The organism is Halegenticoccus soli (assembly GCF_002844195.1).
Taxonomy (GTDB): Archaea; Halobacteriota; Halobacteria; order Halobacteriales; family Haloferacaceae; genus Halegenticoccus; species Halegenticoccus soli.
The window spans coordinates 397,866-513,208 of record NZ_PEND01000003.1 but is presented as its reverse complement, the minus strand read 5'-3'; the positions used below and the strand labels follow the sequence as shown (position 1 = coordinate 513,208).

General features: G+C 54.8%; 94 protein-coding genes, 1 tRNA gene, 12 pseudogenes and 1 CRISPR repeat array (2 of these 108 cut by a window edge). Of the genes and pseudogenes, 61 read left to right on the top strand and 46 right to left on the bottom strand.

Going from position 1 to position 115,343, the window contains the following annotated elements; translation table 11 throughout:
• From CNO20_RS10935 to CNO20_RS24355, 3 genes and pseudogenes are all read left to right on the top strand, one after another.
• Positions 1-153, top strand: partial view of an NAD(P)-dependent oxidoreductase gene (locus CNO20_RS10935; protein WP_101296143.1) — the 3' end only. Its footprint begins 747 nt before the window's first position; only the last 153 of its 900 coding nucleotides appear in the window; its start codon lies off the left edge, out of view; it ends in the stop codon at positions 151-153.
• Positions 154-1,425: 1,272 nt separating this feature from the next.
• Entirely contained in the window at positions 1,426-1,911 is a 486-nt protein-coding gene (locus CNO20_RS23350; RefSeq protein WP_199174808.1) for an alcohol dehydrogenase catalytic domain-containing protein, read from the top strand.
• A gap of 49 nt (positions 1,912-1,960) precedes the next feature.
• A pseudogene (locus CNO20_RS24355) lies at positions 1,961-2,335 on the top strand (zinc-binding dehydrogenase); the annotation flags it as partial.
• A gap of 236 nt (positions 2,336-2,571) precedes the next feature.
• Here the strand turns inward: CNO20_RS24355 and CNO20_RS10925 are convergent.
• Complete coding sequence (locus CNO20_RS10925; protein ID WP_101296142.1) at positions 2,572-4,710, bottom strand: acetate--CoA ligase family protein; 2,139 nt, start codon at positions 4,708-4,710, stop codon at positions 2,572-2,574.
• 59 nt (positions 4,711-4,769) lie between these two features.
• Between CNO20_RS10925 and CNO20_RS10920 the strand changes: the two are divergent.
• Together CNO20_RS10920 and CNO20_RS24520 are read left to right on the top strand one after the other, a co-directional pair.
• Positions 4,770-5,135, top strand: a pseudogene (locus tag CNO20_RS10920) (aldehyde dehydrogenase family protein); the annotation flags it as partial.
• A gap of 151 nt (positions 5,136-5,286) precedes the next feature.
• Positions 5,287-5,724 (top strand): annotated as a pseudogene (locus CNO20_RS24520) (DUF7260 family protein); the annotation flags it as partial.
• A 1,462-nt stretch (positions 5,725-7,186) separates the two neighbouring features.
• Here CNO20_RS24520 and CNO20_RS10915 read toward each other — a convergent pair.
• Positions 7,187-8,053 carry an SMP-30/gluconolactonase/LRE family protein gene (locus CNO20_RS10915; protein WP_199174807.1) on the bottom strand — a complete coding sequence of 289 codons (867 nt, stop codon included), beginning with the start codon at positions 8,051-8,053 and terminating at the stop codon, positions 7,187-7,189.
• A gap of 189 nt (positions 8,054-8,242) precedes the next feature.
• Here CNO20_RS10915 and CNO20_RS10910 point away from each other — a divergent pair, with 189 nt between their 5' ends.
• Positions 8,243-9,382, top strand: coding sequence for an ABC transporter ATP-binding protein (locus CNO20_RS10910; protein WP_101296140.1), 1,140 nt, complete (start codon positions 8,243-8,245; stop codon positions 9,380-9,382).
• 54 nt (positions 9,383-9,436) lie between these two features.
• Here the strand turns inward: CNO20_RS10910 and CNO20_RS10905 are convergent, their stop codons facing one another.
• Positions 9,437-10,045, bottom strand: a complete 609-nt coding sequence (locus CNO20_RS10905) for a hypothetical protein (RefSeq protein ID WP_101296139.1) — start codon at positions 10,043-10,045, stop codon at positions 9,437-9,439.
• Between the two features lie 157 nt (positions 10,046-10,202).
• Positions 10,203-11,726: an alpha-N-arabinofuranosidase gene (locus CNO20_RS10900; RefSeq protein ID WP_101296138.1), complete on the bottom strand. Its 1,524-nt coding sequence runs from the start codon at positions 11,724-11,726 to the stop codon at positions 10,203-10,205.
• A 126-nt stretch (positions 11,727-11,852) separates the two neighbouring features.
• Between CNO20_RS10900 and CNO20_RS10895 the strand changes: the two genes are divergently transcribed.
• The 6 genes from CNO20_RS10895 to CNO20_RS10870 all read left to right on the top strand — a co-directional run bounded on the left by CNO20_RS10895 (position 11,853) and on the right by CNO20_RS10870 (position 19,957).
• Positions 11,853-13,199, top strand: coding sequence for an extracellular solute-binding protein (locus CNO20_RS10895; RefSeq protein ID WP_158237405.1), 1,347 nt, complete (start codon positions 11,853-11,855; stop codon positions 13,197-13,199).
• Positions 13,200-13,223: 24 nt separating this feature from the next.
• Positions 13,224-14,144, top strand: coding sequence for a carbohydrate ABC transporter permease (locus CNO20_RS10890; protein ID WP_101296136.1), 921 nt, complete (start codon positions 13,224-13,226; stop codon positions 14,142-14,144).
• Entirely contained in the window at positions 14,137-14,997 is an 861-nt protein-coding gene (locus CNO20_RS10885) for a carbohydrate ABC transporter permease (protein ID WP_101296135.1), read from the top strand. The genes CNO20_RS10890 and CNO20_RS10885 overlap by 8 nt, the downstream gene beginning before the upstream one ends.
• 1,334 nt (positions 14,998-16,331) lie before the next feature.
• On the top strand, positions 16,332-17,234 hold the full coding sequence (locus CNO20_RS10880) for an IclR family transcriptional regulator (RefSeq protein ID WP_101296134.1): 903 nt from the start codon (positions 16,332-16,334) through the stop codon (positions 17,232-17,234).
• A 202-nt stretch (positions 17,235-17,436) separates the two neighbouring features.
• Positions 17,437-18,954 carry an alpha-N-arabinofuranosidase gene (locus CNO20_RS10875; RefSeq protein WP_394337260.1) on the top strand — a complete coding sequence of 506 codons (1,518 nt, stop codon included), beginning with the start codon at positions 17,437-17,439 and terminating at the stop codon, positions 18,952-18,954.
• A gap of 709 nt (positions 18,955-19,663) precedes the next feature.
• Positions 19,664-19,957 carry a PadR family transcriptional regulator gene (locus CNO20_RS10870; protein ID WP_101296132.1) on the top strand — a complete coding sequence of 98 codons (294 nt, stop codon included), beginning with the start codon at positions 19,664-19,666 and terminating at the stop codon, positions 19,955-19,957.
• Between the two features lie 145 nt (positions 19,958-20,102).
• Here CNO20_RS10870 and CNO20_RS10865 read toward each other — a convergent pair whose 3' ends face one another.
• Positions 20,103-20,801 (bottom strand): helix-turn-helix domain-containing protein, encoded by a 699-nt coding sequence (locus CNO20_RS10865; protein WP_101296131.1) that lies wholly within the window; start codon positions 20,799-20,801, stop codon positions 20,103-20,105.
• 173 nt (positions 20,802-20,974) lie between these two features.
• A CRISPR array of direct repeats spans positions 20,975-23,760; the repeat unit is 30 nt; unit sequence GTTCCAGACGTACCCTCGTGGGATTGAAAG.
• 162 nt (positions 23,761-23,922) lie between these two features.
• Entirely contained in the window at positions 23,923-24,189 is a 267-nt protein-coding gene (locus CNO20_RS10860) for an ArsR family transcriptional regulator (protein WP_233204125.1), read from the bottom strand.
• Positions 24,190-24,804: 615 nt separating this feature from the next.
• Here CNO20_RS10860 and CNO20_RS23010 point away from each other — a divergent pair.
• The 3 genes from CNO20_RS23010 (at position 24,805) to CNO20_RS10845 (ending at position 26,185) form a co-directional block, all read left to right on the top strand.
• Complete coding sequence (locus CNO20_RS23010) at positions 24,805-24,942, top strand: hypothetical protein (protein ID WP_158237404.1); 138 nt, start codon at positions 24,805-24,807, stop codon at positions 24,940-24,942.
• A 113-nt stretch (positions 24,943-25,055) separates the two neighbouring features.
• Positions 25,056-25,313 carry a DUF8112 family protein gene (locus tag CNO20_RS10850; RefSeq protein ID WP_143423199.1) on the top strand — a complete coding sequence of 86 codons (258 nt, stop codon included), beginning with the start codon at positions 25,056-25,058 and terminating at the stop codon, positions 25,311-25,313.
• 59 nt (positions 25,314-25,372) lie between these two features.
• Complete coding sequence (locus tag CNO20_RS10845; protein ID WP_143423198.1) at positions 25,373-26,185, top strand: hypothetical protein; 813 nt, start codon at positions 25,373-25,375, stop codon at positions 26,183-26,185.
• Positions 26,186-27,556: 1,371 nt separating this feature from the next.
• Here CNO20_RS10845 and CNO20_RS23005 read toward each other — a convergent pair.
• From CNO20_RS23005 to CNO20_RS23340, 4 genes are all read right to left on the bottom strand, one after another.
• Positions 27,557-27,718: a hypothetical protein gene (locus CNO20_RS23005; protein WP_158237403.1), complete on the bottom strand. Its 162-nt coding sequence runs from the start codon at positions 27,716-27,718 to the stop codon at positions 27,557-27,559.
• Positions 27,719-27,858: 140 nt separating this feature from the next.
• Entirely contained in the window at positions 27,859-28,185 is a 327-nt protein-coding gene (locus tag CNO20_RS10840; RefSeq protein ID WP_101296127.1) for a helix-turn-helix transcriptional regulator, read from the bottom strand.
• A 236-nt stretch (positions 28,186-28,421) separates the two neighbouring features.
• Positions 28,422-28,847 (bottom strand): CBS domain-containing protein, encoded by a 426-nt coding sequence (locus CNO20_RS10835; RefSeq protein ID WP_101296126.1) that lies wholly within the window; start codon positions 28,845-28,847, stop codon positions 28,422-28,424.
• A 382-nt stretch (positions 28,848-29,229) separates the two neighbouring features.
• Entirely contained in the window at positions 29,230-29,379 is a 150-nt protein-coding gene (locus CNO20_RS23340) for a DUF7557 family protein (RefSeq protein WP_199174806.1), read from the bottom strand.
• A 1,814-nt stretch (positions 29,380-31,193) separates the two neighbouring features.
• Between CNO20_RS23340 and CNO20_RS10830 the strand changes: the two genes are divergently transcribed.
• From CNO20_RS10830 to CNO20_RS10805, 6 genes are all read left to right on the top strand, one after another.
• Positions 31,194-32,486: a Cdc6/Cdc18 family protein gene (locus CNO20_RS10830; RefSeq protein WP_101296125.1), complete on the top strand. Its 1,293-nt coding sequence runs from the start codon at positions 31,194-31,196 to the stop codon at positions 32,484-32,486.
• A gap of 1,291 nt (positions 32,487-33,777) precedes the next feature.
• Positions 33,778-34,734, top strand: a complete 957-nt coding sequence (locus CNO20_RS10825) for a ParA family protein (protein WP_101296124.1) — start codon at positions 33,778-33,780, stop codon at positions 34,732-34,734.
• Positions 34,727-35,131, top strand: a complete 405-nt coding sequence (locus tag CNO20_RS10820) for a DUF7970 domain-containing protein (protein WP_101296123.1) — start codon at positions 34,727-34,729, stop codon at positions 35,129-35,131. The genes CNO20_RS10825 and CNO20_RS10820 overlap by 8 nt, the downstream gene beginning before the upstream one ends.
• A gap of 296 nt (positions 35,132-35,427) precedes the next feature.
• On the top strand, positions 35,428-35,967 hold the full coding sequence (locus tag CNO20_RS10815) for a DUF7342 family protein (RefSeq protein WP_101296207.1): 540 nt from the start codon (positions 35,428-35,430) through the stop codon (positions 35,965-35,967).
• A 3-nt stretch (positions 35,968-35,970) separates the two neighbouring features.
• Positions 35,971-36,420 (top strand): hypothetical protein, encoded by a 450-nt coding sequence (locus CNO20_RS23830; RefSeq protein ID WP_101296122.1) that lies wholly within the window; start codon positions 35,971-35,973, stop codon positions 36,418-36,420.
• Positions 36,421-38,029: 1,609 nt separating this feature from the next.
• The gene (locus tag CNO20_RS10805) at positions 38,030-38,530 is read left to right on the top strand and encodes a macro domain-containing protein (protein ID WP_101296121.1); all 501 of its coding nucleotides are present in this window, start codon (positions 38,030-38,032) and stop codon (positions 38,528-38,530) included.
• Positions 38,531-38,838: 308 nt separating this feature from the next.
• On the opposite strand, the gene CNO20_RS10800 is transcribed toward CNO20_RS10805, so the two are convergent.
• Positions 38,839-41,043, bottom strand: a complete 2,205-nt coding sequence (locus CNO20_RS10800; RefSeq protein WP_101296120.1) for an amino acid permease — start codon at positions 41,041-41,043, stop codon at positions 38,839-38,841.
• A 563-nt stretch (positions 41,044-41,606) separates the two neighbouring features.
• Between CNO20_RS10800 and CNO20_RS10795 the strand changes: the two genes are divergently transcribed.
• From CNO20_RS10795 to CNO20_RS24515, 8 genes are all read left to right on the top strand, one after another.
• Positions 41,607-42,950: an RNase J family beta-CASP ribonuclease gene (locus CNO20_RS10795; protein ID WP_101296119.1), complete on the top strand. Its 1,344-nt coding sequence runs from the start codon at positions 41,607-41,609 to the stop codon at positions 42,948-42,950.
• A gap of 142 nt (positions 42,951-43,092) precedes the next feature.
• Positions 43,093-43,287, top strand: coding sequence for a universal stress protein (locus tag CNO20_RS10790; RefSeq protein WP_101296118.1), 195 nt, complete (start codon positions 43,093-43,095; stop codon positions 43,285-43,287).
• A gap of 815 nt (positions 43,288-44,102) precedes the next feature.
• Positions 44,103-44,177 (top strand) — tRNA-Met (locus CNO20_RS10785).
• Positions 44,178-44,452: 275 nt separating this feature from the next.
• Entirely contained in the window at positions 44,453-45,694 is a 1,242-nt protein-coding gene (locus tag CNO20_RS10780) for an MFS transporter (protein WP_101296117.1), read from the top strand.
• 298 nt (positions 45,695-45,992) lie between these two features.
• Complete coding sequence (locus CNO20_RS10775; protein WP_101296116.1) at positions 45,993-46,940, top strand: ADP-ribosylglycohydrolase family protein; 948 nt, start codon at positions 45,993-45,995, stop codon at positions 46,938-46,940.
• 545 nt (positions 46,941-47,485) lie between these two features.
• Positions 47,486-47,770: a MarR family transcriptional regulator gene (locus tag CNO20_RS24350; RefSeq protein WP_394337254.1), complete on the top strand. Its 285-nt coding sequence runs from the start codon at positions 47,486-47,488 to the stop codon at positions 47,768-47,770.
• A gap of 395 nt (positions 47,771-48,165) precedes the next feature.
• A complete protein-coding gene (locus CNO20_RS10765) occupies positions 48,166-50,073 on the top strand; it encodes a beta-CASP ribonuclease aCPSF1 (RefSeq protein WP_101296114.1) in 1,908 nt (635 codons plus the stop codon).
• A 373-nt stretch (positions 50,074-50,446) separates the two neighbouring features.
• Entirely contained in the window at positions 50,447-51,232 is a 786-nt protein-coding gene (locus CNO20_RS24515; protein ID WP_449405044.1) for an RAD55 family ATPase, read from the top strand.
• 9 nt (positions 51,233-51,241) lie between these two features.
• Here CNO20_RS24515 and CNO20_RS22620 read toward each other — a convergent pair whose 3' ends face one another.
• Positions 51,242-51,502, bottom strand: a complete 261-nt coding sequence (locus CNO20_RS22620) for a hypothetical protein (protein ID WP_143423197.1) — start codon at positions 51,500-51,502, stop codon at positions 51,242-51,244.
• A gap of 363 nt (positions 51,503-51,865) precedes the next feature.
• Here CNO20_RS22620 and CNO20_RS10760 point away from each other — a divergent pair, with 363 nt between their 5' ends.
• The 4 genes from CNO20_RS10760 (at position 51,866) to CNO20_RS10745 (ending at position 56,111) form a co-directional block, all read left to right on the top strand.
• Entirely contained in the window at positions 51,866-52,726 is an 861-nt protein-coding gene (locus CNO20_RS10760) for a hypothetical protein (RefSeq protein WP_101296113.1), read from the top strand.
• 179 nt (positions 52,727-52,905) lie between these two features.
• Complete coding sequence (locus CNO20_RS10755) at positions 52,906-53,088, top strand: DUF5786 family protein (RefSeq protein WP_101296112.1); 183 nt, start codon at positions 52,906-52,908, stop codon at positions 53,086-53,088.
• A gap of 449 nt (positions 53,089-53,537) precedes the next feature.
• A complete protein-coding gene (locus CNO20_RS10750; RefSeq protein ID WP_101296111.1) occupies positions 53,538-54,689 on the top strand; it encodes a mandelate racemase/muconate lactonizing enzyme family protein in 1,152 nt (383 codons plus the stop codon).
• Positions 54,690-54,932: 243 nt separating this feature from the next.
• Positions 54,933-56,111, top strand: coding sequence for an NAD(P)/FAD-dependent oxidoreductase (locus CNO20_RS10745; RefSeq protein WP_101296110.1), 1,179 nt, complete (start codon positions 54,933-54,935; stop codon positions 56,109-56,111).
• 189 nt (positions 56,112-56,300) lie between these two features.
• Here CNO20_RS10745 and CNO20_RS10740 read toward each other — a convergent pair.
• Both CNO20_RS10740 and CNO20_RS23825 read right to left on the bottom strand, forming a co-directional pair.
• Positions 56,301-57,620, bottom strand: a pseudogene (locus CNO20_RS10740) (RNA-guided endonuclease InsQ/TnpB family protein).
• Between the two features lie 153 nt (positions 57,621-57,773).
• A pseudogene (locus CNO20_RS23825) lies at positions 57,774-57,962 on the bottom strand (macro domain-containing protein); the annotation flags it as partial.
• Between the two features lie 507 nt (positions 57,963-58,469).
• Here CNO20_RS23825 and CNO20_RS23820 point away from each other — a divergent pair.
• Positions 58,470-58,661, top strand: a complete 192-nt coding sequence (locus CNO20_RS23820; RefSeq protein WP_101296109.1) for a DUF5786 family protein — start codon at positions 58,470-58,472, stop codon at positions 58,659-58,661.
• 72 nt (positions 58,662-58,733) lie between these two features.
• Here CNO20_RS23820 and CNO20_RS10730 read toward each other — a convergent pair whose 3' ends face one another.
• Positions 58,734-59,051 (bottom strand): putative quinol monooxygenase, encoded by a 318-nt coding sequence (locus tag CNO20_RS10730; protein ID WP_233204122.1) that lies wholly within the window; start codon positions 59,049-59,051, stop codon positions 58,734-58,736.
• A gap of 478 nt (positions 59,052-59,529) precedes the next feature.
• On the opposite strand from CNO20_RS10730, the gene CNO20_RS24345 reads away from it, so the two are divergent.
• Together CNO20_RS24345 and CNO20_RS10720 are read left to right on the top strand one after the other, a co-directional pair.
• Positions 59,530-59,844, top strand: coding sequence for a VOC family protein (locus CNO20_RS24345; RefSeq protein WP_101296107.1), 315 nt, complete (start codon positions 59,530-59,532; stop codon positions 59,842-59,844).
• Between the two features lie 324 nt (positions 59,845-60,168).
• Positions 60,169-60,453: a PadR family transcriptional regulator gene (locus CNO20_RS10720; protein ID WP_101296106.1), complete on the top strand. Its 285-nt coding sequence runs from the start codon at positions 60,169-60,171 to the stop codon at positions 60,451-60,453.
• 133 nt (positions 60,454-60,586) lie between these two features.
• Here CNO20_RS10720 and CNO20_RS10715 read toward each other — a convergent pair whose 3' ends face one another.
• Positions 60,587-60,754, bottom strand: coding sequence for a DUF1931 domain-containing protein (locus tag CNO20_RS10715; protein ID WP_101296105.1), 168 nt, complete (start codon positions 60,752-60,754; stop codon positions 60,587-60,589).
• A gap of 876 nt (positions 60,755-61,630) precedes the next feature.
• On the opposite strand from CNO20_RS10715, the pseudogene CNO20_RS10710 reads away from it, so the two are divergent.
• Positions 61,631-61,864 (top strand): annotated as a pseudogene (locus CNO20_RS10710) (transposase); the annotation flags it as partial.
• Positions 61,865-61,901: 37 nt separating this feature from the next.
• Here the strand turns inward: CNO20_RS10710 and CNO20_RS10705 are convergent.
• Positions 61,902-62,321 (bottom strand): VOC family protein, encoded by a 420-nt coding sequence (locus CNO20_RS10705; RefSeq protein ID WP_101296206.1) that lies wholly within the window; start codon positions 62,319-62,321, stop codon positions 61,902-61,904.
• Positions 62,322-62,957: 636 nt separating this feature from the next.
• On the opposite strand from CNO20_RS10705, the gene CNO20_RS23000 reads away from it, so the two are divergent.
• Positions 62,958-63,098, top strand: a complete 141-nt coding sequence (locus CNO20_RS23000; RefSeq protein WP_158237400.1) for a hypothetical protein — start codon at positions 62,958-62,960, stop codon at positions 63,096-63,098.
• A gap of 901 nt (positions 63,099-63,999) precedes the next feature.
• Here the strand turns inward: CNO20_RS23000 and CNO20_RS10695 are convergent.
• From CNO20_RS10695 to CNO20_RS10675, 5 genes are all read right to left on the bottom strand, one after another.
• On the bottom strand, positions 64,000-65,079 hold the full coding sequence (locus CNO20_RS10695) for a TrmB family transcriptional regulator (protein WP_101296103.1): 1,080 nt from the start codon (positions 65,077-65,079) through the stop codon (positions 64,000-64,002).
• Between the two features lie 431 nt (positions 65,080-65,510).
• The gene (locus CNO20_RS10690; protein WP_101296102.1) at positions 65,511-66,692 is read right to left on the bottom strand and encodes an ABC transporter ATP-binding protein; all 1,182 of its coding nucleotides are present in this window, start codon (positions 66,690-66,692) and stop codon (positions 65,511-65,513) included.
• 6 nt (positions 66,693-66,698) lie between these two features.
• Positions 66,699-67,628: a carbohydrate ABC transporter permease gene (locus CNO20_RS10685; protein WP_101296101.1), complete on the bottom strand. Its 930-nt coding sequence runs from the start codon at positions 67,626-67,628 to the stop codon at positions 66,699-66,701.
• 1 nt (position 67,629) lies between these two features.
• On the bottom strand, positions 67,630-68,592 hold the full coding sequence (locus CNO20_RS10680; protein WP_332889001.1) for a carbohydrate ABC transporter permease: 963 nt from the start codon (positions 68,590-68,592) through the stop codon (positions 67,630-67,632).
• A 9-nt stretch (positions 68,593-68,601) separates the two neighbouring features.
• On the bottom strand, positions 68,602-70,077 hold the full coding sequence (locus tag CNO20_RS10675; protein WP_101296100.1) for an extracellular solute-binding protein: 1,476 nt from the start codon (positions 70,075-70,077) through the stop codon (positions 68,602-68,604).
• A gap of 326 nt (positions 70,078-70,403) precedes the next feature.
• Here CNO20_RS10675 and CNO20_RS10670 point away from each other — a divergent pair, with 326 nt between their 5' ends.
• Positions 70,404-71,498, top strand: coding sequence for a Gfo/Idh/MocA family protein (locus CNO20_RS10670; RefSeq protein WP_101296204.1), 1,095 nt, complete (start codon positions 70,404-70,406; stop codon positions 71,496-71,498).
• Between the two features lie 99 nt (positions 71,499-71,597).
• Complete coding sequence (locus CNO20_RS10665) at positions 71,598-73,298, top strand: glycoside hydrolase family 13 protein (RefSeq protein ID WP_101296099.1); 1,701 nt, start codon at positions 71,598-71,600, stop codon at positions 73,296-73,298.
• A gap of 82 nt (positions 73,299-73,380) precedes the next feature.
• On the opposite strand, the gene CNO20_RS10660 is transcribed toward CNO20_RS10665, so the two are convergent.
• Positions 73,381-73,656 (bottom strand): ester cyclase, encoded by a 276-nt coding sequence (locus tag CNO20_RS10660; protein WP_101296098.1) that lies wholly within the window; start codon positions 73,654-73,656, stop codon positions 73,381-73,383.
• Between the two features lie 73 nt (positions 73,657-73,729).
• Here CNO20_RS10660 and CNO20_RS10655 point away from each other — a divergent pair, with 73 nt between their 5' ends.
• A complete protein-coding gene (locus CNO20_RS10655) occupies positions 73,730-74,038 on the top strand; it encodes a hypothetical protein (protein WP_143423196.1) in 309 nt (102 codons plus the stop codon).
• Positions 74,039-74,182: 144 nt separating this feature from the next.
• On the opposite strand, the gene CNO20_RS10650 is transcribed toward CNO20_RS10655, so the two are convergent.
• Positions 74,183-74,653, bottom strand: a complete 471-nt coding sequence (locus CNO20_RS10650; RefSeq protein WP_101296096.1) for a hypothetical protein — start codon at positions 74,651-74,653, stop codon at positions 74,183-74,185.
• A 366-nt stretch (positions 74,654-75,019) separates the two neighbouring features.
• On the opposite strand from CNO20_RS10650, the gene CNO20_RS10645 reads away from it, so the two are divergent.
• Complete coding sequence (locus CNO20_RS10645) at positions 75,020-75,433, top strand: hypothetical protein (protein ID WP_101296095.1); 414 nt, start codon at positions 75,020-75,022, stop codon at positions 75,431-75,433.
• Between the two features lie 698 nt (positions 75,434-76,131).
• Here the strand turns inward: CNO20_RS10645 and CNO20_RS10640 are convergent.
• Positions 76,132-76,434 (bottom strand): transcriptional regulator FilR1 domain-containing protein, encoded by a 303-nt coding sequence (locus tag CNO20_RS10640; RefSeq protein ID WP_101296094.1) that lies wholly within the window; start codon positions 76,432-76,434, stop codon positions 76,132-76,134.
• Positions 76,435-76,505: 71 nt separating this feature from the next.
• Between CNO20_RS10640 and CNO20_RS10635 the strand changes: the two genes are divergently transcribed.
• Entirely contained in the window at positions 76,506-76,778 is a 273-nt protein-coding gene (locus tag CNO20_RS10635; RefSeq protein WP_233204152.1) for a PadR family transcriptional regulator, read from the top strand.
• A gap of 177 nt (positions 76,779-76,955) precedes the next feature.
• Here the strand turns inward: CNO20_RS10635 and CNO20_RS10630 are convergent, their stop codons facing one another.
• On the bottom strand, positions 76,956-78,086 hold the full coding sequence (locus tag CNO20_RS10630; protein WP_101296093.1) for a VIT1/CCC1 transporter family protein: 1,131 nt from the start codon (positions 78,084-78,086) through the stop codon (positions 76,956-76,958).
• A 200-nt stretch (positions 78,087-78,286) separates the two neighbouring features.
• On the opposite strand from CNO20_RS10630, the gene CNO20_RS10625 reads away from it, so the two are divergent.
• Positions 78,287-78,775 carry an AarF/ABC1/UbiB kinase family protein gene (locus CNO20_RS10625; RefSeq protein ID WP_143423195.1) on the top strand — a complete coding sequence of 163 codons (489 nt, stop codon included), beginning with the start codon at positions 78,287-78,289 and terminating at the stop codon, positions 78,773-78,775.
• Complete coding sequence (locus tag CNO20_RS10620; protein ID WP_158237399.1) at positions 78,772-79,683, top strand: ABC1 kinase family protein; 912 nt, start codon at positions 78,772-78,774, stop codon at positions 79,681-79,683. Before CNO20_RS10625 ends, CNO20_RS10620 begins: the two co-directional genes overlap by 4 nt.
• Before the next feature lie 339 nt (positions 79,684-80,022).
• Here CNO20_RS10620 and CNO20_RS10615 read toward each other — a convergent pair whose 3' ends face one another.
• The 8 genes and pseudogenes from CNO20_RS10615 to CNO20_RS10585 all read right to left on the bottom strand — a co-directional run bounded on the left by CNO20_RS10615 (position 80,023) and on the right by CNO20_RS10585 (position 86,946).
• Positions 80,023-80,997 (bottom strand): sulfite exporter TauE/SafE family protein, encoded by a 975-nt coding sequence (locus CNO20_RS10615; protein ID WP_101296090.1) that lies wholly within the window; start codon positions 80,995-80,997, stop codon positions 80,023-80,025.
• A 396-nt stretch (positions 80,998-81,393) separates the two neighbouring features.
• Positions 81,394-81,927, bottom strand: coding sequence for an NAD(P)/FAD-dependent oxidoreductase (locus CNO20_RS23330; protein ID WP_199174804.1), 534 nt, complete (start codon positions 81,925-81,927; stop codon positions 81,394-81,396).
• Between the two features lie 18 nt (positions 81,928-81,945).
• Positions 81,946-82,659: an NAD(P)/FAD-dependent oxidoreductase gene (locus CNO20_RS23325; RefSeq protein ID WP_233204156.1), complete on the bottom strand. Its 714-nt coding sequence runs from the start codon at positions 82,657-82,659 to the stop codon at positions 81,946-81,948.
• Positions 82,559-83,687, bottom strand: a pseudogene (locus tag CNO20_RS10605) (succinylglutamate desuccinylase/aspartoacylase family protein). Before CNO20_RS10605 ends, CNO20_RS23325 begins: the two are co-directional and overlap by 101 nt.
• Positions 83,684-83,932, bottom strand: a pseudogene (locus CNO20_RS10600) (methyltransferase family protein); the annotation flags it as partial. The pseudogenes CNO20_RS10605 and CNO20_RS10600, both read right to left, overlap by 4 nt.
• Before the next feature lie 12 nt (positions 83,933-83,944).
• The gene (locus CNO20_RS10595; RefSeq protein WP_143423194.1) at positions 83,945-84,310 is read right to left on the bottom strand and encodes a hypothetical protein; all 366 of its coding nucleotides are present in this window, start codon (positions 84,308-84,310) and stop codon (positions 83,945-83,947) included.
• A gap of 36 nt (positions 84,311-84,346) precedes the next feature.
• Entirely contained in the window at positions 84,347-84,841 is a 495-nt protein-coding gene (locus CNO20_RS10590; RefSeq protein WP_101296087.1) for a CBS domain-containing protein, read from the bottom strand.
• A gap of 89 nt (positions 84,842-84,930) precedes the next feature.
• Complete coding sequence (locus CNO20_RS10585; protein WP_101296086.1) at positions 84,931-86,946, bottom strand: copper-translocating P-type ATPase; 2,016 nt, start codon at positions 86,944-86,946, stop codon at positions 84,931-84,933.
• Positions 86,947-86,952: 6 nt separating this feature from the next.
• Between CNO20_RS10585 and CNO20_RS23815 the strand changes: the two genes are divergently transcribed.
• Positions 86,953-87,171, top strand: a complete 219-nt coding sequence (locus tag CNO20_RS23815) for a hypothetical protein (protein ID WP_101296085.1) — start codon at positions 86,953-86,955, stop codon at positions 87,169-87,171.
• Positions 87,172-87,275: 104 nt separating this feature from the next.
• On the opposite strand, the gene CNO20_RS10575 is transcribed toward CNO20_RS23815, so the two are convergent.
• Complete coding sequence (locus CNO20_RS10575; RefSeq protein WP_101296084.1) at positions 87,276-87,473, bottom strand: heavy-metal-associated domain-containing protein; 198 nt, start codon at positions 87,471-87,473, stop codon at positions 87,276-87,278.
• A gap of 111 nt (positions 87,474-87,584) precedes the next feature.
• Between CNO20_RS10575 and CNO20_RS10570 the strand changes: the two genes are divergently transcribed.
• From CNO20_RS10570 to CNO20_RS10560, 3 genes and pseudogenes are all read left to right on the top strand, one after another.
• Positions 87,585-88,205 carry an AsnC family transcriptional regulator gene (locus tag CNO20_RS10570; protein ID WP_269844139.1) on the top strand — a complete coding sequence of 207 codons (621 nt, stop codon included), beginning with the start codon at positions 87,585-87,587 and terminating at the stop codon, positions 88,203-88,205.
• Positions 88,206-88,310: 105 nt separating this feature from the next.
• Positions 88,311-90,915, top strand: a pseudogene (locus tag CNO20_RS10565) (heavy metal translocating P-type ATPase).
• 241 nt (positions 90,916-91,156) lie between these two features.
• Positions 91,157-91,597 carry a hypothetical protein gene (locus CNO20_RS10560; RefSeq protein WP_101296082.1) on the top strand — a complete coding sequence of 147 codons (441 nt, stop codon included), beginning with the start codon at positions 91,157-91,159 and terminating at the stop codon, positions 91,595-91,597.
• Between the two features lie 65 nt (positions 91,598-91,662).
• Here the strand turns inward: CNO20_RS10560 and CNO20_RS10555 are convergent, their stop codons facing one another.
• From CNO20_RS10555 to CNO20_RS23810, 4 genes are all read right to left on the bottom strand, one after another.
• Positions 91,663-92,217, bottom strand: coding sequence for a DoxX family membrane protein (locus CNO20_RS10555; RefSeq protein WP_101296081.1), 555 nt, complete (start codon positions 92,215-92,217; stop codon positions 91,663-91,665).
• 144 nt (positions 92,218-92,361) lie between these two features.
• Positions 92,362-93,129 (bottom strand): hypothetical protein, encoded by a 768-nt coding sequence (locus CNO20_RS10550; protein ID WP_101296080.1) that lies wholly within the window; start codon positions 93,127-93,129, stop codon positions 92,362-92,364.
• 123 nt (positions 93,130-93,252) lie between these two features.
• On the bottom strand, positions 93,253-93,768 hold the full coding sequence (locus tag CNO20_RS10545; RefSeq protein ID WP_101296079.1) for an SRPBCC family protein: 516 nt from the start codon (positions 93,766-93,768) through the stop codon (positions 93,253-93,255).
• 22 nt (positions 93,769-93,790) lie between these two features.
• Positions 93,791-94,090: a hypothetical protein gene (locus CNO20_RS23810; protein ID WP_233204119.1), complete on the bottom strand. Its 300-nt coding sequence runs from the start codon at positions 94,088-94,090 to the stop codon at positions 93,791-93,793.
• A gap of 317 nt (positions 94,091-94,407) precedes the next feature.
• Here CNO20_RS23810 and CNO20_RS10535 point away from each other — a divergent pair, with 317 nt between their 5' ends.
• Positions 94,408-95,745: a permease gene (locus CNO20_RS10535; RefSeq protein WP_101296078.1), complete on the top strand. Its 1,338-nt coding sequence runs from the start codon at positions 94,408-94,410 to the stop codon at positions 95,743-95,745.
• 257 nt (positions 95,746-96,002) lie between these two features.
• A pseudogene (locus CNO20_RS10525) lies at positions 96,003-96,197 on the top strand (PadR family transcriptional regulator); the annotation flags it as partial.
• A 578-nt stretch (positions 96,198-96,775) separates the two neighbouring features.
• Here CNO20_RS10525 and CNO20_RS22615 read toward each other — a convergent pair.
• Positions 96,776-97,147 carry a hypothetical protein gene (locus CNO20_RS22615; protein WP_143423193.1) on the bottom strand — a complete coding sequence of 124 codons (372 nt, stop codon included), beginning with the start codon at positions 97,145-97,147 and terminating at the stop codon, positions 96,776-96,778.
• A gap of 1,613 nt (positions 97,148-98,760) precedes the next feature.
• Between CNO20_RS22615 and CNO20_RS10520 the strand changes: the two genes are divergently transcribed.
• Entirely contained in the window at positions 98,761-99,696 is a 936-nt protein-coding gene (locus tag CNO20_RS10520) for a mechanosensitive ion channel family protein (protein WP_233204116.1), read from the top strand.
• Between the two features lie 38 nt (positions 99,697-99,734).
• Here the strand turns inward: CNO20_RS10520 and CNO20_RS10515 are convergent, their stop codons facing one another.
• Positions 99,735-99,977 carry an amphi-Trp domain-containing protein gene (locus CNO20_RS10515; RefSeq protein ID WP_101296074.1) on the bottom strand — a complete coding sequence of 81 codons (243 nt, stop codon included), beginning with the start codon at positions 99,975-99,977 and terminating at the stop codon, positions 99,735-99,737.
• Positions 99,978-100,679: 702 nt separating this feature from the next.
• Here CNO20_RS10515 and CNO20_RS22995 point away from each other — a divergent pair.
• Positions 100,680-100,838 (top strand): hypothetical protein, encoded by a 159-nt coding sequence (locus CNO20_RS22995; protein ID WP_158237398.1) that lies wholly within the window; start codon positions 100,680-100,682, stop codon positions 100,836-100,838.
• Between the two features lies 1 nt (position 100,839).
• Complete coding sequence (locus CNO20_RS22990) at positions 100,840-101,103, top strand: DUF3006 family protein (protein WP_269844136.1); 264 nt, start codon at positions 100,840-100,842, stop codon at positions 101,101-101,103.
• 753 nt (positions 101,104-101,856) lie between these two features.
• Here CNO20_RS22990 and CNO20_RS10500 read toward each other — a convergent pair.
• Positions 101,857-102,468, bottom strand: a complete 612-nt coding sequence (locus tag CNO20_RS10500; protein ID WP_143423192.1) for a hypothetical protein — start codon at positions 102,466-102,468, stop codon at positions 101,857-101,859.
• A gap of 1,150 nt (positions 102,469-103,618) precedes the next feature.
• On the bottom strand, positions 103,619-104,203 hold the full coding sequence (locus CNO20_RS22985) for a hypothetical protein (protein ID WP_158237395.1): 585 nt from the start codon (positions 104,201-104,203) through the stop codon (positions 103,619-103,621).
• On the opposite strand from CNO20_RS22985, the gene CNO20_RS24340 reads away from it, so the two are divergent.
• Complete coding sequence (locus CNO20_RS24340) at positions 104,190-105,356, top strand: geranylgeranylglyceryl/heptaprenylglyceryl phosphate synthase (protein WP_394337253.1); 1,167 nt, start codon at positions 104,190-104,192, stop codon at positions 105,354-105,356. The genes CNO20_RS22985 and CNO20_RS24340 overlap by 14 nt on opposite strands.
• Before the next feature lie 112 nt (positions 105,357-105,468).
• The gene (locus CNO20_RS22605; protein WP_233204113.1) at positions 105,469-105,771 is read left to right on the top strand and encodes a hypothetical protein; all 303 of its coding nucleotides are present in this window, start codon (positions 105,469-105,471) and stop codon (positions 105,769-105,771) included.
• A gap of 2,279 nt (positions 105,772-108,050) precedes the next feature.
• On the opposite strand, the gene CNO20_RS10485 is transcribed toward CNO20_RS22605, so the two are convergent.
• Complete coding sequence (locus CNO20_RS10485; RefSeq protein WP_101296069.1) at positions 108,051-108,734, bottom strand: helix-turn-helix domain-containing protein; 684 nt, start codon at positions 108,732-108,734, stop codon at positions 108,051-108,053.
• A 597-nt stretch (positions 108,735-109,331) separates the two neighbouring features.
• Here CNO20_RS10485 and CNO20_RS22600 point away from each other — a divergent pair.
• From CNO20_RS22600 to CNO20_RS24335, 4 genes and pseudogenes are all read left to right on the top strand, one after another.
• Positions 109,332-109,655, top strand: coding sequence for a HalOD1 output domain-containing protein (locus tag CNO20_RS22600; RefSeq protein WP_143423189.1), 324 nt, complete (start codon positions 109,332-109,334; stop codon positions 109,653-109,655).
• Between the two features lie 261 nt (positions 109,656-109,916).
• On the top strand, positions 109,917-111,593 hold the full coding sequence (locus CNO20_RS10480) for a PAS domain-containing protein (protein WP_101296068.1): 1,677 nt from the start codon (positions 109,917-109,919) through the stop codon (positions 111,591-111,593).
• Between the two features lie 15 nt (positions 111,594-111,608).
• A complete protein-coding gene (locus CNO20_RS22595; protein WP_143423188.1) occupies positions 111,609-111,737 on the top strand; it encodes a DUF2080 family transposase-associated protein in 129 nt (42 codons plus the stop codon).
• 3 nt (positions 111,738-111,740) lie between these two features.
• Positions 111,741-111,863 (top strand): annotated as a pseudogene (locus tag CNO20_RS24335) (RNA-guided endonuclease TnpB family protein); the annotation flags it as partial.
• Between the two features lie 1,196 nt (positions 111,864-113,059).
• On the opposite strand, the gene CNO20_RS22590 reads toward CNO20_RS24335, so the two are convergent.
• Positions 113,060-113,386, bottom strand: a complete 327-nt coding sequence (locus CNO20_RS22590; RefSeq protein WP_143423187.1) for a HalOD1 output domain-containing protein — start codon at positions 113,384-113,386, stop codon at positions 113,060-113,062.
• Between the two features lie 1,318 nt (positions 113,387-114,704).
• Here CNO20_RS22590 and CNO20_RS10465 point away from each other — a divergent pair.
• Complete coding sequence (locus CNO20_RS10465; protein ID WP_158237393.1) at positions 114,705-115,232, top strand: helix-turn-helix domain-containing protein; 528 nt, start codon at positions 114,705-114,707, stop codon at positions 115,230-115,232.
• Positions 115,233-115,310: 78 nt separating this feature from the next.
• On the opposite strand, the pseudogene CNO20_RS24330 reads toward CNO20_RS10465, so the two are convergent.
• A pseudogene (locus CNO20_RS24330) lies at positions 115,311-115,343 on the bottom strand (IS200/IS605 family accessory protein TnpB-related protein) (its annotated part continues 201 nt past the right edge of the window); the annotation flags it as partial.

Sequence of the window (115,343 nt, the reverse complement as noted above, 5' to 3'; positions counted from 1 at the left end):
GGCGAGGCCTATGGATCACCGATGCCAGCAACAGAACTCACCCATGAAATGTACAAATCGATGGAAGAGATTGGGCTGGGGCGTGACGATACCTCTGGCGTTATTCAGGTGCTCGAGCGTCTTGCTGGGACTGAGGCACGCATCGAAGAATAAGAGATACAACAGACGGATCACGATTTGCGACCTTTAACCCGAGCGTGAAGATCCCTTGACTACGGAGATCAATCTCAAAGTTCGCAACGATGGAAGGACTAAATTAGATGATCTTCGTAGGGAGGGGACCGTCCTAAGCTCACATCTACTTGTAATGGTTGATAACGTCCTTCAACCGCATCTAGGTCACCGACCCAGACATAGACGTTGAAAGACCGTCGTAACGCGCCGTCTGATATGCTAGATGATAGTGAAGTATCTCTGCATCTCTTGTAGTGTGCCGTTCCCCGCCAGATCGCCGAGGGAAGGCTTGTGAGACTCCCTCAGGAGTCTCTCTGATGGGACGGTCGTGTCGGCGCGGGTACAGTGAGCAGACGATCGCCACCGCGGCCGATCCAGACGGAAGTTTGGTACTCACGGTGGGGTTGCGTTCGAACGCGTCCGCCCTTAGATTCCCGCCTATAAGAGAAATGTCGATTTCAACGACGGACTGACCGCCGGAGATCGACGGTCGAATCCGGACGTCGGCCGCGCAGCGTCCGTGCGTTCGTTTTTCGAGACTGACCGTTTACTAATGACGAAACAAGGACGAGAAGCCTGCATCCTGGAGCGCAATCAAAGGGTGAGAATTCGATGATGACGTGCGGACCACTTCCCCTGTTCGGCCTACATAGATCAACACGGTACCAGCGGCAAGGACCCATGCGGTGAATCACTCCTCCGCGCGTCAATGGACGATCCAAACGCTCAGGCCGCTTGCGCCATACGTTTACATATCTATCTTTGTAACTCCCTGGACGGGGGAAATTTCGCTATGGATAACACCAGGTCTTATTTATCGAATCAACGGAAAGCGTGACGCGGACGGTCGCTCGTCAGCTCGGGAAGCAATCGTGCGGATATCGTGCAGAAGACCGTCAAGCGATCGTTGGTTCGCCGCAGTCCGGATGGCGGGATGTCCGTTGGTCCGTCGCTCAGTCGACGCAACAAAGTCCGAATTATCCTCAACCGGAAGCGTCCTTGCCGCTTCGGTCGTCGGAACGGATATGTCCGACTCTGTACTCCATCAGGGTCGTGCTCTCGCCTTAGACTTTCGTTCAGATAGATGTCAGTGGTCAAGCCCTCCCTCAATCTCCCCGAGGGTCGGGACGCGGTAATTCGTCCGGCGGCAGTAGTGTTTACTGGTGTTTTCGCGATCGAACGGGACTCGGCCGCGATTCGGATCCTGTCCCAAAATGTAAGTTTACAAACGTTTGTGAGGGTTCCCCATGCATGGCCTCGCAGCAGACTGGGCGGATTGCGTGTCTGAACGGTCCGAAGAGCGTGGAACTGAAGGAGTTTGCGGTACCGTCGCCGGACCCCAACGCCGTCGTGACCGAGATCGTGCGGGCGAACGTCTGCGGGTCGGAAGTCCACATCTGGAAGGGCGGACATCCCCACATCAATGAGGGACCGCCCGGGCACGAGGCACTGTGTCGGATCGCGGAGCTGGGCGAGAACGTCGAGACCGACAACGCCGGCCAGCCCGTGGCAAAGGGCGACCTCATCGTTCCGGCCTACTTCACGACGTTCGGGCGTGTCCCCGGTGCGGCGAGGGCGAATTCCGGCTCTGCGAGCACGCCTACGACCACTGGTCCGAGGCGGCCGAGACCCCGCCGCACTTCCACGGAACGTTCGCCTCCCACTACTACGTCTCCCCCGACTAGTTCTTTTACAGGGTGCCCGATCAAGTCGACGAGGTTGCGGTTGCGAGCGTGAACTGCGCCCTCTCGCAGGTACTCTGCGGCCTCGACAAGGTCGGCGCCGATTGGACCGATACCGTGGTAATCCAAGGTGCCCGCGGACTCGGGCTCAACGCCATCGCGGCCGTGAAAGAGCGGGGCGGAACCGCCATCGTCATCGACCCCGTGCCGGGGCGACTCGACCTGGCCGAACGGTTCGGGCCGACCACACCGTCGGGTTCGACGGCTATGAGACGGTCGAGGACCGGGTCGAACGCGTCCGGGAACTCACCGACGGCCGGGGGGCCGATGTCGCCGTCGAGGTCGCGGGCGTCCCGGACGCCTTCGTGAAAGGGATCGAACTCCTCCGGACCGACGGGAGGTACCTCGAGATGGGCAACATCATTCCCGGCCGCCCAACCGAGGTCGACCCCGCGAAGATAACCCGAGAGTCCATCAACGTGATCTCGTGTATGCGCTACGACCCCTGGTACCTCCGGAGGTCGATCGAGTTCATCGCCGACGTCGGCGACGATTACCCATTCTCCGCGATGTTCGACGCCGACTTCCCGCTCGACGAGGTCGACCGGGCGATCCGCGAGTCCGACGAGCGCGACATGACCCGTGCGTCGCTGGTCCCAGAGCGGCGGAGATACCGTGACTCGCGTACCGACCACTGGCGCCGGCGGCCGGCGGCCTACTCCGTCCTGACGAGGACGTCGAGCGCGGTGACCCCCTCGCCCTCCTCGTGGACGACCACAGGGTTGAAGTCGATCTCGACAACTCCGTCGACCTCGGCGGCCAGCAGGCCGACCCGCTCGGCCAGCGAGATGAACGCTGCCTTGTCGCCCGCCTCGTCGCCCCGATGCCCCACGAGGAGGTCGTCGAGCGCCGTCTCTTCGACTGCACTACGCGCGTCTTCGGCGGACAGTGGGGGGACGCGAACCGCGGTGTCCTCGAGCACCTCGACTAGGGTACCGCCCGGACCGACGGTCACCACCGAACCGAAGCCCTCCTCCTCCGAGACGCCGAGGAGCGCCTCGACGCCCTCGTCGACCTGCGGCTGGACGAGCACGCCGTTCACCTTGGCGTCGGGGTCGTAGTCTGCGACATTCCCGACGACGATCTCGTAAGCGCCATGAACCTCTGCCTCGTCTTCGACGCCGCCGACGACCGCGTCGGCGTCCGTCCGGTGTGGGATGTCCGGTGAGTCGACCTTTATCACCACCGGGTATCCCAACTCGTCGGCGCAGTCGACCGCCTCGTCGGCGGAGGTCGCGACCTCGGTTTCGGGGACCGGAACGTCGTATGCCTCGAGCAGCGGTCTGGCCTCCTCCCAGGTCAGCACGCGCCCCTCGGGGAGGTCAAGGTCGGGGCCGTTCCCGACCTGCTCCTCAAGTTCGGTCCGCGATGGTGAGGTTTGACGCTCGCCCTCGCCGGCGTCGACGAGCGAGGCGACTGCGTCGAGACACCGGCCGGGGTCGTAGTAGAGGGGGACTTCCGTCTGGACCCGTTCGTAGGGCTGTGGGTTCTCGAGGTCTGCGGGCTCCTTCCGACCGGTCCAGAGAAACAACACCGGGTCGTCGGTCATCCGGCTCACCGTTAGGAGGTCGTCGGCGATCCTGGCCGCAGCCTCGTCGACGGCTGGGAGACCGATTGCGAAGACGTACGCGTCGAACGAGTCGTCGTCGAAGAGGCTCTCGGCGATCTCTGGCAGGACCTCGGCACCGTACCCCCGGATGTCGGCCGGGTTGTGCATCTCCTCGAACGTGAGCAGGTTCTCCATGTCGAGGAGGCGCCGCTCGGTGTCGCCGGCGATGTCCGGGAGTTCGAGCCCCCGTTCGGCAGCCATGTCGGCGAGCAGGCTCGCGAGGCCGCCGCTGGTCGAGGCGACGCAGACGCGGTTCGACTCCGGCGGGTCAAATGCAGTATGGGCGCTCGCGCGCGCGAGAAGATCTGGTACGTCGGGGACGCGCTCGACGCTGGTCTGCTCGAAGGCGGCCTCCCAGGCGGCGTCGCTGCCGGTGAGCGATCCGGTGTGAGAGAGGGTGGCCGCCTCCGCGATGTCGGACTGTCCGACCTTGACTGTCAGGACCGGCGTGCCGGATCGGACCGCCTCGTCTACGACCCGCATGAACCGGAGAGGATCCTCGATGCCCTCAACGTAGGCGCAAACGACGTCGACCTCGGGCTGGTCGGCTAGGTAGTCGACGTAGTCGGTGAGGGTGAGGTCAACCTCGTTGCCGGTCGAGATCAAGTACGCAAAGTGGATGTCCTCGTCGGTCGCCCGCTCGTAGAACGTCGTGAACGCGAGCGCGCCCGACTGGCTCACCAGACCGACCGACCCGGGTTCGGGTGCGCGCGAACACGTGCTCGTCAGGACAGTCCCCTCGACCGCGTTCGCGAGGCCAATGCAGTTTGGGCCGCAGACGTGGACGCCGTACTCGTCGGCGATCTCGGCCAGTTCTCGCTCGAATTGGGCGCCCTCCTCGTCGGCCTCGCCGAACCCGGCGGTGATGACCAGCGCGGCCGGAACGTCGAGTTCGCCCGCGTCGCGGACGGTGTCGATCACGTACTCGCGCGGGACGCTCACGACGGCGAGGTCGACGGTCTCGGGCAGGTCGGCCAGCGTGTCGTAACATCGCCGCCCCCACGCCTCGTTGCGGCTCGGGTTGACGGGGTAGACGTCGCCCTCGAAGCCGTAGTCGAGGAGGTTGTTCATGAGCTGTGAGGAGTACCACGAGTCGGGGCTTGCGCCGACGACCGCGACCGAGTCCGGTGAGAGGAGCGGCTCGAGGTCCGGAGGCTGTGACACACTCTCTACCATTCGTGACATGCCCTCTTCGATTCAACCTCGGGACTTAGGTTTTGCGTTTATGAGCTCGCCCGACGGTCCTCACGGACGTCGACAACGACATGGCCGTGGCACGGGACGAGATCTTCGGCCCCGTGGCGAGCGTCATCTCGTTCTCTGACGAGGACGAGGTCGTCGCTCTCGCCAACGACACGCCCTACGGACTCGCCGCCAGCGTCTGGACCGAGGACATGCGGTAGGCCAATCGACTGGTCGAGAAGCTGGAGGCCGGGATGGTGTGGGTGAACGAGTACCGAACGATATCGTACCGAATGCCGTTCGGCGGGTACAAGGACAGCGGAATCGGCCGCGAGAACGGAACCGGGGTGCTCGAGGAGTACCTCCAGACCAAGGCCGTGTGGTACGACCAGTCGGGAGAGGTCTCCGACCCCTTCAGCCTCGGCTGACAGGCGAACGGCGGACCAGAGACGGGGCGATCACAGCCCTACGAACCTCACCTGATGTGTGCCACGATCCTGCCGTCGCATTGACACCGATATCACATGATTACGGCCTTTTCACCGTGAAAGCGCCCGTTGCAGACGATCGAGAGACGAGTTCACACCTCAGTTACAGCGTGCGCTTGTGGCCGGAGCGGCCAAAGCGGTAAAAGAGCGTGAGGCATTCGGACAGATGCTTGACGCGGAAGCCAAGGAATTGAGGGCAGCCAAACAGTCATTCCGTCGGAGTATTCGGATCTGTAATGGCATCAAATCACATCAGTGCGAGACGCGTCCGTACAATGAACTCGTCTCGATGTGGCAGTGCCTCGACGCGCTTGAAGCTGACTGCACTGAGTGCGCGTCCGACCGCCAACAGTCAATCCACGGTGGAGACGTGCTCAGTTCTCGCCAAGCGGATAGTGACATGCTCTATGCATATCTTTACGCGGACCTGGATGAGACATATCCAGTGCTGGCCGATGGTGTGCGTGTCCTTGAACGTATTCGAGAGACCAAGCGAGAGATAGTGCAGGAACTCACACGACGGGCCTGATCGCTCCCTGTGGAAAGGAGCTTACAAGTTGATAACCTCTTGCGGTGAGCGGGTCACAGCCCACACTGTGGCCACGACACGTCCCTCACGTGAAGGAATCCCCCGACAATAGGGTGCACTCACCGCCTGCAACAGCTAGAAGTTGCGTTTGTTTCGTGGTGTTAGAGATGACGCCATCCACGTCTTCGAGGGAATCGATCCGTGTTGACTTGGTGGACGCCACAGCTTATGAGGCGGCGATGTGGATTCGCAAACCTGGGAGGGATTCTGCTCATTCTCCATCGGAACGCCGGCTACTACCGACCATTTTTGCATGTCTTCTTTTATTTATCACATCAACATCGGCGAGAAATAGTGCTTAAGCGGGATCGGTCCCGACCGTACGACTTGAAAGAGCTCCTCCGGTGGATATGCGTTGACAAGTAGGGTTCATCGATGATGGACGAACGAGGAAGTTTCCTACTTTAGGGACGGTAGCCAATCACATATAGTATTAGTCATTTTTCGGGATAGAATGTGAGTTTAACTAGGATTATTTGGATAATCTATTTACTATTATAAATTTGTGGTGGGCTATCTCATCTCCCATTACAGATCATATGGTCCGGCAATAGTGAACATTTATCATAGCTTGATTGCCGCAACGTACCTTATGCAAATAGAATGTTACTCCTACACAACTCTTACAGTAGATGCCTAATTGAGCCCGTAAACCGCTGGCAAGGGACATATTTGTTCGAGGAGTGGATCATGACAACTAAGTCTTATTTTTCTGCTTCCGATTTGGATTACAGTAGTACAGCTGTAACAGAATTCGTGAGATGGTTCGTTATCATCGCACAGCTATCTAACAGACAATAATTCCCACGATACAGGCCCAAAGAGCAGCTGAATCAGCGAATCACCTGTTCTCTATCTCTATTCATATTGATGATATTCATAACTAAAAACTGCATCGTGAGGCGATCTTCACCGATATTTCGCCGGTTCCGCTTAGTTCGGATTCCGAAAAATAGATCGTTCGGTAGAAATAAACACGCTACCTGGTTTTTCTGCAGAAGGTTACTCGTTGAGAGCGTAATTCGGTCATTGCTGGCTCTATGAATCTTTGGACCAGTATATCCACTGTCTGATAACAGACTGACCGTCGTATAACGTTCGAATGAAAAGTAATTGCCATTCTTGGCACTGAGAAGATGAAACCATGCTTCAGAGTGAAACTCATAGATTCTCGGAGAAGAGAGTCTCAGAAGCGCGGTGACAAAATACTCTTTGATTTCAGTACTCTTATGAAACAGATGGTTGGCTCGCCCAGCTTTCGATTGAGACCAACACTCTTCGAGTGAATTTGATGGAGGATACAACCCGAGAGCATCGGTGGTGACGGGGGAAAAAGGACTAAAAACCGTACTCGAAGCATTTGACGGCTTTCAGGATGAGTGACTCGTTCTAGGCCATCGAACTACAGCCCGATTCTCGATCGGAATTCCGGGGTACCGCTGACGGCTGGCTCGATGCGATACAGCGCGCCTGCGCCCTCTCCCTCGATCTCCTTCGTCCCTCCAGGGCCGAGTGCTGTCGTCACGTAGGCTTCGTCGTAGCCTTCGCCCCCGAATGCGACGCTCGATACTTTCCGTGCCGGGAACTCGATTCGTCGCTCTTCCCGTCCCGTGGGGTCGTATCTAGCGAGATACCCTCCGTCCCACCGCGCCGACCAGAGATATCCCTCGGAGTCGACGGTCATCCCGTCCGGAATCCCCGGTTCGTCCGCACTCCTCAGGAACAGCTTCCGGTCGGAGAGCGCACCGGTCTCCTCGCTGTAGTCATACCGATAGATGCAATGCGCTTCCGACTCGGTGAAGTAGAACTGTTCTAGGTCGGGAGTGAACCCCATTCCATTCGGAATCGCGAGCCCATCTTCCAAGTGGGTGTACGTTCCGTCCGGATCGAGTCGATAGAGACGGCCACCGTGGTCCGTTGTCGGCATCGTGCCACAGAAAACCCGTCCCTTGGGGTCCGCGATGACATCATTGAACCGCGAATCGATCTCCTGTGGGATCTCCTCGATGACCGTTTCGGTCGTTCCATCATGCCACACTTCGACAGTTCCACGGTCCTCGAACAACAACAACGATCCGTCGGCCTGTATGGTAATGCCCCCGATGGCGGTCGTTTCGTGACACTGTTCGTGGTCGTTCGCCTTGGGGTCGTACCGAAACAGTCGTCCATTGTGGATGTCGACCCAGTAGAGTCGCTGTTCGTCGGGGTGCCAGATGGGCCCTTCCCCGATGTGACACCCGTAGTCTGCGATGAGGTCCAACTCGACCATGGTCGTCCGATACTTGTACCCCGCACATATAGCCATGGGGTCACGACCTGGGCGATGCCTATGTATGACTGACGGGTGAAGCTGGCCAGTTCCTCGGATTCTGTCACTGATGGCTCATGACTGAAGTCGTGCGCTGACAGGCGGGAAAACAGTTATGTGGAACACCGCACACTAGGTGCTAGAGGACGTATGAGTCAGGTCCGCTTCAGTAACGTCAAGAAGGTCTATAACGACGACATCGTCGCAGTCGACGATTTCAGCCTGGAAATCGAGGACGGAGAATTCGTCACGATCGTTGGCCCGTCGGGGTCGGGCAAATCCACCCTGCTTCGGATGCTCGCCGGTCTCGAGGAGATCTCGGGCGGTGAAATATCCATCGGCGACAGGGTGGTGAACAACGTCCCGGCGCAGGACCGGGACGTCGCGATGGTGTTCCAGAACTACGCACTTTATCCACACATGACTGTTCGAAAGAACATGTCGTATGGATTGAAACTGACCTCCAACCTCCCCAAGGGCGAGATCAACGAGCGTGTCGAGGAGGTCGCCACCATGATGGGGATCGAAGATCAACTCGACAAGAAGCCTGGGGCGCTCTCCGGCGGGCAACAACAGCGCGTTGCAACTGGCCGCGCCATCGTCCGCGAACCCGAGGTGTTCCTCATGGACGAGCCGTTGTCGAACCTCGACGCGAAGTTGCGTGCCCACATGCGCACCGAACTGCAGCGTATTCAGGACGATCTCGGGACGACCACAATCTACGTGACGCACGACCAGGAGGAGGCGCTCACAATGAGTGACCGGGTCGTAATCCTTGAGGGCGGGAATCTACAGCAAGTCGGAACCCCCGCCGAAGTGTTCAACAAACCGGCTAACAGGTTCGTCGCGGATTTCATCGGCTCTCCCTCGATGAACTTCTTCGATGTCACGCTGAGCGGGACGACGTTGAAGAGCGAGGCCTTCACCTACGAGGTCGGCTCCCAGACAGCGGAGCGAATCCGCGAACGCAGTACGAGTGATGAACTCGTTTTGGGTATCCGTCCCGAGCACATGATGTTCGCTGACAGGAGCTCCGTGAACACGGTTACCGCGCAGCTCGACGTTCACGAACCCGTCGGTGACGACAACTACTTCTATCTGAATTCGAATGGGATCGAGTTCACGATGCGGGCCATGGGGGACTACGGCTTCGAAGAGGGCGACGAAATTGTCGTCACGTTCGAGGAGACGAAAATGCACATCTTCGATCAGACGACTGAAGACAACGTGATGACGGACACCGGTTCCACGCAACTAGGGCCGGCGGGAGCCACTGCACAGCGGACCTGACGTTCTGACTCTTCGTTCCATGCTAATCAACCACAACCGGGATTCTCGTACGCCCTACCCGGGCGGGTCGAGCACCGTTTCGAGGTGAAACGAGAACGCGATTCCGGCAAACAAAACGACGAACCCGATCGTCAACAGGGCGGTGATCACGAACAGCAGAAGGGTCGCCATTCCCATCGACAGTGCTGCGGCACCGTTTCGAGCAGTCCACCTCACGGCAGTCCGGAGCGCGGGCTCCAGTGCGTCACCCGTGGCGAGCCCGGCGAACGTCGGGACAAGCAGCAGCGCGGTGTACGCGGCGGCATAGACGGCCGCAACACCGAGCAGGAATGCAAGCGTAGAACGCGTCGCGAGGTACTGCCGAGCGTAGAGCACCGCAACTCCGCCAAAGACGAGCGGGACGCCTTGCAGTAATGCCGACGATATGGCGTGTCGTTTCACCGTGCGAACGACGTGTTCGCGGTCGATGTGGTGACCCTCGCGAAGCGATGCAATCGCGGCATATGCTCCGAGCGTCGCGGGCCCACTGGTGACGATGGGGAGTGAACAGAGAAACCAAAGTAAGCTTACGACGACGAGTCTCGGACCGTTTGCGTAAAAAAACCGGATCGCTTCGACGAACGAATTGAATACCATTCGCGTGTCAGCATCCCTCATGAACATATGCAGCGGTTGGATCAGTTATTAGATTACCCTTTCTCTCCCAGCGATGTACACGAATCACTCTCGCGACGCGAACCCCAACCTACATTCGAACTGCGACAGTGAACCCCGTCGACAACAAAAAACGAAGGCTAGCAGGTCCAGTCGGTCTAGCCGATTACGGTCGTGCGGCCAGGCTGACCACGGAACTACCGGGAATGTCAACCACAATTTCACCGTTCGAGTTGACGTCCGCATCGATGGTACCCGCCGTGAACTCGTCCGCGTTCTCGCTGGTCGAGTACTCCCGTGGGTTCTGATCGGCGAAGAGGATCTTAGCGCTGACGTCGCTAAAGTGCGTTCCGAAACCGGTGTCGACGGCGACCTGTCGTCCGTCTAGGTCCCGGTTGCTCAGTGTCACGAAAAGCCCGTTGTCGCTCTGGGAAGCCGACGCGCTGACGAGCGGCACGTCGTGGTCCTCCCCGTCAAGATCCATGATCTCGGTATCGACGACCGTTCGGAACGCGGTCGAACCCATGTGCGGCTTGTAGAGATCGAACACCTGGTAGGTGGGCGTCGCCCAAGCGGACGCTTCGTCGGTCTGGATGATGCACTGCAACACGTTCACCGTCTGTGCGAGGTTGGCCATTGTCAGCACGTCCGCGCGAGCATTGAACGCATCGAGAACACCCGCCGCTGTCAACGCGTCTCGAACCGTGTTCTCCTGTTCCAGACCGGCGGCGCGTTTCGCGTTGGCGTGCCAGTGCCAGACACCCCACTCGTCGACGATCACCCCGATATCCGTCCCCGGCGCGTACGTGTCCAGCACCTTCGCCGCTTTGTCTACATCGTCTGCCACCGCCAGCGACCGGGCGAACAGCTTGTAATACTGTTCGTCCGTGAAATCCGTGCTGTCCCCGCAGTCGTAGTACCGGTGGATGGAGAGGTGGTCCAACAGGTGGTACGCAGAGTCCTCGCTCGTCCTCGAGGTCCCGCCGACGCTTTCCATGAACTTGCGGTTCCAGTCGTCCGTGATGTGCCCACAGCCGATGAGTTCGAGCGAGCCGTCGCCCATGATCCGGTCGTACCCCTGGAGGTAGTTCGCATACCGGCGGAACTCTTCGCCGTAAGTCTCGGGGTCGTAGCGGCCGCCACAGCCCCAGTTCTCGTTGCCGACGCCCCAGTAGGTCACGTCGTACGGCTCTTCCTGGCCGTTCTGGCGTCGCCTGTTCGCGTACTCAGTGTCGCCGTCGTAGTTGCAGTACTCGACCCAGTCGACCGCCTCGGTCGGTGATCCCGATCCGACGTTGAGTGCCAGGTACGGTTCGGTATCGACGAGGCGGCAGAATTGGAGGAATTCGTCGGTTCCGAACTGGTTCGACTCCTCGGGGACGTTCTCGCGACCCTGTGTCCACCAGAGGTTGCGGCGGCGCGGACGCTCCTCGCGGGGGCCGATGCCGTCTTCCCAGTGGTAATCGTCGGCGAAACAGCCACCCGACCAGCGAAGGACCGGAATTTCGAGGTCACGCAACAATTCGACGGTGTCCTCGCGGACGCCGTCAGTGGTTGACAAAGGATCGTCCTCACCGACCCAGATCCCACCGTAGATACAGCGACCGAGGTGCTCGGCAAAGTGGCCGTAGATTTCGGGGGCGATGCGGTCGATCTCGTCGTGCGGCCGAATGAATACGTTGTCTGTCATGTGGTATTGCTCGTGGGCAATCTTACTAATGAGACATCTGGTATATAAATCTAGAGTCTTCCTAGCGTCGATTCCGTCACATAAATGACAAAAAGTTTAATAACTATAAATCATAATTGTCAGCGGATGTCGCAGAGTAGCACGCCTAGCAGTTCAGCAAAAGCGGCCGCAGTGAAGGACCGATCCGCCCTAATAAGCAGTTCCAGCAGACGTCGATTCCTGCGGGGTGTCGGCGCAGCCGGAATAGCTGGACTTGCCGGGTGTACGGGTGGAGACGGCGGATCCAAGGCCGGGAAGAGCGGCGGTGGGATGGAAATCAGCTACTGGACCCTACTCACCGGCGGTGACGGCGAGATCATGGTGAAGCTGATCAAGCGGTTCAACGACGAACAACCACTCGGGGACGTCACGATCTCTCGACAGCGGGTTCCATGGGATGAATACTACAACAGATTGTTTACCGCGATGACGTCCAACGAGGCGCCGAACCTGGCGATTTGCCACGGGGCGTATCTACGTCGGTTCAGTGATCTAGTAGTCCCTATCGGCGACCTGATGTCCAACACGAACTACGTCAAGCAGATCCTTGACGCGTGTACGATCGACGACGAAATACGTGCAGTCCCGATGGACTCCCACCCCGTCGGCCTGTACTATAATGAAGATATCCTGAAGGAGGCCGGGGTTACCAACACCCCATTCGACGACTTTTCCCAGTTTGAGGAGGCGTGCAACAAGATTCGCGACGAGACCGATTACACGCCGTTCGGTCCCAGTCCGAACACGGGCGTCGAGCATCGTCAGTACCTCACATCCATCGCCTCCCTCGGTGGCAAACTCGTTGAGACCGGTGGCGACGGGCCGAAAGCGGTGTTCGACCAGGGGCCGGGGCTCGAAGCTGCCGAATACTACGCTAGCGTCTCGGGAGAACGAAAGTGGGACATCCCCGACACCTCTGAAGACCGGGTCAATCGCGAATTCTTAGCAGGCAATATCGGATTCATGGTCCACGGGACGTGGACAGTGAATCGACTCCGCGATGTCGACTTCAACTGGAACATGATGAAGCCCTACGTCACCCCGAATGCGACCCAGTTGCGAACGGCCGCGGACAGTCATACGCTCATCCTTCCCGACCCGAAGATGAGCGATGAACGCATCAAGACGACAGTAAAAGTTGCCGAGTGGCTCACACAGAACAACCCGGAATGGGGTGCAGAGGCCGGTCATCTCCCCGCGTATATCCCGACGCTCGAAAGTGACGATCTTCGGAATGCTGAGATCTGGGACGTGACACTCAAGGATTTCATGGAAATGGCCCAGAACGGTCAGCTCGCGTACTACCCGCAGCTGGAAAACTTCGACATCTACGACCAGACGAACTGGACCTGGCTGTTGGACGCGTACGCGCACAACGTCTCCCCGAAAGAGGCGGTCAGCAACGGAGTGCAGACGTGGAATTCGAACCTCTGAACTGACGTCCAACGACAATCCACAATGTCTACAAAGGACCAACTTTCGTCACTCAAAGGCGGATTTTTGGAGCAACGGTCGAATAAAGAGCTGATAGAGGGGATCCTGTTCTCACTCCCGTATCTCGCGACTTTTTCACTCTTCTTACTGTACCCACTTCTGAAAGGCGGGTACATGAGTCTGTTCGAGTGGAACCCGTTCTTCCCGTCAGAGTCGGAGTTCATCGGAGTCCAGAACTACGCGAGGATGATGTCCGACGGGGCCTTCTGGAACTCGTTGGGCAACACGTTGTATTTCGTTGTCCTCACTGTTCCGATGATCGTCATCTTCAGCCTCGGTCTCGCACTCGGTGTAAATCGCGATATCAAGGGACGGGGAGTGCTCAGAGCGGTCTTCTTCAGCCCCTACATCCTGACCGTCTCCGTGGCGGCACTCATCTGGATCGAACTGTACGCGACAGGGTACGGACCGATCAACTCCTACCTCTCCCTCACCGGAATCAATCCGCCGGCGTGGCTTCAGTCGTACACCTGGGCGATGCCAGCGATCGCATTTATGACGATGTGGTGGATCTCTGGATTCAGCTTCGTTATCCTACTTTCCGCTCGACAGAGTGTGCCGGAATATCTTTACGAGGCAGCGAAGCTTGACGGGGCGGGGTCGTGGCGAGCGTTCCGTGATATCACGCTCCCCCAGATGCGCCACGCAATCTTCTTCGTCGTTATTATCAATCTCGTCTGGTCGTTTCAGATCTTCGGCCAGCCGTACATCATGACCCACGGCGGACCCGGTAAGGAAACAGAAACCCTTGTGATGTACCTGTACAACGTGGCTTTCAATCAGCGGAATTTCGGATACGCTGCCGCCCTCGGGTACGTCCTAACAGGGATACTCGTTGTGGTGTCGTTCGCGAACTACTACCTGTTCAGAGGGAATAATGAGTGAAAAAACCGAGTCCAGCTATGGAGTCACCGCCTTGACCGAGGAAACGATACGGAGCATCACCATCCACGCCGTCATGTATGGGACAGCGTTCCTGTTCCTAATCCCCTACGCGTGGATGATCTCGTCATCACTCAAGACGTCGCAAGAAGCACTCTCGCCGAATCCGAGCTGGATCCCGCACACCATCACCTTCGAGTGGTATATCCGGCTGCTCACGGAGACCTTCATCGTTCAGTGGTTGATCAACACGCTCATCATCGCGTTATCGACCACGGTGCTCGTGCTGGTCGTGGATTCGATGATCGCCTTCGCGATCACGCGACTGGACTGGCCAGGGCAACGTTACATTCTCGGAATCATCATCGCGAGCTTCATGGTCCCTGGATTCGTGAACATCATCCCGCTGTTTACACTCATCTCCGATCTGGGGCTCATAAACAACTATCTCGCGGTGGTCCTCCCATTCGCAGCGGGGCCAATCGGCGTCTTCCTGCTTGTTCAGTTCTTCAAGGAAATCCCGTACGAGTTACAGGAAGCGGCTCAGCTAGACGGATTCTCCACGTTCCGGATTTACCTTCAGATCATCTTGCCTCTATCGAAGTCCGTACTTACGGCTCTCGGCCTGTTCATCTTTGTCTGGAGTTGGAACCAGTTCCTCTGGCCGTTGATCGTTCTACAGCAAGAAAAGGCATACACGCTCCCGATCGGTATCGTCACCGTCCGAAACACCTACACGTATCAGCCAGCACTGGTCATGGCCTCGGCCATGATCGCGTCAGTACCGCTCTTCCTGGTGTTCCTCGCTGTCCAAGACAAGCTCATCTCCGCCGTGGAGATGCAGGGGGTGACCTGATTTAATTCATTACCAGAACTGATGTCCTCGGTGGGCTACGTTTTTGACGGCTGCTCTGCTCCCACCGGTCGTTCGACGAGTGACGCAGGCTCCTGTTCACTTCGTCGGGAGGAACATCCACCCCCATTGCATGCACGGCGATGCAAACCAGCGCTCGGATCGTGCAGGGGTATTTGGCCGGATGCGCTAGAATACGAGCGACGGCTATCGGCTCACCTCGTACATCAGGATAGCCGATTTCTCCCAGCACAGAACGTGTCCACCCGACGGTCGGTCCTGTAAGACCCTCGACTGGGATTTTGTCCGCCATGACCGAACAAACGATTACACATACCTGATCCAGGCGCTCAGATCCATTTCACCCCCAGAGGGAAAATAGAGACGTGTGCAATCGTCCCTTGTGAATGTGATTCTCACGTGGGCGTTACAACAGTATGAATGTGATGGACGGAGCAGTTCGTCCGCCGACTGTTCGGTTCTGCCGGACACTGGCGATTGTACGGACGCCGAATGAACCGGAGGTGAAAGTAGTGAACTACCCTTCCCTACCGCACTCGAGGCTACCCGCCCCTCGTTTGTTAAGGACAGGGCTTCCTGTTTCTGCGTCGGCACGTGCATCCGACATGGACACAGGGGTTCCAGACTCCGCAGGCGACTTTCCTTTACGGGTGGTTCGGAGTGTCCCACTCCTCCCAAATAGACACTCGGCCACAACCGCCGGTGCGCGCTTCTTGTCGTCGTTCGAAGGCGCGGAGCGCCTTTCGTGATGACGAACCGGCTCCGCCGTTTCGAACCATGCGTGAACACCGTCGGAGACGTGGTGAGCATCGTACTGCACGCTTCGACCGCGCGGGGAGTACAGATGCCGTAGACAGTGAAAGTAAACTGTGCGGGCGCTGTCTCCCCTCCCTACTCGCGCCTGCGGCGCTCGGTGAGGAAGAGAGCTTAGTGCCCTCGATTAAAGCTAAACGCTGCCGGACGAGGGTCAGTAATGATGAGACGCATCAACCTCAACGTAGACTGGAGTTCTTTGCTGTATAGCATCTGGAAATTCAGCATCGACCCGGACAACGACATTCGCGTCGGCTACACTGAAGGATGGCTCGCGACCGATGGTAGCGTTGTTGCCGCTAGACCGTACAGAGTGCCATCTCGCCATGTGCACGCTCCGGGTAACCGAGACCTACGGCAGCCATCCTACGGGAACCGCTGTACTGTCGAGGATTCTCCGTGAGCTAGTCTGAGTCGGCCTGAATCTCGACTGGCCGATCCTGTGTCCCGTCATTTGTACGGTATTACCGAACAATTATGTGATCCGACGACAATACACAACCATGGCCAGAGAAACGGAATATCCAGTGAAGTCGGTTCGGACGGACTTCCTTATTCTCGAGGCGTTACAATCGCTTGGTGGGGCCAGAGTGACCGAACTAGCACGCTACCTGAACCTGCCGAAAAGTAGCGTCTACGACCACCTCAAAACGCTTCGAAACTGTGGATACGTCGAGAAACGCGGGACTACCTACGTACTCGACCTGGGGTTCGTTCCGCTCGGGGCCTCGGCACAACGCGAGTCGCGCATCTACCGTGCCGCGTCCGACGAGGTAACCACGATCGCCGATGAGACGGATGCGTATGCGACACTCACCGTGGCTATCGGGAAGCGCGCGGTCCTACTGATGAGCGTGAATCGGTGCGAGGAACTCACTCCCGACGGCGACGTTGGCGCCGAAATTTCCCTCAAACACAGTGCGCCGGGACGGGCGATCCTGGCGTCGCTTCCACACAGACGAGTGAAGGAGATACTTACGGATTCAAACGAGCCAGATGTCTGGGAGGGGGGTGAAAGCCATAGCCTGTCAGCAGAGCTCAGGACCATTAGGCGACGAGGTTACGCGACGGACACACCTAACAGCAACGTTCGCCGCGTCGCGGTTCCCATAACCGATCCGAGGGACCACGCCACGAGCGTGCTCAGTCTTACTGCACCATCGGAGTCCCCCGAACGGGAGATAACGCGCCTTCAGCGACGCAACTCCATCGGCTCTCCTCAACCGGCTCCCGGGGCGCAAGGAGACGTGATGGCGACCGAGCGTCGGTACACACTCGGAAATCGGGGCTCCATCGATGCGTCCAGTCAACCTGGAGGGACTGAAGGGAGCACGTCCTCCGATCTCGTTACGCGGGTCAAAGAGACAGTGGCCAACATCGAATCGAATCTCGCCGAGGAGGAATAACGATGACTGACGGTCGAAAACGCGACGACGATAGGGACACAGTGAGCGCGCATCGTGTGCCCGTATCGCCGGGACAGTCACTTATGGCGAGGACATCGGAACCGACGATTTCGTGTCACCGTCATCCGATCTCTGCGAACGGAAGACGTACCGTCGAGCCGAGAAACCTTGGTTACGGTAACGAATCTACCGAATACACATGGTGACTGAACAGATATATGTTCGAGAGACGCAGCCCATCGGACGCATCGCCCCGGAGATCTACGGCCACTTTGCCGAGCACCTCGGTCGCTGTATCTACGGTGGGATTTGGGCGGGCGAAGGATCACCGTTGTCGACGACCGACGGCCTCAGAGACGACACCATAGAGCTGCTCGCCGCGCTTGACCCATCGGTGCTCCGCTGGCCGGGGGGCTGCTTCGCGGAGGACTACTGCTGGGAAGATGGGGTCGGCCCCCGTCACGATCGGCCTCGCCGACGGAACCTCTGGTGGGCACAGGGTCGTCCGAACGAGACAGATGGTGGCGTGTTCGAGGAGCCGAACGAATTCGGGACCGACGAGTTCATGCGAACGTGTGAACTGTTGGACGCGGAACCGTATCTCGCGGCGAACGTCGGCACCGGAACGGCTCGGGAAGCGATGAACTGGGTCGAGTACTGTAACTCCGATGCGAACACAGCGTACACGCGGAGGCGCATCGAGAACGGCCACGAGGAGCCGTACGGCGTGACATATTGGGGCATCGGCAACGAGACGTACGGATGTGGAGGAAATTACGATCCCGACGACTACGGCCGGGATTACCGGACGTATGCGACCTTCATCCGCGGACTGGAGCGGAGCGGTTGCGTTGGCAACATCGAACTCGTTGCCTGTGGATTTATTGAACCGGACTGGAATCGACGGTTCATGGAAACGGTGGGGGGAAAGAGTATCTTCGAGCACACGACCCTCATCGACCACCTCTCCGTCCACCGGTATATTTCGACCGTACGGTCGACCGGGTTCACAACGGAACAGTACTACAAGAGCCTCGCGCGCTGTGCAGACATCGAAGCTGACATCGCGCGCTTGACGGAAACGCTTGCGGAGTTTGCCCCCTCCAGCAGTATCGGAATTATCGTCGACGAGTGGGGCGTCTGGCACCCGGAGGCGACATTCCAGAATGGCCTCGAACAGGCTCAAACGACCCGCGATGCGCTCGTTGCCGCCGCCTGTCTCGACATATTCAACACGAACGCCGACATGGTGACGATGGCCAATCTCGCACAGACAGTCAACGTGCTTCAGTGTGTCGTCCAGACGGATTCGGAAGAAGCGTGGCCCACGCAAACGTACCAAGTTTTTGACCTTTATAAGGACCATATGGACAGTATGGCCGTACGGACAACGGTGAACACCGGTCTCCACGAACTCGTGTCGCCGGAACAGGACCTGCCTTACGTGAGCGCGTCCGCGTCGACGCACGAGTCGGACGTGTTCATCACGTTCAGCAACCGACACCACGACGAAACCCGGACCGTAGAAATTAAAACCGAGGCGACGCCGAACCGGGCCAGCGCCGAGATCCTTTTCGCCGGAACGGCCGTCGACAAGGTCTTGACGGCCGCCAACGCCGACTCATTTACATCCGAACCTATCGATGTCGACGTTGAAAACGAGGGTATCTACCTGGACGTCGCGCCCACATCCGTCGTCGGACTCCACGTAGAGATCTGAATCCAAGGACGGTTGAGGGCTAGTTTCTTGGCCGACTGGCCGGGAACCACGATATCTCGGAGACGACGTTTCTCGTCGATGATATGGGCTGCCTGATTGCCCTGACCCAATGCCGCCTGTGCGGGCACATCGACTATGTCGATCGAAATATGAACAAAAGTGGATCCAAATGCTCGTGCTGTGGGTTGACCGGTTTCATCAAACGTGAATGGGTGGATAAGCCAGATTCCAGTACTAGCTCACCGTCTTCGTCCACTATGACAGTACGCGGCGACCAAACTAAGCTCCCATTGATCGTCCTCCTGCTAAGGAAGAGATGAAACGAAGACTAGATACTACCACGCGAAGAATTTACAATGAATTACAGAATAACTGGTAGTCAGTATAGTTAAGAGATGCCAACTAATCAGACCGAAGCAAGGGTGTGTCCACTCTGCGTAAAAGGATTCTTTCGCAACTCCTTCAGCTTCTTCTCCCTAAGGCGGTTACCCCTATTCTTCAAGTCGGATCGCTATTGTTACTCTCAATTGGAATATAATATGATGGATTCTGAATATATATCTAGCGTCACTGGAAAGTGTTTAGTCAAGACTATAGACGTCGACTGAATGCGATACAACAAATTGGACTTCTATTCGTATTGAAAGTGGTGATAAAACAGGGCTCTCATCAAAAGAGATAATGTGGTGAAGGATAAGGTCTAGTTACGATGCACGATCTAACGGGCTTTCAACGCGACCTCCTCTACGTGATCGCCTGGCAGAACAAGCCACATGGGTTGGCAGTTAAAGATGAGCTTGAAAAGTATTATGAAGCAGAGATCCATCACGGCCGCTTGTACCCAAACCTCGATACGCTTGTTGAGAAAGTCCTTGTGGAAAAAGGACAAGTCGATAGACGGACCAATTATTACGCGCTAACATCTCGTGGACGCAGAGAAATCCAAGCGCGTGCAGAGTGGGAATCTAATTATACCACCGCCTCAGAAGTTACCTCTGCGTAAAGGTTCACAGTTTCGTGGACGGAAAACGCAGTCGTATCCATCTAATTTTGGGACTGCGTCGGTTGAGCGAGTAGAATCATCACATTCGACGAAAGAGGAACGCGGTGTGACTACCGTCGGCGAAGCTCTCGGTATTTGTGCGATCTTAGTAATAGAATTCACGAAGGTCCTGTTGAAGTGGATCATCAAATGCATCGTCGAGAACCGTTGTTATCGCTCGACGAAGACGCTCAGAGAGGGCTTGAGTCGAAATATCAAACTCTTTAGCAAGTTCAGTCTGTGTCACGTTACGGGGAATATCGAAGTAGCCGCGAATGAACGCTGCCCGTAACACTTCGTACTGTGCCTGAGACAATGAAGCTGTAAACCCAATGTGTGCAGATTCAGAGTGAATTGACGTCCACTTTGCGGTAATACCTTGGTCTTGTAACTCTTCATGAATCGGTGAGAGAATCGATCTCGTCGGTGCTCTCAGTTTTAGTTTCCAGCCTTCGACTGTAATTTCACCATCGAGGAAGTGAACGCCATGACTGGAAAAGAGAGTGTGAAAAAGCGGGTAGAATTCGGTCTGTGACAGCTCAAGTTGATAGAAGCGGGCCGACGAATCTGCCGAGAGACACGACAGATAATTCACCACAGAGGATTCTTGAGCACTGGCTTCAAATCGGTCGAACTCGTCACCGCTTGCCCACACGAGAAGGTGTACTGGGGGCTCATCTAGAAACGGAAACTGTCCAGGCTCAAGCACTAACGTCATATCTGGCACGGGCGCGAGAATCTCATGGAAAACAGGGGAGTCAAATGAAAGAGTTGCCGTAATCATTGTTCCCGAGTAATCCTCCATCTACTATCTGCCTCCGTTTCCAGGGGTATAGTTCCACGGGTAGTCTTAGAAATAATATCAAATAGGTCGATTGTATTCCATATGGGGACTACCTCTGTTTGACGAGGCGGTAGAACTCGTCGTGGCCGTTCTACGATCGACTTACTCTACACTGATGCGAGTGTCCCACCGGGGTTCCAGACGTACCCTCGTGGGATTGAAAGAAGGACCCCGCACCGTCTTGCACCCGTTCGACATGCGTTCCAGACGTACCCTCGTGGGATTGAAAGTGGAGATTATCCTTGCGCGCGGTCACCGACACGAGCGTTCCAGACGTACCCTCGTGGGATTGAAAGATCGTACTTACAAAGGTGGTATGTCTCCTCAAGGCTAGTTCCAGACGTACCCTCGTGGGATTGAAAGTTCTTCGGCAAGCAGCTTGAGCGTCTCCTCGGGGTGGTTCCAGACGTACCCTCGTGGGATTGAAAGACGATCTCGTTTTCGTACCGTTTTCCTTGCTTGCTCAGTTCCAGACGTACCCTCGTGGGATTGAAAGAACACGCCAACACCGTACAGCGACCCCGCAGACGTGTTCCAGACGTACCCTCGTGGGATTGAAAGACCAACGGCCTCCGCTTGGCGGGCATCATCCTCTCGTTCCAGACGTACCCTCGTGGGATTGAAAGGACCCACGCGATAAGCGAACTGAAGTCGCGTTGGACGTTCCAGACGTACCCTCGTGGGATTGAAAGGAAGTGGGCGGACTCACCCTGCACGTGGTCTCGTTGTTCCAGACGTACCCTCGTGGGATTGAAAGCCCGCCAGGAAACAACTGGTGAAACGGACGTCATCAGTTCCAGACGTACCCTCGTGGGATTGAAAGTTCAATGACGACAAGGCGGCGCAGAAGGCACGCGAGTTCCAGACGTACCCTCGTGGGATTGAAAGTTCGCGTACTCGTTCAGGTTCTCGCCGTACCAGCCGTTCCAGACGTACCCTCGTGGGATTGAAAGATGATGCAGACGGCACACGACTCGGTGAAGGGGTGTTCCAGACGTACCCTCGTGGGATTGAAAGATGAGCGCCGGGACGACGACGTCGACGGTTTTCATGAGTTCCAGACGTACCCTCGTGGGATTGAAAGGCGAGAGAACTGCGATTTATCGAGCGTGAGCTCTTGCGTTCCAGACGTACCCTCGTGGGATTGAAAGCACGCCCGAATGCATGTCGAACGGGTGCAAGACGGGTTCCAGACGTACCCTCGTGGGATTGAAAGTTCGTCGCGCCGGTCGTTATGTCGCCCTCGCCGATCGTTCCAGACGTACCCTCGTGGGATTGAAAGCGCCTCGGCACCGACGCGCATGCCCTCGAACTCCGGTTCCAGACGTACCCTCGTGGGATTGAAAGGCATTTGATTCGTACGATCAGCACGGGGACCCCCGTTCCAGACGTACCCTCGTGGGATTGAAAGCGTGTGAACAGGAGTTCGAGCGAGTCGCGGTGCACGTTCCAGACGTACCCTCGTGGGATTGAAAGTCCTGAAGAGCCATATGTGTGGGTAAGTCTTGGTTGTTCCAGACGTACCCTCGTGGGATTGAAAGCACTTGGAGTCTCAATGTCGGTTATGCCCGTCTCTGTTCCAGACGTACCCTCGTGGGATTGAAAGTACCGACGGCGGCCGAGGACTGTCGCGATCACACCGGGTTCCAGACGTACCCTCGTGGGATTGAAAGCGGAACGGCCTCGCGTTTGCCAAGCGCGTCATGCCCGCGTTCCAGACGTACCCTCGTGGGATTGAAAGCCGGTGATGACGTAGGCACCAAGGTCGCTTGTCGCGTTCCAGACGTACCCTCGTGGGATTGAAAGACAGCCGTATCCCGGCCGTGGTCCGGGGGACAAAGGTTCCAGACGTACCCTCGTGGGATTGAAAGCCCCATAGGTCGCCCGGGTCGGGGTCCCAGACGAAGTTCCAGACGTACCCTCGTGGGATTGAAAGCCCTGGTGGTAGGTGTCCGAATCCTTTGAGACACCGGTTCCAGACGTACCCTCGTGGGATTGAAAGACCGGAGAACTGAGTGAGATGGGGATCGATGTCACGTTCCAGACGTACCCTCGTGGGATTGAAAGACCGGAGAACTGAGTGAGATGGGGATCGATGTCACGTTCCAGACGTACCCTCGTGGGATTGAAAGACGGTTCCAGCACGTCCATTTCGGCTGGATCTGTGAGTTCCAGACGTACCCTCGTGGGATTGAAAGTGGGTCTCGGGCTAACGGTTCGGACGCAACATCCTGGGTTCCAGACGTACCCTCGTGGGATTGAAAGGACTCACCGGGCAATCGGCGGCAAAGACGTTCGAGGGTTCCAGACGTACCCTCGTGGGATTGAAAGAACCAGACGAAGGGCGGCCGCGAGAAGCTAGAGGTGGTTCCAGACGTACCCTCGTGGGATTGAAAGATGAACACCGTTCGTGACCGCGTCCACGAGCTCCCGTTCCAGACGTACCCTCGTGGGATTGAAAGGATGTAGCCGCCGGTGTCGAGCTGGGGGAGTCGGAGTTCCAGACGTACCCTCGTGGGATTGAAAGAGAGAAAAGTGGACAGGGCTTAGTCGTCCCGTCCAGTTCCAGACGTACCCTCGTGGGATTGAAAGTCGATCTCGACCTTCACCGGGTCTCTGGCGACGTAGTTCCAGACGTACCCTCGTGGGATTGAAAGACGAGACGAATCAGTCCGAGCAGCCCGAGTACTTGTTCCAGACGTACCCTCGTGGGATTGAAAGTCCTCACTACTACCTACGGGATACATTGACTTAAGCTGTTCCAGACGTACCCTCGTGGGATTGAAAGTTTAGCGTATACCCGTCCTTCCATGCGTGACCGAACGGTTCCAGATGTACCCTCGTGGGATTGAAAGTCGGGCATGGGCGAGAAGATGAAGTCCGCCGGGATGTTCCAGATGTACCCTCGTGGGATTACATGGCGTGCGAGCACATGCTCCCTCTTTCGCGCTCGTTCCATCAGCTAGAAAGCCCGAGACGGAATTGAAACTCGCACGATGCCGTGATGGATCATCTGTAGGTCGTGTTGCAGCAGCTAAAAAACTACAGGTGAATTCGGGCTCAAGAAGTTCACGGTTATAGATCATACACTATCTTTTTCCCGCGGATCAGAAACGAATGCGAATAACCGCGTAGGGGAATGAATAAGGCGAACGTGTTCATGCGCTTCAAGCACTTCTAAACGGTTGTAGACGCTATTTCTCGAAAATCCAGTCTCATCGACAAGATACCCTTTTGTCGCAAGTCCCCATGGCTCATCACCATCCCGACCGCGTTTGAGTACATCGAGTATTGCCCTATCCGTCCGGGTCAGATCGGACGCATCCATATGCTCTACTCCAAGGGCCATACGCCTAATAACATTGCCTACGCAAAAAGAATTGGCACATCGAGGCCTCGTTTTGAATGTGCATTATGCACAACTTTTAAGGTACAGGGAGAATATAGTCTAGGTGAGGCAGTGGACGGCCGCCAGAACGCGGTCCGGTGTTGCAGCACCGAACCGCTGCCTTGGAGAAGGCACCAATGAGTACGATTTGCTCCCGACAAAACAGTACCGACACACTCGCCAGAGAGATCGCCGACGCACTCGCCAACTCGTTCACAATCGGCGTCGACAAACAGGGCCACATTCACCACTACTACCGACCGGCTGATTCAGTCATAGTCTACGACGCAACTGATGTTCGTTTTCGTCAACACCTCAACGGACGGACTGTCCGAGAATGGCGTACGTTCGTCGCCAAAGATCGCGGCTGGAAGCACACCGGTCAACTGGCTCACATTGGAGAAATCGTCGACACACGGCGAAAGGAGGTCGAGGCCTGATGCTTGATCTCTGCAACTCCTGTAAGCCTAGCGCTTCGACCCACATCCAAACCCAACTCCCCACAGCGTGCGACACCTGCGCCGAACTCGGCACACTCCCGTGCTTCGAGTGTTTCTGTGTCATGGAGGGCCACAAATGAGCGTCCTCCACACCGAATTCACCCTTCCGTTCAGCCGAACCCTCCGGATCGAGATCTACCTCGAAACCTCCGAGTTCCCCTCGGGAAAAAAACGTCTGTACACTGAATCGGCGCTCGAACTCCAGCGCGACTAACCTTCCTCCCCATTCCAATGTTGCTTGAGCAATTGCTCTTGGGCCTACGCATCGACACCGGCACGACCACCACCTGCACCGAGTGCACTCGCAAACTCACTGAATGCGATCCGGTGACCGTCCGACTCCACCAGAACAGACAAGACACCCGGTGGCACCTCGCGGCGTGCTACTGTCTCAGCTGTGCACCCCTCTCCTTCGACGAGCTCCCGCCCACGCTCGGCACCCACCTCCTCTGTGAAGGACGCATCGGCATCACCCAAGACGGCCAGACCCAACAGACCTGGCCCGTCCTCATTAGCCCGACGATCATCGAGACCACCCGCCGAACGCACGTCACCTACCACACTGCACAGGAGGTGCCCGAATGAGCACCCACTCACCCACTGGCCGCTCGAACTCGTCCGTCGAGACCGACCACCAGGCGGTCATGGAGCGCCTCGCCGAACTCGAAACGACGGTTGAGCACCTCCAGGCTGAAAACGAGCACCTACGAGAGCAACTCGCCGAGAAGGACGCCCAACTCGACGCCTACGAGAAGCGCCTCGACGATCTCGAAGCCCGCCAACACGTCGAGCTCCGCGATGTCGACGACGACGCTGACGCAGCACTTGAGAACATCTGGATCGCCGGCCAGCCCGTCGGTCGACTCCTCGATTCGAGTTGCAAGCGGTCCAAATCGCTCTCGAAGCGCGTTGACGACCTCGAAGCAGCCGATCCCGAGCAACTCACAAAGGATCTCCGCCAAGAGCAGATTACACGGACGAAAGCCGACGCGCAAATCCGTGCTCGACTCTCTCAATGTGAAGATGACCTTGGGATCCAGAAGCCTGACGCACTGTCGACCGAACAGGGCGGTGAAGACGCCCAGCACCTCTCGAAATTAGAGCGGTTCATCCGCCATGGTGCGGAGGCAGTTGTCGATCGCGTCTACCCCGTCCATGAACGCGCGCGTGAGATCGCACTGCACTTCGGCGAATGGGGAACCAAGATCAGCGACGCCAACGGGAAGCGCGTTCGCTTGTGCTCGAAGAAGGACAAGTTGAAGACGCATCTCGAAGCGGTGTTCGGCCAGCGCTTCCAGTGGGTCGAAGTGTACCGAGCGATCGAGAAACTCGCCGAACTCGCTCATGGGTCGCCGTTGTGGTGCAGGCGGGGGCAGAAGGGCGAGGGCAAGTACGTCCTCGAACTGCGGATGAGTGATGGTCGCGGTCCCTCGTTCGCTCGGGGGCACGGTGAATGACTTCGGGTCTTACAGCTGTTGTAAGTCGGGTGCACCCTCGTGGGTGTAATCGCGATCGCATAGTCGGCCGCATCCCATCACGCTAGGAGCACGTTCCCTCGCTGTATGAGGACTGGGCGGTTGGGTTGGCGGGGTGGGTAGTAGTGAGTGCGGCTTCTCGAACGGCAGTCGACGGCAGTCATGGGGACAGCCACGGGAGAGTGTCCGCTTACAGCAGGTGTAAGAATTGCAGGGGGAGACCGGGAGTGGGGATCTCCTCGACAATCTGTCGACCGATGCCGTATCGACATGCCGCCCCCGTCGTCTTCGATTGGGTATCGGAACATACGGAACTGACACCCATCGGCCTATGTCGCGTCTCCACACAGTATCGACCGTCCATGTCGAGTGACTCCACAGAACCCACGTCCAAGACGACGGCGCGTCAGGGCGAACATCCACTCTGCGAACACTGTGGCGACTACCACCCTCGCTGGGAATATACCGAGACAGTAGAGAGTAGTCTTCCACACCTCACGTGTCCAAGCTGCGGCAGGACGTTCAGCTACTGGACGCATCTCGATATCCATACTGGCCTGTTCGTTACGATCAACAGATACCGCCACGGGGACCACGCCGCGAAAATAGCTCACACACTCACTCGCTACGAACAAGGAACCCGAGAACTCGTGGCCTTAGATGCCGAGTGTACGAGAGCTCTCTACTGTAACACTGCGGCAGAGGCACTCGTTGCCGTTGAGTTCGACAAACATGGTGTGTCCGAATCTGGAGAACGGGTTGCAGACGTGAGTGACGCACGCGCGTGGATCGATGCCTACGGAGATGATCTTGTATGGGTTCATCCGCGGTATCTCGACTAATGCAAAAACTCCGACGAGAAGCCACTCTCTGGCCGTGTTGAACTTCGAGCGGTCTCCAAGTTGGGTAGGTGCGTCACGACGCAAAAGGGATTCACTACCGACTGAATATGCGCTGCGCCCACACTCCGCGCACCTGAGACCGTATTGACACGTAGGGACAGACTTTTCACCACGTCCTATCACCAGACTCGTCGCGTAGTACAATACATGAGTGGAAGCGTGCTGCTCGGGTTTGGTGCGAAGCTCACCTTCGACAGCCATCCCACTACGTAAGCGAACGCGGTTCTCTGTCTCTTCTGATGAGAGAGGTAAACTACCCTACCCTATCCTACTTCGCTCACCCCATACGGGGTTCGCTCGTTGAGGGGAGGGCTTTGATGTGGACTCCCAGCAATCAGCCCCCAGCAATAGGCTGGTGACTCTTGCCGTTCAACGTCAGTTCAAAGTCGCTGAGCTGGTGTGGGTTAGTTGGAAGAGGGGAGAGTGGAACGCAGTCGATACGAAGCCGTCTTTACTCGTAGAATCCGTATGCGCGCTTTTCCATGCGCTTTTGCTCGAAGTACTCATAGATCTGCCTCTGGTAGCACCCATCTCGGGTGACAACAAGCGTGAGATCTTCAACGTCGTCGATGGCAATCCCGCCAGTAACGTGGTCGTGGTCGAGTGAAAACATCACCCAAGCTAGTCTGTATCTCAGCTATAGGTATTTCTGTTTCTCTCTGAGATCTGCGCAGTGCCAATACGGGATTTGACAATTCGTCTGGCAGGGCAGTAAGAACAAAGAGCACCTGCATCGAACTAGACAAAATTCTCTTAGCGAAGGCGCATAATCCAGCTAGAGAACTCAGCCGACTGAGGATTTGTCTCACTCTCTCCGATAAACGGCGAGATCAGATCTCCTGCCATGAGGAGACTGAAATCGAGCAACTTCGCTGTCGGTGTCAAAAAGTAGGTGACTCGACCATTGTATGCCGTTTCTTCCCGTTTAATAAGCTCTTCATCGAGGAGCGTCGTCACGATTCTACTTCCTTGCCGTGAAGAAATATCTAGCTCTTTCCAAAATTCGCTCTGATAGATCCCATTTTGGTCGTAGATTAATTCCAATCCTGCTTGTTCTGTCTCAGAAAGGCCGTTTTTCATGCGCCAGATACAATCAACTAATAGATCTACGCGCAAATATATATTGCTCTCTCAGTGGCCCACGAGGAACTCGACGTACCGAGCCTCACCATTCAGCGAGAACTAACTCTCTAAAAGGGTCAGGAGCGGTCAGACGCGTAGGTACCTCTCACAGACTACTTACTCAGCAGATACTGAGATCCCAGAACCAGATTCACACCAAGAAGCGTGGCAGGTACCGAACCCCAGCGTGCAGACTAGGGACTGTACTCAGGCGACTGCACCTCAATCGTCTCTGCAATGTTATCGAGCTGCTCGCCGATCGTCGCTACGAGATCATCAAGTGTGACGATCCCAGTGAGTGTACCGTTTTCGTCGACCACCGGGATACGGCGGACGTGATGCTCCTCGATGGTTCGTGAAATTTCCATCGCCTCCTCTCCTTCCTGGAGCGTCACGGGATCTTCTGTCATAACGTCTGCAGCGGTGAGAGAGGTGAAGTCTTCCGTCTCGTTCAGTGCAAGGACAACATCTCGATCGGTGACGATGCCGACGGGCTTGTCGTCTTCCGTGATAACGATTGCACCGACACTCTCTGCAGCAAGTTGGGCGATGATCTCATCGACTGGTGTATCTCTGGTTGCCGTTACGACGTCGTCAGGACCGAGGTGACCAACAGGCATTGTTCCACTAGGGGTATTTCTCGTGAAACGTGTTCACCGTGATGGCTGGAAATCCCAGCGTTTCGTATACAATACCGCTCCCGAAACGCGTGATTATGAACATTGTTAGGAAGATAACTGGTAGAAGTTGAAAGATAAACTAAACTAAACTAAACTAAACTCTGTACTCATCGTCTGTAGGTTCCGAGGTTACACGCAATCAAGGAGAAAGCCCACGACTTGAGTCGTGGGAGTAGTCTCTTTGCTGAGTGAGTAAGACATCGGGCATAATCTGAGTACCGCGTACAGACACGTCTACTAGCTTCGTGGAAAATAGCGGATAGAGATATCACTGCTTTGGAGGGGGCCAGAGGTGAACATTCGACAGAAAAGAGATGAAGAATTAGAACTCGTCACCTACCCGATACAGGGACAATTCCTCAGCTTCATAGATATTAATGAGTTCGTTAACGATTTCATCATACGGCTCGTCGTCAACACGCAGTTGGTCAAGGCGATCGAGCGTCTCTTGCTTCAGGGTGATTTCAGACATCGACTGCGCCATAGACGGGAGTAGGTAAACCCCTTCGTTTGTCTTGATGTTGAGAATCTAGTCACCAACCTCATCTCATTGTGAATGTTTGACCACAACGGGTGAGTGTTTCGAGGGCAAGAAAAGTCACAAATCCGTAGAGGAAGCCAGTTAGTTGAATGAATGTGGGGAGAGGTCATACTGATGGATGTCAGTTGAGCCACAGTGGGAACATTTAGTAGCAGACGATTGTAGCGTCATTCCACAGCGACGACATTGACAGAATACCTCATCAGGTCGTTCCTCGATGACAGTCCGTACGAGCCAGGTAAGTGCACTCATAGGGAACCCTCTAAGCTGGGGTTCTAGGCACTTTCTTCTGAAGGTGTAAAAATCCAGGGTGAGTAGAACTTCGTACTTACCCTTATCACGAGGTTAACACGGGCGAATTCATGAAGACAGGAGGATCGGTGTTTTGCATGAAGGTAATGTCCCATCACCAGGCAGGGAGGAGCGATCATTTCGAACACGCCTTCTTTTTCACACCACAGCTAGCAGCTAGGACCGAGCCTAATCGATCAGACCGAAGAACAGAAACGATGAGTGGATGGTCCGCAAGTATCTTCATCACGGTTAGGAGTTCCTTCCAGGGTCGTGTCTGTGACGAGGAATCGAGGCACGACACAGGTGGTAGAGCATCACCCACCCCCCTCGTTTTGAATGAGATGCCACTAGTGCTGGTTCTCTTATCCTCAAATAGAATTTACACGGGAAAGCACCTACACGATAGACATTTTCAAATTACGAATTACTAGTGTTCTCATTGTCGACGAAGATATCTTCGTCTTTGCTCCTGAATAACTTAATGAACTTTACTCACTACTCCAATATAAATCTTCCTGTATTAAGCCCGGTCGTATAGGGAAACATTGATCGAGTAAAAACGCAGTGATCCCCACCGAGAGGTATTGCAAAGACGATCGTGGATATCGAGTCGTAGAGAATCATAGGAGTAGTACCAATGGTACTCTCATTCCAAATTAGGGGGGTGTGGGGCAGTAATCTCATACGAAGGGATGGTGAGTCCATTTCCCTCACTCAAAACCAGGGGGGTCTCAATTTCCGGTCTCCGCTGTATTTCTCACTCAAAACCAGGGGGGTCTCAATTTCCGGTCTCCGCTGTATTTCTCACTCAAAACCAGGGGTGGTCCTCGGTTCGATCACTGACGGCTAGAACCGGAGTAGACTCATTCAAAACGAGGGGGGGGTCTCAAGATCAGTGACCTCCACGCCCTCAAGGCGTGGCATCCCACCGCGGGATATCGGCCAGTGGCCTTCGAGGGTTTACCCCGCACTCTCACAGGAACCGGCGACATCTCGGAAGACTGTGTCTTCTGACGAGTCCGCGAGAGCTTCGCTCGCGCAAGACACCGGGGGAACCTCTCGGGTTACCTCCCGTGAGAGGGCTATGGCCCGGTCACTCAGGCCCCGTCTCCAGCCGAGTTATCGGCATGCGTATCTTCTCTGGCATGGCTCTCTCCGCTAGAGTAGCACACGGAACCAGGACGTACAGACGCGTGACCGTCCCGCCGTAGGATCTCCGGCCCGGCAACCAACGGCGGATGCTAAGCCGGGCCTACCGTTCGACCCGCGCCTGAAGATGCGGGTATGCGCTCGAAGCTTCTCTCAAACTGCCCTTTTGATCTCAATCCAACCGCGGTTTTCAGTATCAGATTGGTTTCTGCCGTATTGCGGGCATACCTTGTTGAATTCCCGGTCGTAGATTCAAAACGGGGTGGATTAATTATTTACGGTAGTAGTGTTTCAGTCTGTCTATGACTGACGACGCCGATGGTGACTCTCGCGACCTGCCGAGAGACTCTCTTCACGATCCGTCGAAAGATCCGCTCTTTGGCCTGGATAAAGAAGAGGGGCCACTTGGGTCACCGATTTTCGCGAATCGTGATTTACTTGTCGTCGGAACTGTTCCTGAGGAAGACCGAATTGTCGGCCGAGATCCCGAGATCGAAGCGGTTGCGAATGAAATTCGCCATGTGGTCCATGGAGAGCAACCGAATCACGTCATTATCCTTGGGGAGACTGGAACGGGGAAATCACTCGTCACACAGCACGTGAGCCGACGAGCGGTTCAATCTGCTCGCGCGCTCCAGGTGGATGCCGGGAGCGTCTATGTTGAGTGTAAAAGTCACAATACTGAAACACGTGTCGCTCGGAAGATTGCCATGGATTTGGAGAGCGATGCGAACGCCGGGATTGATATCCCACGATTTGGCCTCGGTTCAACTGAGTACTTTAGCTATGCGTACGAGATTCTCAACGACCATTACGACGGTGTGATCATTATCCTTGATGAAGTGGATAAACTCGACAACAGCGTCGATATTCTCCACGAGCTCTCTCGTGCCCGAGAGGCGGGCCACACTGATGCCTATATCGGGATTATCGCCATTTCGAATCAAGTTGAATATGGAAAGAAGCTCAACGCGCGTGTTGAAAGCTCAATGCGGACATCTGAATTCGTTTTTGAACCCTACGACGCTCGGCAACTCGAGTTGATTCTCGAACACCGACGTGATGCCTTTCGGGATGAGGTTCTTCAAGATGGCGTCATTCCTCTAACCGCTGAAATCTCTGCAGACGAACATGGCGATGCGCGGAAGGCCGTCGACATTCTCCGGTTAGCGGGCGATCTTGCTGAACGTCAAGACGAGACGCACGTCAAGATCGATCATATTGAGCAAGCAAAAGAAAAGGCAGAGGTCGATCAAGTGAAGGAGACAATCGAAGTGACGACTCCTCAAGCGAAACTCATCCTCTATGCGCTTGCGAAACTAAACTTACATCGAGAACAGCCGTACAGAACGAGTGAGATCTATGATCGGTATGAACTCGTGGCGCGAGACGTCCGATCAAACGTGGTAAGCGATGAGCGTGTCTACCAAATTCTTAAAAAAATGTCCCTCATTGGGGTTACTGAATCGACGCGAGTCGGCGGTGGCCCTAATCAAGGGGTGTATTTAGAACACGAGTTACTCCGTGATCCGGATATCGTCCTCTCGGCTGTTCTCCGGAGTGACGATCGGTTGAAAGAGCTTGAAGGGGTGTGAATTCGAGAGCCATTCCTCTTGTGTTCGGCGTTTCCATCCTGACGGAAGTTTCGGCATCCCATGTTTCATACCCCCCTCGTTTTGAATGACAGGTTTCACGAGGGGCGGTCCTCCTCTGGGCTCTCGAGCTCACTTCTCATTCAAAACGAGGGGTGTCTTGCGCGCGTCTGACGACCCCTCTCCTAGAGATGGGGGGGATCGGTGTGCCCTCCACCAAGCAACGTACGAGCACGATCTCAGACGACGCTTCGACATCCTCCCACGGCTACAGCCGTGGGATTCCTTCGGTCGGGGTCTATCCGCCGACAAGGATGACTTGACACGCGAATTTCGGCGAGGAGATTGACCGCTACTTGGTACGAGGTAGTGCAACTAGTGTAGTTGAGTTCGATTTCGTTACTGGCAACACCGGTTTAGCTGAATTGAGGCGCTAAGTTCCCTTCCTCAGCGAGCGACCAACGGGAGCGAGTAGGGAGGGGAGACAGCGTTCACAAGAGCTTCGCTCTTGTGTGCGAACGAGACGCTTTGCGTCTCGTCAACGTCACCAGAAGCCGCAGGCTTCTGGTTGGCAGCCAGAACGCTCCGCGTTCTGGCGACGCCCGCACGGTTCTCAGACACCATCTCCGTTACAGTTACTCTCTGTGCGGTTGCTAAGGATAGTACGATGCTCACCACGCTTCCGATGGTGTTCACGCGTGGTTCGAAACGGCTCTGCCGTTTCGTCATCACGAAAGGCGCGTCGTGCCTTTCGAACGACGACACGAAGCGCGCACCGTCGGGTGTGGCCGAGTGTCCATCTGGGAGGAGTAGGACACTCCGAACCACCTGTGAAGGGAAGTCGCCTGCGGAGTCTGGAACCGCTATGCCCACGTCGGGTGCACGTGCCGACGCAGAACCAGGAAGCCCTGTCCTCGATAAGCGAGGGGCGAGTAGCCCCGAGCACGGTAGGACAGGGTAGTTCACGGCTACCACTTTCAAAGTGTGGAGCAGCGGAAGTCACCACGGGAGAGCTTCGCGGTTTTTGATCTCAGCTCGGAAACTCACGTGTTCAATTAGATTGCTTGCCCTGTCCAACCCTGCGGGACGGAGCTTTGTACTCAACGCGTAACCACCGACAGGAATCGTCCGCAGAGATCGTAGGATAGCTGCGAACGAGGAAACCACACGCTATTTTCGAGTAGAATACTTTCTATGCTATTTTACCTATTTGGGATATTTGAGCTCTTATCATGGTGGCGTCTATCTGGCACCCATAGATATATGTGCTCATGAGATTCTATTTCTGAATAGAATGACTGGGACGAATAGCAGGAATAGCTTAACTCGAACGAATAGTACGAATAGTACGACTCATCTAACTACCCCCTACCAATCGATCAACACAGACGGAACTTCACGGGCGGTTTCTGTCTGTATGCTCAAGGGTGGGGTAGGAAAGTCCACCATTGCAGTGAATCTCGCGCGACAACTGGCTGCTCACGGTCATGACGTGCTTCTTATTGATCTTGACCCGAACGGGCACGCTTCAGTCGGGCTCGGCTTTGACAACCACTATCATGATACAACCGAGAGTATCGGTGATGTCTTCTTCGATGACGCAGATCCTGCTTCTATCATTTATGAAACTGGCTATGAATTCGATCTTCTCCCATCGAGTGAGGACCTTGAGCAGGTTGAACGAGAAATCGTCGTCGGTGACGTCTTCCAACCGTCTGCCTTGTTGAAGCGAGAGGTTGTTGACCCGATGCTCGACGAGGTGTATGACTATGTCGTGACCGACTCTCCTGCGTATCGGTCACGGTTGACCGATAATGCCCTCGTTGCAACGACGAATTTGGTTCTGCCGCTCGCGCCTGGCAACGAGGCTATGTCTGGCCTTGAGCGAACTATTGAGCGGCAGATTGCTCCCTTGCGCAAACATCTGAACGTCGACGTTCTCGCACTCGTTCCGAACATGCTGAGTGAACGGATCGACCACCAGACCCAGGACCGCAAGCTCCTCGAACGACTCAACTCTCACGACAGCTTGCAGGATCGAATCCCGAATTTTGCACGGATTACTGACTGGGAGGCTGTCGGCGCTGGCGACAACGAACTCACACCAGGCATTCGAGACCGAACGAGCATCACGAAAGCATACGGAGAGCGGATGCCGCTCTTAGACTATGACCCCGACTGCGATCAGCTCAAGTGTTTCGCCGAACTCGCGCACATCGTCGAAGCTGGCGAGGTGGTGAGACATGACTGACGATCCATTTGCTGATCTCGGTGAGACACTAGAGGACACTCCCGACCAGCAAGACGAGTCTCAATCTTCTCAGCAATCATCTAATCCAGCAACTACGAGTACGACAACTAAGGATTACGATGGAGATCACCTAGAGGATCGTGACCCAATGACTGAGACGGCGTTCTCATATGAGGCAGCACTTCAGCGGCCTTTCTACGCCCGCAAAGAGACCATTGAGAACTTTGACTCATGGCTCAACTATGAGTTGGAGCGCGATCTTAATCAGCGAGGCTATCAGAACATCGTTGTTCGTGAAATGACTGATGCGTTGTTACGGACGGTAGTTGAAGAAGATCTCGTTGCTGAGGTCGCCGAACGGTTTGAGCAGGCACGCGAAGACGCGATTCAAAAATAGCACCAATAGATTGCTATTCTTGTTCTTAATACTGTCTTTTCTATTTCTTCTATTCATGCTATTTCTTAGTCCCGATTCAAGTCGCTTCGAAACTCCTGCTTCGTCTTGAGTTCATCAGTAGATGAATTCCAGAGTTCGTGTAAATCGTACAATCTTCTTGGAATATTCAAATAGCACAAATAGTCTATTGTTCTATCCTTACCCAACAGAACGCTAACCGAGTTTGATTCCATTAGTATTCGATATAGGTCGAAAGAGGCTCAATCTATATGTGGACAGAGGCCGAAGTAAGAGACATGACTGACGATACACGGGACTCAGGGAACGGGCTAATTGACCGCCAGACTACGGGTGAAGATCGCGTCCGAATGGTCGCTCGGCAGCTGGCCGAGCCGAAGACTGTCAACTGGATCGCATCAGAAGCAAAGTGGTCGCATGAACCGACGAAGCGGGTTTTGGAGCGTCTTGTCGACGATGGCATCCTTCGGCGGGATGACCGTGGTGCTCACACCACGTACTACCCAGATTACCGTCATCAGATGATGCAGGAGGCAATGCGACTCCGTGATGGGAGCCGCACTGCCGACGAGTTGACCAACCGACTCGCAAAGATGAAAGCCCAAATCCGAGAGTGGAAGACTGAGTTCAACGTCGACTCACCGAATCAACTCCGGGCAACACTCGCTGACGAGGAGCTTGGCCCCGACGAAGAGACCCGGCGACGTGACATCGCACGCGAGTGGGACCATCTCCAGCGACGCATCCAGGTCGTTGGCCTCGCCATCCGCGAGTGGGATCTCCTGACCCCTGCAGAACGCGCCGAGGCCGGTAACTGACGGATGTCAGTCCCCCACCCTGGCGGTGATCCGAACGCTCACTTGTACGAACAGCTCAAGCGTGACGTTCTTGACCGCGTCCCTTACGTAGCGACTGTCGAATACCTTCCGAACGACGTTGAGGCGAAACAACTGAAAGCGACGTTTGAACCGACTCGTCTTGACCCACCGACTGGGCCGAAGTCGCCGGAACTCATCGTTACGTGGTATCGCCAGAGTCCTCATGACTGGTTTCGCGTAAACTATAGCGATCCAAATACGGGATTTCATGCTGGATGGCATCAAGACGAAGATCACCCCGATCTCGGTCGTGCCCACTTCCAGTACTCGGCAGGGGAAGCTGAAGGTCGGTGGGGCGTCACATTTGAGCACGAAACCCCGTCTCTCATTCTTTGGGAGATCATAGAAGAGCTCCTTGAAGACGTTCTCCCGGAGTTCCATCAAGGGTTCTAATTTGTGGCTCAAGGTCAGAATAGCAGAAAGAGTAGCCTCTTTCTCCTATTCCCGACGCGTGCGAAAATTTGCCAAGGACTATCCTGGGCCCCCTCTTACTTCAGGAATTCCGCAAATCGAATAACATTCACAAATTGAAAGAATAGCCTAAATAGCATAGCCAGTTCGGAAGCTACCGTTGGGTTTTCTATGATCTTCCCTGAGGAGAGACGTCGCTGGTACCTGTCCTGAGACCCACATTAGCTTGTTTCTGTGAACTACCCTAAGGTCAAGTCTCAGGTACTCAGCCTGTATTATCTGTAGACTTGGCGCGGGAACTTCTCGACCATTCCTCGAAGTAGGAGACTGTAGGAGTTTTCTTGGCGAGACTCATTCGCAACTGCCAGAGCGCACGTTCTTTAATCAGTATGTGGTTTATGAAGTGTAGAACGGAACGATGGAGTAATCGCAGCTGGAAGGCGAGTCTGTAATCACTAGATTGGCAGTGGTTCAACGATGCAAGCGGCTACGATCAGTGCCAACGGTAAGAGTGCAATGAGAGATACGACGACGAAGGGCCTGAGTGGTTGGGTGGGTGCGACAGATCCACCCCCATTCTGATGGGATCGGCGGTATCTATCACCTCTTTTGGGGTGTTTTCTAGGACTAAAGTTCGGGAATAGTGGGTCGTCTGGTGGTTATTGGGAGCCCCATAGGTTGGGATTATATCTTATATCCGGAATTGTAGTGCTCAATCCCAGAGTGGCTGGCTACTCAACAAGCATGCCTCCAACGCGAAATGCAGTGCCGAGTTGAATTACTACGTACTGTCACCGCAAACTCTCGCAGTTCTGGATACAACTCACAGGCTCTAATTGTCTTCCTTCAGTAACGTCTAAGATGCTTTTGTGATCTAAATTATAGGGGGTCGTTCTCACGTGTACTCACCGGCACCAGTGCTCTCACCTCCAATTATCTGCGCTTTAGACGGTCTATAAACTCCATAGAGATATACGGACTCGAACCGCCCGTTAATGAAATGCCTGCCACCGACGATTAACGCTCACGTGGCAGCAGATCACTTTGAAAGTTTGAAAGAGTGAACGGGAATAAACTTGCTCGAAGCACTCTTCGAGTCCGACTTAGCACTCGGATTCGGAGGCGGCGGGGGCAGCAATGTTGTCGGCAGTATCCTACCTATCCAGCTTCCAGAACGGTACAGGCTCAACGTTGTGTTCGGCGGTATCGCACAGGTCCAGGACCGGTTTTGAACGATGCTCGTCTTGATCTCCAGTTCTTCGGGGAAGTGTAACTACAACCCGTCGAGAAGCGTAGCGGTGATGACGGTCTCCTCAGCCCTTCATGCAGAATATAAATAGGAAACCTGAACGCATTAGTGAGGACGTTCGACTTCCAGCGTTCGGAAACTGGCCATCTCGTTGCTGTCGGTGGCCGCCTAGAACAGTGAGGAGATGGTCATGGAGGCCTAACGACGCTGTTTTACGCTGGCGCTTTCATTGAGTCATCAGCCCACCCGTATGAAATACTACTTCTTCTGTGAGGGCAAAGAAACGTCGTGGATTGACACTCGGAGTTGGGATTTTACTACTTTGCCTACCTATGGTCTACCATGGAGTTCACTGTTGTTCAGGGAGACATCGCCACGCAACGAGCAGACGTCCTCGTGAACGCCGCAGGGACGAGTCTTCAGATGGGCAGTGGTGTCGCCGGCGCCCTTCGACGTGGCGCGAAAGGGCCGATCAATGAGGAAGCTGTCTCGAAGGGACCAGTCGACCTTGGCGAGGTTGCGGTCACTGACGCCTACGAACTCGATGCGGAGTACGTAATCCATGCGGCTGCCATGCCGCACTACGGTGACGGACGAGCGACGTCAGAGAGCATTCGCGACGCGACTCGCAAAGCGCTCAAAAAAGCTGACGAACTCAACTGTGAGTCGCTCGTCGTTCCAATTCTCGGAACGGGAGCCGCCGGCTTTGATTTTGAGTCTGGTGCCCAACTCGTCTGCGAAGAAGTTTGGGCGTACGAGCCGACGACACTGACTGATGTCCGCGTCATCGCGTACTCGGAGTCAGAATATCAGACCCTCGTCGAAATCGCAGACCAGTTCTAATCAAGACACTATCCTTGATAGTATGTGGTCGAATTACAACGTGGGCTATTCCTGCTGGCTGTTTTTGGTCACGCAACCGCCGTCTCGGACGCTTCCTAAACCGCATTGTCGACGGCTCTTCGGCCGTCGGTACTCACGGTCGCACTCACCAGCGCGATTTCGTCCTCGGTGACGGTGGCAGTGACGCCCCCGCGTAGCGGGGAGGGGCCACATTCGAGTTATACCTGGCGTAGGGAGGTTGCATGAGGGCAAAAGGTGAATTCTTACACGGCCTGACCGACGACGGTCGTCGAGTGTGGTTCCGAGACTCAGAAGACGATACGTTCGACAAGCCGACCGAGGAGACCGGGACGGTCTGATTCGTGAGTGTGGACGCCGAGTGCGGGACACTCTACAGCGTCGATCACCCGGTCGGTGGGGCTGCTTTGGAACTCGTACCGCAGCTTGTGGTTCCGGCTCATGACGAGGAACTCAGCCGATTGTGCGATGGAGCTGAGATCCTGTATCGAGCCATCGGTCTCGGCGATTTCGGTCGTGACGGGGGCCGAACACAGGTCAACAAGTTCCGAGTGGTAATCCTCAATAGTCCGCTTGAAATCAGTCGTGACTGAGGACTCGACCGCGTACACAAGCCGGACAGCCACACCCAGTTCGCTCGCAAGAGCATCTGCAATCCGGACCTTCGAGGGGTCGTACGGGCCTTGATCGGTCAGCACCGTGATTTCGGAGACGTCATCGAACTCACGATCTTCGACGAGGACGACGTCGCACGGTGCGTGGCGAAGAATCCACTCGACCGGGCTACCGAGGAATCGGTGGCGAAGTCGTCCCGGTTGACGTTCCATAAGGATCGCATCGGCTCGTTCGTGCTGCGCGAAGTTCACGATCGCGTGTCTTGTGTCGTGGCTGACTATTTCACCGTACTGGATCAGAACATCGAACTCCGCTGAAACGTGGTCCGTCTGTGCCTCAAATCGAAGATCGGCTGGCGACTGCGTTTCGGACGCGTAGTCGAGTGGGATCTGGTCCGGCACTTCGTCGAACTGCACAACTGTGACACCGCCATCGTGCTTTCGGGCCATGTCGGCAGCGATGTGAACGAGCCGCCGTTCGCGCTCCTCGGTTGTCCCTTCTGTAAGAGCAACAACGACATCGTAGGCCGCTGGAGCGAGCGACGCTTCCGTCCGACCGATGGCGCTTCGACCAGTCTTGCGGCGAATCGTGTCCACGGCAACACCTTCACGATCAGTTCGCGGGCGCGCATAGAACCAGTACCAGATGATACTCCCGCCCGTGATGACAACCGCACCAACGAGTGCGATCGTCCCCATCTGCGTAAGGAGCACGAGTCCACTGAAGATACCGAAGAGTTGCATTACTGGATAGAGCGGAGATTCAAATGCCGGCTCGTAGTCGTCGAGCTCGGCGCGGCGGAACGCGATTAGGGCCACGTTGATAAGGACGAACACGAGAATCTGGAATGCGCTTGCAAGCTTTGCAATTTCGAGGATCGGGACGAATGCAATCAGTACGAGCATTACGCCGCCGGTCAGCGTGATTGCCGTCGTTGGCGTTTGGAACCGATCGCTCACAGCAGCAAACCGAGCAGGGGCAAGGTTGTCTCGACTCATCGCAAAGGGATACCGAGAGGACGAAAGGATACCAGCGTTCGCGGTGCTGATGAGCGCAAGGATCGCCGCGAGAACGACCGCAATAACTCCCGCCTGCGCGAGTGTCGCGTCAGCGGCGATCGCCATTGGCGTTTCTGTCTCTGCGAGATCCTCGAGAGACGAGACACCGACCATAACGGCCACGATGAGTACGTACAAGATCGTAGTGAAGACCAGCGATCCAAGGATCCCAATTGGGATGTTGCGGCTGGGCCGTTCGACTTCTTCAGCGACGCTTGCGACCTTTGTCACCCCTGCATAGGATACGAAGACGAGCCCCGTCGCGGCGAGTAATCCACCAATGCCGTCGTCGAAAAATCCGTCGTACTGTGCCATCGTGACAGCAGGAGTCCCACCGAAAATGAACCAGACGAGTGCAGCGAGCATGACGACGACGATGGCGACTTGGAGTCGGCCAGTCTGTTTGACTCCGAGCATATTGACGACGATGAGGACGATTGCGAGCGTGAGCGCCACGGGTCTGACTGGCAAATCGAAGAGGAGAACGAGGTACGGAACGCCGCCGACGAGGGCCAAGGCACCCTTGAATGCGAGGGAGAACCACGTTCCGACGCCGGCGACAGTTCCCAGTAACGGTCCCATTCCCCGTTCGATGTATATGTACGTCCCGCCAGCCTCAGGCATCGCCGTTGCCATCTCGGACTTGCTCAACGCTGCAGGAACCACGAGCAGTCCGGCAACTAGATAGGCAAGAACGACTCCGGGACCTGCGATTTTGATCGCTAAGGCTGGGAGAATAAAAATTCCGCTCCCGATCATTGCGCCGATACTAATGGCCAGGACCGCGGGAAGGCCGAGGTCTCGTTCGAGATCTTTTGTCATTGGGTCTCTCGTTGGATGCTCACTCAGGTACTGATCTGTGACAGGTGGTTACTTCTTGTTCGACGAGCGTCCCCGTCCACGGTACCCTCTTGAGAGAGTACTTTATCATCGAGGCCGTGTTGCGTGTTGTACCACTCATCAGAGATATTGACTTGAGAGATGAAGAAAACGTCCCTACGAGGGTCACAAACCGATTCAAGAAAGACATCAAACGCCTAGGGCATAAACGACTCGAATTCCATCTCAGGGACACCCACGCAAATCGATAGGGAGCAGAAGACCGCCTTCATAATGGGAGCGAGGAGAAACCGAATTCATGACGACTACGCATCGTGGTGACGACCATCCAAGCCAAAAGACCCGATTTCAGAGGGTATTTACGTCGTGGCCGTCAGTCTCCACGTAACCGAAATACGCGTTGTCCCCGAGAAGGCTATGTAACCCAGACACGTCGATTATTGCGATTCCATACTGATCGACTGTCGAAATCCTAGTTCATACCTCCTCTCCTTCACCAGGCGTACTTTGACGAGTTCTGGGACTGCTCTGATCGGACCCCAACTATGGAAATCGAAATTGCGACCATTGGCGGCTACGAAGAAGTTGGCCGTCAGATGACGGCTGTCCGTGCCGGCGACAACATCGTTGTCTTCGACATGGGACTCAATCTCTCGAAGGTACTGATTCATGACAACATTGCAACCGAGCGCATGCACTCGCTCGATCTTATCGACATGGGCGCAATCCCCGACGATCGAATCATGTCCGAGCTTGAGGGCGACGTCCAAGCGATTGTTCCTACGCACGGCCATCTCGACCACATTGGCGCAATCAGCAAACTAGCGCACCGGTACAATGCACCGATCGTTGCTACCCCGTTCACACTCGAACTTGTTAAAAACGAGATTCAGGACGAGGGGAAGTTCGACGTCCAGAACGACCTTCTCGAGATGGACGCTGGCGAAACAATGAAGATCGGTGAGCGGTGTGAACTCGAATTCGTCAACGTTACCCACTCGGTTATTGACGCTATTAATCCCGTTCTCCACACCCCGGAAGGCGCCGTCGTTTACGGTCTCGACAAGCGCATCGACCACACGCCCGTCATCGGCGATCCGATTGATATGGAGCGCTTCCGAGAGATCGGTCGGCAAGGGAACGGCGTACTCTGTTACATCGAAGATTGCACAAACGCGAACAGGAAGGGCCGTACACCAAGTGAGGCTGTCGCCCGAAGTCAGCTCCAGGACGTTATGCGGAGCCTCGAAGAGTATGACGGTGGCATCGTTGCGACGACGTTCTCGAGCCACATCGCTCGTGTAACGAGTCTTGTGGAATTCGCTAAAGACATCGGCCGCCAGCCCGTTCTCCTTGGTCGGTCAATGGAGAAATACTCCGGAACGGCCGAACGGATCGGCGCCGCAACGTTCCCCGATGATCTCGGGATGTACGGACATCGGAAGTCCATCGATCGTACGTTCAAACGGATTATGGACGAAGGCAAAGAGCACTTCTTGCCCGTTGTGACGGGCCATCAAGGCGAACCGCGCGCGATGCTTACTCGGATGGGACGCGGTGAAACGCCGTACGAACTCGATCAGGGTGACAAGGTGATTTTCTCTGCCCGCGTGATCCCCGAACCGACGAACGAGGGCCAGCGGTACCAATCTGAGAAGTTGCTCGGAATGCAGGGCGCACGGGTGTACGATGACGTCCACGTTTCGGGCCATCTGGCACAAGAAGGCCACTACGCGATGCTCGATGCGCTCCAACCCCAGCACGTCATCCCTGCTCACCAGAATATGAGCGGGTTCTCCGGCTACGTTGATCTGGCCGGGAGTCAGGGGTACGAGATCGGCCGTGATCTCCATATCACCTCGAATGGAAACATTCTCCAGTTAGTCTAGGTCGGCGGGGTCGTATTCCCAACTATCATCCGATGTTGGGTGGCTGGTGGTGTTGGTCCGGCCGGATTTACAAGAAGCCCGTGACATCGACGTCGAAATCGTCGACGAAGAGGCCCAGCTCGGTCGATAAACGGGGGCGGAGGTGCGAACAAACGTGATCGTCTCTGATCGCGAGCCCGAGGACGAACTCGTTGACCTAGCGGCGGAAAACCAGAACGATCTCATTGTGATGGAGACGAGTATCCGCCCGACGTCGCGACGGGCGTTCCTCGGCCACACCTCCGAATATATCATCCGAAATGCGGACTCCGCTGTCGCCGTGGTGAGTTCGACCTAACGACTATCGTATGTGACCCTCTGCGCCTTCACTTGCGCCGTTCTTTATCCATTTATGTTCTATATGATATTTTATGTCTGACACATAGTGCGAGCGCCATACGAGTCAAAAATAGGGCGAAAGAGCAGACATCAGTCCTGTCTGGGGAGCAGACTCCCAGCGGACCTGTTCATTCGTTCTACCACGTATGGCGACCGTGGGACCTCCGGTGTGCCTGCGGAACGAATCACCGGAGAGAGTCTCTACGTGCCCTCAGCCGCAAAGCCTCATCGGGCACGTACCGTTTTCACCCGCTTGGCTGAGTCTCACACCTGGCGAGCGTATTGATACTAGCTTGTCTTCACTCAATTCGCTTAATCGTTGGGGTTCCGTGCCGAACGTGATCTATAGTACGATACGGATGTTTATTGAGGGGTGGAAAAAGAGTACTCTGCATTCTACAGTCACAAGTTGCCCGACTGGCTCGCTATCCCAGTTATCGTACGTAGGGTAGATAAACGAACTCCAAGTGCTATTGAGCAAGCGACAGGGCAGAATACGTAGTGATATAGTTCAAGAGTAAGAACTCGGGCGTAATGGTATCGCCGGCTGTTTCCTGTCCTGAGTGTGGCGAGCACTGTGAGGTTGAACTAGATACGTACAGAATCTTCGAGTTGGCATGCGAAAACTGCCAAAGTGTCGCGAAAGGCGAGTACCACAAGCTGTCCGAGCAAGTCGTTTGGCGGTGGATCAGACAGCCGAGGTAATCAAGTCACTACTCCCCACACGAGACTAACTTCTTAACGCTTATTTTGTCTGTGTCGAATTACTGTAGTAGCGGGATGGGATAGCCAGGAGATTCCGCCAGGCTCATGATCTGGAGACCGGTGGTTCAAATCCACCTCCCGCTATCGATAGATCTCGCTTCCTCAATCTGAGGTAGTTCGTCCTGAAGAGCTCGACTTCTCCACTCTACCCAGCGCTCAGAGATAGGAGTAAGTCGCTTCTCGTTGCTAACTCCAGCCTTAATCGGCCGAGAACCAAAGGGGATGCGTCTCAAAATAACAAGAGCCGTTTTCCACGTTTATTTCACCCTGACAGCGTACTCACTGAACTAGTCATTCTGCCCTCGTTATTTTGCTGGCTTCAGAAGCGCTTTTGCTTTTCTGCGGTAAGCAGAGATCAGATGGGCTCACGAGAGTTTCAATTCTATTCGCTGTATTTGACTCGATTTGCAGCCAGTCTCGGATTCATCTCCGTCCTTACGCTCCTTCCTACCTATATCGACATTCTCAACCCCTCGGGATTTGTCGTGGGACTGTTTATCACTGCCCTTGCTGTTGGCCGGACGGTAGCTATCGTTCCGTTGGGGTGGGCAGGGGACAGATACGATAAGCGAACACTGCTCCTGGGTGCACTTCTCCTGAGCATTGCATCGTATCTCTTCTTCGCGGTGATCTCAACGAGCATTGGGTTCATCGCCGCACGGACACTTCAAGGACTCGGCATCGTCGGCACTGGACTCTTGAGTTTAGCCTTGATTGGTGAATTGGCACCGACTACCGATCGCGCAACCTACATTGGAAAGTACAATTCCTGGCGGATGGCGGCCGGTATCATCGGGACACTCGGTGCAGGGGTGCTGTACACCCACTATGGGTTCACCGCTGTGTTTGTGATCCTCGCGCTGTTGCTCATGCTCGCATTCCTCGGTGTCTGGCGGTATCTCGATGCAGACGATACCTCTGTTGGTGGCTTTGCGTTCGCTGAACTTGCCTTCAATAAACGAATCCTTACGCTGACAAGCTTTCGCGCGCAGTACGCCGTTTCCGTGACACTCGTGCGTAAATGGATCCCGATTTATGTTGGTGTGTCAGCAGCCCGTGGCGGGCTCGGACTGAGCGCCTTCATCGTTGGTACTGTCCTTGCGGTTGAGAAATTCACGAATATGCTCTGTCAGCCCTACACTGGCCGTCTTTCTGACCGGTTTGGTCGGGCTCTCTTTGTGTTTGTCGGGGGCGGGCTCTATGGCCTCCTCGCGCTTGCCATTCCGTTTGCTCCAGCGCTTGGCCAGTTGTTAGGGCTTCCTACAGGGGTACTCGGGCTCGGCCAGCAGTCGGCAACATACCTTGTCGTGATCCTTTTAAACGGACTCCTCGGCGTGGCGGATAGTTTCCGTGAACCTGCGAGTATGGCACTGTTTGCTGACGAAGGCATTGGAGAGGGTATTGCCAGTAGCTTTGGGATTCGGTCGCTTGTCTGGCGGCCAGGCACTATTATTGCTCCTCTCATTGGGGGCTATCTCATGAGTACGAGTGGAATGGAGTGGGTCTTCTTCCTTGGTGGTGCTGCTGCACTGAGTGGCGTTCTTACCTTCTTTTTCGTTCTCTCATCCCAATATGGGCGCCATGCGCTCACCCACTGGTGAATTTCTCGGAAGTCGCTTGTAACGGTGCTTTGGCCCACTCCCATCACTTCTGACGAGCGGAGAACGCTCGAATCAGAGCTGAATAATCGACCGGATCAGACAGACTTTGCGGAAACGAAGCGTCCTAGGATTTATACATGACTGACGTCATCGCACAGCTCTCTTCTACAGGCGGAGCAGGCCGGGTGCCTCGGGGCTTGACCCCGAGGCAGTTCACGGAGAATCCTACATAAATCGAGTGAGTTAGCATCACCGAATCAAGCAAACAGACAGGTATCTGGAACCAGTACGTCTAACTATGGCTCGCCAAGTTACCCACGCTACCGGTGTCTTCCTCGGCCTCGCCTGTGGTGACGCACTCGGTCGTCCAGTCGAGGGATTGTCAGCCGATCAGATTCAAGCCACCTATGGGACACTCACTGAGATGGTGGGAGGTGGCGTCCACGACCGTTCACCTGGGACAGTAACTGACGATACGGAGTTGGCCTTATGTATTGCACGGAGTTTGGCACACCAAGGCACCTACGATCCCAAAGATATCGTAAGCCGCTTTGTCGAGTGGTATAGAGAGGGCGCATTTGGCGGTGGACGGATGACACGGAAGGTTCTCCACCGAATTGATGCAGGCGAACCGTGGGAGATCACTGGGAAACGCGTTTGGAGCGAAAGTGCTGAAGGGACGAATGCTGGCAATGGAAGTGTGATGCGATGTGCACCGCTTGCCGTCACGTATCCAACTAATTTCGGTTTTCTTGACTCTGTGAGTCGGCATTCGTCGCTTCTCACCCACGCTGATTTGCGCTGTACGTACGGGTGTTCAGTGCTGAATCTCACGCTTGCTGGAATTCTCACCGGCCGTGAAGACCCTCTTTCAATTGCACTGAGCCGTGTAGAGGAAGACGCACCACGCGAACTCATTGAAACGCTTTCTGCTCTTCCTGACGACGTCGATCCCGCAGCTCTCGAGCCATCGGGATACGTGGTGGACACGCTTCGGACAGCACTCTACTATGGGCTTACTGCTCCTGATGCACAATCTGCAATCATCAATGCGGTCAATGCCGGAGGTGATACTGACACGGTCGCAGCTATTGCAGGGGCGGTCGCTGGTGCCAGACACGGTGTCTCCTCGCTTCCGCAACGCTGGATCGATACGGTCGACCATTCCAATGAATTGACGCAGCTTGCTCGTACTCTCTGGAAGCAAGTTGATGCCACGGAAGCCAGCGACCTTTTCTCGAGATAATGCTTCTCAGTCTGATCATTGAAAACGCATAGTGTTGGAGCTGTTTGTGTGGTTTTTGTGGAAGTCCCTCAGTGTCAACAGACACGTGAAATGGTCCGAAGGGCTCAGAGGCACGAGAGGGCCTGATGTGGGCCTGAATACTAAGTGACAAATTTCAGTTATATAGCTTTGGGACCAAGTTCAACTCACTTCTAGTCGTTAATACTGGTGCCAGCGAGCGTTCGTGCGAAGAATTAAGTACAACGCGCAATAGATTAGAGGTAGTCACCGTAGGTGAACTAACGTCGCTTCATGGTGGGTAGTGCCCAATGAGGCCTGTCCGGCTGAGGGTAACTCGTCTGATGACGAGGTGGTCAGTCACAAAAGTCAGTGCCCTGCCGTGATCTCTTCACAGGCAGGAACTCCGTACATCTCCTCGTCACTACATCAAAACGACCATCGTGACATTCTCCACCTAATCAAGTTCTTAACAGACCGTGTATTCGCACGCCGGAGAAAAATTTATGTGAACCAATCTACTCTTATAGTGTACCTTTCGGATACCGGTGATCACTATTACTAACTCACCTCAATCACAAACCATCGATACGAAGCGGAATTGGCTTCGACATGCTCCCCCGAGTGTGAAACTCGTCTACTGGGTGCTCGAACGTGACGGACCAGCATCCCCGCAAACACTTCTAGAGGCCACACTTCTCCCCAAACGAACGATCCGCGATGCTGTCGCGGACCTGGATGCAGCCGGACTAATCGAACGGAGGCCAAACCCCTTCGATGCGCGAAGCGTCACATACCACCCGGTAGAATCTAATCTCTTCCCAATGAGGTGAATCGTCTCCGTGATCTCTGCGGGAGGTTTTCAGAGTACTTTCTCCTCTAACCTGATGACGTCCATCTGGACTCGCTGTACTGGTGGTGATAGCGTTCGCCGTCTCTTGGGGCACTTACGTACCAGCGGGAGGTGGTTTTCCAAACGTTTTTAAACTTGAACTGACTGTAACTGAATAACTTCATCCGGTATCTCAACGGAGAGGGGATCTCTATCGGTCGTTCCACTCATCATTACCAAAGACGGTGGGTGTGAAACCGATACCTCTCGTGTTCGGCCTTCAAACGATGTCTTCCGGAAAATAGGTTTCAAAATGGTGTACAATTGGCGAACAAATGCTCATGACAATAGTCGCTATGGACTCCCAACCACTTCCCCCACCTGCCCGATCGACCTATGACATCAGATGACCTTACTGAGTTGAAGGAGACGATTGAAGCCGAACTACCTGCTGGTCTGTCGGTTACAGATGTCATGTATGAGGGACCCCAACTGATTGTCTATACTGATACACCACAGGAGTTCGCAGAACATGACGGACTCGTTCGACGGCTTGCTAGAACGCTCAGAAAACGACTTACTATTCGGCCAACGTCAGATGGGCTTGTTCCCGTTGGAGAGGCAAAGTCGACAATTCTCGACATTATCCCCGAAGAGGCCGAAATTGGAGACCTTGAGTTCTACCCAGAGACGGGTGAGGTTTTAATCGAAGCCGAAAAAGCCGGTCTCGCGGTCGGAAGACATGGAAGTACCCTACGAGAAATTACTCAAGAAGTCGGCTGGACTCCAGAAGTTCTTCGAACACCGCCAATAGAGTCATCGACTGTTTCCAACGTCCGCAATTTCCTCAAGCAAGAACGAGCGGAGCGACGTACCTTTCTCAAACGGGTTGGAGATCGTATTCATCGAACCTCGACCCATGAGACAGAGTGGGTTCGCGTCACAACGCTTGGCTGCTGTCGTGAAGTGGGTCGAGCCGGGTTCATCCTCAGTACGCCAGAAACCCGGATCCTCATTGACTGTGGCGATAAACCTGGTGCTGAGGGTGAAGTCCCATATCTCCAAGCACCGGAAGCCAATCCTCTCCCCGATCTCGATGCGGTTGTTCTTACTCATGCCCACTTGGATCACAGTGCTCTCCTTCCATTGTTATTCAAATATGGGTATGATGGGCCGATCTACACAACCGCCCCAACTCGCGATCTCATGGGACTCCTGCAGCTTGATTATCTCAGTGTTGCGACGAAGGAAGGCCGGACGCCCCCGTATACGAGTGAGATGGTTCGAGAGGCGCTCAAACATACAATCACTCTCGAGTATGGCGATGTGACGGACATTGCTCCGGATATTAAACTCACGCTACACAATGCAGGACACATTCTTGGAAGCGCAATTGCTCACTTCCATATCGGTGACGGCCTCCACAACATCATCTTCTCTGGGGATATTCATTACACGAAGACGCGACTCTTCAACGGTGCTGTTACTGATTTCCCACGCGCTGAAACACTCATCCTGGAGTCAACGTACGGTCGACGGGGCGATTACCAAACAGACCAAGAGGACAGCGAAGAACGGTTACTCGAACTAATCACCGAAACGTACAACAATCAAGGGAAAGTGGTCATTCCATCGTTTGCTGTTGGACGGTCTCAGGAGCTCATGTTAGTGCTGGAGGAAGCGATGCGCACTGACCGCATTCCGACGATGCCCATTTACCTCGACGGAATGATCCGCGAAGCAACCGCTATTCACACCGCATATCCCGAGTTCCTTCGTGATGGACTTCGTCGACAGATCCTTCATCAAGATCATAATCCCTTCCTTGCAGAGCAATTCCGGCAGGTCGATGGTGGGGAAGAGATGCGTGAGCGCATTGCGAGTGGAGACCCCTGTATCATTCTTTCGACGTCTGGGATGGTCACGGGTGGGCCAATCATGTCGTGGCTTGAACTCTTAGGACGTGAGCCGACGAATACACTCATCTTTGTCGGCTATCAGGCCGCCGGAACACTTGGTCGGCGTCTCCAGAGCGGTAATCGTGAACTCCCCCTGTCTGATCAATCTGGAAGGACGACACGAGTTACACTACGCTTCCGTGTTGAGTCTGTCAGCGGCTTCTCTGGCCATGCTGACCGTGCTGGCCTTGAGGAGTTTGTGAAAACGATGAATCCGCGCCCGCAGACGATTCTCTGTGTACACGGTGATGAAGACGCAACTGATCAGCTCTCTTCAGCTCTCTATCAGAAGTTTAACGCACGAACGTACGCCCCCCGGAATTTGGAAACGTTCCGATTCGTGTAACAGACTGACCGCTTCTCTCTGAGATCCGCTGTGTACGGAGATATACGGTTCCAGTATCATCTTTCTGGAAGCGAAACCTATTTTAGCCTAACCAACGTGATTGTAAGGCGTACAACGGTGCGGTCCGCCCGTTCTCTGTGCCCTGGATTGCCCTACCTCGGGGGCTTTCTTGACGGTACGAGGTTCGGACACCCACTGGGTCTGCTTCCGTCCGGTGAGGCGGCGATCAGTGGGCCTCTCTGGCGGAACTCACGCCCCTCCACTTCAACACTGAATCCATCCATGATAACAGAAACCGACCTGCCCTGCGCAGACTGTGGCACAGAGTTGACCGAGATCCCCCTTGATCTCCGTATCCGTCCTGAAAACGGGGATGGGAGCGAGCAACCACGCCTTCTCGTCGCTAAGTGTCTACACTGTGGTGCTCGGTACTACCCTGCTAAAACTCTCTCTCAACTCGCTTCATCTCCGACCAAGACCGCTGAACGCAGCGAGAGTGGTTGATCCTATGACGCCGCCTCAGGATTCGGAAGACGAGTCGAGCGTCACCGAGTTACTGTCGACTGTGACGCCTGGAAGTACCTTGCTTGTTACTGGGCCGTTTGATCTTACGGGCTCTGGACTCTGCCTTCGGTTACTGTGCCAATACGGCACTTCTGCCGAGAGTGCCCTTATTGTGACGACACAGGAAAGCGCAGAAACAGCGATTGACCGGTATTCATCGCTGTCTGCTGCGGACGATTCCCCCTCAATTGGACTCATCGATACAACGTCGCCTCAATACGTTCGTGCGGTGTACGGTGATTCCCCGGTCATGTTTATTCCCTCTTCAAGTGATCTTGAACGTCTTGCTCTTGGTCTTTCCGAGCTTACGCATCTTGAAGCACTTCGAGCGACGCCGCGACATCTCGCTATTTGCTCGCTTGATCCGTTGTTAGCAACTACGCCTACTCCGCGTGTTAAGCGGTTCCTTGAACGACTTTCAGCTCTCCGTGCAAACGGTGGAATCGCGCTCTACGGGGTCGATTTTGCTGCTCACGACAGCAGTACACTCAGCGACATTTCGCACATCGCTGATGCTGTCGTATGGGTTTCTCGGACTTCTACGGGGGCTCTGAAGTTTGAGCTCGAGTCAACGCGGTCATTTGCACACCGCTAACGGATCCATTCACTCATTGTCCATGACGGAACTCTTTTTTACCGGTCGAGAGACCTGCGGTTCGTTTTCGTCGTTGGTTCCGTCATATGTGAGTTCATACTTGAGCTCTTCATTCGGCGTTCGAACTTCAAGAATCGTCTTTTTTCGGCCATTGATAAACGTATAGTGGAGGAGAATATCGGAAGGATATCCGAATTCGCGGACAACACAGTCGATTGCCTCTTGGACGGCTTGAGCATTAACTCCTCCACTCCGTGTTTCCTCTGTCATATAGACGCGTTATGAGGAAGTTGCTATTTACTTTGCGGTGACTATGTTATTATCAATCCTCTCATTCTGGTCTCTCTTCTAAATCCTCATGTGGCCGAGATTCAGCGTGTGGTCAGCTTCTTCTACGGTTTTAGAAAGGAAACATAGAAATATCTAATGTGACTCAGAAGTCCACTCCCTGTTGGTGTGGTGATGACGAAGTTTACCCCCGAACCGAGCCCCTTGTGACGACGCTCATAGCCGAGCCACACTCTATTCAGGAGGATCGAGGTCCAACTGCGCTCTACGAGTAGAACTTTCTCAGAGTGTTCCTGAAGATGCGCTTCGAGCGGGTTTTATTAGGGCGTAATCGTATCTACCTGTATGCCTCGGGAATTCATCTCGGAGTACGGACTCGACCCGGGAGACTATATGCAGCGTCTCGTTGATCATGTCTCTACTCGATGCCCGAAGTTTTCCGAACAAATCGTGGAAGAAGCAATCTTTGTAGACGATGGTCCACTCGATTTTCTCGTTTGGTTCGCACTCGATAACTACCGGAGTCACACATTTTTCTACCAGGATGACGATCCCACTCCTGAAGTGTTAGAGCAGTTCATCTTTCTCTCACCCTCAAAGCGAGAAATGTCCCAATTCAAGACGTTTTTACGAGAGCACTATTCTGTCTATCGCGAACTCGAGACAGTACGGCTGCTCGAACTCCCCGATACGTACCTTCCTCAACTCGGTGATCGGCCACGAGCGAACCTCGGCGTCTGCCACGAACCGTCGAGTGATCGAATTGTCTTTGGTCTGAGCTGTGAACCACGAATCCAAGAACAGGAAATCCTCGAGGATGCTGATAAGATCGTTCCTGCAAAGAACCTGGAGAAGTTCGTCTCACAAGCTATTCAATCCGTACATACGCAAATCAAAGAGGACGCCGACCGCCACACGATCGCCGCGAACGTTCGTAAACAGCTCGAGCAGGATCCAGATTTCAGATATGAGACGACCAAATCTATTCCGAAGGGGATTCATCCGAAATATACTGGTGAAGCGGCTGAATTGTGGCAGAAGCCTGCCTCTCGAGTTGACTACATGGTGGGATCACAAGGGTTCCTCCAAATTTGGATTCCCGTCGACGAAGAGGAGATAACGCTTGTGAGTGCAACAGCAGGTGAGTATGACCGGGACGCAATCGTTGATGCAATACGGAAAGACTTCGAAGGGCTTGTTGTTTGATTGGCGAAAGGATTGGTCCCTTCCACTCTTTTGTTAACAATCCAGTGGGTGTATAGTTGAATCGAGTACCAGTTTTGGTGCGTAACGTGAAAGCAGGCACAAAGCCTCGTCCTTTAGGGCGGGGGGATGTCAACGAGTGTAATCGGATACTTTTAGTCTCAGGACCGTGATCAGCACATATGGGATTTGGGAGCTATGACGAATCCGAGCAGCAGAAGCACGAAGTCAACGATGACGATGATGAGAGTGAAGGTGTGAACGTTCACGTAAACGAACACGAAGGGACGGTTTCGTTCGAATCTGGGTCATCAGTTACTGACCTCGTTAGTAAACTCTCCGATATGAAAAAAACCGAAGACTAGTCGCGCAATCTCTTTTGGTGGTCTCGCTACCAGCCTGGGTTGGTCTTTGGCCCACAGATATCCGTCTACCTCTCATCAAGCTACGTCCCTCCCCTCACCGGGTAGGTGTAATCGAACCCTCTCAAATCAGAGTGACTCTCTGGTTATACCTATGGAATGTGCCTCCTTGTGCCATTCTCAAGTAGCACTCCCGCTCTCGTTTTGATCTGTGACAAACTCCTTGGAAAAACAGGAGAAAAAACGCTCAACACCTTCTGAATGTACAAGTATGTTCATTGAGCGTCCGTAACTTCTAATACGCTGCCAGTGATTCACTTCAATATTCGCTTAGAGTCATCTCCCGCCCTCCGTTACAATCATATGATTGTAACTCGGTCGAAATTCCTCCCGATCCTCGACGATTCTCCGTATTCGTAACTGGTTTACTCCATCCCGTTTGAGTTGTTCCTATGCAGGTTACAGATGTGGAGACGTTTGTCGTCGATGCGGACTGGCGAAACTGGTTCTTCGTCCAGGTAGAAACCGACGAGGGGATCACCGGCGTCGGAGAGGCGCTGAGTGGTGAAGGGCTGACCGCGGCGCTCGAGGCAACAGCCGAGGCGCACAAACACTACGTCATCGGTGAGGATCCGCTGAACCGAAAGCGGATCAATCGGATGCTCCGTCGGTACCCGTTCGCGTGGCGGGCGGGCAAACTCATCAACGCCGTCGCCGCCGCGATTGACATCGCACTGTGGGACATCGCCGGCAAGTACTACGGCGAGCCGGTGTGGAAGCTGCTCGGTGGGAAGGTCCACGACGAGATTCCCGTGTACGCGAACGGGTGGCACATCGGCGAGCGGACGCCCGAGAACTACGCCCACCACGCGGAGAAGGCCGTGAAAGAGCAGGGGTATCCCGCGCTGAAGTGCGATCCGTTCGCCCACTACGAGTACTCGCTCACGAACGACCAGATCGGCGAGGTTGCCGACCTGCTCGAAGCAGTCCGCGACGCTGTTGGCTGGGATGTCGGCATCGCGCTCGACTGTCACGGCCGGTTTACCCGCCGCGGTGCGATCGACGTCGCGAACGCGCTCGGAGAGTACGACATCATGTTCCTCGAAGAGCCGGTCGAACTCGAAGACAAGGAGGTGATGGCTGAAGTGACCCGTCAGGTCGACATGCCCGTCGCAACTGGCGAACGGCTCTACAATAACGAGACTATCGAGGAACTCTCTCGGGTGCAAGCGTGCGATATCATCCAGCCCGACGTGACGAACTTTGGCAGCCTTCAGGAGTTACAGCACGCCGCGGCGATCGCGAAGGCGCGCTACATGACGTTCGCGCCGCACAATCCCAACGCGGGCGTGAGCACGGCCGCAGCGCTGCATCTCTGTGCAGGAATTGAGAACCTCGAAGTGCTCGAACACATGAGCCGAGATGTTGAGTGGGGAGACGAGATCGTGAAGCACGACTTTGAGGTCGAAAATGGCGCAATCGCTGTACCTGACAAGCCAGGTCTGGGCGTCGAGTTCGATGCTGATGCTGCTCGTGCCTACCCCGGAGAACCGAAGGATAGCCACAGTTTGTTTGATAAAGAAGGAGCTTTGAAACGACCCTAGGTAACAGTAGTCGTTCTCACAGTAGTGCTGATTCTTGCTCGTCTGTCCGCCTCGAAGGGTTGGATATTGGCCTTGGAGATTCCGACTCTCCTTCCCAAGCAGTGTTTCTGTAGGATCTACCGACAGTTCTTGCAGTGATTCGTACCACGTCGCTACAGATCCGTTGCGTGATTATTGAACTACAGGAGGCAAATTCCTGCGCAAAACAAAATTCACTTATATACGTTTCACACACCGACAGATGTGACTCAACAAGTAGTTGTCCTCGGTGCCGGCTATGCCGGGGCAGGTGCGGTCAAATCGTTTGAGAAGGAGATCGGCGACACCGAAGCGGAGCTCACGTGGGTCTCAGAGCATGAGTATCATCTTGTCCTCCATGAGGTTCACCGTGCCATCCGTGATCCAAGCGTTGAATCGAAGATCGCCCTCCCCATCAGCGACATCAAGTCCGCCGAGACGGACTTCATTCAGGGGCACGTTAAAAACATTGATACTGAAAACCGTCTGGTCGAACTTGACGAGAGGACAGTCGAGTACGACTATCTTCTTGTCGCGCTCGGCAGTGCAACGGCTTTCTACGGGATTGATGGCCTTCGTGAGCATTCATTGACCTTGAAGAGTCTCGAAGATGCGCGGACTATTAACGAGCAGATTATAGCTGCTGCGCAGGCGAGCACCCAAACCGATCCAGGTCAGATACTTATCGGTGGTGCAGGGCTCTCAGGTATTCAAGCTGCAGGCGAAATCGCGGAGTACCGCGATGACCAAAATGCGCCAATTGAGATCACGCTTGTGGAGGGACTTGATCGGATCTTCCCTGGGCAGGATCCAGAGGTCCAAGGTGCACTCCGTAAACGTCTCCTCGAGAAGGACATTAACATCTTGACGGGAGAGTTCATTTCAAAAGTTAACGACGAGACTGTTTATCTTGGCGGGGGTGAAGAGGAAGACCCACAGGAACTGGTGTATGATGTTCTTATTTGGACTGGTGGAATTACCGGCCAAGAAGAGCTGACCGACGTAGAGCTTGAGAAGAACGAGCGAAGCAATCGTCTGTTTGCAGGGACGGACTTCCAGACCAGCGATGAGCGTGTGTTCGCGATCGGTGACTCGGCGCTCATCGATCAAGGAACTGACTCTGTTGCGCCACCCACTGCACAGGCTGCCTGGCAGGCAGCCGAGGTAGCCGGTGAGAATCTCGCCCGTGCTGTTCGTGGTGCTCCACTTAAATCATGGGTTCATAAGGACAAAGGTACCGTTATCTCAGTTGGCGAGAAAGCCGTTGCCCATGACGTCACGGGCGTTCCCCTTACCACGTTTGGCGGACCAGGGGCGAAACTCCTCAAAAAAGCGATTGCTGCACGGTGGATCGCTGACGTTACCTCAGCCAAGCGCGCAGCCATTGCGTGGGAGAGCCTCTAAGACGCCCTAATTATTGAATATTCAACCTAAATATAGATCACGCTCCAATTCATATAGAAGATCGTAGCGGGTATATATCCGTTAACATTGAATGCAGAGGAAGGCGCTGATACTCAAAACAGACAGCAAGTGAGTTCTTGACATCCTCCTCCGCCTGAAGACGGAGGAATCCCGACGGCGTTTGGGATATTATGGTTTGCAGTCTCCCACTTGTTCCTGCGGTTGGAATCCGCTGGACAAGTCGTGAAGGTAGACTCCGGGCTGTGCCAACCAGCCGGTACTCCTATCTTCGTCTAAACTGGCCGAAGACTCGGAGTTACTTTCGTTGATGTCGAATCGGATGTTCTCCGCCCCGTTCACGTCAGCGTTGAACGCCGCATCACACTCCTCACAGACGTATAGGCCACGCTCGACACGCTGACGGTCGTCTCCTCTCCCGCACACGCAACACGTCTTACTCGTGTCGCGTTCGGACACTTCAGCGATCTTGATGCCCTCGACCTTGGCCTTGTATTCGAGAATCGAGGTGAAGCGGTCGAACGCCCACCCATGCAAGTCAAGGTTCCCGTGCTTCCCCCAGTTCTTTGACTTGTCGTTCTCGTCTTCACGGACGCCGCTCAACGCACCAACGTTGATATGGCCAACCTCTCGCTGCACACACCGTTCAACGATGTGTTTGGCGAGGTTGTGGAAGAAGTGGGTTCGGCGTTCCGACCACTTGTGGTTGAGCCGCGTGGCGCGGTCGCCGCCCGAATCATCGCACTTGGCGATCTCCTTCGGGAAGTAGTACCCGTCTTGTTTCAAGCGGTTGCCGGGGTACAGGTCGGCTTGTTCGGTGCTGTATGCGATGGCGGCGAAGTTGCAGATACCAAGGTCGATACCCGCTGTTTCCTCGCCGGGTGAGTCGGGTGTCTCGATCTCGTCTTTGCAGACGAGGTGCAGTTCCCATCGCTCCTTCGCCTTGTCGTAGACGGCGCGAACCTGTTGCAGGTTCTCAACCGTGACTCCGGGGCGCGTCTCGTACTCGACAAGGATGTACTCCAACGCTCTCGGGTGTGCCTTATGATTCACACCCTTCGAGAGTCGCACACGGTTGTTTTTGGCATCGTGCTTAATACCGTTCTGCTTCCACGTCACCGTCGAGCGAGGATGCTCTTCGTGGACACGGTTGCCATCATCGTCGTAGTAGTTCTTTTTGCGGTAGTCGGGGGGATTCGCTCGACTGTCTGACTTCCTCTTTTCGTACCATGAGTTGAAGGCTTCAGCGAGTTCCTCCAGAACGCGCTGACTGGACTGACTCTGTAGCCCCTTGTACTTTGAGTGACCCTTCAACTCGGCTTTGAGATCGCCATGGTCGGGAATCTCCTCCGTTTCCTCCCAGACTTGCCGGGAGTAGTAGTTGGCGACGTTCTAGAGTTTGCTAGCACTCCACCCGTGATGGTCGAGCATCTCAGCCACTTGGCTGTGGTTGAGGATGTTCGCTCGATGGGTTCGGTGGACTTCCAGCATCTGAAACGTTTGTATAAGCGCTTATACTCTATCCTCTTGTAAAGATTTGGGGTGAGAACAGTGGAATATCCGGCCCTGTTATCGACGGTGGACTGTGCAGGTGTTGTCGAATTCATCCTGCGTCTAAAGGCACGGGTATTCTCCTCGAATCTCTATAATGCCTTCTGCGTCAAGATCATATGCAGTAGCCACTGCGAGAGCACCGAGATCAACTCGGGCGATAGCTCCGTGTCCAAGGGCACCAGCGACACCACTCCCCAACTGAAGACTTGTACCTGTGGTGTTCACGAGTGCATTAGCGCTTTGAGGGACGATATCGCCTTGGATAACGGCGAACTCTATACATCCATCACACTATAGGTTCGTATAAAAAGCCGATTTACGAAGGAACCCACTTCTCAACACAGTGGCGTGAACAGAGTTCGACCTGACATGGCTCCGCTTCAATATCAGTTGGCTGTGCGGGCCGAAGAGTCACAACATAATGGCCGATATTCAGACTAACTGGTGAGCCACAGTTTGCGCACTCTGTTTCCTCATTCGTCCAGACGGCACGTCGGGTGACATTTTCAATATTCCAATCAGTCTCGCTTCCACAGACCGTGGTCTTTCGTCGGCAGTTCGTCATTGCCTGTTCTTCTAACTGACCCTCCGTACACAAGTGCTTCGGTTAAATGACCGTTCCTAAGTATTTCAGGTCAGGCTCCTCCTTGCCGGTTCGCTTGACTGGGAGGTGAGTGAAGCGCTACTGTAGGCGTATCTCGTACTTCCGCTCAGTTTATGCGATGTCTGCAGACGAGTCGGAATGGGCCCGGGTGATTTTAGTCTACAGAGCCATTATGGCTGACTATGGGATTTGGGAGTTACGATGAGTCTGAACAGCAGAATCACGACGTTAGTACTGAGCGCGAAGAAAGCGAAGGTGTGGACGCTCACGAACACGATCACGATGGAGAACTCACGTTTGAATCGGGATCATCGGTCAATGATCTCGTCAATCGACTCGAAGAAATTAAGGCGACGTCTGAAAACGAGGAGTAAGGGCTAACTTTGGCGCAAGAGGTACAGAGACTATTTTGCGACCTAACTCGGACAATCGTTGCTATCTCGGTTCTACAATTTGATGTCTGAAACATCTTCGACCTCAAATTGGTGGATTGTCGGTTCACCACTGAGTAGGCGTGGCAGTGCTTCCTCAAACTCTCGAAAGTGCGCTGTTTCCGTATGTGCCGTAAATGCAGCTTCGTTCTTGTACAGTTCAAAGAACCATATAAGGTGTGGATCTGTGATGTCTATTGTGGCATGATACTTGATTATTCCCTCTTCCTGCCGGGACTGTTCAGCAAGATCTTCGATAAGATCCAGTGCTTCGGTGCGACGATTCAAATCGATAGGAAACATCGCATGAAGTACGATCATTCCATTTGGCATATCATCTTGACCATATAAAATACATCCCCATTCATTATAGATTCAATGAAAAGATAACATATATTCATCTCGGGTAGGAAGAAATAGGCTGGATCGTCAAGCGCCATGACTTGCCCGCACGAACAGAAAACACAATCTCGGAGATAGAGGGGAGCTCTACAAAGAAATTCATGTAATTTACGTATTTTGAAGTATTTGTTGAACTTAGGTGATAATTTACTAGAAATTCATGCGGTTAGAATCCCGTTTATGCTTGACGACAGGTAAACTGTGTCCCCTCTATCGCTGGTGCCGCGCCAGGCTTCACCGATAAACGGTGCGGGGGGTATGCGGATATCAATAATATTGAATTTAATAGAGTCTGTTATTAGGTGATGTTATTACTCTCCTTCGGACGGCTTCTCCTCAACTAACAAAATTAATCAGAGAAACCTCGCCACCACTCTTGTAGGTCTCTTTCTTCCCTGTCGCTACTACTATGTACTTGCCCACCACCCTACAGAGCAAGGAGTTTACCATGAGTGATCAGTTCAAACCAGAGGGATATTCGAGTGTCTCGCCATACTTGGTAGCTGAAGACGCAGAGCGTCTCATCGACTTTCTCACGACCGTATTTGGCGCGACTACCCTTCGTCGATATGAGCGATCTGATGGGTCCGCTATGCACGTTGAACTGCGAATTGACGACACAGTTGTCATGCTTGGGGAAGGAACTCACACCCCCCCAGTAGGCTCGTCGATGGTCCATCTTTATGTCCTAGACGTTGATGTCGTCTATCAAGAGGCGCTTTAAGCTGGTGCTCTCGTTGTCAAGCAGCCACAACAGACAGATGCGGATCCATATCGGCGAGCCATAGTAGAAGGTCCCGAGGGCAATCTCTGGGTGATTGCAACACGCAGTGAGTGAGTTGACGGCGGTTTACGGTTGTTCTCACGATTCAAGATGTCGTCTGTAATCGAAGTTATTTGATCTTGAAGCCTTCATTCTAGTTTCAAACGATTCCACTGAACCTGCCCCCAATGACGCTCCAAATAAAATTGTTGCTAGGTAGCATAGTTACGCTACATAGTATTATGCATGAATAATGATAGCGAACCCAATTTATTTCTTAGTCGCATGTTTGAACTCAGCGGCAGCCAGCGTGACCTCCTCGTCGTGATCGCCGGCTTCGAGCACCCATCAGGCCAAGATATCAAAGAGGAGCTTGAACACGTGTACGAAGAGGAAATCAACCATGGACGGTTGTACCCAAACTTAGACACGCTTGTCCAGCAAGACTACGTCGAAAAGGGGACGCTCGACCGGCGGACGAATTTCTATGCGGTGATTGATCACGGACTCGACACACTCCGTGAATGGGCGGAGTGGCAGCGTGAAACCGTCCCCCAGATCGCTCACTAGGAGCCGCAAAGCAGGTCGTCAATCTCCTTATTGCGGACCACAAGAGGATCTACTGAAAGTGCTGGAGCTGGCGGTTCCAGTGGCTCATCAGACGAGTTGGGGGCGGCACTGGTTGAAGACGCGTCCTGGCTCGTTAGAGATCGCGCGGCTGGACCGTTTTCCGGCCGTTTTCCTCCGCACGCCGACTGGCGTGGTCGAGAAGTTCTTGGACTCGTTCATCGAGAGCGTCGTAGAACTCGCCCGAGACGTTGTGACCTTCAAGTGCGTCTTTGACAGCCGAGTTGACGATCAGGTCTGCCATAACGACCTACTGCTTTGTTGAGCCTCAAAATAAAGAGTCAGGCGACTTACAGCCGTCAATCTCTCGCCTTCACTGGATATTTATACTTAATCTTCGAGATAACGTGGGTTGTGGGTATCTGAAACTGACCAACCGCCAAAAAGAGTTGTCCTGTCTTGGAAGCCACGGAAACCGGAAGCTCTCGTGTTGTGACACACCGTCTACCCCGTGGGGATGATCCCTGGTCATGAGTTCGGTGTAATTGTCTAATAGTATTCGGTGATCACAACTCGAAATTAATAATCCATAGGATTTTAATATCGTTGGATAGATCGTGAGTGTGAACGTGCTCAGAGGCACCACGAGGACGTTCAACGGGTTGACACACCACCATCCCCCCGTTTTAATCAGATCCAAAACGGGTCTCTTCCGTCCCCGACAGTTCCCGAGCTCTATATTATCGACGACTTCCCAATCAGAAGGCGCCTCTTCGGATACCAGGAAATGCTCTTGAAATCGTGTCATACTCGCACTTGAATTGCCAGCACGGTACGAATCGGAATTTTATGCGGGCGTCTTACTCAGAGCAGTAGAAAGCGAATGTGCGCCGCTCGGCAGGCGTCGTGCTGAGATTACTGAGTATTTGGCGGAGCGGACGACGCCGACGCTGTCAGCGTTCGATTCACGATGAGGTAGCCCCGCGTAGATAGAGACAGTATGTTGACGAAAGGACAGCCTTGAGTTCTTTCTCGGTGGGTGGTGAGTGAGTACGGCGGAGCAGATACTAGCTCCGCTGCTTACCTCTGTGAGAACGCCGAATCCGAGCCCCTCTATTCCGGCCTTGTATTCCCGACTCGACACATCCGTGAAGGTCTTCAGAGTTGCTTGTGGTGGGACGACGCCTCCGGTTTCGACCGCAGTCACGCCTCGAAACGCTATACGAAGCGGGCGAAACTGACGATCCAGCAGTTGAAAGTCACGTTGTTGGTCGATACGAGAGCGAATGCGATCCTCGATCTGCACGTGACGACGACAAGAAAGCATGACTCGCAGATCGCGCCGTCACTCATCAAGCGGAATACCGACAAAGTGGCGACTTTCCTCGGAGATGAGGGGTACGATGACCAGAAAAGTCTGACGGTGTACAGAGGGGACTCTAGGCGTCAGGTCAATTATCAACCAAGTCAGGGTTCCAGACGATCTCCCAGAGGTGCCCATCGAGATCCCGGAAGTATCCCGAGTACCCGCCCCAGACCCGATCACGCGGCGGTTCTGGGACTGCCGCACCGGCGTTGGCTGCCTGCTCGACGACCTCGTCAACCTCGTCCTTGGATTCAACGGTCTGGCCGATAGAGAAGGATGTACCACCTCGGTCTGCGGATTCAACGTTCGCGTCCTTGGCCAACCAGTCCTTGGGATAGAGGGCAAGGATCATGTCATCGTTGATGTCGAAGAACGCAACCGTGCTCTCGTCAGCATCGTTCCCGAATATGCCTTGGAGTGGTAGCCCCAAGCCGTCCTCGTAGAACCGGGTCGAACGCTTCAGATCGGCAACTCCGAGGGTAATCACCCTAATGCGAGGTTTCATCGTCACGACTCTCAGTTGAGACTACGTACTGTTATTATTAAAGCGCGACGCTACGATTTACGCAGTCCTCGAATTGAGGAACGTCGAGACGTAACGTACAGGAGTCCATATACTCTGCTACAAGAGGTCCGGTGAGATTGAGTATTATTCGTTCGAGTTGGATATGTTGGCGGAGTGAGTAGCGGTACTTTCACAGGTGAAGCTACTATCTAGTTCGTCACCACACCCGTGCAAGATGCGCATGTTCTACTGACCAGCTAGTTCGCTCCCAACCACGGTGAAAAAAAATATACATCAAACCCATCCTCCGAGGTTGTGAGAAGTTGAAGCTGGTCTTCTCAATGCAGATGATTTCGTGATATCTAAATGGGTTTAATCTCAGAGGGCACTGCTAGATTGAGCCTCGTTGGTTGAATGCTTCGACTGGCCTTTCTGAATGGAGCTCGAAAGACCATATCAACGAACCCGTCCGCCTCGGAATAGTTTGCTGTATCGCCTGTGCACTCACGACCACGTCGCTCCATCGGAGAAACGCACAAAGCGCTCGGTATCGACTGGGAAGGGTACTTCCACCACGCGAACGAACGTACTGGGCTCGTCTCTCGCTTTGATCCGGAGACGGGCGAGCTGAAGCGCGTGACGGACATCTTCGAGCATCTGAACCCGGAGATGCGCCACCTCGACTCGTATCTCGAGTCCGCCGAGCAGGTCGTTGGTTGGGACGAGCAGTGGATGCTGCCAACGTCGGTGATCTTTGATGGATGGCCTGCTGAGTGAGGTTAGTCTAACCCACGGTTTTGTTTGTGGGTTAGTTAGGTTCATGAGTTGAATGTATGTTCTTTAATCCGTCTATGGTGTATGAGGTGTGGAACGATGGAGTGATCGCAGCCGGCATGCGAGCCTGTTATGGTTGACAGTAATTTGACAACACAAGCGGCTACGATCAGCGCCCACGGGAAGAGCGCAGGGGGAGATACGACTACGAAGGGCTTGAGTGAATGGGTGGGTGCTACCGATGTACCTACGTTCTGAAAGGATTCGGAGAAACTGTCTCCTCTTCTTGGAGTGTTTTCTAGGGCTGAAGTCCGGGAATAGTGTGAAGTCTGGCGGTTATTGGCAATATCATAGATTAGAATTAGAAACTATATCTAACGGCTCTGTTGAAATCATTCAGCGTTGACATTGAGGAGAGCGACTCTTCCCACCGGTTTTCGCGGACCCGATGTGAAACTAGCATCTCAACAAATCGCAAGACGGCGAGATGGTTTCAACAGAGCCGAATCAGCGTGAATTCAATTCGCGTTCTCAGATATCCATGAGAATATCCATTCTCGAAACGGCAGGACCGGTAAGACGTACTTACCAGTGCTGCGTCTGTCACGTCTACGCTGGTCCTTTTCACGTGAATAGACCTGCCTTCTGGTCTCACGATCGCCTGTAGGTCCGTACATGCAAAGCGTGTCGGATGAGCGATTTGTAGCGTACTAATGAATAGCGCCCTTGGCAGAGTGCTCGCTATTTGCTCGTTGCTAACAATCCAGCGTAGCCGTGCTCAAACTCTCAGCAAGTAGGTTTGAATGGTGCTTGAGTCACTAGCCCTCGACCTCCTTGTTCTGTAGTGAGATAGTGGTATACCCACAGATTATTCTGATAGTGACGGATTCATACCGCCTGTCGATCAGCTGGTACGGAGCGTGACGGTTGTGGCTTCGTAATCTTCGAGAATCGCATTCTGTCCCCCAACGCTAATCTCGCCTGCATCAGTTTCAAGGTAGAAACTTGTTTCCAATGTGTACGCGTTTGTTGTTGGCTTAACGAGTGCCTGACGAATCTGGCTTACTTTCCCGGAGATCGTCTCACCGGTGGTTGTGTCGATCTCGGCCCAGAGATCGGTTCCTGCGTTCTGATGAAGCATCGCCTGAAAGACTGCTTGGCGGAACCACTCAAACGTCTTCGGGAGCGGATCTGGGTCGGTAATGAAGACTTCCGTGCCTGCTGGCCAGTAGGCGCTAAAATACACCCCGTGAACCGATCCTGCAAGATGTCTTTCAGAGACTGCAACGCCGTCCCCGGATTTATGTTTTCCTACAAGTAATTGAGCATCACCAATTAGCGCGGCCTGATTTGTGGCTGGATTTGCTGACTGGGTGTCTGTTGCATAGAGGAACAGGATACTTTCTTTCCAACAGCGAACAACACTCGCAGCGTCTGCGAAGCGGTTCCTCGCTTCTTCAAGGTTGTCAACATCTTGGACGAAGAGGAAGATAAGGAGATCTCGCTCGAGTGCAGCATGGAGTTCTGCTTCAATATCTGGATACACATGTTCCGGAATGGCAACAATCACTTCTTGTTGTGCCTGTGTGATTGCATTCCGCAGCCGTTTGATTGCGGTCTCCTGCGACTTTACCATCTTCAGCTCGGGCGTCTGAGGCTTGGTGTCGTTAAACCGATCCGTAAGAATCGGTGTAATCGCGTCAATCCGCTTTGAAAGCTGCGCCATCGATTCCTCCGGCGGTACCGCACGGATCGTCTTTGGCGACGCGTGATCGTTGACATGAACGAAGCCACGGTCTTCGAGTCGATCAGTGATGTTGTAAACTGCCTGTTGTGAGACGTCGGCGTCTTCAGAGATGGTACTCGTCGTTGCCTCTCCTCGGGACAAGAGAGCGAGATAGACATCAATCTCCTTGTCCGAGAAGCCGAAGTCGCCCAGCTCTTCTCTGAGCATTGGTTCGTCTTTCTCACCGTGCTGAGACATGTACTAGCAGTTGTAGCTCGTCGATAATTTGATTGTCCATTCAACTATGAGCTATGTGCCACGCAATCTACCCCGATGAGTAGGCCATCTCGTTCGACTGAACACGCGGTGAATCTTCGAGCACTGGGAGTGAGGATGCGTGGAAGATCAAAATATAGTAACGCCGGAAAGAGTAGTCAGGGAACTATACTATAGCGTGTGGCCATTGGGTCGGTGAGAGTGGTTTCTATAGACTTCAAGGAGTTGTTGCTCGTACTCGTCGAAGTCCTGTGTGCTTCCTTCGGTCCGTATCAGCAGCGAGCCTCGAATGACTTAGCGGATCAGTGGGAGTACGTTCGCCGCCCGGTAAGGTGCGTAACCGCCAGATATCTAAAAGAAGACCGGCACCGTGACCCCGCTACTCTACACAGTGGTCATGTAAGTGAACATGGTTAGTTTTTGGGCGTAGTGTTCTGGGTGGCCGCGTGGTCCCGCGTAGACGTTTCGAGGCCATGGGCAATTGCCTCCCCAGACTTTTGATCGAATAAATGGAGTTTCGTCCGGTCGAGGAAGACAGCAACGTGATCTTCTTCGGAGATCTCGGTGGCGGAATCGACACTCATCAACAGTTGCTTAGAGCGGTGTTGGCTTTCGTCCATGGTGGTGGTTTCGCGAGTCTCATGAAGTAAGTAGACGAAGATTTCGTCGCCCATTGGTTCCATGACGTCAGTAACTGTGTCGATGAGCTTCGTTGGGTACAGAACTCCGTCACGATCGTCAGCCAGATAGACATCCTCTGGGCGGATACCGAGGGTTACAGAAGTACCCACGGGCACGTCATAGCCGACCGGATCAAACTCGACGGAGACGAATTCCGAGTCAAATCCGTCTGCGGTAACCTCACCGTCGATAAAGTTCATCGATGGAGATCCGATGAATCCTGCGACGAAGCGGTTAGCTGGTTCGTTGTAGCAGATCAGCGGTGGATCGATCTGCTGGAGTTCGCCGTCGTTGAGGACCGCAATCCGGTCAGACATCGTCATGGCCTCTGCTTGGTCGTGCGTCACGTAGATGATCGTCGTCTGCAGTTCCTTGTGGAGTCGCTGTAGCTCCGTGCGCATATGGACGCGAAGCTTTGCATCGAGATTCGCCAGCGGTTCGTCCATCAAGAACGCCTCGGGCTCTCGGACGATTGCGCGTCCAATGGCCACGCGTTGCCGCTGGCCACCAGACAGCTCTGATGGCTTTCGGTTCAATAGGTTCTTGATTTGGAGAATATCCGCCGCTCGCTCGACACGGCGATCAATCTCCTTTTTGTCGAAGTTTCGGAGCCGAAGCCCGAAGCTCATGTTGTCATACACGTTCATATGAGGAAACAACGCGATATTCTGAAACACCATCGCGATGCCCCGGTCCTTGGGTGGATGAGTAGTCACGTTAGTCCCGCTGATGGTGACGTCGCCCTCGGTGGGCAGAGTGAGCCCGGCGACCATCTCCATGGTGGTGGATTTGCCACACCCTGAAGGACCAACGAGACAGACGAATTCCCCGTCCTGAACGTGCATGTTCATATCGTCAACAGCCGTTACATCGTCGTACCGTTTGGTTACGCGTTCGAGTTTAATGTCTCCCATCGGTGATCACTCCTTAATTGCTCCTGCGGTGAGTCCACTGACGATCTTCTCCTGTGCGACAACCACTAGAAGTGCGATTGGGAGAATGCCAATAAGACTTGCAGCAGCCATATAGTTGTACATACTGGCGTATTGTCCCTGAAAAGCCAAGATGCCCCAGACGAGGGGAGCTCCATTCTCGGGGTCACCTGTCGACAACAGGAACGAGAAGAAGAACTCGTTATAAACGGCGATAAACGTCAGAATTCCGGCGGTTGATAGCCCAGGTGCCGAGAGCGGCATGATGACCCTGAACAACGCACCGAACCGGGTCGTTCCCTCCACACGTGCAGCGTCTTCGAGCCCGTCTGGAATCTGGCTATAGAATGTCGTCAGAATGAACACTGAAAGCGGTAAGAATAGTCCACTGAACGGAATAATGATCGCGCCCATCGAATTGAACAGGTTCGGACTGTGGAGCCCGAAGACAACCACGTTTCCAGTGAAGAGTTTGAACAACGGCAACAGGAATGCCGCTGGCGGGAAAAACGAGATAATTAACAGCAGCAGTAGAAGGCCTCCTTTTCCCCGGAATTCGAGCCGCCCGAACGCGTATCCGGACAAACTTGAGACGAGCAACACATACACTGTCGTCACCGTGGCAATCACGAAACTATTGAACATGTAGAGGTGGAGGGGCACGAGTTCCCACAATTCGGCGAAGACGGAGAGATTGAACCCGTGTGGGACCACTCCCATGTCCACGATGAGGTTGTTTGGCGTGAGCGCCAGCACGACGAGCCAGTAAATGGGAAATAGTGTCGTGAACAGAAAGAAGACGAGCGCGACGTAAAACATTGCTCTGTGCACTTTCCCGGGGTTATCAATGGCGTTTCTCACCCAGCGGGTAAACGGTCCGCCTTCACTTTCGATCTCGGTGTTCTGTGCAGTCGTCATCTCAGGAGTCCCCTCCGATATCCCGCAGACTGTCCACAAATTTCACCAGATACACCAGGATGAACAGACTGATTATGAGAGCGGTGAAGAACGCCAGCGTTGCTCCTGTTCCGTAGCGGTTCGACCGAAACGCCGAGACGACAAGACAGCTCATCGACGGAACCGTCTGGCACCCTGAGAGGACCTCGATGAGCCCGTACACCTTCAGTGCCCCCAACGTCCGAAACAGCATCCCAACCAACACCGCAGGCAGCACGAGGGGAAACGTGATGAACTTAAACCGTTGCCAGGCAGTGGCACCGGCAACTCTGCTCACGTCGTAGAGACTCCGATCGATACTCTGCAACCCTGCAAGGATGATCAGCGCCATGAACGCGGAGGTTTTCCACGCGTCCGAGAGCGTGATCAAAATCAGTGAGTCTTGCGTGTTCGCCAATGGCGTCGACGAAAAGAGGCCGAGCTCCTGCAACGGTGCGACCAAAAAGCCAACACTCGGTTCGAATAGGAGGTAAAACATCATCCCCTGAACGACCACGGGAACAGCCCACGGAAGAATGATTGCCATCCTGACCCATGCACGTCCGCGGAACTCCTGGTCAAGTATCAGAGCTTGCGCAAGTCCGACGATCGTCTCAAGGGAGACACTCACGGCGGTAAACGCGACTGTCAGTCCAACAGCGTACCAGAGGGAACTGGGGAGCACCACAGCACGTTGCCCAGTCAACACGGCTACGTAGTTCTCGATGCCAACGAACTCGCCGACCGTAATTCCGGTGAGTGTATCAGCATGGAGAGACATACTGAACGTCTCCAGCAACGGCCATAAGGCGACGACTCCCACCATCAGGAACGCTGGCACCACCAAGAGGTATGCGTACAATTCTTCCGGGAGCGTCTCGATCTTATTGGCGAGGGCGTAATCTGGTCGTGGAAGTCCGCCTGTCCGCTTATTCTCAGCTTTCATTGTGATTTGTTAGGAAATGTCCTCTATCTTCTCGACTGTGTTTGCAAGTTCGTCCATTGCCTGTTGAGGAGACTTCTTGCTCCCCTTCTGGAGGGCGCTGTTCACGGTATTAGCAATTGCAGGAGATTGATCGGGCCATGCGACGGTAACTGGGCGTGGGATAGCATTTTTCCCGGCGGTTCGTAGAGCGTCTACGTACCGTCCCATAACCGGAACGCTCCGTGCAGCATCGGAGTTGAAGAGCGCTGGTTTCGCGGGTAAAAACCCCAAATTCTCGAATTGCCACAGCATATATTCGTCGGTCATCAGCGCTTTGAGTAATTCTACAGCGGCGTCTTTCTTCGTGGAGTTAGGATTAATTACGGAGTTCCACCCTCCTAATGCTGATGCGGTACCGCCAATACCTGAAAACGGAGCGTTGCTCTCCTTGACACCGTAGGGAAGCGGCATCACACCCAGCTTTTCGCCCAGATATTCCGCCACCCCGCTTATATTGATGGCATATGGCCAGTTCCGGTGCATCACGGCATGACCGTTCGTAAACGGTTTGCGGGACGTTTCCTCTTCCCACCCCAGCGTTGCTGTAGGCGCAATGTTACCGGAAATGTCCATCCCATATTCGTCATCTTCGCCATGAATGAACGTCCGAACCATCTTGAGAGCGTCAACGCTGCCTTCTTTGTTGACCGTGACTGGACGACCGCCGACCGGCCCGAACAGATTATCGACACCACCAAAGTAGGCGCCGCCCCATGTGGTCATCCACTCGTTATAGTTACAGCATGACAGCCCCGCGTAGTTGGCCGCCTGGAAGGTATAGCCATATTTTGTACCTGTTTGTTTCATGACGTCTGCGGTAATCTCGGCAAACCGCTTCCAGCTCATCGGATTGGTTTGCCACCCGTCGGTGTCATAGCCAACCTCCTCGACGAGATCCTTGCGGTACTGCATCGTCGGGAAGTCCGGAAACCAGGGGATACCGTACAGGGTTCCGTCATCCCCGCTCGTCGAAGCGACACTTGCCCCAAAAAATTCGTTCTTGACCGTACTGATTGTCTTCGTGTCCATCAGTTCCTCGAGATTCTGGAGTTGACCTCGTTCGATGAAGGGAATCGTCCACCCAGAATCCATGCTGAATACGTCTGGACTCTCCAGACCTGCCGTCAGCCACGTCCGAAACAAATCGTAGGTCGAACCGGTGTTCCCCGAACTCGCGGTCGGCTCGACGAAGATGTCTTGAGGAAGGCCTGCGCTCCACAACACTTCACGGACTTTGGTTTTGACCTCTTCCGATTCGCTGGCACCTGCACCGCCATACCACCGGATAACTGTTTGCTCAGCCGTTGCGTTCTTAGGCCTGTCTTCGTCACCTCCTCCGATACAGCCAGTGATACTCGCCACACCGCTCGTCACACCAACTGCTTTGACGAAGCAGCGGCGTGACACTGGCGACTGCATCACGGATTCATTGTGATTGTTCGTCATGGTGCATCCACAGTTGTGACACACCCTACCATAAGGATTTTGAATCAAGCAGAAGGTTAAGATTTTGATCGAATTTAAGTCATCGTGCTTCTTTGGGGGTTAGTGAACAGAGCAGTATCGCTCACAGATGAATTCCACACAATGAAGATCCAACCCACATTTCGGCAGCCACGACCAGTACTGTGTAATGATTCTTCGCGGACTGTTCCAAGAAAGGGCCAGGCTAATGGAGATCCAATACACTGGGATCACTCTGGTGGATCCAGCGAGTTTGTTCACGCAGAAAGATCAAACTCGGAACACCGCTTCGGCCAGGGGTGGGGCGCATGAGCGTTGCTCGTCGACCACGAGTTGGCCTGATTGGTCTCGGGAACATTGGCCATCACCATGCGGCACAACTGGAAGCACTTGATGCAGACCTCGTAGGTGGCCTTGACATCGATGAGACAGCTCGCACACGATTCGAAGCATCGTTCGGAGCCCCTGCGTACGAGGACGCGGACGCTCTCTATGAAGTCGCCGACGCGGTCGTTATCACGACGCCAAATCGCTTCCACGAGGAGTATGCTGTCAGCGCACTCAACGCTGGACTTGATGTGCTCCTGGAAAAACCGCTTGCGCACTCCCTTGAGAGTGCAGATCGTATTGCCTCCACTGCCACCAAGGCTGACGGGTTCTGTATGGTCGGCTTCAACAATCGCTTCAGCAACGCCGCTAAGGTCATCAAAGACTACCAGCGTGAGGGCCGATTCGGTGAGATAACGCATATTGAAGCGAATTATATTCGACAACGGGGTATCCCCGGCCGCGGGTCGTGGTTTACGAACAAGGATATCGCGGGTGGCGGGGCCCTCATCGACCTCGGTGTCCATGCCATTGACCTTGCGCTCTACTTTCTCGATTACCCGAAGGTTGTTGAGGTGGCAGGCGCCACACGGTCGCAATTCGGCGGACGTGACGACTATACGTTCGTCGAAATGTGGGGCAAGGATGCTGGACCTGCAGATTTCAACGTTGATGACTCGGTGAGTGCATTCATCCGCTGTACTGAGGGCCGGACCATTTCGCTGGAGGTTGCATGGGCGACCAATCGTCCAACGAACGACGAATTCATTATTCGTGGCACCGAGGCAGGAGCAAAATTCGACCGAGGAACACATGAATTGACGCTCTACGAAGCAGGATTTGGTGGTTTAAACCACCTCATCGAAAGTACTGTTACAACCCAGCAAAGCAACACCCACCAAGCCGAACAGGCGGTCTTCCTTGAGGGTGTGCGCACAGGAGAACACCCCGATCACAACACCGTTGAAGAGGGGATTACCGTTCAGCGTGTCATCGATGCCATCTATCGGTCCTCAGAAAGCAGTCAGACGGTAGCGCTACAGAACACCGCTAAACCGATCCCAAATGCTGACTGACGAGAGGGGTAGAAGTGTGGTTACCATCCCTTTCGATGATCGGTCACTCGAAGCGATCGAGCGGTCGAATCTAATCTGGAAACGGATTTCACTCCAAGAATGAGTCAACACACCGTACTTGAACAGGTCGATACGGAATGGTGGAAGGAAGCAGTCGTCTATCAGATCTATCCGAGGAGTTTCAACGATAGCGATAGTGATGGAATTGGCGATATTCCGGGAATCACAGATAAGGTTACATATCTCGACAAATTGGGCGTAGACGTCATCTGGCTTTGCCCAGTATACGATTCCCCAAATGCCGATAATGGATATGATATCCGCAACTATCGTGCCATTATGAATGAGTTCGGCACGATGGCTGACTGGGAGACGTTACTGGCGGAGTTACACACACGGGATATGCGGTTGATCATGGATCTCGTTATCAACCATACCTCGAAGGAACATGAGTGGTTTCAGCGGTCTCGACAACGTGACGGCAAATACGAAGACTACTACTACTGGCGGGATGGCGCACCGGACAACCCACCGAACAATTGGAACTCCATCTTCGGTGGGCCAGCATGGACCTACGATGAGAAACGCGGACAATGGTATCTCCACCTATTCGACGAGAACCAACCAGATCTGAATTGGCGGAACCCTGACGTCCGCGAAGACATCAAGGAGATGGTTACCTGGTGGCTGGAAAAAGGAATTGACGGCTTCCGCATGGATGCCATTAATTTCATCTCGAAAACGGAAGGACTTCCAGACGGTGATCCAGACCGCACGCTCGTTGGAGTAGAACACTACAGCCATGGTCCTCACATCCACACGTACCTCCAAGAGGTATATGACGACACCCTCGCGGACTACGACGTGATGACCGTCGGTGAGATGGGAGAAACAAGCATCGATCAAACCGCAGAATACCTTGTAGAGGGCGGCGGTGGCTTGGATATGGCTTTTCAATTTAACCATCTCACCGTCGACGAGGGACCAGAGGGACAATGGACCCTCGATGGATGGGGCAAATGGGACCTCTCGGAGTTCAAAGCGATCATGACCCGCTGTCAGAACGAACTAGCCGGAGAGTGGTGGGATGCGGTATTTCTCGGAAATCACGACTTGCCACGGATTCTCTCACGGTTCGGCGACGACGAGGGCTATCATAGAGAGAGCGCTAAACTCATCGCAACGTTTCTGTTGACACTCCGTGGAACCCCGTACATCTACCAAGGAGATGAAATCGGTATGACGAACGCCGAGTTTGTGAGTCTCGATGAGATCGACGACCCGATGACAACCGGGATTGTCGAAATGCTGCTTGCTGAGGGCCGGATTGAATCCTACGAAGAAGCTGCCGACCTCGTCAACTACCGAAGTCGCGATCACTCACGGACGCCGATGCAGTGGTCCAGCGAGACCAATGCAGGGTTCACCGACAGCGAACCGTGGCTCAAACTCAACAGAAACTACACAAGTATCAACGTTGAGTCGGCCATCGATGACACGGATTCGATCTGGCAGTACTACAAGGAATTGATCGACCTCCGGCATGCCGAGGATGTGCTGGTATACGGTGAGTACAACCTCTTACTCCCCAACGACGAACAGATCTACGCTTACAGACGAACACTCGGCGATGAGACGATACTGGTAGTTCTCAACTGGTCGGATAAGCCCACCACCTTCGACTGTCCGTCAATCAACACTGCCAATGCAAAAGTACTCATCACCAATTATGAGAGCACCTCAACCAACCCAAAACGGCATGAATTCCGGCCGTATGAAGCCACTGTCTACCGACTCTAGAACCCAAGTCGATCTTTAACGCTCAGTTGCATGCAGACTGTAGAGGTACGCTTCGACGCACGATTGTCGATCACGACTAGCTTCAAAACGTGACAGAGTCGCCTTCGGCGATGTAACGATCTACCTTAAGGTGCAAATCTGGAAACGCCTGCCGATATCCCTGGATGAAGTCCTTGAACTCCGAAAGAGGTTCTTCGGCGTCGCCAGTTGGGTCGTGGTAGAGTTGGTGCGCAGTCAGGATCTCGTCCATCGCGTTGATGTCACCCCTGTTCCACACTACTTCGACGTACCGGCGTGCCACCTCTTTCGGAATCGAGCCACCCAGAGACAGAGTACCATCAACGCTCCACAGAAGCATGTAATTCTAAAGAGATGAACGGAAGTTAGACGGAAAGCGGCACACCATCGAGCAGCACGTCAGAAAAGTCGCCGTGGCCGACGAGCGCGTTCGTCCGCGAGCCATCGAAGCCGTGGGTTCGGACGCGGAGCCCCTCGACGGTCGCGTTCACTCCGTTGACGATGAGGCCGATCGTTTCGGCGTGCAGGTCGATATCGACGTTTTCGACGTGAGCGCCGTTCGTCGGCGCGAGGACAGTCGCACCGTAGCCGTTCGGGCGCTTCAGGATAATTCGCGAGTTACGGAGAATGGGCGCGCCGTCGTCGAGGCGGACACCGCGCTGATTGATGAACGTCTTATCGAGCGGGCGGTCGACAACGACGAGGCAGTTCTCAATCGTTGAATGCGGATACTGTGGGCGCTGTTGCGCCTCTCGTCCGGTATCTCCGCTCTGGTTCGCGCTCTCTGTGAGACCGACGTCGCCGCCCGAAGCGTTCGCGCCGGCTTCCGCTTGTGTCTCGGCGCCGTCGATCCAGGAGACGGGCCGTCAGGCGTCGCCGCCGTTCGTCCGGATGTTCGCGACGTTCGAATTGACGGCGACACAGTTCGTGACAATCTTCCGCCCGTCGCCGCCTTTGACGTACAATCCGTTATCAGGCCAGCCGCCGGTCTGAATCCGCGAGAAGACCATCGTCCCCTCTTGTCCGGGCGCCCCAGTGATTCCGGACGTACTCCAGGAGGGGTTTGTCCCCGCAGGTCCGGAGGTCGAGCGCGTATTGATGGTATCCTCGTAGTGGCGGCTGCCGGTGCGCATGTTGATGAGGTCGACGAGCGCGGCGAGTGCTTGCATGCCGGCGTCTTTGTGCCATCCCCAATCGAAGATGAAGCCGCCAAAGATGAGGTGGCCCGTGTGCGGATCATCGGGAATGCCAATTTTGAAGAGGATGCTCTCGCCGGTGTATTGGCCGTCCATGACCTCATAGCCGTGAATTGCCTCAACGCGCCCGTGGCGGATCACGGCTTGCTGACTACTGAGGGCGAGGGTTACTCCGTGATGGACCCTCCAGTATGAGTTGTAAGGTCTTTATTCGTCGACTCAGTTTAGATTTATTCAAGTTCATACAGTTTTTGCACAGCGATAACGAGCTGAGTCAGCGATAATTTCACAGCTGTATATGGCTCTGGAAAATTTTTACGAATATCTTGTGTTACTATTTCCTCCTCACCTCTATCTTCCGTATCTGGCTGCACATTACGAATACCCAACAAACTAACATACAATGACTGCATACAGTTATACACTTCAGAAAGTGTTCACTCCAATCATAAGGTGCCATTCTCTTACCACCGACGGAGACGCATAAAGAAGTATTCAAGGCGGGTCATGTATGCACAGCTCACACGAAAGCTGCATGCGCTCGTCGACGAAGTAGACGCTGAATTCACTGACGGAGCGGTTGCCGGGCAGGAGAAGATCACACAGCTACCGCGGAATGGGCCAGAGGACCTGGCCAATCGCGTCTACCAAGTGCACTACCGGGCGCGTGATCTGCTCGCGTATGCTGGTGAAATTGGGATGCCGATAACGGACAACGTTGGTTGGCAGATCACATTCAACAGTCCGGCAGTCGCTTGTGAAGTGAGGTTGGGACGCGATGAGAACCTGACCACCTCGCAGGTCAAGCGTGTCTTCGAGAAGATTCATGAACTCGTTCAGGACTCGCCTCGGCGCTGTGAGCTTGATTTTTCGGGAGAGACGAACAAGCTCGTGATCTACCTCGACCAGGAGGGTCTGTAGATGTCTATGTGTCAAAGCCGAGAGCTAACCGGTGGTGTGAGCTCGGCCACCGGTGGTGGGTGTCAGCGATGGTCCGTGGTGCTCACTCGTGCGGTTCTATTCACGGGGATTCCGCCCCCGATAGTATAACCACGGTTGTGGTACGGTCCAAGCGGTCTTGTTCTTGGGTGTGAGCTAGTCTGTGGTGGATTTTCGAAAGCGGCAGCAAGCGGCAGCGTTGCTGTCGGTGAGGGTCGTGATCCAGCTCACACCACCTGTTAGCTCGAGATCCTGACGTTTTCGGAACCGGAGTGACGGAATTCCCCGGGTCTGAGGGCGTGTTATGCGTGATATCGGCGAAATAGAGAGCGTGGTTCACGAGGTTAGCGTGGATATTGAAGATAAGAAATAGACCCAGAAGTCGGCAGCTAACACCGGGTGTTAGCGGGTGTAAGTTTGTGGCAGTAAGTTGTCCGTGTTCCTTGGCAAAAAGCGATGGGCCGCTTTCCGATTGAAGTCTCGAAAGACAGACAGCTACAAGAGCCTTGATCCACCCCTCTCACCGCTAAACAAAGAGACGGTCATCAGCAGCCTTCATCAAATCGGGTGGGAGTAATCGTAGTCAAGTCTACACAGTCTCGGAGGAGGGATTTAATGCGTAATTTCTATTCAGGAGTGTATGGCTTGAATAGTAACTAGACAGCTGATCTTCCTCTTAGTTAGACACGGCCTCGGAGGAAAACCGGGTTAGCACCCTGTTTCGCGCGTTCATACTGGTTTGTCGCCCAGTCGAGCGCTTCTGTGGTGTCGTTCACGGGGATTCCACGCACGCCTTGATCCGTGAAGACGATGATGCCTGATTCGGCTGAATCGACGACCCCGAGCCCGAAACTGAAAGGGATCGATGCAGTACGCAGACTCACATTCTCGTCATCCAGCGGTTCCTCTGTGAGTATTGGAAACGCGACACGGGTGCGCTCGAACACGACTGATGGGATGAGCAGCTCGAGCGAGTAGTTCACACCACGACTCACGCGCTCGTAGAAGTATAGGGAATAGACGGATGCACGATCTAATTGGGTTCTAGCGGGATATCTTGTACGTGATCATTGGGCTCAAGGAGACACACGGGCTCGCGGTAAAGACCGAACTCGACGACTATTACGAGCAAGAGATCAATCACGGGCGACTCTATCCGAACCTCGATAATCTCGTCGAGAACTGCTTACTGGAGAAAGGGGAACTCGATGAACGGGCTAACGTCTATACGATCACACCGCGTGATGTCCGTGAAATCGAGGCCCGAAGGGACTGGGAGAACCAGTATCTCGAAACGGTAGGACTGCAGCCCCCATTACAGGAATAATCCTGAACTTAAGAGGTAGTTCGTCTCAACTGGATTTTGAGCAGTCTAACCAGTTACGAAGCCGCGCGAATCATTGTCTGATCTCTCGAACATGGTCACTTCGCTCGATGTCGAGTTTCTCGGCCGAGTAACCACCCGTCTCTTCGAGCCCCATCGCCAATTTCCCGTCTTCCTCGTTCACCCGGCGAGAGACACGCCGATGAGCGTCCCAACGCCGTAGGTAAGTCCCGCGGCGGCGAGTCCGATCACGACTTGTCTGGCACCGGAATACAGAACGCTACGGCCCGTCAACACCGTAATCGCCCCACCAACTAGAAAGAGTGCAATAGCACTCAACAGCAGACTCGTCCCGACAGCAGTGATTCCGGTGAATGCGAAGAACGGGATGACGGGGACAATCGCTCCCAGTGCGAAGAGGATGAACGACGCACCTGCAGCTTCCCAGGCAGACCCGCCCAGCTCCTCGGGATCGATGCCCAACTCCTCACGAGCAAGTGTATCGAGCGCTGTGGCCTCATCTGCTACCAGTCGTTCTGCGAGCTGCTCTGCTTGGTCTCGGGAGAGGCCTTTCGCTTCGTAGATGAGCGCCAACTCTTCTTCCTCCTCTTCGGGAACTTCAGCGAGTTCGGCGGCTTCGATGTCGATCTGGCGCTGGTAGAGTTCCCGCGAACTCTGGACGGAGAGCCACTCGCCCATCGCCATCGACCCGGCACCGGCGAGCAGCCCAGCCAATCCAGTAATGAGGATGGCTGTCGCGTCGAGAGCAGCCCCTGCGACACCCATCACGAGACTCAGGTTCGACACGAGGCCGTCGTTCGCCCCCAGAACGGCGGCCCGGAGGGCGTTGCCACTAGTTGCTCGATGTCGCCCTTCGAGGCGGGCGAGGACGTTCCCTTCTGCGCCACGGCCAGGTGCCTCGGAGATTGCTGCAAGCAGGCGATCGTGGGACCGCTCGTCAGCGGCTATCCCCGTTCCCTCGACTTCGGGTTGCGTGGCGTATCCCGCACCGCCAGTTGCTTCTCCGGCGCGCATCGTCGGGGCGACGACGTCAGGGCCGAAGTGACCGGCGAGCCACGCGAGTACACGAGCTCTCCAAGACGGCTGTGGCGTCGAACGTTCGGCGCCCGTCTCGCGAAGTTTTTCGGCCCAGAACTCCGCGTGTTCACGCTCGGTCGCCGCAAGGCGCTGATAGACCTCCGCGAGCTGTGGTTGAGACTCCGCTGAGGCCATGGCCTCGTAGACGGTCGCACTATCGATCTCGTCCTGTCTATTACGACGATACCGCGTAACGTCGTCAAGCGCGCTCATTGGCGAGACTTCGTTGAGAAGTGCCTTAGTAATATCAGAGGAATAGCAGTCTGCGGACGGGAATTGAGTGCAAGAACGAAACGCCGCCGGTCCTCAAACGCAAGTTCAAGCGAGTTGGTGGGGAGGCGTCATCAGGTGTGAGCTCCATCCCACAGATCGGATCGGTAGACATTCATCAGAATGCTTCGGCGCCCACCCGAATGGTGATTTCGGAACACCTCCAACACGTATCTATTAGGGGACGACGGGAGAATTCGGTGTTGACTCTGATGGTCAGATTTTCTCTCCGACTCTTCCGGATTCTGGGCAAACTCGTCCCGTTTGGGATACTATTCCTTCGCGACCGACGTCGATTTCTGCTCTTCGGACGTTCCCGTTCGATCTCTCGCGAGACGCACGCGCAGCGTTCCCGCCGGCTTCGCGACGCCATGCTCGATCTCGGGCCGACGTTCGTGAAGATCGGGCAGGTCCTCTCGACTCGCCCTGACGTCGTCCCACCAGTGTACGCCGAGGAGGTCGTCACGCTGCAGGATGCAGTCCCGACGGGGCCGTATCGCGAGATGATCCCCGCCCTCGCCGACGATGTCGGCTATCACTCCTACGATGACTTCGATCCGGAACCGATTGCGGGTGGGTCGCTGGCGCAGGTGTCTATCGAGCGACGTATCTGGGTGACCAAGTCGCTGTGAAGGTTCGACGGCCTGGCGTCAAAGACCTGATCGAGACTGATCTTCGCATCATCCGCCGACTCATCCCGCTGGTGATGCTGCTTGCCCCCGAGCGCCTCCAGTTTTCGCTCCGAAACATGGCTGACGACTTCGAGCGCATCATTCTGGAGGAACTCGACTTCGAGCGGGAAGCCCGAATGATGGCGGAGATCCGGTCAAACTTCGAACGCGACGGCAACGAAGCGGCCGTCATCCCACATGTCTACCAAGAAGTTTCCTCGGAACGAGGGCTCACTATGACCTACGTTGAGGGGACGAAGGTCACCGACGTTGACGAACTCGAATCGAAGGGCCACGACCCGAAACGGGTTGCGAGAGATGTCGCGAACGTGTACTTCACGATGGGGCTCGAACACGGTGTGTATCACGGCGATCCCCATCCCGGAAACCTCGCCGTCGATGACGACGGACGTATCGTTTTCTACGATTTCGGGATGAGTGGGCGATTCACGCCGGCCATGCAGAACAGCGTTGTAAACCTCTATCTCGCTGCGGTCAATCGGAACGTGGATGGAATCATCGACGAGCTGATCGCTCTCGGTGCGCTCGATCCTGACGCTGATCGAGCCGCCGTTGGGCACGTCCTCGAGTTAGTCATCGAGGACTTGGAGGGCAGCGAGACAGTGAACTGGCAGCAGATCATCAGCGAAGTGACCGGGATGCTCCACGAGTTTCCGTTTCGCATTCCGCCCGACATCATGCTCGTCCTCCGAGTGGGTTCAATCAGCGAAGGGGTTCTCAGACAACTCGATCCGGAATTCGATTTCCTCGTTGCGGCACAGGCATTCCTCCGCGAGCACGGGTTCATGGAACGAGTGGCCCGGATGAAACTCGAGGAGATGCGGGGTGAACTTGAGGCGTCGCTCTAGGCATTGCTTCGACTACCGGCGAAACTCGAACGAGAGTTGGATGCACGAGCGGAAGAGCGAACGCAAGCCGTTGTTCGCACGCAGCAACAGAAATCTCGTTCGCTTGGGTATGCGATTCTGGCAGCGGCCGCTCTTATTGGAAGTGAACTGATGGTTTCCGTCGACAGTAGCTACATACTGGTTGGATTGGGCATCGCCCTCGTTTTCATCTTCCTGTTCGTCCGTTCGTCAGGCGACAATACTCGATGAGCAGCCTGACAATCGCCGAGCCACGATGTAGCGGACTCTCCACTAACCTAGCCGACCCCCCGATCTAGTCGAAGACCAGCAAGAGCCCGATCATCTAGCTGAATCGCGGTAGATGGTTCGTCCTCCCCGGTAGACGACGAGCGTAGCCACGGCGAGTACGGTCCCGAAGAGGAGCGTGATACTGAGGTCATGGAGGACTTGAATCCCGTAGGCGTGACTGATCGTCTTGCTCGCTACCGCGACGCTGTCGAGGAGTAACACCATCGCGAAGTACCCCATCAGTGCCTGCTCGTCAACGAGGTCAGTAAGACGCGAGCCAACGTAGGATCCGAAGACGCTTCCACTGAGCAGCGGGAGTACGACCGAGAAATGGACGGCTCCTTGCTGGAGGTAGCGAACCGATCCGAACGCGCTCGAACCGGCGATCTGAAAGATGTCGGTGCCGACCGCGACCGATTTCGAGATACCGATACCGTAGATGAGACTCGGAACCATCAGAAATCCACCGCCCACCCCGAGAAAGCCAGAGAGCGTTCCGATCCCGACACCGACGACCAAGACGAGCCAGACGGAGATGCGCACATCCGACCGGAGATTGATTCGAGGAGGCAATCGACCGAGGGCGTATCGTTTGAACAGAGGGGGAGCGTGTCGTTCGACGGAATCAACGTCTATATTCCGATGAACCCGGCGACGGATGAGTACGCCGCCCACTGCCAGCAGTATGACGTAGGCAATGCTGATGACAACGTCCGCAAGGCCTTCAACGGCGAGCCAAAAGAGCACCCGCCTTCCGGCCTCGATACCGGCTGCCATCCCAAGAATAAGGAGTGCTCCGAGCGTGTAATCGATATGTCCGGCAGACCGGTGGGTGACGGCTGCAGCGAGTGATGTTCCAAAGACGAACACGAGACCGGAGCCCACAGCGGCTTCGGCGGGATGGCCGAGTACGAGGAGCGCCGGAGTAACAAAGAAGCTCCCACCCAGTCCGAAGAATCCAAATAGAATCCCCACGAGGAATCCGAATCCGACAAAAAACAGGACTTCTGATTCTACAAGTACCATTCGCCTCCAACCTCCACTAGTTTATCTGAAATAGGTTTCTGGATTTGGAGCACCCACGATAGCAGGAGAAGAACCAAGAGCGTCATGTCATGAGTGAGAATACGGCGTGGAACATGAAAAAAGATGCAGTGCCCAACGAGTCCTTCACGATATGATCGACGTATAGTTTAGAAATTATCTATGAATATCTGCTATTTCTTGGTTACTGGGGTTCAGGATACGGTACTCCCAGTTATTCATGAAGGCGTCGTATACGCGTCGAAGTATCGACGGAGTTGAGAGCAACTGAGCGAACACAACTGGATGGCGAAGAAGGCGAAAAAGGACGTATTTCGGTGCTCGGTCTGCCTCCTCAACATCGAGGCCGGAAACCACCGCTAATATCTCGCCAAGCAGTTATGGTCGGTGCGATTCAAGGACCCCTCGAACCACATGCGCAAGTAAGTACTCAGGGCGCATCGTCTCGTGCAACGTCGCAGGATATTCTGCTAATCGACCGTCAGCGGCATGATCAGCCATGATGTACGCCGAGTGGACGGCCTGTGAGATCCCTTTCCCGGAAAACCGGGTCGCAATTCCAGCTGCGTCACTAACTCTGACGACATTGAGCTCGGGTACATACACCCGCGAAGGAGTTAGACTCGGTCCCTGTGGAATAATAGCAACATTCGTTTGTTCTCGTGAAGGAATAGGCCCGCCGTTTCGTTCACAGGCTTGTTTAAACGCCTCCATGTAATCAGTTGGAAGATCCCGCTGTGCCCACCCAATTCCGATGTTTGCCCGGTGTGGCGATTTCGGGAACACCCAGGTGTAGTCAACATAGTTCTCAAGGACCATCCGTGTGTTCGGGTATATGTCGGAAAAGTCGCCCTTCACGTCGGTATTGAGTGCGGTCATATATCCAGAGTACTCGTCGGTGATGCCGGTCACCTTGCTAGTGAGTGACGGCTACCCGGTCGCGTCGACGACCAAATCGTAGCGTACAATGAGCGATTTAAACTCCGATTTCGTAACTGGAGACCCCGAACGTACGGTTACCCCATCAGCCTCGAGGGTAGCCGCCCACCGACGCTCTACGACATTGTGGTCGGTTACATATCCATCCGCGGATGGAAATGCCCCGGTTCCCGCTAGCTCTCGATCTGGACTCGTCTCTGTATACACGTCCACCTCAAATTCGGGAACATTATTGACGAACCCATTCTCTGGCGTTTTCTCCAGCGGACTCATCGAGGCCGCTGTCATCGCCTCTCCACAGTTTACTCGCTTCAACTCGTACGACTGCCGTTCGAACAGGTCGACTGTGTATCCCAGGCAGTTCAACGCATGAGCAGCTGCTAACCCGCCCATTGCCCCACCGATGACAGCTGCTGATCGCCCCCGACAGTCGATCGCATGGGAGATACCCGAAAAGTGACCCGCCCCATCGAGAAACAAATCCGTGTCCCCCAGGTACCTCGATACCTGATTTAATCCGGTCGGGAAAATCTCACGAGACATCAGTCTGCACACCTTCATCATATGCGTGGCGTACTGGTTGACACTGCTTGCCAACGTGAGTTTATTTCTCCTCATTTCTACCACCTCGTTCGGAATTAGATTCACGTTCGCGTTCGTGTTCCGCATACCAGCGCGGTTCGGGCCACTGGATGCCGCCTTCACGGTAGATGTCGAACACGCCACGTTTGATGTCGTCTCGGATGATGTCTGCGGTCGTCTTGTCGACGCTTACGAAGTGACACAGGGGTAGCCCGGGTACGCGACCGCGTTCTCGAGGACGCCAATGACAAGACCAGTGGACGAGGCGCGAATCATCTCGATGTGTCCTTGAAATGGTCTAAAATCGTGAATAGCGGGTCACCGTCCTCGACGAGCGGGTATGGACCCCACTTCATCTCGACGAGACCACCGGTTTCGGCGCAGAGCCACATCTTTTTGCCGTCGCGGGCGACGACACGGGTCCAGCCGGACCAGGAAACTGGTCGGTCTGGTAGGACCTCGTGTTCGGCGAGGACGCTCGCGACGCAGTGGAGCGCCCGGTCAAGGTGCGCTGTCTGGAAGCGGTGGGCTCGCCTCATCTCGACAGTGACTGTCGGAATACCGTCCCGACAGGCCACGTTCCTGAGCGTCCCTTGTGCTCCCTCGCCGTCGAGGATGATACTAATGCCGAACGCCCGAGCGATACGTTCGACAGCTGGGTCACACATGTCGGCACGGACGTGGTACATGGTCGTCCGGTTGCGCGTCGACGTGTGGAAGTCGAGCCCGAGATCACATTTCGAGATGAACTCCTCGTAAATCGTGTTTGCGAGCCGATTTGTTGGCGTACTTCGGGAGTTGCCGGAAAACGACCGGTTGAAGTCTTCGTCGTAGATTGGGATATACCGTTGCTGGGCCAGAAACCCTGGGACGTTCAGTACGTGGAGGCAGACGAGCGTCCCGTGAAGATCGCTCGGTTCGTACTCGGCTGCGACCTCTTGGACGATCTTGACCCCGTTGAGTTCGTCGCCGTGAACCGCGGCGGTCAAGCAGACTGTCGGTCCCGCTTGCTCACCATTGACGACAGTGACTGGCAGTTCAATTACGTCGTCGTGAAACATGGTCGCAACGGCATACCGGAACTGAGACTTCTCACCGGGTGGAACTGTCCTACCCCCGACTTCGATCGAGTGGGATGAATCACTGGTCATGACTTCTCTCCATTCGTTCGGTCGGTCTGGTCCTGCCATGACGGTTCGAGGTGTCTTCGGCCGAGGAACCGCGGTACCGATTTTCGATACTCCTCGTAGGTGTCTCCGTACTGCACGCCGAGCCACGGTTCTTCGGCGAGTGGGGCGAGTAGAAACCAGACGATGCCGACGAGAGTGAGGACAGCTGTCATCCACGAGTCGGCGAGGATAGCGCCACCTCCGAGCATGGCGACAAATCCGACGTATTGCGGATTACGCTAGTACCAGTACGGGCCCTCGGTGTTCAGGTGCCCCTCGAGACCGCTACTTTCCCAAAGCCCGAAGCGCCACACGGCCAAAGTAGCCAATACATCTCCACCGAGCACCAGCGGGAAACTGATCCCCTGGACGAGCGTCGGAGGTCGGTACCAGTTCCACCAGTCGAGATAGGCCACGCCGACCAGACCCCCGAAGTAGAGTAACCAGGCCGCCCAACCGATCCAGAACGTCCAGTCGCGCTCGCCGTGCGGCCAGAAGCGTCGCACCGGACTACGGATGCTGATGAGGAATCCAACGACCAGGGTAGCACCGGCTACCAGCCTCACGCTAAAAAGCAGTGCTTTTACTCCGGTCGTCGCGGTCACAGTCAATCACGCCCGTTCGGTTACAGCCATTACTGGTTACTGCTCGGGGGACTCGGAGCGAATGATACTGGCGACGTTGTCGAGTTGTGCCGAAACGTGAGCACTCTCGCCGGCCAAGTGGATCACCACGTCATCTAATGCGAGGATACCCACGAGCGCACCGTCGTCGACGACTGGAATTCGTCTGGCGTGGGCCTGGTCCATGTGGTGGAGTACGCGCGGCAGTTCATCGTCAGCGTTCACGACGACCGGATCGGCGGTCATCACGTCTTTGGCGGTGATCTCTGTAAGGTCTTTTTCCGTCTCGAAGAGGTTGACGTTTCCCTCTCCTGCGAGCAACTCGACGGTGAGATCACGGTCTGTGACGATACCGACCAGTTCATTGTCCTCAACGATGACGACGCTTCCGACGGAGCGCTCAAACATGGTTTCTGCGAGTTCTCTGACAGTCGCGTCCGGACCTGCAGAGACCACGTCCTCGCTGGCGAGTTTCTCGATCCGCATCGGGAGGTCGGTCCGTTTCGATCCCATGGCACAACGTTCGACCGCTGGAACGAAAAATGGTAGCACACTGCGTACAGTGGAGCCGTCTGTAACCGATGGAGGAGATTCTGCAATCGCTAGTCTGCCGGCCGCACCTGCCCCGGCGGGGATACGCCCGGGAGACCCGGGATCGAGAGGTCAGTCCGGCGGAGTAATTGCGCGTTGATCGCGACGATGACGGTACTTAGCGACATCAGGAGTGCACCGACGGCCGGCGAGAGGAGGATGCCGATGGGCGCGAGGACGCCCGCGGCCAGCGGGATGGCGAAGACGTTGTAGCCAGCGGCCCAGACGATGTTCTCCTGCATCTTTCGGTAACTCGCCTTGCTCAGTTTCACGAGGCGGACGACGTCCATGGGGTTGTTCTGAACGAGGATCACATCCGCCGACTGGACGGCGACGTCGGTCCCACTGCCAATGGCGATGCCGACGTCCGCCCGGGTCAGCGCCGGCGCGTCGTTGACGCCGTCGCCAACCATCGCAACGAGTTTGCCCTGGTCCTGGAGTTCCTGAACCTTTTCGTCCTTGTCCTCGGGAAGCACCTCGGCGAACACCGTGTCGATGCCCAGCTTGTCGGCCACCGCGTCGGCCACGTCCTGGGAATCGCCGGTCAGCATCGCCACTTCGATGCCGAGTTCGTGGAGCGCGTCGACGACCCGGTAACTCTCCTCGCGGATCACGTCCGCCATGGCGAAGGCGGCGATCAGTTCACCCTCACGAACGAGGTACACGACCGTTTGTGCGTTCTCACCGGCCTCTTGGGCAAAGGTCTGGAGCGTAGACGGAACGTCGCTGTCGAGATGATTCAGGAGGTTCGGACCGCCGACGTACACCTCGTCGTCGTCGACCATCGCCCGGACGCCCCGCCCCTTCATCGCTTCGAAGCCGTCCGCATCAGGTACGTCGATCCCCCGCTCGTCGGCCGCCTGCCGGATTGCCCGCGCGATCATATGCTCGGAGTCGCTCTCGACGGCGGCGGCCAGAGCTAAGGCTTCGTCCTCGTCGACACCGTCGACGGTCGCCGTCCCGACCACGCCGTGTTCGCCTTCGGTGAGCGTCCCGGTCTTGTCGAAGATGATCGCGTCAAGATTACGTGCCTCTTCCATGGCGATCCGGTCTCGGACGAGCATCCCGTTCCGAGCCGCAAGCGACGTGTTGATCGCGACGACGAGCGGGATCGCGAGTCCAAGTGCGTGGGGGCACGCGATGACGAGAACGGTCACGACACGCTCGATCACCGTTGCGTCGAACGAGACCGCGACAGTCCACGCAATCGCGGTCACGGCTGCCGCCGCAACGGCGACGTAGAACAGCCAGCCTGCCGCGCGGTCGGCCAGCACCTGGGTCTTGGACTTACTCTCCTGAGCCTCCTCGACGAGGCGCATGATGCCTGCGAGCGTCGTCTCGTCACCTGTTGCGTCGATTCGGACCCGGAGACTCCCGTCGCCGTTTACCGTGCCACCGATGACCTCGTCGCCGGGTTCCTTCGAGACGGGTCTGGATTCGCCGGTGATCATCGACTCGTTCACGTCAGAGTCACCCTCCTCGACGACGCCGTCGGCTGGGACACTTGCGCCAGGCCGAATGAGGACGAGATCGCCCTCCGACAGCTCGCTCACCGGTACCTCCTCGGTGTCACCACTTTCAGTGATCCGCTCCGCCGTGTCGGGCATGAGCTTCGCCAGCTCGTCGAGGGCACTCGAAGCACGACGGACAGATCGCATCTCGATCCAGTGGCCCAACAGCATGATGTCGATCAGCGTCACCAACTCCCAGAAGAAGGCAGACGTCGTCGGGAAGACGACGCTCGCGAGGCTGTAGACGAACGCGACGGTGATCGCCATCGAGATGAGCGTCATCATCCCGGGCGAGCGATCCTCTAGTTCCGGAGCGGCCATCCGGAGGAACGGGACGCCACCATAGACGAAGACGATCACCGCGAAGACGGGGTTTATCCACTCGCTGCCCGAGAATGCCGGCACTGTGAATCCGAGCCACCCCTGAAGGGTTTCGCTGTACAGAAGGACCGGGATCGAGAGAAGCGTCGAGACGAAGAAACGCCGACGGAACATCTGCTCGTGGCCCTCGTGCATTCCGCCATGGCCGTCGTGACCGTCTCCGTGACCGCCGGCCCCGTGCCCCATCTCGTGCTCAGTTCGCTCGTGGATCTCTTGTTTGGCTTCTTCGGCGTCTTCCCCTTCCTCCTCGAGTATTCCCTGTTCGACCCGGTCGACGTCCCGATCGTCAGCTATCTCGTTCGGTTCGTCACTCGCGCTAGGTTCGGAGTGATCGTGATGGGGGTGTTCGCCGTCGGCTGAGTGTTCGTGGTCGTCCATAGTTCATCGGTGTCTCTGAGAGTACGCGCCGGATAGTGATGGATGTAGGGGACAGAAAGTCAGGCGTGACTTGTGACTACAGCGCTTCAGGCGTATGCCGTGTATCCAGCATCTTCGACGGCCTGAACGAGTGCTGTGGTGTCAGCGTCACCATCGACGCTCGCCTGTTCGGACTCTCGATCGGCAGCCGCGTCGGTCACGCCGCTCACCTCTCGAAGCGCTTCTTCGACTGTCTGCTCACAGTGGCCACAGGTCATTCCCTCGACGGTGATGGTCGTTGACATACACGAATACATACGCTTCCCTTTCTTATTCGGATTTTCCCTTCGAACTAGTGGGTCGTAGACATCCCAAAGTTTGGAAAACAAGCGTATTCCGCCGGGAAGCTTTAGTCAATCGTCGCCGTTTGTACCACTAAGCGCGACCTCGACGAAACCGATCTCGAGATTCTCCAGCTCCTGATGCCGAACACTCGTCGTCCGTACAGTGACATCGTTGATGCCGTCGGTCTCTCGGCACCGGCGGTATCGGATCGTGTGGCGAGACTGCAGGAGATGGGCATCATCAACCGATTCACGCTTGACGTCGATCACTCACAACTTCGGAAGGGGATTCCTGTGTTGCTGACACTGGACGTCTCCTCTGACGGTCCAGATGTCGCATCACTCAAAGATGTCCTGCTCAACGAGGGAGCGGTCGAACACGTATTCACCACCGCTGAAGCCGATCTGGTCGTCTATGCGCGAGTCCCGGACAATGATGTTGCCAGTTGGCTCGACGACACCCTCAAAGACGGAGCGATCGCAGATTTTGGAGTGACGCTCCTAGCATGCGCTGATTGGTTGCCTGATCTGGGTGGGACGGAGTTCGCGCTCACCTGTGCCCAGTGCGGGAATACGGTCAATACCGAGGGGACAGCGACCCGCATCGATGAGGAGTTGTACCAGTTCTGTTGTCCATCGTGTGAATCCCGATTCGAGGAGAAATACGAGCAGCTTCAGCTGGGAGCCGATTGATTAGGGAGGTCTGCTAGATTGCTTTGGATTCAAAATGCCACAGTCTCATTTACCGAACACCTGAAAGGGCAAACCGATTGAACGAGGGGTCCATATGAGTATGTAATGAGTCAGCGCCGAAGCCAAATTAACATCCAGGGGATGAGTTGCGCGAACTGCTCGCAAACCATCACCGACGCCGTCGAGTCCGTAGATGGCGTCTCGGACGTGAACATCAATTTCGCGACCGACGAGGGGAATAGAGTACGACCCGGAAGAAACGTCGCTCGCCCGGATCTTCGACGCCATCGAGGACGCCGGATACACGCCGGTCACGGATTCAGTGACGGTCGACATCACGGACATGTCGTGTGCGAACTGCTCAGAGACAGTGCAGGACGCACTTGAGCAGACGCCCGGCGTCGTCACAGCGGACGTGAACTTCGCGACCGACGAGGCACAGGTCACGTACAACCCAGCTGAAGCGAGTCTCACGGACTTCTACGACGCCATCGAGGACGCCGGCTACTCACCCGTCCGCGAGGACGCTGAGACTGAGGACGAGTCGGGTGGTGACGCCCGGGAGGCCGCCCGGCAAGAGGAGATCAGGCGACAGTTGCGGCTGACGCTGTTCGGCGCGGCGCTCGCGGCCCCGATGCTGTTCTTCCTCGCCGAGAAGTTCCTGCTCGGCGGTGGCGTCCTTCCGGAGACGATTCTCGGGATCGAATTCGGCTGGGCAGAGTTCCTGCTGGCGACGCCCGTCCAATTAGTGCTCGGCTGGCCGTTCTACAAGAACTCCTACAAGGCGCTCGTCAAGAACGGCCGCGCCAACATGGACGTCCTGATCGCACTGGGCTCGACCACCGCGTACGTCTACTCCGTGGCGGTCCTGCTCGATGTCATTGCCGGCGGCCTGTACTTCGACACGGCAGCGCTCATCCTCGTGTTCATCACGCTCGGTAACTATCTGGAGGCTCGCTCGAAGGGGCAGGCCGGCGAAGCGCTCCGCAAACTGCTGGAGATGGAGGCCGAGACGGCCACCATCGTCAACGAAGAGGGTAACGAAGAAGAGATTCCTCTCGAAGACGTTGAGGTCGGCGACCGGATGAAGGTCCGTCCGGGCGAACAGATCCCGACCGACGGCGTCGTCGTCGACGGGCAATCCGCAGTGGATGAGTCGATGGTGACTGGCGAGTCCGTCCCCGTCGAGAAGAGCGAGGGCGACGAGGTGGTCGGCTCGACCATCAACGAGAACGGCGTGCCCGTCGTGGAAGCGACGAAGGTCGGGAAGGACACCGCCCTCCAGCAGATCGTTCAGACGGTGAAGGAAGCGCAGTCGCGCCAGCCCGACATTCAGAACCTCGCCGACCGCATCTCGGCGTACTTTGTGCCGGCGGTCATCGCGAACGCCGTCCTCTGGGGCCTCGTCTGGTACCTGTTCCCCGAAGCCCTCGCTGGGTTCGTCGAGTGGCTCCCGCTGTGGGGCCTCGTTGCAGGCGGCCCCGTCGCGGCCGGTGGCGTGTCGGTCTTCGAATTCGCGGTGATCGTCTTCGCGTCGGCCGTGTTGATCGCCTGTCCCTGCGCACTGGGACTGGCGACCCCAGCCGCGACAATGGTTGGGACGACCATCGGCGCACAGAACGGTGTCCTGTTCAAAGGTGGTGACATCCTCGAGCGAGCGAAGGACGTCGACACTGTCGTCTTCGACAAGACAGGGACGCTCACGAAAGGCGAGATGGAGCTGGCTGACGTGGTCGTTTTCGACGGCAACGGACAACCCGTGGCAGACGGCGGTGAACCCGCTGCCGATGGGGGCCAGCTGACCGCACAGGAGCGCCTCAGCGAGGACGACGTACTGCGGCTGGCAGCCACCGCCGAGAGTGGGAGCGAACACCCGCTCGCTCGGGCCATCGTCGACGGGGCCGAAGACCGCGGAATCAACGTGACCGACCCAGATAGCTTCGAGAACATCCTTGGACACGGCATCAAAGCGACCGTCGGTGACAGTGAAGTGCTGGTCGGGAATCGAAAGCTACTCCGGGACAACGGGATCGAACCCTCGCCCGCTCAGGAGACGATGGAGCGCCTTGAGAACGAGGGGAAGACGGCGATGCTCGTAGCCTACGAGAGTGAACTCGTCGGTGTGGTCGCCGACGCCGATACGATCAAGGCGAGTGCGAAAGAGGCCCTGAGCCAACTACAGGAGCGCGGTGTCGAAGTGATGATGATCACGGGCGACAACGAGCGGACCGCCCGAGCAGTGGCCGAGCAGGTCGGCATCGACTCCGAGAACGTCCGCGCGGAGGTCCTCCCCGAGGACAAGTCCGACGCCGTCGAGGCCATTCAGGACGAGGGGCGCAAGGCGATGATGGTCGGTGACGGCGTCAACGACGCCCCCGCGCTCGCCGTCGCGTACGTCGGGACTGCTATCGGGAGCGGGACGGACGTCGCCATCGAGGCGGCGGACGTGACGCTGATGCGTGACGACCCGCTCGACGTGGTGAAAGCCATCCGCATCTCGGACGCGACGCTCGCGAAGATCAAACAGAACCTCGTCTGGGCGCTCGGCTACAACACCGCGATGATCCCGCTCGCGTCGCTCGGGCTGCTCCAGCCCGTGCTCGCTGCCGGCGCGATGGCGTTCTCGTCGGTGTCGGTTCTGTCGAACAGCCTGCTGTTCCGCCGGTACACTCCTGACCACGACTACGAGCTGCTCGGCCGACTCCGCTAATCAACCAACTCAGTGCCATCATGTCCACCGCATCCCGTCAAATGGTTCTGACGTATCTCGTCAAGTCAGTCAGTGCCGAGCCCACGCTTCCCCGGCCTGGTGAAATTACCAGCAATCTTGGCGACTCACCCAAGGCTTACGCACAGCACCCCGATCGACTCCAAGAGGACATCGTCGGCGTGTCACTCGAACACTGTGGCCGATCAGAGAACACGACGCTGCGTGTCGAGGCGATCGACTCATGAATGCGACCAGTACGATAACGCGGCAATACGGTGCGGCGATCGCGCTCGTCCCCGGCCTGTACTCACTGATCTCCGTGACGGGTGGGACTGGGATGATGGGTTCGAACAGCGGCCTCCTCATGACGATTCTCGGCATCGTCGTCGTGATTCACGGCGTCGTCCTGCTGACGCCCTACGCTAGCCGTCTCGGAAACGCGAGTAGGCCGCTGATGATCGGCTACTCGCTGGTGATGTTGCTCAATCAGGCTCTCATCAGGACGACTGGAAGCGTGAACTGGGGGATGAGTGGAGGCATGGGTCCCGGTACGGGCGGCGGGATGGGATCCAGCATGATTTCTGGGATGGGTTGGGATCTCGGCATGGTCGCTCTCGCTATCCTGATGTTGATCAGTGGTGTCATAATGACGAGTCGGCGCGACACCGAAGCCGGAATGTGAAGAGAGAGTCAGCGGTCGAATGAGATGTGGTACCTCAACGTGTCACTCGGCTAAATTATACGCTATCAGCCGAGAAGGTATCGGGTCCATGGATACCGTTCGACCAGCGGAACGCCATCGACCTCGTACTGTTCAACGTACGCATCGAGGCCGAGGATGCGGCCGGCGCCGAACGCGGCGACAGAGAGGAACACGAGCATGTAGGCGAAATCACCGTTGATGTAGCCGTGGGCGATGTCCCAGTTCCCGAAAAAGAATAGGAGCATCATGAATGCACCCCAGAACGCGGCGAGGCGGGTGAGCAGGCCAACCAGCAACCCAAGGCCGATGAGGACCTCGCCCCATGGAACGGCGACGTTCACGAACGAGACGAACCATGGCGTGTTCCCCATCGCGACGAACAGGTCCGCGAGCGGACTGCCGGTGTTTGGAACGGCTCCCGTCAGATAGCCGGCTGCACTGAAACTCCCTGAGAGGACCTTGTCGAGGCCGCTCTGGAAAAATGCAAGCCCCATCATCAGCCTGAGCGCGAAGATGAACCAGACACTCAGCGTGTGCAATTTCCCGCTTGCCGTGAAGCCGCCGATGGTACTCTCCAGATGCACCTCTTGTGATGCCATACTTAGAGAGAATTCACAAGTAGCTACAAAAAGGTCATCCTGACGAGGAGTGCCGATTGATGGCGGACGCTGCCCTGAAATCGAGTAACCGATTTCAGAGAGCAGTTTCAGAGAATTCTCAGGTCAGAGTTGGTTGGCAGAGCGTCAGTGTTCGATCCGAATATCGTGCTGCGTTGTAATGAGCGTCCCATCCGGTTTCGATTGAAGGAACAACCGGTATCTTCCGGGGGTAGGAAACTGCGCGCCGAATTCGACTCGTCCGCTGTCGGGATTCGTCTCCTCGGGATGGACGTGCAGATAGGCGAGATCGCCTTCTCGGAGTGCAACAAGATGGCCGAGCGCGCCAAGGTACGGATCCAGACGCGACACGTCCTCTCCGTCACGCCTGATTTCGAACGCTAACTCAGCCGACTCACCGGCGAGAATCTCGTCAGTATGGAGGTCAACGACGTATCCATCTGCTGTCGCACGCGGAGACGTGTTGGGGCGTGGAGCAACCTCTATCTCCCCTGAAGCAAAGAGGTCGAATCCAAGCGTCATCGGCCGACTGTCGACGACCAAGTCGATGAACGCTCGGTAGATACCGGGATTAGGGAGTGTGAACGCTTCGACACGCCAGGTTCCATCGGCGTCAAGCGTCGGATGGAGATGCTGGAATCGAGTTAGGTCTCTACGGACGACGATCAGGTGACCACGCTGTCCGTGAGCCTCGTCGAACTCGGTCACTACACTGCCATCCGACGTGACGACCTGGAAGCTCCAGTCGAGCGGGTCACCGGGAGTGAAGTGCGTGTCTGTCGGGACGAAGCGGAGTCCATCTGCGTCGACCGAGAGTCCGCCTAGTGTAGCGTGTCCACCAGGCCCGTATCCCTTGGGAGGACTGTGGCTCCCGTGTTCGGAGTGATTCTCCATAGAGTAGACATGGTCCGTTTCGGATTTACCGGTTGCTCTGATCTGGTATTGCGAATCGACTTCTCTGTTGATTCGTGGATCGGCCTCCGGTTCACAATCGAAAGGTCGACCCGTTAGTAGCGCTCACGACGTCGGCGTGGCAGCCTTGATTTCGAGTCGGTCTTTGAAGAAGACGAGTTCCTTGTTGGTGTGGTCGTAGAGCTTCGCTTTCCCGTTGAGGACGGTCGTGAACAACCACTTTAGGAAACGACCACGACGGTTGTTCGGGAAATCCATCCAGACGGCGTGTGACATCCGGGTTCCATCCTCGGTCTCTTCGAGTCGAATGGTGCCGCCCTCGGGGATCCGAACGGTGACGTGGCCGCGAAGGAGAGGATAGTACGCTGTCCCCGTCCAGACCGCCACGTTGGGATAATCGATGTAGGGGAACCGACCATGCAGATCGGCGTACATGCCGGCGACCTCTTCGCGCTGGTGGAAGGTTGCTCCTTCCCGCGGGCGGTTGTCGGGCGTGTCGTATTCGAGCCCATAGTGTTCCTCGGGATTCGACGCCGTCCAGTGGACGGGGTCAGTCACGTACTCCCAAATCTCAGAAGGGGTGGCATCGATGACGATTTCGGCTTTGTCGGTTACGTACATTGGATGGCCTCCAGCTCGTCTCCTATCGAGCGAAGACGTTGTACAGCCACGCGAAGAGGTACACGAGGACGAAGCTGATGACGGCCGCCTCGATCATGCCAGCAACGGTCCCGACGACCGTCGGTTCGAAAAACATATGCCACTGCTGCATCATCTCGACCGCACCCTCGTAGACGCCGATGGCTCCGAACACGCCGAGCAGGAGCATTACGACGGCAGACACGAGTGCCGCAGCTCCGGCGAGTGCCAGTGCGTCAAAATGCATCACGTCGGAGGTCGTTCCCATCTCGTACGGTTCTTGGTTGGTGGTAGCAGTACTCATGTGTAGAGATACATCCGACTGGTTCAATTGGTTTGCTGCTTAGAATCGAGCGTACACGCCGCATCGGCGATTTCGATCAAGAATACCGGATGGATAGAAGATACGGCGGCGATGTCGAGACGGGATTTCGAGACGAGTACTCGTGACATGACCGGACTATTCTACAGTAGGAACACTACTCTCCGGAAGAAGAGCAGTTACCGGCGTAGAAAACAACGATTGGAGTTGCTGATACGTTCGTAATGTCGGTATAGAGGCCCTCTGGCTTAGCATTCGTAAGAACAACTATCAAAACCGATGGCGGTAAAGATCTAGACATGCAAACTGCCCTCGTCGACGGCATCCTCGAGTCGTTGCGGATCGGCGTCGGCTTCCTCTGGACCGCCGCGTGGGCAATCGTCATGGGACTCGTCATCACGAGTCTCGTCCAGGTCTACGTTTCCAAGGAACGGATGGCCAAGGTCCTCGGAGAGGAAAATCTGAGTGGACTCACGAAGGCGACGGTATTCGGTGCTGCGAGTAGCGGCTGTAGCTTCGGGGCTGTCGCTATCGGGAAGGGCCTGTTCAAGATGGGGGCGCACGCAGTGAACGTCCTCGCGTTCATGTTCGCCTCGACGAACCTCATCGTCGAGCTCGGCCTGATGATTCTGATTCTCCTCGGATGGGAATTCCTCGTCGCCGAACTCCTCGGTGGCCTCATCCTCATCGCCGTAATGGCGCTGCTCGTCCACCTGACGCTCCCTGAGAATCTCTTCGATCAGGTTCGGCAAGAGCTGAACCACCACGATCAGGAGCACGGTATTACCGAGGATCCGACCTGCAGGATGGAGGGCAAAGACGAGTACTCGCTCGTGACCGACGGAGGCGAGACGCTGAAGTTCTGCTCGCCGGGTTGCAGGGAAACCTATCAGCAAGAGGCCGCCAGTAGCGGCGGGTGGCGCGACGAACTCCTGTCGTGGGGCGGGTGGTACAAGCTCGGCAACCAGTACCGCAAGGAGTGGTCGGTGCTCTGGTCCGACGTCATCGCGGGATTTCTCATCTCTGGATTCATCATCGTGTTCGTCCCACAGTGGGTCTGGAATACACTGTTCCTGCAGGGAGACGGGCTGCTGGTGACCGCCGAGAACGCGGTCATGGGCGTGACGATCGCCGTCATCAGCTTCGTGGGAAGCATCGGCAACGTCCCGTTTGCGGTCGCACTCTGGGGCGGCGGGGTCAGCTTCGCGGGGGTCATCACGTTCGTCTACGCCGATCTCATCACGATCCCTGTGTTGAACGTCTACAGGAAGTACTACGGGGTCTACGTGATGGCCTACATCCTCGCCGTATTCTTCGTGACAATGGCGTTTACCGGCTTTCTGATGGAACTCTTCTTCGACGCGCTAGGAATCGTCCCGAACCTCGCCGGCGGGGAGACGGCGAGCGAGCAGCGGTACTTCAAACTCGACTACACGTTCTACCTCAATCTGCTCGCGTTCGCACTCTCGGGATTTCTTTTTTACGTCTACCGGCAAGGACTTGGCGCACCTGGGGAGTATCGAGATCCGGTATGTGGGATGCGGACCGACACCGACCAGCCGCGTGCTGAACAAGCGCCTTCTATTCAGCACGACCGTCAGAAGCTATCATTGATATCGAATTACACCTCATCCTAAAACTAACAGAGCAGGTGATGTGGGTTTACGAAGCTCTCCTGCCCAAGATGCATCCATACTTGACTAACCCACACCTCCCCCTCCAACTCAATGTGGGTTAGGAGAGAAACATCCCATATCACCCTCACTCGACGTAACAACAGTTTCTCGACCTCCCAGCCGACCAACAGAGACTCAAGACTCATCCTCCCGCCGATCACTCACCCACACCACACACTGCTGACGATTATATCCGTTGCTGGTGTACCTTCTCAGTGATGACCCTCTTTGACCTCAGTGGCTTCCAGCGAGACCTCTTGATCGTCATCGCCGGCCACGACCAGCCCTCAGGCCAACAGATCAAAACAGACCTCGAAGACGCCTGCACCGAGGAAACCAACCACGGCCGATTGTACCCCAACCTCGGCATCCTCGTCGGCAGGGGCTACGTCGAGAAGGGGCTGATTGACCGGCTTTTCTGACTATTTCTAAAATTAGATAAGGAAGAATGCTCACTCCAGTGCTCGGACATTCGATGCACCACACGCGTCGCAAGCAGCGGCCTGAATGTCGGCTTCTGGCGAGTCGAACGTTGCCTGGCAGACGTTGCATTGATACTGGTACATCTCTGGATCTTTACTGCCCGTTACCCACTTCTTTAGCCGCTCTGTGAGTGTCATGCTATCGTTCCCCATGATTTGGCTACTGCAATGAACTGTATGAATCTTTCGCGGCGTCACAGACAGAGGCCTGAGAAATCAGTCAGAGATCTGAATTTGTAAGACTATTTCTCTGGACCGCCTCTCTTAGTCATATTCAGACCGTCAAGTGATGCGGCCGGACGTATTTAACACCATGAGTGAATTCCTCATCACACCATGCTGTGAGTACGACCCAACATCGAACGCATGATCCCGGACTCCTCTCATGAGAGAGTTACCTTCAGAGGCTGACGAAACGGCCTGGCGTGGGTGGTGAGAACTCAGTCTGTCCATCATCACGAAACGGCCTCGCCGTTTCGACTCCTCTATCATTCAGAGCGAGAAAAATGTCAGCTATTTTCCTCGATTTCGGTTTCGGTCTCTACCTGTCTGTTCTCTGTGCCATCCTTGATAGTGAGCTGTGCGTCTTCCAGTTTGTCTTGAGCATCGTGTAACTGGTTATGTTCTTCTTGTAACTTCTCAATTTCTCTGTTCAGTTGTTCGATTTCTTGTTTATGTCGTTCAACCTCTTCTCTTTTTTCTTGGATTCGGTCTTCGATCTCGGAGACACGGTTGACTGACTCTTCAAATACCTTCCCAATCGCATCGTATGCCTCAGCAAGGAACTGCTCCGAAGGGGGTGATTCGTCGAGCTCTTCTACAAGGTCATTAGACTCATCTCGTGTTGATTGTGGGGATTGAGAGTCTTTGTTCCAGAGCATGTGGTCTGTTAACGACCAGTAGTACAAAGTCCTAATGCCCTCCATCCCAGTACCGGTACTCTTTACAGGGAGAATCCTACTGTTTACCGCGGGTGCGAATCCAATAGGCACAGAGGATACACCGTCGGTAGCTGGCCGTAATTTACACGTTCAAGGGAGAGCGTGAAGGGACGGGTTTTACTATCTCTTCACTGGTGGTCATTGAGAGAAACGACCCGTCTCCCATGAATGCCTACAGTGTCTAGGATGGCGGTGACCGTCTTGTACGATCCCCACACGTTGTTGCTGCCGATTGGTTGTCCTCTAAAATCGCAGTTTGTATCGTACAGCGGTATGTTGTCCCGTCTTCATCAGGGAGCCGGACTGGCTTGTCGATTCCGAGCGGATCCACGACCAACTGCAGGTGCACGGCGAGCTGTGAGCGCTCACCGTCTTGTATGTGGCTAGTAAACCAGTCGTCAATCTTGGTATTATCCAGTGTGATGGAAATCGTCACATCTCGAGTCTCACCAGGCAGTATGAGCTGCTCATTGTTTGGCGATTCGAGGGTTAACACACCAGACTCCGACGAAAACAACCGCACATCATTCGCGTCTACATGGAACCGCAGCCCCATTGGTTCTACCACCAGTGGAACGGTATCACTGGGATTTCGAATCGTAAAGTGAAACAACACCGTCGTTTGGTTCCGATCAACGCGTCCCCAACTCGCATTCGCATTTTGCACGTCCGCACCAACTGTCACTGTGCGCTGGAAATTCCCAAAGCGTAGCTGTTGTGTCCGTGTGTGAGTTCCTTCGGTTCGATGTGCTGTCCGTGAGAGTGACTCACGAATTGGTTCCTGATTTTCAAACTGCGTGTGTGACGCGGATAAGCGGTCGTATGTCCAATTTTTGAACGGGGTAGTGATTCGAACCCTACCGTGCGCGTTTGCGTGGATGGTCTCGTTCGCTCGAAGATAGGTTACCCACCATGCCGAGAGCCGATCCGTTCGCAGGTATGTCGTTTGTGTCTGTGTCGTGTTTCCACGTGGAAGATCAACTCTCTCTCGACTTCCTTCTGCAAGGGTAACACTATTGAGTGTGAGAGAATAATTGAGTCGGAGCGCCTTGCCAGTAGAAAGGTCAATTGGATACGGGTTTTCGACCCAATATGCGGTATGAATTTCAGCGTGGTGCTCAGTGGTGTCTCCCCACTCCCCGATGTCCTCCACCCCCGCTGATGGATAGGCGACCGCCCCGGAACTCATAGCCGCATAGCCGATTACGGCGATCCCCAAGAGAAGTAGAATACCAATAAGCTGGCGTTTTATCGGTTTCATGGGCTACGCATAATCCTCAAGCTGGCGTCTTGTCACTACCATGTCTTCGTGAGTTCGGCTTTCCAATGGGCGGTACGTGTGGAGACGATTTTCTGTCGTCTTAGTTTCCCGATTTGGGTGAGTGCGCTCGGTTTTTCTGAGCTCCGCTGAAAGTCACTACTTCTTGTTTATTTGTATGAGATATAAACGCCACGGCTGACGGTCTGGCTCTCGGTTTGCCATGAGTAGTCCTGTCCTGGCTGCCGGGACCACAGGAATCTTGCGGATGCTCTCCATAGCGCTGAGCGCTTCAATGGTAGTACAAACGCCTCCTGCACAGACGATGCCCCTTCAGAATAATCTCTTTAACCCACAAACCATTCTATCGGACTTCATCATCCCTGCAGCGATATTCATCGTGACGCTCATCGGTGTCTACCTGCTAGGACGAACCATTCTCATTCCTCTTGTCAGCCGTGTTCTCGACCGCCAGGGACATGATCCCTCGGTCAAGAGCCTCGGTGAAAACATCGCAGGGATCGCAGTGTGGCTAATCGCGATCGCCGTCGCGTTCACCGTCGCAGGCTTTGGGAGTGTGATTGCTGCATTCGGTGTCTTTGCGGGCGCAATAGCGCTCGCGGTCGGCTTTGCAGCACAAGACATCCTCAGCAATTTTGTCGCGGGAATTTTCATCCTCAAGGACAAACCATTTCAAGTCGGTGACTGGGTCGAACAGGGTGACATCGTCGGCCGTGTCGAGGACATTGACCTCCGCGTAACACGGATTCGTACCTTCGACAACGAACGAATCACCGTTCCGAACTCTGAACTTGCAAACAACCCCCTCACGAATCCCGTTGCGTACGACACACTCCGCCAGAAGTTCGTCTTCGGCATCGGCTACGAGGACGATATCGACCACGCCAAGGACGTCATTTTGGAAGAGGCCGAGAAGATCGATGGCATTCGCTCCGATCCGCCGACCTCAATCCGTGTGACTGAACTCGCAGACTCTTACGTTGGGTTACAATCCCGCTTTTGGATTGGTGAGCCGAGTCGGAGCGATCTCGTGCGCGTGCAGTCGGACTTCGTCCAAGCAGTGAAAGAGCGATTTGATGCTGAGGGCATCGATATGCCCTATCCCTACCGGCAGCTCACCGGTGACTTGACACTCCGTACTGGTGACGAGCCGTTGAGCACTGCACTTCAAGATGGCGGGTCTGGGCTGGAAGAACAGGGAGATAGGTAAGGGCGGCGGTCTTTCTCACAACGAGTTTTGGCGGTCAGTCACTTCTTTGGTTTCCAATCGATCTTCAGAGAGATCGATTCACGCTTTCCTCGTAGACGCGCCGATCGTTCTTGAACGGTGATTTCGTAGTTGAGCTTCTTTCGAGGAGAAAGCGTTACGTCCTTATTGTTGACAGTGACAGTGGCTTCGTCTTTTTTGTGAAGCTCTTGAGCGAGCGCTTCGAGCCGTGTTGCAACTTCTTTTCGGGACAGTTTTTCTTTATGCTGGGTTTTCTCGGCCATGATCCTCCTCCGACTCTTATGATACTGTGACCTTCATTTTATCCAAAGATTGCTGAGACATCCGCAGAGAATTACTCCGTACGTACCTCTCTTGCTTGGTATCATCTGTGCTTGTAGATCATTGAGGGATACCTAGGGAAATTGACCAATACCGTCGAGAGACCGATCTCGCCTCACCTCGAGCATCACAGGGAATACTGGAAAATCCCTTTGTCAGAGTGAAAACTGAGCCCTCACAAGACAGCGAGCCTACGTAATCCGGACTTGCTTATCAACGTAGTAGATATAGCCGCGGCTGTGCAGAATAGTCAATAATGCCTCCGCAGATTTCTCGCCAAACTCGGACGCAACCACTGAGCGAGCTCGATCATAAGGGAGTTCACCACCTGCGTTCTCGACCGGAGACCGAAGCACTTCAAGCGCCTCTTCCGCCCGCGGCGGCAGTGGTGTTCGAGGATTCATCTACCGGAAGTTGCAGGACGAACGGTAAAAAGTCTCAGTCAGACGTGGCTCTCAGACCGTGTCTCTGAGGCGTCCAGAAGCATTGCATGCACGACCGTCCCATTTTCGTCGAGAGAAAGCGGTTTGCCTGCGATTCGATTACTGAGCGTATGCCGACCGCATGGACGTACTGAACGCACGTGACGAAGGCTGATCCGACAAATCACACCCCAACAGTGACACCTACCAAGACTCATTGACATGGGCACGGACGCGATCATCATCGACGGCACAACAGCCGTCACTGAGCGGCGTGTCCACTCGCTGCTCGACGACCTCTCTCTCTCCGAGATGGAAATTCCCGTCTCCATCGAACCAACCTACCGCCCTACCGAGCTCCCAGACGATCAATTACGATGAAGTGTCTACTGCGACGGTCGATCGTCTCGAAGAGGGGGACGCTGTCGTGCTCGTCGAAGTGGACGACGAGATCGCTAACGAAATCCTACTTGATGAAGAGCAGCTTCCGGCGGACACCGAGGAAAGCGATGTCCTTGAAGTGGTTATTGCGGACGGAAAGGAAGTTGATCTTGAGTCTGGTCCGGAAACGACCGCCCAGTGTGAGCAAGCCATTCGGGAGCGGTGTGATCGCCTCTTCAGAAGGCCCGACGACTCACAGGAGTAGACTCGCTTCGAAATGGTGCGGGAGGTCGTTTCCCCCGATTCCCCCGGCACACGTTGACACACCAAACTCCTCTGGGGCCGAACCCCGTGTGGGGATCATTCTCACCATACATATATTATTCTCTCAAAATAGGATGAAAGTAAGATTTCGAGAGAGTTTAATATAGTGGACGATATCGTGAAGATGAACGTGCTCAGAGGCACCTCGAGGACGTTCACGGTTTGACACACCACCATCTCCCCCTTTTGATTGTACTCTCACTAGGTCTCTGTCATCGCGAAGTACTGCAAGGAAGACTCCGTAAGTTAGCCCCCCGAGAAGCTCCAACCCGCCGTTAAACTGGTATTCTAATCCCCTGACTGTAGTGGAGTCGTGACGTCCTCCCGCGCCTAAAGGCACGGTTCTCCCACGCTCACCAACGGGCGGTTCGTTGGGATGGTTACGGTTTCCGGTCCGACGAACCGGTGGAGGTGCCACGCCTCCGTTACTCCTCTCCTGGACAGGACTCGGAGTTACTTAGGTATTTTCTGTCGGTCCGTGTCCCACGGGCTTACGTTTTGATGAGGCAAACACCGAGTCAACTGCCAGTTTGTGGGGCGTCGAGATGTGACGGGGAAACCGGCACGTCGACATGTGAGTAGACGCCCGTGGGGACCTCACTCTGCCGATTCGGGCGTTTGACCGGATGAAGACGGCGATTCATCCACGCCGTGAACGGCGTGGGATTCTCGCCTGGAATTCCTGTAACCTGGTCTAGCTTCTTCTCTGCGCTATGACTGCATAGACAGAGAGCGCCAAGAGCAACCCAAAGACGACTCGTATCCAGGCGGTAACCGACAGAGCCGCAAACGCGCCGATTTCGAAGTACGAACCAATGATACTCACGAGTCCGCCACCACTCACCAGTGTATACACTCGCGGGGGAACTGCCTCAATTGCTGATCGATCGTCGCCTTGCTCTCGTTTGACCACTTCGTCAGCAAGCTCGGCCACGTGAAGCTCGCCGTCGTTGGCAGCGAGTGCCTCAACTATCGCTCTTGAGCGCTCGTCGGCCAACACCTCCGAGAGTGTCTCTGTTTGTGCCTCCGCTACGTGCTCTGATTCATCGACCGAATCTCGGTGATCAGCCACGGTAGTCCGCCTGCTCGTTCGATTCTCTGCCCCGAAGTAATCGGCCGAAATATGCCTGTGCTCGGGCTTGGGAATCCGAAGTGTGTCCTTTTGGATATCCATAGGGTGCCTCTCTGCGTATATGTGAGCCTCGCTCTGGTGTAGCAATTGCCCCAACCAAACAACCGCTGATATTGGGCTCAATCCAACCCAGCAGTCCTTTACTGGGATAACGTTCAGAGCGTCTCTCTTCACACACTTCAAAGTATCGGCTTACTCCGTCCAGTACCTGGACGTGCAGTTTCCCCTCACATCGTTCAACAGACAGTTGCTTTCGGTGTACTCCAACTTCGGAGCTCTGATCACATTTGGCTCTCGTCTGTGAACCTGCTAGTCGTCTCGGTTCTCATCCCTTGAGTCAGTCAGAGATTCTAAGAGGGTTACAGCATCTTCAAATCGGGGTCCTGGCTGGATACTATCGGTCTCTTGATCCCACTCGATGATCCCTGCGGCATCAAGTTGTGGAAGATCGACCGAGGAGAGTTCCTTTACTACGCTCTTGGACGGTGGGACCTCCTCGGAGGTTCCCTCATCGCTACCTCGTGGATAAGGGAGTGAATCCACAAAGCGAGTCAGACATCGGAATGGAAGACGATAGACTGTGTCGGTATCGCTCGGTGTTTCTTCGGACTGTCCATCAGTATCTCGGGTGGTCATGAGCGGGGATTGTATTCGATTGGTGAACGGGGGTAGTGTCGTTGAGACAACGACACCGAACTGCTCTTCACCGTCTCGTTTTCATGAGTGTACAGGCAAGTACCTTTAGTGCGATATATAGGACCTTTGTATGTGATTCTTTCAGATGGAACTAAAGGCTTGCGCTGACTGACCCACCTATGAGACTGAGGGACGGACTTCCACAGCGATACTCACTACAGCATGCCAAAATGCTGGTGCCATGTTAAACCCTCAAGCCACTCCGCTGAACCCTTCGACGTTGACGGGGTGCATCTCAACGACGAGTCTCGGTGTCTATGGTGCAGTACCGAGGCGCAATCGTTTGAGGAGTGGCTTACCACAGCCTCAGAAATATTCGCCTGGGTCCATCCGACGTTCCGCGATCTCTCAGCCTAAGTTTTCATAGACTCTCTCTGGGTGACTCACAGGTCGTTCACATCGGTGGCCGCCACACCTATGCCACTCTATGACATAGGACTACGTTGGGAGCCACCAGGCCTGAGTTTCCCGTGCCGTGAAGGGCGTGGTGGTTCCCTCGTCGCATTGGACACACGAGGCCAGTAGCAGCATGACCGGGCTGTCATGAGCGTAGCCACGGAAATTGTGCCACTGGCCTCACACTTGATGATTGTCTCATCGGTAACATCGTCTCCTTGTCGGGGAGCTCCTAGAGAACCAAGCACCCGCTTTCTACGCGCGTCACACCCCAGTCGGGCTTCGTCTCCGAGCGACAATTGCAGAGACAGAGAGCGTCAGCAAGAGTCCAAAGATCACGCCTGCTCACGTACTGACTGAGAGTCGCAAAGACGCCGATACTGAAATACGAGCCAAGAATGCTCACAACACCTCCTCCGCTCACAAGCGTATACACCCACGCCGGAACCACGTCAGCTGGGCCCCACTGATGGCCAGTCTGCTCTCGTTTGATCACCTCATCAGTGAGCTTAGAGAGGCCCAGCTCTAGTTCAAGAATGGGAGGCACCAGAAGCGAGAAATTCCTGGTAGCAGAGTCCCTCACGGGCATGTGTCGAAATTTGATAGAAAACGTATTCTTCCCAAGTACGAGCCCCTCGAAGAAGGGCTTGTATTCCCAGCCTTTGTACCTAATGAAAATAATCCCGTAGAGACCACTATCATGACGAGGCCAATCAAGTACCAGTGCGTCGATTGTGACTGGTCTGTCCGGAGAGACGGTCGGTCTCCAGAGGAATTTTCGAAGCGCGCCATTCAGCACTTCGTTGAGACAGGACACGCTGTCATTGGCGTGTGGCCGGAGGAAACCGACCCGCCTCCTAGCCAGATTGACCCAAAATCGCCGCTATGAGCTATGGAGAGGCAACGCTCACCTTATAGGTCTCTCTTCGTCGGAACAAACTGGTTGCACGCGAGTAAAGATTGACCCCGACGAATCACTTCCTGGCGGTGACACCTACGCAGCGCTCGTTGACACGGGCACAGACGCACTCATCATCGGCGGCACAACAACCGTCACTGAACACCACGTCCAGTCGCTTCTTGACGATCTCTCTCCCTCTGACTTGGAGCTCCCCGTCTACATTGAACCAACATACCGTCCTACCGAGCTTCCGGACGACCGCTTCACGGGCTATCTAATCCCACTCGTGCTGAATGCAGGCGATGTGACGTGGCTTACGGGCGCGCACACAACCTGGGTTCGGACGATAGAATCTATCGACTGGGAGCACACCCACATCGAAGCGTACATCGTGCTCAATCCAGCATCTGCCGTTGCCACCGTGACGCAAGCAACGTGCGATCTCACTACCGCAGAGATTGCCGCTTACGCACAGGTCGCCGAGCAACTCCTCGGCCAGGACATCATCTACCTCGAGTACTCTGGAACCCTCGGTGATCCGGCCCTCGTCGTTACAGTACAAGAAGCACTCTCTTCGGCAACGCTCTTCTATGGAGGTGGGATCGACGAGTACGACTCGGCGTACGAGATGGCAACGGTCGCTGACACGGTCGTTGTCGGCGATCTCGTCCACGAACACGGTGTCGCAGCCCTCGAAGAGACGGTACGTGGAGCACACGACGCCAAACAGCACGCGACGTCTGTCCAACTATCACAACCTTCCCGACCGCGACCTAGAGTCGGTTCTCAACACGTAGCTCACCAAACGGGTGAGCGACTATTGCTTACGTTGGCAAGTTCCTTGATCGTGAACGGTAACTCCTGGGCGTCAACGAGGTGTCGGAAGACATCGTCGGCTGTATCGAGTCCGAATATCTTCGCGTCGCCGGGGTTCGCTTCGAAAGAGACGTTTATACCTTGTTTCGTCTCGTCGGACACTGTCCGATTCTGTGCATCGAGGTATAACTACCAGGAGCCTCGACATCCACTAGCAGAAGCTCACGACCTTATACCAGCACGGTTCGCATAAAACTGGCACTCGAAGGTCGAAGACGGAGCATGAGTGCGCACCATGCCATGTGCTTATGAGGATTGCTCGTGTGGTCCCGTCCAGCACGATGAGTGAGACTCACACTGAGTCAGTGAACGCAGCTGAACGGTATCGCGAGCGAGTTCGCGACGATTGCCCACCGCTTGTCGAAGCGTATGACGAATTGCTCGACCGGAAGTGCGCGCCACGGTTTGCGGCGGCCGCTCTGTTCTATACCGCAGGGACGTATGGCCCACAAGAGTATCGAACGCTCGACACCGTCGCGACGGTGTTTGATACGTCGAAGGTGACGATTCGTAAATGGGAAGCTGAAATCATTGATCTGGCCATCGGGCTGTTGAAACAAGCTGGTTGCTATGAGCCAACGTCCTCGCGGTCACCAACGCATCGCTGACACTGACTTCTTCTATCCGATGACTATTCCGAAATTTACTTACTACCGAGGAGTGTGTCCATCAACGAGGCACATGACAGATGACCCCGTCACTCAGGGTTCTCCACAGGTAGTAATTTCCCATCGTCCATACGAACGACTCTCCGAGATGAACCATCCCGACCAAACCTGGGACGAGCTCATCACCGATCTTCTCGAAAGTGGCCCATCGACGGAGAACGCGTGTGGCGTGATCAATGGCCCATAACAGCGTGTTCCATCTCGATTTCTTGGAGTGAGCCAGAAGAATTAACTTAGATGCAGGTGATTCAATGAGTGGCCGTTGCAGACAACTCGTTCGCTCTCTGTTGCCCGGCAGAAGCGAACGTGCGAGCCTCCTGCTCGCTCCTGTGCCATCCATCCACAGTGTCAGAGTCGCCTGATGACCGTCTGCAACGGACCCTTTTACAGTGGAAGAGGAAAACCCGCGATCCTGATAGTGTTGGTGTTCACTGCGATGACAGGATCGCGAACCACGCTAAGTGAGGGCCGTTACTCGGGGAGTGTCCGTGGAGGGTCGATGAGTCAGAGGCACCCTGTCGCACGGAACAGGTGAGTGATACTCAGTGACTGGTATATGTTTTGTGGTGATCTAAGTTATCTAGTCAGAAGTCGTCCGATACAGTATGCCTTCGCTTCCACTTTCGTGTCGAGCAGTTCTGCTAGCCGCCTCTTCGAGTCTCCCAGTAGCTCTTGCAGGATGCCTTGTCTTCGGTCGGACTCGCTAACCCGATCTCCCCCGACTCGGAGGTGGCCAAGTCTTCACTGCTCACGAGAATCAACATACACATGAAGTTCGCATTGATCGAGACGACAAGCGTGTCTTCCATCGGGCATACCATCTCTCCCCATACGGAACAGAGAACTCCGGTGAACTTCTCACACGTTCATGGCCAGAAGACCCAGCGACGTTTGAATTTCGTGCGCGTCTCGACGACGGAGAGTGGCAGCAAGCGACTCTAGACAGTCCAGTGTCCGAAACCAATTGCGCGGAAGTGTATTTCTTCGTCGACCCGCAGGGTGAGTTGGTAATCGTAGTGAAAGAGGCGAAGCTTGAGCGCGGATACTATTGCCATCCCTAGCACTGGTGCTGGTTACGTTCAATACTTGGTATTTCATACGAGCCAAGGCGCTGGGGTGGAATTAGGCAGGTATCTTGGTTCCACTGAGTCATCTGACAAGAACCCAAAGAACCAGACCCTAGCACCGAGGTAGACGAAAAACGTGGTTGCCACAAAGACAGAGAACAGCAGAACTACCTAGACGGCTTCCATCGTCAGAATAGCTAAGCCGATAGCCACCATTGCCCCCGAGAGTGGACCGCCGCTTACCCTCCGGCCAGTAGAAGGCTGCTCAGAGAAGAAAACCACTGCAGTGGAGCCCAGTCCAATACTCTATAAATTCATATCGGGTACTACATCTTGGCATGACCGAATAAATTTCTCTCGACGAAACATCTATACTATTAGAATACACTGTCACCACCGGGCCTTGGCGGCCCAATCTAACCACACCCAGTTGCCACCGGGGGCTTGTCACCCCCACTTTCACCTACGCCATGTACAGTTTGCCTACTGTTCATTAGCTTCCTAGACAGGACGGTCCGTCCCGCTCAGCCGCTGCTCCCAAGCCACTCAGCACAGAGTACTTCATTACCATGGACAGAAAGAAGTCGCGTACACAACACCTAACCCCACAGAGAATCTGCCGGTTCCTAGAGGAACCCTCGCTCGTAGATTCGGGAACATCGTCCTCAGCGTGAAGATTGACAGAAAACATTTGGCCAGAACACCGGTTTCTGCTAACCCAGCAGCGCCGCACCCCCGCCACGATAATGAATCGTACAAATTCAACTATAATTACCATCAGTAGTAAATTGCCGTAATCTAGTCGGGACTGTCCGACCAGGTGATTTGGCGAACTTCAGGTTCTGTGACGTCACCTTGGTCCCGTCCGTTGTTGACTCAAGTGCGAGCGTCACTCCGTGAACTGTCTCTCGGTCGCAGTCATCGCACCAGGCGACAATTTCGTTCTGACTAAGATCGTCCTGACGCATTCTCTGACACACCCCTGTGAAGAGGAAACGTGTGATTCCTCTCCTACGACCCATAGCGGCCAACAAATTGACCGCTGTGGTTGTAAAAACAAACTATTGAAAAGTAGAAACTGACGCGAGCTTTTTACACATGCAAGAATACTTCGAAAAAGTGAAATCCGCGCTGCGCGGATCTCCGTAAGCGCTACTCTTCAGCTTCAATGTGGTCAGGAGAGTCATCAAACAGATCAGCGAGAACTGCTCCAGCTGCACGGCGCAAGCGTTCAGAAAACGCTTGGCTCGAAATCTCAAACTCATCTGCTAACTCTGCCTGCGTGACCTTACGAGGGACCTCAAAATATCCTCGCTCAACCGCTACTTTCAACGCCTGAAATTGATCCTCAGACAGGTCACCGAGAAACGGTTGCTCTTGGTCTTTCGGATTTGAACGGATTGTGTGAATGTGGAATGAGGCGTTCTGCTCTTGGAGGGTGTCGTGGATAGTTGAAAGGGCGGAGCGATCGAGGGCCCGGAACTTGAATTCCCACCCGTTCTGCGTAATTGTGCCACGAACAAGAAGCGTATCGTGATCGTAGAAGAGTGTTGAAAAGAGCTCTTTGAGTTCATTTTGCCGAAAGTTCACTCGATACAGCCGCTGCGAATTCTGAGTCGTGAGAAGAGTGAGGCCCGCAACCGTTGGATCTTCTTTGGCATCCGCTTCAAACTGTTCGAAGTCCGTCTCGTCGCCAGCAGCCCAGACGAGGAGTTTCGCGTCGGTCTCTCCAACGAACGGAAATTGTCCGGAATCGATAGTAAGAACGAGATTCGGAGTGTCTGAAAGTGCTTGGCGGAACAATGGCAGCTGCACAGTGAATGTGGCTGTGATCATGGATCTGGGGGAGCGTTGTAGACGCTGTGTTCTCTGCTACCGGTGAGCATTTTGATGCGTACATCCTACTGAAAGAGCCAGGATTTGAAAGCTGCTACTTGGCTGTACTGTCTGCGATACCAATACAATGTGACTAAGGAATTCATCGGTGTAGAACCGAGAGATCACGCTCTCTCGTTCCTTTTCCAGACAGGAGCTCTAGAAGGACCAGGTTGCTCTGAAGCCGAAGCTCATCATCCCTTACATTCAGTTAGGTGGGATTTTCAGGAAAAAGTCAATAGTAGCTAGCGGTGAATCATGTAACGTGTGTCCTTACTCTCTGGCCCAGAGCGCACGATCTCCGTTCATAATCGACAGTCGCCGGATGAGACGCTTCTCGCCCTGAAGTTTTCAACGACTCAGACGCCTATGAGCGGGAGTGTGCTTATTTTCTTTATGGTGGTAAGTTACTAAGGGGCCACCGAACTGATTCTAACAGGTATCGTTTTGTGGTGCAGGAGTGTATCATGAAGTACCTCGGGTATATAGCAGACTCATGGTCATTGTATCCGAGTGGCACCCGAAAATCGGACTTCGTTGACAGTCCGTAGTGATTAAATGAGTTCGCACGCCGAAAATAACGTCACGCCAGAATATAACGCGAAAACAGGCACCTATCAAATTCAGTATAATCCAACTGATGACATCACACTCAGTAGTTTGGTGGTGTTAGCCACCGCTGAAGTAATTGGGGCAGACTTAGAAACAGTGTGTCAGTCACCGCTTACTGGTTTTATCACGTCTGATGCCCTCAACGCACTCTTTGCAACACCTCCCGACACTGATAACGCGGCTGCACACGTCACATTTCAGTATCTCTCGTGTGACATCACGATCCAGGGCAATGGCCGTATCACGATCACTCCTCTTAAAAGTATTTAGTGAAGATAGGTAGGCTGTCACCTGGCTCAGCGCCTAGTTATCAGTGACCAGGCTTAGGTTGAGTTTATGATTATCTTGCTTCGATTATTCATATGATTACACATTATTCGGTTGTATTATGCCTATCACCAGCTCTTAATTGGAGTGTCCAACACGATTTTGGTTCTGGTTTCGGTTCATTAGTTAATCCAAATTTTGGGTTCTATGACACGTCTACAACCGTTCGTTATATCGAGTTCCAGTGCAAACGACTGCTAATCTATGACAGGGAATCGAGAGCAAGCCGACACGCACTCTGAGACACAGGAAGCCGAGAACGAGACTCAGATGGCCTTCCCCAACAAGGTGAGTGACACGTCGTTCTTTCAGCACCTCGTCACGCTTGTACCCAACGGTACGGTCGTCATCAATGAAGATGGAACTGTCGTGTTCGCCAACCCGACAATCACAAACGTTCTCGGTTATTCACCGAGCGAAGTCGTGGGAGAACCATTTGCAACGTTCATCGTCGATGATCATCAAACAAGAATACCGTCAGTCGATTACCGGTGGGACGAAGAGAGCACTGACCGGCTCAGCCTCCGAGCGCGGCATGCACACGGCCACGAGATTCAAATCAGTATTGACGTACATGAATTCACACAGGATAGTCACCGGCTCCTCGCTGGATTCATTCAAAATCAGCTACATCACGAGCCGTCTGAATGGCCGACCGAGCACTACGAGGTACTCGCCGAACTGGCCGGTGATGCGGTCTATCAGTTGGATACAGAGGGATACTTCGAAAGAGTTAATGAGTCTATTGTCGAACTAACCGGGTACTCACGTAACGAACTGATAGGTGAGCACGTATCGATGTTCCTCAACGAGAAGACGATCACCCAAGACAGAGACGTACTTACAGAGTTACGTGCGACTGGGGACGACCAGATCAAAACAACCGAGTTCGACCTCCAGACTGCCGAGGGTGAGGCAATACCGTGTGAAGTTCACATGGCTCTGGTAAAGTCGGACGGCGTGACTCAAGGGACGGTCGGTGTCGTTCGTAATGTTTCGAAGCGAAAGAAACGAGTCGAAGAGCTTCGGCAAGAACGTGGACTGATCAAACATGTTCTCGACACTAGTCCGATTGGCATCGGCGTCATTACCCCCGATGGGGACATTTCGCAGGTCAACGATCGTGCCGAAGAGCTGTTAGGTCTCACTATGGAGGAAATTAGCAATCAGACCTTTGACGTCTCTCAGCGATCACTCTATGATTCATCGGGTGAATCGGTTCCGCCCGAGAACTTGCTTCGTCGCGTGTTCGACGATGGGGAGCAAGTGCTCAACTCTGAGTTCACCCTTGAGCGCCCTGATGGCGATCGCGTTTGGGTGACCATCAGCATCGCCCCCATCGAGAGCTCAACGGAAGCCGGCGAAAAAGCGGTTGTCATCGCGACGGACATCTCCGACCGCAAGAAGCGCGAGCGCCGAATGCGCGAGAGTGAAGCTCGACTCCGCCAGATCGCCGAGAACATCAATAGTGCCATTTGGATGGCCGACGCCGATATGAGCGAGATACTATATATCAATCCTGCGTACGAAACCATCACGGGTCGATTGCGTGACTCGGTGTACGATAGTCTGTTTAATCACCTCGACGCTGTCCATCCACAGGACCGGCAACGAGTCGCGGACGCGATGAAACGGGCACCGCAGATGTCGCAGAACGAACTCGGAGGACGTCGATTCCAGGAAAAGTACCGCATCGTCCGGCCCGATGGCTCGATTCGGTGGGTCACCAGCTTCGCGTTTCCGCTGCTGAACGACGACGGCGACGTCTATCGATTTGTAGAAAATTCGAAACTGGTTAGTCCTACTTCCGCGGTTCACAATGAACGAGTAGCATGGAGTAAATCCAAACCGCTACAGTATAGCGGTTTTCATCACAATTAGAGATCTTGTCCAGGGATGGCGAGAAAGAATCGAACTGTGAAGCCCTTCGGGAGTGGTGGCGCTCATATCACCGTTCCGAAGCGGTGGATCGATGCCAAAGTGGAAGTCATCCGCGTTTCCGAACCAGATCCATCCGACGAGTAGGTCATGCGCTACAACTACAGGCATCGGCTCAGACCGCCCGCCGCTATCGAAGAGCGATTAGCGTGGAGGGTCGATACCTGTAGGCAGGTCTATCACCACTTCCTTCACCGACTGAGACAAGTGGAGACAGACCGTGTCTCGGGACGGGGCGCCCTGCGTCTTGCGAACGCCACAGGACGACCATGTTCTGAGGGAGGGACTTTCCCGTTTAAGGCCGTGAGAGAGGGTCCTAAAACCGAACCGGCATCCCGGGTTCTTGCTATGCAGAAAGCCGCGCCGTTTACGACGGGCAAGGTTGTCACTTTTGGCTCTCACACTGAACGCTTCGCCATTAAGGACCCCGCATGAACCGTCTCCATGTACCGCCTATAATTGTCGAAGAAAGCACCTCTTCTGTAGACATGTGAGCATCTAAGCTTGCACTAACACACCCTTCTTTGTTCAGCGGTAGCACACAGCTAGGTATCCGGATAGAATAAATGAATTTCATGCTTGGTATGAAAAGCGTTGATATAGTAGATTAGATCTTACCTGGATTAGATGTCTTGAGTATCCTGCCGTGTGAACTGGGTTATCTCATGTTCAATTTCCTCTTCACTCTCTACGGCATCATCTCCTTCCAGAGTACGGCCACTCGAAAGGACCCCTTTCCACTTGGGAGAATTACCCTTACGCGGATTACTCATTAGGTGCCTCATAGTCAAATTTCACTTATTCAGTGACTCATCCGATAATCTGGACTCTATTTCAGCGAACACTGGCTGAGTTGTCTCCTCGCGTAAGAAAGGTAGATACGGTCCGCTCGATCATGCACTTTCTGATCCGCGATGCGGAGAGATTTACCTAAGAGCGTCTCCTACGAACAAGGTCAGAGCCAGCGTCCATTTTGGATTGCCAATGGATTTTCAGTAAGTATTAACTGGTGAGGGACGAACAAACGGCCGTCCGTTGCACACGGGGAGCTCACTCTCTTGTTCCCGGCAAGAGAGGCGGTTCACTGAAGCTTGCAATCTGTCCATCCACAGTGTCAGCACTCTCTGATCACCCGTCTGCAGCGGGCTTTTACATGCTAAGTAATTCCCTCTTCGAGTACGAGACTTTCATTCCTGTTGCTGGTAACCTCTAATCTGTCAGGTGTGCGCCGGCCGTTTCGAATACTGTAAGTCGGTGGGTCGTGCTCTTCGTTAGCTTTAATTGGGGCGCTACGCCCCCTTCCTCAGCGAGCGCCGAAGGAGCGAGCAGGGAGGGCTGTCCGAATGATCGAGGGCCGTCTGTCACCCACCGAAGAGCATTTCTATTACCGTTAATTCCCTTAAAGCCCGTCAGTTGGATTTTACAGGAGGAGTGATTATAATATGTCCATCTCCCTGGATCATCACTTCACATGAAAGGTACTGGAATGTCACGTGTGCAGCGGTGTCGTTATCTGTAGGAGGCGTTGCAAAGAGTGCGTTGAGGGCTTCAGAGGTGATAAACCCGGCAAGCGGTATTTGACAGACTGTCTGGAGATCCGCCCCGATCACCTCGGCGGTGGCTAATACCACGAGACTACTCAGTGAGATGTTGTCAGCAGGGTCAAAGAACGTTTGATAGGTGTCTGTTGTCGTGTCGTACTCTAAATGGATGCCGCTCTGGGTATGTGAATTCATCTACTCTCCTTGGTTCCGTGATCCATCACAGGGCGCTCAGCGTCTCTTGAATATCCTGCGCTTCCTCCTGTCACTGCTTGTCTACTCAGCGTAATTCGCGGATACACTCTCATACTACAAAATGGCATCTGTTGGAACAACCCGCTCATTGCTTCATGACCCGCCCCCCTGCAGGGACAACCCACACTCTTCCTAGCCTGTTTTCCGCCACTAAGGCTCAGGATCTACGTATCTTTTCCGCTGCGCTCAGCGATTGGTTTATAGGGTTAATAGAGCTGATAACTCAAAACGGAAGCTTCTTCACTCTATCACTTTTTCTGACGAAAAGAGGTCTCCCCGCGATCGATCGAAGATACGGTGTGGCCTATGGCTCTTGTAGTATTATTCTTCAATCAGCTCAAGCTCGACGAAGTGATCGTCACCGTGGTTCTCCTCGTGGTCCATGCTTGCCTTGAGGGCAGACTTGACTCCCTCGACGGTCGGAGCATAGGAACAGCTAAGACAGGTCAATTGGTATGTTTTCAGTTCCGTCTGACCTGCTGATTCAGATGGTGACTCAATTTGCTCGTGTGACTCGGTCTGTGACTCCAGTTGGGAGTGTATACTCTTACCACCCATCTCAAATACGTCTATAAACTAAGCCCATATGAATTTACTGCTATGTATTTAGAATATTTAAACAACGTTTTTGAGTATCTGAGCTTAATCTAGATCTGGAGAGGATCTAGAAATATCCCACATTGATTATTTTACTGCAATCCACTCTTACTCCATCAGGCAGCAATGTACCCCATGAATTGCCTTGTTGAAGGCTATTCGCAGTCTTGGGTGTTGTTGAGCGGTTCGCTTGTCTTTGACGGTTTCAAACAAGTGAGCAGTAGATTTCCTAAATGGGAATCGAGAAGAGTTTAACTAGAGCGTTCTAATCCTTTGTTAGCTTGGAGAGGGTAGAGAAACAATCAGTGTCAGTCTAGACATACGTACTTCTGTCAGGCACGAAAGAATCGGGACTAACCCATATTCCCGGTATCATCGGTTGTTTCAGTCGTTAACGCATATCTCGAAGGAGTGAGGTATCTCAGTATCGCTAGTTTGTTCGTTCACAAGGATCCATGATGATAAGTGTTATTTCTGTATTCCACTAACGTAGAGATGAGATGGAACAGGAGATGGAAAAGCCGGTCACCGGAGAGCAGAGATGATTACGGTGCGAGGAACAGCTCGGGTCTCACTCTGTGAAAAACTCTTCAGACACGTTCCCGACTCCGAACTTCACCTTGCATCGAATCAATGTGTCATCGCTCATGCTCCGCTTCTCATGTGGGTATACACTGACGATCGTGAGCGATTTGAAACGGCGGCAATCAGTGACCCGAGTATTCGTGAGCTCACACCGCTCTCTGCAACCACTCACCCCCCTCTGTACACAGTTGACCTGAGAGGTGCTGATGCAGCACCGCTGTTCACGCTCCTTTGTTCTGAGTCAGCAACCCTGATTGTCAATCTAATGGTGACGGCAGAGGGGTGCGATTTCTGTCTGCGCCTGCCGAACAAAGAAACGGTTGCCAGGCTTCTCGACAGACTCGAAAAGCAGAATGTGGGAGTAACCATCCGGTCGTTGTCTAAAGGAGTAGCTCACCCACTCGCGAAGTTAGGATTGAGCGACGACCAATATGAGGCAGTGTTACTCGCGTCTGAGCGTGGCTACTTTGCGGTGCCACGCGAGACCGATCTGGAAGAGCTCGCAGCCAAACTCAATACCTCAAGCCAAACAGTCTCTGAGCGGCTCCGCCGAGCGCTCGAAACACTCCTTGATCGCCTTAGAAATGAACCACCGACGGACTAGGACCACAAGAGCCTGAGCAGCATCTTCCCTGAACAGGGATTTTGACGCGTTGCGTTCAGACTTTCTGACAATCTAACTACCACGATATTCGGCCTTGTATTCGAGCATCGT

Coding starts and splice junctions, on each gene's coding strand:
- CNO20_RS23350 (WP_199174808.1), top strand. CDS start 1,426: ATGGCCTCGCAGCAGACTGGGCGGATTGCGTGTCTGAACGGTCCGAAG.
- CNO20_RS10925 (WP_101296142.1), bottom strand. CDS start 4,710: ATGTCACGAATGGTAGAGAGTGTGTCACAGCCTCCGGACCTCGAGCCG.
- CNO20_RS10915 (WP_199174807.1), bottom strand. CDS start 8,053: ATGGTCGAGTTGGACCTCATCGCAGACTACGGGTGTCACATCGGGGAA.
- CNO20_RS10910 (WP_101296140.1), top strand. CDS start 8,243: ATGAGTCAGGTCCGCTTCAGTAACGTCAAGAAGGTCTATAACGACGAC.
- CNO20_RS10905 (WP_101296139.1), bottom strand. CDS start 10,045: ATGTTCATGAGGGATGCTGACACGCGAATGGTATTCAATTCGTTCGTC.
- CNO20_RS10900 (WP_101296138.1), bottom strand. CDS start 11,726: ATGACAGACAACGTATTCATTCGGCCGCACGACGAGATCGACCGCATC.
- CNO20_RS10895 (WP_158237405.1), top strand. CDS start 11,853: ATGTCGCAGAGTAGCACGCCTAGCAGTTCAGCAAAAGCGGCCGCAGTG.
- CNO20_RS10890 (WP_101296136.1), top strand. CDS start 13,224: ATGTCTACAAAGGACCAACTTTCGTCACTCAAAGGCGGATTTTTGGAG.
- CNO20_RS10885 (WP_101296135.1), top strand. CDS start 14,137: ATGAGTGAAAAAACCGAGTCCAGCTATGGAGTCACCGCCTTGACCGAG.
- CNO20_RS10880 (WP_101296134.1), top strand. CDS start 16,332: ATGGCCAGAGAAACGGAATATCCAGTGAAGTCGGTTCGGACGGACTTC.
- CNO20_RS10870 (WP_101296132.1), top strand. CDS start 19,664: ATGCACGATCTAACGGGCTTTCAACGCGACCTCCTCTACGTGATCGCC.
- CNO20_RS10865 (WP_101296131.1), bottom strand. CDS start 20,801: ATGGAGGATTACTCGGGAACAATGATTACGGCAACTCTTTCATTTGAC.
- CNO20_RS10860 (WP_233204125.1), bottom strand. CDS start 24,189: ATGGCCCTTGGAGTAGAGCATATGGATGCGTCCGATCTGACCCGGACG.
- CNO20_RS23010 (WP_158237404.1), top strand. CDS start 24,805: ATGAGCGTCCTCCACACCGAATTCACCCTTCCGTTCAGCCGAACCCTC.
- CNO20_RS10845 (WP_143423198.1), top strand. CDS start 25,373: ATGGAGCGCCTCGCCGAACTCGAAACGACGGTTGAGCACCTCCAGGCT.
- CNO20_RS23005 (WP_158237403.1), bottom strand. CDS start 27,718: ATGTTTTCACTCGACCACGACCACGTTACTGGCGGGATTGCCATCGAC.
- CNO20_RS10840 (WP_101296127.1), bottom strand. CDS start 28,185: ATGAAAAACGGCCTTTCTGAGACAGAACAAGCAGGATTGGAATTAATC.
- CNO20_RS10835 (WP_101296126.1), bottom strand. CDS start 28,847: ATGCCTGTTGGTCACCTCGGTCCTGACGACGTCGTAACGGCAACCAGA.
- CNO20_RS23340 (WP_199174806.1), bottom strand. CDS start 29,379: ATGTCTGAAATCACCCTGAAGCAAGAGACGCTCGATCGCCTTGACCAA.
- CNO20_RS10830 (WP_101296125.1), top strand. CDS start 31,194: ATGACTGACGACGCCGATGGTGACTCTCGCGACCTGCCGAGAGACTCT.
- CNO20_RS10825 (WP_101296124.1), top strand. CDS start 33,778: ATGACTGGGACGAATAGCAGGAATAGCTTAACTCGAACGAATAGTACG.
- CNO20_RS10820 (WP_101296123.1), top strand. CDS start 34,727: ATGACTGACGATCCATTTGCTGATCTCGGTGAGACACTAGAGGACACT.
- CNO20_RS10815 (WP_101296207.1), top strand. CDS start 35,428: ATGACTGACGATACACGGGACTCAGGGAACGGGCTAATTGACCGCCAG.
- CNO20_RS23830 (WP_101296122.1), top strand. CDS start 35,971: ATGTCAGTCCCCCACCCTGGCGGTGATCCGAACGCTCACTTGTACGAA.
- CNO20_RS10805 (WP_101296121.1), top strand. CDS start 38,030: ATGGAGTTCACTGTTGTTCAGGGAGACATCGCCACGCAACGAGCAGAC.
- CNO20_RS10800 (WP_101296120.1), bottom strand. CDS start 41,043: ATGACAAAAGATCTCGAACGAGACCTCGGCCTTCCCGCGGTCCTGGCC.
- CNO20_RS10795 (WP_101296119.1), top strand. CDS start 41,607: ATGGAAATCGAAATTGCGACCATTGGCGGCTACGAAGAAGTTGGCCGT.
- CNO20_RS10780 (WP_101296117.1), top strand. CDS start 44,453: ATGGGCTCACGAGAGTTTCAATTCTATTCGCTGTATTTGACTCGATTT.
- CNO20_RS10775 (WP_101296116.1), top strand. CDS start 45,993: ATGGCTCGCCAAGTTACCCACGCTACCGGTGTCTTCCTCGGCCTCGCC.
- CNO20_RS10765 (WP_101296114.1), top strand. CDS start 48,166: ATGACATCAGATGACCTTACTGAGTTGAAGGAGACGATTGAAGCCGAA.
- CNO20_RS24515 (WP_449405044.1), top strand. CDS start 50,447: ATGGGAGCGAGCAACCACGCCTTCTCGTCGCTAAGTGTCTACACTGTG.
- CNO20_RS22620 (WP_143423197.1), bottom strand. CDS start 51,502: ATGACAGAGGAAACACGGAGTGGAGGAGTTAATGCTCAAGCCGTCCAA.
- CNO20_RS10760 (WP_101296113.1), top strand. CDS start 51,866: ATGCCTCGGGAATTCATCTCGGAGTACGGACTCGACCCGGGAGACTAT.
- CNO20_RS10755 (WP_101296112.1), top strand. CDS start 52,906: ATGGGATTTGGGAGCTATGACGAATCCGAGCAGCAGAAGCACGAAGTC.
- CNO20_RS10750 (WP_101296111.1), top strand. CDS start 53,538: ATGCAGGTTACAGATGTGGAGACGTTTGTCGTCGATGCGGACTGGCGA.
- CNO20_RS23820 (WP_101296109.1), top strand. CDS start 58,470: ATGGGATTTGGGAGTTACGATGAGTCTGAACAGCAGAATCACGACGTT.
- CNO20_RS10730 (WP_233204122.1), bottom strand. CDS start 59,051: ATGCCAAATGGAATGATCGTACTTCATGCGATGTTTCCTATCGATTTG.
- CNO20_RS24345 (WP_101296107.1), top strand. CDS start 59,530: ATGTACTTGCCCACCACCCTACAGAGCAAGGAGTTTACCATGAGTGAT.
- CNO20_RS10720 (WP_101296106.1), top strand. CDS start 60,169: ATGTTTGAACTCAGCGGCAGCCAGCGTGACCTCCTCGTCGTGATCGCC.
- CNO20_RS10715 (WP_101296105.1), bottom strand. CDS start 60,754: ATGGCAGACCTGATCGTCAACTCGGCTGTCAAAGACGCACTTGAAGGT.
- CNO20_RS10705 (WP_101296206.1), bottom strand. CDS start 62,321: ATGAAACCTCGCATTAGGGTGATTACCCTCGGAGTTGCCGATCTGAAG.
- CNO20_RS10695 (WP_101296103.1), bottom strand. CDS start 65,079: ATGTCTCAGCACGGTGAGAAAGACGAACCAATGCTCAGAGAAGAGCTG.
- CNO20_RS10690 (WP_101296102.1), bottom strand. CDS start 66,692: ATGGGAGACATTAAACTCGAACGCGTAACCAAACGGTACGACGATGTA.
- CNO20_RS10685 (WP_101296101.1), bottom strand. CDS start 67,628: ATGACGACTGCACAGAACACCGAGATCGAAAGTGAAGGCGGACCGTTT.
- CNO20_RS10680 (WP_332889001.1), bottom strand. CDS start 68,592: ATGAAAGCTGAGAATAAGCGGACAGGCGGACTTCCACGACCAGATTAC.
- CNO20_RS10675 (WP_101296100.1), bottom strand. CDS start 70,077: ATGACGAACAATCACAATGAATCCGTGATGCAGTCGCCAGTGTCACGC.
- CNO20_RS10670 (WP_101296204.1), top strand. CDS start 70,404: ATGAGCGTTGCTCGTCGACCACGAGTTGGCCTGATTGGTCTCGGGAAC.
- CNO20_RS10665 (WP_101296099.1), top strand. CDS start 71,598: ATGAGTCAACACACCGTACTTGAACAGGTCGATACGGAATGGTGGAAG.
- CNO20_RS10660 (WP_101296098.1), bottom strand. CDS start 73,656: ATGCTTCTGTGGAGCGTTGATGGTACTCTGTCTCTGGGTGGCTCGATT.
- CNO20_RS10645 (WP_101296095.1), top strand. CDS start 75,020: ATGTATGCACAGCTCACACGAAAGCTGCATGCGCTCGTCGACGAAGTA.
- CNO20_RS10630 (WP_101296093.1), bottom strand. CDS start 78,086: ATGAGCGCGCTTGACGACGTTACGCGGTATCGTCGTAATAGACAGGAC.
- CNO20_RS10625 (WP_143423195.1), top strand. CDS start 78,287: ATGGTGATTTCGGAACACCTCCAACACGTATCTATTAGGGGACGACGG.
- CNO20_RS10615 (WP_101296090.1), bottom strand. CDS start 80,997: ATGGTACTTGTAGAATCAGAAGTCCTGTTTTTTGTCGGATTCGGATTC.
- CNO20_RS10590 (WP_101296087.1), bottom strand. CDS start 84,841: ATGGGATCGAAACGGACCGACCTCCCGATGCGGATCGAGAAACTCGCC.
- CNO20_RS10585 (WP_101296086.1), bottom strand. CDS start 86,946: ATGCACGAGGGCCACGAGCAGATGTTCCGTCGGCGTTTCTTCGTCTCG.
- CNO20_RS23815 (WP_101296085.1), top strand. CDS start 86,953: ATGGCCGTCGTGACCGTCTCCGTGACCGCCGGCCCCGTGCCCCATCTC.
- CNO20_RS10575 (WP_101296084.1), bottom strand. CDS start 87,473: ATGTCAACGACCATCACCGTCGAGGGAATGACCTGTGGCCACTGTGAG.
- CNO20_RS10560 (WP_101296082.1), top strand. CDS start 91,157: ATGAATGCGACCAGTACGATAACGCGGCAATACGGTGCGGCGATCGCG.
- CNO20_RS10555 (WP_101296081.1), bottom strand. CDS start 92,217: ATGGCATCACAAGAGGTGCATCTGGAGAGTACCATCGGCGGCTTCACG.
- CNO20_RS10550 (WP_101296080.1), bottom strand. CDS start 93,129: ATGGAGAATCACTCCGAACACGGGAGCCACAGTCCTCCCAAGGGATAC.
- CNO20_RS10545 (WP_101296079.1), bottom strand. CDS start 93,768: ATGTACGTAACCGACAAAGCCGAAATCGTCATCGATGCCACCCCTTCT.
- CNO20_RS23810 (WP_233204119.1), bottom strand. CDS start 94,090: ATGAGTACTGCTACCACCAACCAAGAACCGTACGAGATGGGAACGACC.
- CNO20_RS10535 (WP_101296078.1), top strand. CDS start 94,408: ATGCAAACTGCCCTCGTCGACGGCATCCTCGAGTCGTTGCGGATCGGC.
- CNO20_RS22615 (WP_143423193.1), bottom strand. CDS start 97,147: ATGCTCTGGAACAAAGACTCTCAATCCCCACAATCAACACGAGATGAG.
- CNO20_RS10520 (WP_233204116.1), top strand. CDS start 98,761: ATGGTAGTACAAACGCCTCCTGCACAGACGATGCCCCTTCAGAATAAT.
- CNO20_RS10515 (WP_101296074.1), bottom strand. CDS start 99,977: ATGGCCGAGAAAACCCAGCATAAAGAAAAACTGTCCCGAAAAGAAGTT.
- CNO20_RS22995 (WP_158237398.1), top strand. CDS start 100,680: ATGGGCACGGACGCGATCATCATCGACGGCACAACAGCCGTCACTGAG.
- CNO20_RS10485 (WP_101296069.1), bottom strand. CDS start 108,734: ATGATCACAGCCACATTCACTGTGCAGCTGCCATTGTTCCGCCAAGCA.
- CNO20_RS22600 (WP_143423189.1), top strand. CDS start 109,332: ATGAGTTCGCACGCCGAAAATAACGTCACGCCAGAATATAACGCGAAA.
- CNO20_RS10480 (WP_101296068.1), top strand. CDS start 109,917: ATGACAGGGAATCGAGAGCAAGCCGACACGCACTCTGAGACACAGGAA.
- CNO20_RS22595 (WP_143423188.1), top strand. CDS start 111,609: ATGGCGAGAAAGAATCGAACTGTGAAGCCCTTCGGGAGTGGTGGCGCT.
- CNO20_RS22590 (WP_143423187.1), bottom strand. CDS start 113,386: ATGAATTCACATACCCAGAGCGGCATCCATTTAGAGTACGACACGACA.
- CNO20_RS10465 (WP_158237393.1), top strand. CDS start 114,705: ATGTGGGTATACACTGACGATCGTGAGCGATTTGAAACGGCGGCAATC.